Origin of the sequence: Allobosea sp. Leaf344 (genome assembly GCF_001426225.1) — a bacterium.
In the GTDB taxonomy this organism is placed as follows: domain Bacteria; phylum Pseudomonadota; class Alphaproteobacteria; order Rhizobiales; family Beijerinckiaceae; genus Allobosea.
On sequence record NZ_LMRT01000014.1, the window covers coordinates 270425 to 379702 of the forward strand.

General features: G+C 68.2%; 111 protein-coding genes and 1 tRNA gene (2 of these 112 only partly in view). 64 read left to right on the forward strand and 48 right to left on the reverse strand.

What is annotated here, in order from left to right; genetic code table 11:
• A protein-coding gene (locus ASG72_RS13230; protein ID WP_056712994.1) for a branched-chain amino acid ABC transporter permease crosses the window boundary here: on the reverse strand, positions 1-578 show its 5' portion. Its footprint begins 754 nt before the window's first position; only the first 578 of its 1332 coding nucleotides appear in the window; the start codon lies at positions 576-578; the stop codon falls past the left edge of the window.
• A 148-nt stretch (positions 579-726) separates the two neighbouring features.
• Positions 727-1695 carry a porphobilinogen synthase gene (hemB, locus tag ASG72_RS13235; protein ID WP_244488836.1) on the reverse strand — a complete coding sequence of 323 codons (969 nt, stop codon included), beginning with the start codon at positions 1693-1695 and terminating at the stop codon, positions 727-729.
• 257 nt (positions 1696-1952) lie between these two features.
• On the opposite strand from hemB, the gene ASG72_RS13240 reads away from it, so the two are divergent.
• The 4 genes from ASG72_RS13240 (at position 1953) to ASG72_RS13255 (ending at position 5754) form a co-directional block, all read left to right on the forward strand.
• Positions 1953-3008 carry an enoyl-CoA hydratase/isomerase family protein gene (locus ASG72_RS13240; protein WP_056712996.1) on the forward strand — a complete coding sequence of 352 codons (1056 nt, stop codon included), beginning with the start codon at positions 1953-1955 and terminating at the stop codon, positions 3006-3008.
• A gap of 3 nt (positions 3009-3011) precedes the next feature.
• Complete coding sequence (locus ASG72_RS13245) at positions 3012-3455, forward strand: DUF6163 family protein (RefSeq protein ID WP_156395953.1); 444 nt, start codon at positions 3012-3014, stop codon at positions 3453-3455.
• Positions 3456-3658: 203 nt separating this feature from the next.
• Positions 3659-4171, forward strand: coding sequence for a winged helix DNA-binding protein (locus ASG72_RS13250; RefSeq protein ID WP_056712997.1), 513 nt, complete (start codon positions 3659-3661; stop codon positions 4169-4171).
• Positions 4172-4521: 350 nt separating this feature from the next.
• Positions 4522-5754, forward strand: a complete 1233-nt coding sequence (locus ASG72_RS13255; protein WP_056714631.1) for a L,D-transpeptidase family protein — start codon at positions 4522-4524, stop codon at positions 5752-5754.
• Between the two features lie 105 nt (positions 5755-5859).
• Here the strand turns inward: ASG72_RS13255 and ASG72_RS20790 are convergent, their stop codons facing one another.
• Genes ASG72_RS20790 through ASG72_RS13265 form a run of 3 tightly spaced genes read right to left on the reverse strand, consistent with a single transcriptional unit; the run spans position 5860 to position 9279 of the window.
• Positions 5860-7107, reverse strand: a complete 1248-nt coding sequence (locus ASG72_RS20790) for a hypothetical protein (protein ID WP_156395954.1) — start codon at positions 7105-7107, stop codon at positions 5860-5862.
• Between the two features lie 22 nt (positions 7108-7129).
• On the reverse strand, positions 7130-8272 hold the full coding sequence (locus tag ASG72_RS13260) for a GNAT family N-acetyltransferase (RefSeq protein WP_056712998.1): 1143 nt from the start codon (positions 8270-8272) through the stop codon (positions 7130-7132).
• Positions 8269-9279 (reverse strand): sterol desaturase family protein, encoded by a 1011-nt coding sequence (locus ASG72_RS13265; protein ID WP_056712999.1) that lies wholly within the window; start codon positions 9277-9279, stop codon positions 8269-8271. The genes ASG72_RS13260 and ASG72_RS13265 overlap by 4 nt, the downstream gene beginning before the upstream one ends.
• Before the next feature lie 252 nt (positions 9280-9531).
• Here ASG72_RS13265 and glyA point away from each other — a divergent pair, with 252 nt between their 5' ends.
• The 9 genes from glyA (at position 9532) to ASG72_RS13310 (ending at position 19054) form a co-directional block, all read left to right on the forward strand.
• A complete protein-coding gene (glyA, locus tag ASG72_RS13270; RefSeq protein WP_056713001.1) occupies positions 9532-10833 on the forward strand; it encodes a serine hydroxymethyltransferase in 1302 nt (433 codons plus the stop codon).
• A 145-nt stretch (positions 10834-10978) separates the two neighbouring features.
• The gene (gene nrdR, locus ASG72_RS13275) at positions 10979-11476 is read left to right on the forward strand and encodes a transcriptional regulator NrdR (protein WP_056713003.1); all 498 of its coding nucleotides are present in this window, start codon (positions 10979-10981) and stop codon (positions 11474-11476) included.
• Positions 11469-12599 (forward strand): bifunctional diaminohydroxyphosphoribosylaminopyrimidine deaminase/5-amino-6-(5-phosphoribosylamino)uracil reductase RibD, encoded by a 1131-nt coding sequence (gene ribD / locus ASG72_RS13280; protein ID WP_056714634.1) that lies wholly within the window; start codon positions 11469-11471, stop codon positions 12597-12599. The genes nrdR and ribD overlap by 8 nt, the downstream gene beginning before the upstream one ends.
• Positions 12599-13246, forward strand: coding sequence for a riboflavin synthase (locus ASG72_RS13285; protein ID WP_056713005.1), 648 nt, complete (start codon positions 12599-12601; stop codon positions 13244-13246). Before ribD ends, ASG72_RS13285 begins: the two co-directional genes overlap by 1 nt.
• A gap of 150 nt (positions 13247-13396) precedes the next feature.
• Complete coding sequence (ribH, locus tag ASG72_RS13290) at positions 13397-13906, forward strand: 6,7-dimethyl-8-ribityllumazine synthase (RefSeq protein WP_056713012.1); 510 nt, start codon at positions 13397-13399, stop codon at positions 13904-13906.
• Positions 13903-14370, forward strand: coding sequence for a transcription antitermination factor NusB (gene nusB / locus ASG72_RS13295; protein ID WP_056713014.1), 468 nt, complete (start codon positions 13903-13905; stop codon positions 14368-14370). Before ribH ends, nusB begins: the two co-directional genes overlap by 4 nt.
• 48 nt (positions 14371-14418) lie before the next feature.
• On the forward strand, positions 14419-15414 hold the full coding sequence (gene thiL, locus ASG72_RS13300; RefSeq protein ID WP_056713016.1) for a thiamine-phosphate kinase: 996 nt from the start codon (positions 14419-14421) through the stop codon (positions 15412-15414).
• Positions 15415-15456: 42 nt separating this feature from the next.
• Positions 15457-16662, forward strand: coding sequence for an MFS transporter (locus tag ASG72_RS13305; RefSeq protein WP_056713018.1), 1206 nt, complete (start codon positions 15457-15459; stop codon positions 16660-16662).
• Between the two features lie 235 nt (positions 16663-16897).
• Positions 16898-19054: a sodium-translocating pyrophosphatase gene (locus ASG72_RS13310; protein WP_056713019.1), complete on the forward strand. Its 2157-nt coding sequence runs from the start codon at positions 16898-16900 to the stop codon at positions 19052-19054.
• 152 nt (positions 19055-19206) lie between these two features.
• Here the strand turns inward: ASG72_RS13310 and ASG72_RS13315 are convergent, their stop codons facing one another.
• The gene (locus ASG72_RS13315; RefSeq protein WP_082540331.1) at positions 19207-19701 is read right to left on the reverse strand and encodes an outer membrane protein assembly factor BamE; all 495 of its coding nucleotides are present in this window, start codon (positions 19699-19701) and stop codon (positions 19207-19209) included.
• A gap of 131 nt (positions 19702-19832) precedes the next feature.
• Between ASG72_RS13315 and ASG72_RS13320 the strand changes: the two genes are divergently transcribed.
• The 7 genes from ASG72_RS13320 (at position 19833) to sugE (ending at position 24485) form a co-directional block, all read left to right on the forward strand.
• Positions 19833-20375 (forward strand): ubiquinol-cytochrome C chaperone family protein, encoded by a 543-nt coding sequence (locus ASG72_RS13320; protein ID WP_156396016.1) that lies wholly within the window; start codon positions 19833-19835, stop codon positions 20373-20375.
• Complete coding sequence (locus tag ASG72_RS13325) at positions 20368-20919, forward strand: DUF177 domain-containing protein (protein WP_056713021.1); 552 nt, start codon at positions 20368-20370, stop codon at positions 20917-20919. Before ASG72_RS13320 ends, ASG72_RS13325 begins: the two co-directional genes overlap by 8 nt.
• 115 nt (positions 20920-21034) lie before the next feature.
• Positions 21035-22093, forward strand: a complete 1059-nt coding sequence (plsX, locus tag ASG72_RS13330; RefSeq protein WP_056713022.1) for a phosphate acyltransferase PlsX — start codon at positions 21035-21037, stop codon at positions 22091-22093.
• 13 nt (positions 22094-22106) lie between these two features.
• Positions 22107-23084 carry a beta-ketoacyl-ACP synthase III gene (locus ASG72_RS13335; protein WP_056713023.1) on the forward strand — a complete coding sequence of 326 codons (978 nt, stop codon included), beginning with the start codon at positions 22107-22109 and terminating at the stop codon, positions 23082-23084.
• A 187-nt stretch (positions 23085-23271) separates the two neighbouring features.
• Positions 23272-23586 carry an integration host factor subunit alpha gene (locus tag ASG72_RS13340; protein ID WP_056714641.1) on the forward strand — a complete coding sequence of 105 codons (315 nt, stop codon included), beginning with the start codon at positions 23272-23274 and terminating at the stop codon, positions 23584-23586.
• Positions 23587-23621: 35 nt separating this feature from the next.
• Entirely contained in the window at positions 23622-24083 is a 462-nt protein-coding gene (locus tag ASG72_RS13345; protein WP_056714644.1) for a MerR family transcriptional regulator, read from the forward strand.
• Between the two features lie 87 nt (positions 24084-24170).
• Positions 24171-24485 carry a quaternary ammonium compound efflux SMR transporter SugE gene (sugE, locus tag ASG72_RS13350; protein ID WP_056713025.1) on the forward strand — a complete coding sequence of 105 codons (315 nt, stop codon included), beginning with the start codon at positions 24171-24173 and terminating at the stop codon, positions 24483-24485.
• Positions 24486-24488: 3 nt separating this feature from the next.
• Here sugE and ASG72_RS21130 read toward each other — a convergent pair whose 3' ends face one another.
• The gene (locus ASG72_RS21130; RefSeq protein WP_200939942.1) at positions 24489-24656 is read right to left on the reverse strand and encodes a hypothetical protein; all 168 of its coding nucleotides are present in this window, start codon (positions 24654-24656) and stop codon (positions 24489-24491) included.
• 194 nt (positions 24657-24850) lie between these two features.
• On the opposite strand from ASG72_RS21130, the gene ASG72_RS13355 reads away from it, so the two are divergent.
• Positions 24851-25354, forward strand: coding sequence for a ferritin-like domain-containing protein (locus tag ASG72_RS13355; protein ID WP_056713027.1), 504 nt, complete (start codon positions 24851-24853; stop codon positions 25352-25354).
• 58 nt (positions 25355-25412) lie between these two features.
• Here ASG72_RS13355 and ASG72_RS20795 read toward each other — a convergent pair whose 3' ends face one another.
• The 4 genes from ASG72_RS20795 to ASG72_RS13365 all read right to left on the reverse strand — a co-directional run bounded on the left by ASG72_RS20795 (position 25413) and on the right by ASG72_RS13365 (position 27526).
• Complete coding sequence (locus ASG72_RS20795) at positions 25413-25559, reverse strand: hypothetical protein (RefSeq protein WP_156395956.1); 147 nt, start codon at positions 25557-25559, stop codon at positions 25413-25415.
• Complete coding sequence (locus ASG72_RS13360) at positions 25556-26527, reverse strand: LysR family transcriptional regulator (protein WP_056714648.1); 972 nt, start codon at positions 26525-26527, stop codon at positions 25556-25558. Before ASG72_RS13360 ends, ASG72_RS20795 begins: the two co-directional genes overlap by 4 nt.
• A gap of 84 nt (positions 26528-26611) precedes the next feature.
• A complete protein-coding gene (locus tag ASG72_RS20800) occupies positions 26612-26776 on the reverse strand; it encodes a hypothetical protein (RefSeq protein WP_156395957.1) in 165 nt (54 codons plus the stop codon).
• A 48-nt stretch (positions 26777-26824) separates the two neighbouring features.
• A complete protein-coding gene (locus tag ASG72_RS13365; protein ID WP_156395958.1) occupies positions 26825-27526 on the reverse strand; it encodes a hypothetical protein in 702 nt (233 codons plus the stop codon).
• Between the two features lie 636 nt (positions 27527-28162).
• On the opposite strand from ASG72_RS13365, the gene ASG72_RS13370 reads away from it, so the two are divergent.
• Together ASG72_RS13370 and ASG72_RS13375 are read left to right on the forward strand one after the other, a co-directional pair.
• Positions 28163-29098, forward strand: a complete 936-nt coding sequence (locus ASG72_RS13370) for a ring-cleaving dioxygenase (protein ID WP_056713033.1) — start codon at positions 28163-28165, stop codon at positions 29096-29098.
• Positions 29099-29171: 73 nt separating this feature from the next.
• Positions 29172-29789, forward strand: a complete 618-nt coding sequence (locus ASG72_RS13375) for an alpha/beta hydrolase (protein WP_156395959.1) — start codon at positions 29172-29174, stop codon at positions 29787-29789.
• Between the two features lie 45 nt (positions 29790-29834).
• On the opposite strand, the gene ASG72_RS20805 is transcribed toward ASG72_RS13375, so the two are convergent.
• The gene (locus tag ASG72_RS20805; RefSeq protein ID WP_156395960.1) at positions 29835-30059 is read right to left on the reverse strand and encodes a hypothetical protein; all 225 of its coding nucleotides are present in this window, start codon (positions 30057-30059) and stop codon (positions 29835-29837) included.
• Positions 30060-30476: 417 nt separating this feature from the next.
• On the opposite strand from ASG72_RS20805, the gene ASG72_RS13380 reads away from it, so the two are divergent.
• Positions 30477-31208, forward strand: coding sequence for an SOS response-associated peptidase family protein (locus tag ASG72_RS13380; protein WP_056713035.1), 732 nt, complete (start codon positions 30477-30479; stop codon positions 31206-31208).
• Between the two features lie 58 nt (positions 31209-31266).
• On the opposite strand, the gene ASG72_RS13385 is transcribed toward ASG72_RS13380, so the two are convergent.
• From ASG72_RS13385 to ASG72_RS13390, 3 genes are all read right to left on the reverse strand, one after another.
• Positions 31267-31686: a DUF1236 domain-containing protein gene (locus ASG72_RS13385; protein WP_056713036.1), complete on the reverse strand. Its 420-nt coding sequence runs from the start codon at positions 31684-31686 to the stop codon at positions 31267-31269.
• 168 nt (positions 31687-31854) lie between these two features.
• On the reverse strand, positions 31855-32013 hold the full coding sequence (locus tag ASG72_RS20810; protein WP_156395961.1) for a hypothetical protein: 159 nt from the start codon (positions 32011-32013) through the stop codon (positions 31855-31857).
• A gap of 273 nt (positions 32014-32286) precedes the next feature.
• Positions 32287-32364 (reverse strand) — tRNA-Pro (locus ASG72_RS13390).
• Between the two features lie 223 nt (positions 32365-32587).
• Here ASG72_RS13390 and ASG72_RS13395 point away from each other — a divergent pair.
• The gene (locus ASG72_RS13395; protein WP_056713037.1) at positions 32588-33400 is read left to right on the forward strand and encodes a methyltransferase domain-containing protein; all 813 of its coding nucleotides are present in this window, start codon (positions 32588-32590) and stop codon (positions 33398-33400) included.
• Between the two features lie 14 nt (positions 33401-33414).
• On the opposite strand, the gene ASG72_RS13400 is transcribed toward ASG72_RS13395, so the two are convergent.
• Both ASG72_RS13400 and ASG72_RS13405 read right to left on the reverse strand, forming a co-directional pair.
• A complete protein-coding gene (locus tag ASG72_RS13400; RefSeq protein ID WP_056713038.1) occupies positions 33415-34665 on the reverse strand; it encodes an O-antigen ligase family protein in 1251 nt (416 codons plus the stop codon).
• A complete protein-coding gene (locus ASG72_RS13405; RefSeq protein ID WP_056713039.1) occupies positions 34662-36215 on the reverse strand; it encodes an undecaprenyl-phosphate glucose phosphotransferase in 1554 nt (517 codons plus the stop codon). The genes ASG72_RS13400 and ASG72_RS13405 overlap by 4 nt, the downstream gene beginning before the upstream one ends.
• A gap of 467 nt (positions 36216-36682) precedes the next feature.
• On the opposite strand from ASG72_RS13405, the gene ASG72_RS13410 reads away from it, so the two are divergent.
• Both ASG72_RS13410 and ASG72_RS13415 read left to right on the forward strand, forming a co-directional pair.
• Entirely contained in the window at positions 36683-37042 is a 360-nt protein-coding gene (locus ASG72_RS13410) for an SMR family transporter (RefSeq protein ID WP_056713040.1), read from the forward strand.
• Positions 37039-37371, forward strand: coding sequence for a multidrug/spermidine efflux SMR transporter subunit MdtI (locus ASG72_RS13415; protein WP_056713041.1), 333 nt, complete (start codon positions 37039-37041; stop codon positions 37369-37371). The genes ASG72_RS13410 and ASG72_RS13415 overlap by 4 nt, the downstream gene beginning before the upstream one ends.
• Position 37372: 1 nt before the next feature.
• Here the strand turns inward: ASG72_RS13415 and ASG72_RS13420 are convergent, their stop codons facing one another.
• Together ASG72_RS13420 and ASG72_RS13425 are read right to left on the reverse strand one after the other, a co-directional pair.
• Complete coding sequence (locus ASG72_RS13420) at positions 37373-38533, reverse strand: glycosyltransferase family 4 protein (protein WP_056713042.1); 1161 nt, start codon at positions 38531-38533, stop codon at positions 37373-37375.
• 19 nt (positions 38534-38552) lie between these two features.
• Positions 38553-39116 (reverse strand): polysaccharide biosynthesis/export family protein, encoded by a 564-nt coding sequence (locus ASG72_RS13425; protein ID WP_244488796.1) that lies wholly within the window; start codon positions 39114-39116, stop codon positions 38553-38555.
• A 159-nt stretch (positions 39117-39275) separates the two neighbouring features.
• On the opposite strand from ASG72_RS13425, the gene ASG72_RS13430 reads away from it, so the two are divergent.
• Complete coding sequence (locus ASG72_RS13430) at positions 39276-41441, forward strand: GumC family protein (protein WP_162246252.1); 2166 nt, start codon at positions 39276-39278, stop codon at positions 41439-41441.
• A gap of 3 nt (positions 41442-41444) precedes the next feature.
• On the opposite strand, the gene ASG72_RS13435 is transcribed toward ASG72_RS13430, so the two are convergent.
• The gene (locus ASG72_RS13435; protein ID WP_056713046.1) at positions 41445-42668 is read right to left on the reverse strand and encodes a GNAT family N-acetyltransferase; all 1224 of its coding nucleotides are present in this window, start codon (positions 42666-42668) and stop codon (positions 41445-41447) included.
• 122 nt (positions 42669-42790) lie between these two features.
• Between ASG72_RS13435 and ASG72_RS13440 the strand changes: the two genes are divergently transcribed.
• Positions 42791-43855: a polysaccharide deacetylase family protein gene (locus tag ASG72_RS13440; protein ID WP_056713047.1), complete on the forward strand. Its 1065-nt coding sequence runs from the start codon at positions 42791-42793 to the stop codon at positions 43853-43855.
• Positions 43856-43869: 14 nt separating this feature from the next.
• Here ASG72_RS13440 and ASG72_RS13445 read toward each other — a convergent pair whose 3' ends face one another.
• The 3 genes from ASG72_RS13445 to ASG72_RS13455 form a co-directional block, all read right to left on the reverse strand.
• Entirely contained in the window at positions 43870-44544 is a 675-nt protein-coding gene (locus ASG72_RS13445) for an RES family NAD+ phosphorylase (protein WP_244488797.1), read from the reverse strand.
• A gap of 14 nt (positions 44545-44558) precedes the next feature.
• Entirely contained in the window at positions 44559-44969 is a 411-nt protein-coding gene (locus tag ASG72_RS13450) for an antitoxin Xre-like helix-turn-helix domain-containing protein (RefSeq protein WP_056713050.1), read from the reverse strand.
• 70 nt (positions 44970-45039) lie between these two features.
• The gene (locus tag ASG72_RS13455) at positions 45040-45246 is read right to left on the reverse strand and encodes a DUF2842 domain-containing protein (RefSeq protein WP_056713052.1); all 207 of its coding nucleotides are present in this window, start codon (positions 45244-45246) and stop codon (positions 45040-45042) included.
• Between the two features lie 127 nt (positions 45247-45373).
• Between ASG72_RS13455 and ASG72_RS13460 the strand changes: the two genes are divergently transcribed.
• From ASG72_RS13460 to argC, 4 genes are all read left to right on the forward strand, one after another.
• Positions 45374-46447 (forward strand): COX15/CtaA family protein, encoded by a 1074-nt coding sequence (locus ASG72_RS13460; protein ID WP_056714651.1) that lies wholly within the window; start codon positions 45374-45376, stop codon positions 46445-46447.
• Positions 46448-46542: 95 nt separating this feature from the next.
• Positions 46543-46821, forward strand: a complete 279-nt coding sequence (locus tag ASG72_RS13465) for a hypothetical protein (protein WP_056713054.1) — start codon at positions 46543-46545, stop codon at positions 46819-46821.
• Positions 46822-46854: 33 nt separating this feature from the next.
• Entirely contained in the window at positions 46855-47802 is a 948-nt protein-coding gene (gene speB, locus ASG72_RS13470) for an agmatinase (RefSeq protein WP_056713056.1), read from the forward strand.
• Between the two features lie 297 nt (positions 47803-48099).
• Entirely contained in the window at positions 48100-49032 is a 933-nt protein-coding gene (argC, locus tag ASG72_RS13475) for an N-acetyl-gamma-glutamyl-phosphate reductase (RefSeq protein WP_056713058.1), read from the forward strand.
• A gap of 67 nt (positions 49033-49099) precedes the next feature.
• On the opposite strand, the gene ASG72_RS13480 is transcribed toward argC, so the two are convergent.
• The gene (locus tag ASG72_RS13480; RefSeq protein WP_056713060.1) at positions 49100-49948 is read right to left on the reverse strand and encodes a fumarylacetoacetate hydrolase family protein; all 849 of its coding nucleotides are present in this window, start codon (positions 49946-49948) and stop codon (positions 49100-49102) included.
• 432 nt (positions 49949-50380) lie between these two features.
• Here ASG72_RS13480 and ASG72_RS13485 point away from each other — a divergent pair, with 432 nt between their 5' ends.
• On the forward strand, positions 50381-51715 hold the full coding sequence (locus tag ASG72_RS13485) for an outer membrane protein transport protein (protein WP_056713062.1): 1335 nt from the start codon (positions 50381-50383) through the stop codon (positions 51713-51715).
• Positions 51716-51884: 169 nt separating this feature from the next.
• Here the strand turns inward: ASG72_RS13485 and phaC are convergent, their stop codons facing one another.
• Entirely contained in the window at positions 51885-53621 is a 1737-nt protein-coding gene (gene phaC / locus ASG72_RS13490; RefSeq protein ID WP_056714654.1) for a class I poly(R)-hydroxyalkanoic acid synthase, read from the reverse strand.
• 330 nt (positions 53622-53951) lie between these two features.
• On the opposite strand from phaC, the gene ASG72_RS13495 reads away from it, so the two are divergent.
• The 5 genes from ASG72_RS13495 to glpX all read left to right on the forward strand — a co-directional run bounded on the left by ASG72_RS13495 (position 53952) and on the right by glpX (position 58604).
• A complete protein-coding gene (locus ASG72_RS13495) occupies positions 53952-54206 on the forward strand; it encodes a hypothetical protein (RefSeq protein WP_156395962.1) in 255 nt (84 codons plus the stop codon).
• A 132-nt stretch (positions 54207-54338) separates the two neighbouring features.
• Complete coding sequence (locus ASG72_RS13500) at positions 54339-55562, forward strand: LL-diaminopimelate aminotransferase (protein ID WP_056713066.1); 1224 nt, start codon at positions 54339-54341, stop codon at positions 55560-55562.
• A gap of 108 nt (positions 55563-55670) precedes the next feature.
• Positions 55671-56102, forward strand: coding sequence for a hypothetical protein (locus ASG72_RS13505; RefSeq protein ID WP_056713068.1), 432 nt, complete (start codon positions 55671-55673; stop codon positions 56100-56102).
• 60 nt (positions 56103-56162) lie between these two features.
• Positions 56163-57509: a homoserine dehydrogenase gene (locus tag ASG72_RS13510; protein WP_056713070.1), complete on the forward strand. Its 1347-nt coding sequence runs from the start codon at positions 56163-56165 to the stop codon at positions 57507-57509.
• A 96-nt stretch (positions 57510-57605) separates the two neighbouring features.
• On the forward strand, positions 57606-58604 hold the full coding sequence (glpX, locus tag ASG72_RS13515; protein WP_056713071.1) for a class II fructose-bisphosphatase: 999 nt from the start codon (positions 57606-57608) through the stop codon (positions 58602-58604).
• Positions 58605-58887: 283 nt separating this feature from the next.
• On the opposite strand, the gene ASG72_RS13520 is transcribed toward glpX, so the two are convergent.
• Together ASG72_RS13520 and uvrA are read right to left on the reverse strand one after the other, a co-directional pair.
• Entirely contained in the window at positions 58888-59853 is a 966-nt protein-coding gene (locus tag ASG72_RS13520; RefSeq protein WP_056713073.1) for a tripartite tricarboxylate transporter substrate binding protein, read from the reverse strand.
• 1055 nt (positions 59854-60908) lie between these two features.
• Positions 60909-63941 (reverse strand): excinuclease ABC subunit UvrA, encoded by a 3033-nt coding sequence (gene uvrA, locus ASG72_RS13525; protein ID WP_056713075.1) that lies wholly within the window; start codon positions 63939-63941, stop codon positions 60909-60911.
• A gap of 258 nt (positions 63942-64199) precedes the next feature.
• Between uvrA and ASG72_RS13530 the strand changes: the two genes are divergently transcribed.
• Positions 64200-64595, forward strand: coding sequence for a response regulator (locus ASG72_RS13530; protein ID WP_056713076.1), 396 nt, complete (start codon positions 64200-64202; stop codon positions 64593-64595).
• 18 nt (positions 64596-64613) lie between these two features.
• On the opposite strand, the gene ASG72_RS13535 is transcribed toward ASG72_RS13530, so the two are convergent.
• The 6 genes from ASG72_RS13535 to ASG72_RS13560 are packed head-to-tail and all read right to left on the reverse strand — an operon-like array spanning position 64614 to position 70046.
• Positions 64614-65027 carry a RidA family protein gene (locus ASG72_RS13535; RefSeq protein ID WP_056713078.1) on the reverse strand — a complete coding sequence of 138 codons (414 nt, stop codon included), beginning with the start codon at positions 65025-65027 and terminating at the stop codon, positions 64614-64616.
• Between the two features lie 40 nt (positions 65028-65067).
• Positions 65068-66708, reverse strand: coding sequence for a benzoate-CoA ligase family protein (locus ASG72_RS13540; RefSeq protein ID WP_056713080.1), 1641 nt, complete (start codon positions 66706-66708; stop codon positions 65068-65070).
• A 2-nt stretch (positions 66709-66710) separates the two neighbouring features.
• On the reverse strand, positions 66711-67901 hold the full coding sequence (locus ASG72_RS13545; RefSeq protein WP_056713082.1) for an acyl-CoA dehydrogenase family protein: 1191 nt from the start codon (positions 67899-67901) through the stop codon (positions 66711-66713).
• Position 67902: 1 nt separating this feature from the next.
• Positions 67903-68736: an enoyl-CoA hydratase family protein gene (locus tag ASG72_RS13550; RefSeq protein ID WP_056713084.1), complete on the reverse strand. Its 834-nt coding sequence runs from the start codon at positions 68734-68736 to the stop codon at positions 67903-67905.
• A complete protein-coding gene (locus tag ASG72_RS13555; RefSeq protein WP_156395963.1) occupies positions 68733-69266 on the reverse strand; it encodes a MarR family transcriptional regulator in 534 nt (177 codons plus the stop codon). Before ASG72_RS13555 ends, ASG72_RS13550 begins: the two co-directional genes overlap by 4 nt.
• 6 nt (positions 69267-69272) lie before the next feature.
• A complete protein-coding gene (locus tag ASG72_RS13560) occupies positions 69273-70046 on the reverse strand; it encodes an SDR family NAD(P)-dependent oxidoreductase (RefSeq protein WP_056713086.1) in 774 nt (257 codons plus the stop codon).
• Positions 70047-70271: 225 nt separating this feature from the next.
• On the opposite strand from ASG72_RS13560, the gene ASG72_RS13565 reads away from it, so the two are divergent.
• The 3 genes from ASG72_RS13565 to ASG72_RS13575 all read left to right on the forward strand — a co-directional run bounded on the left by ASG72_RS13565 (position 70272) and on the right by ASG72_RS13575 (position 74151).
• Positions 70272-72596: a bifunctional salicylyl-CoA 5-hydroxylase/oxidoreductase gene (locus ASG72_RS13565; protein ID WP_056713088.1), complete on the forward strand. Its 2325-nt coding sequence runs from the start codon at positions 70272-70274 to the stop codon at positions 72594-72596.
• Between the two features lie 93 nt (positions 72597-72689).
• Complete coding sequence (locus ASG72_RS13570) at positions 72690-73058, forward strand: hypothetical protein (RefSeq protein WP_056713092.1); 369 nt, start codon at positions 72690-72692, stop codon at positions 73056-73058.
• A gap of 145 nt (positions 73059-73203) precedes the next feature.
• Positions 73204-74151, forward strand: a complete 948-nt coding sequence (locus ASG72_RS13575) for a ring-cleaving dioxygenase (RefSeq protein WP_156395964.1) — start codon at positions 73204-73206, stop codon at positions 74149-74151.
• 66 nt (positions 74152-74217) lie between these two features.
• Here ASG72_RS13575 and ASG72_RS13580 read toward each other — a convergent pair whose 3' ends face one another.
• The 5 genes from ASG72_RS13580 to topA form a co-directional block, all read right to left on the reverse strand.
• Complete coding sequence (locus ASG72_RS13580; protein ID WP_244488798.1) at positions 74218-74829, reverse strand: thiamine pyrophosphate-dependent enzyme; 612 nt, start codon at positions 74827-74829, stop codon at positions 74218-74220.
• 5 nt (positions 74830-74834) lie between these two features.
• On the reverse strand, positions 74835-75380 hold the full coding sequence (locus ASG72_RS13585; protein WP_056713094.1) for a thiamine pyrophosphate-binding protein: 546 nt from the start codon (positions 75378-75380) through the stop codon (positions 74835-74837).
• 132 nt (positions 75381-75512) lie between these two features.
• Positions 75513-76412 (reverse strand): NAD(P)-binding domain-containing protein, encoded by a 900-nt coding sequence (locus tag ASG72_RS13590; RefSeq protein WP_082540335.1) that lies wholly within the window; start codon positions 76410-76412, stop codon positions 75513-75515.
• A gap of 99 nt (positions 76413-76511) precedes the next feature.
• Complete coding sequence (locus ASG72_RS13595; protein ID WP_056713096.1) at positions 76512-77105, reverse strand: NAD(P)H-dependent oxidoreductase; 594 nt, start codon at positions 77103-77105, stop codon at positions 76512-76514.
• 13 nt (positions 77106-77118) lie between these two features.
• A complete protein-coding gene (gene topA, locus ASG72_RS13600) occupies positions 77119-79860 on the reverse strand; it encodes a type I DNA topoisomerase (RefSeq protein ID WP_056713102.1) in 2742 nt (913 codons plus the stop codon).
• A gap of 303 nt (positions 79861-80163) precedes the next feature.
• Between topA and ASG72_RS13605 the strand changes: the two genes are divergently transcribed.
• The 4 genes from ASG72_RS13605 to dprA are packed head-to-tail and all read left to right on the forward strand — an operon-like array spanning position 80164 to position 84300.
• Positions 80164-81108, forward strand: coding sequence for an aspartate carbamoyltransferase catalytic subunit (locus ASG72_RS13605; RefSeq protein WP_056713105.1), 945 nt, complete (start codon positions 80164-80166; stop codon positions 81106-81108).
• Positions 81101-82420: a dihydroorotase gene (gene pyrC / locus ASG72_RS13610; RefSeq protein WP_244488799.1), complete on the forward strand. Its 1320-nt coding sequence runs from the start codon at positions 81101-81103 to the stop codon at positions 82418-82420. Before ASG72_RS13605 ends, pyrC begins: the two co-directional genes overlap by 8 nt.
• 33 nt (positions 82421-82453) lie before the next feature.
• Positions 82454-83077 (forward strand): glycerol-3-phosphate 1-O-acyltransferase PlsY, encoded by a 624-nt coding sequence (gene plsY, locus ASG72_RS13615; protein WP_056713108.1) that lies wholly within the window; start codon positions 82454-82456, stop codon positions 83075-83077.
• A 14-nt stretch (positions 83078-83091) separates the two neighbouring features.
• Positions 83092-84300, forward strand: coding sequence for a DNA-processing protein DprA (gene dprA / locus ASG72_RS13620; RefSeq protein ID WP_056714668.1), 1209 nt, complete (start codon positions 83092-83094; stop codon positions 84298-84300).
• Here dprA and ASG72_RS13625 read toward each other — a convergent pair.
• Both ASG72_RS13625 and ASG72_RS13630 read right to left on the reverse strand, forming a co-directional pair.
• Positions 84297-84563: a hypothetical protein gene (locus ASG72_RS13625; RefSeq protein ID WP_056713109.1), complete on the reverse strand. Its 267-nt coding sequence runs from the start codon at positions 84561-84563 to the stop codon at positions 84297-84299. The genes dprA and ASG72_RS13625 overlap by 4 nt on opposite strands.
• 128 nt (positions 84564-84691) lie before the next feature.
• Entirely contained in the window at positions 84692-85606 is a 915-nt protein-coding gene (locus ASG72_RS13630; protein WP_056713110.1) for an AEC family transporter, read from the reverse strand.
• Positions 85607-85839: 233 nt separating this feature from the next.
• Between ASG72_RS13630 and ASG72_RS13635 the strand changes: the two genes are divergently transcribed.
• The 3 genes from ASG72_RS13635 to ASG72_RS13645 all read left to right on the forward strand — a co-directional run bounded on the left by ASG72_RS13635 (position 85840) and on the right by ASG72_RS13645 (position 87144).
• Complete coding sequence (locus tag ASG72_RS13635; RefSeq protein ID WP_056713111.1) at positions 85840-86256, forward strand: hypothetical protein; 417 nt, start codon at positions 85840-85842, stop codon at positions 86254-86256.
• A gap of 68 nt (positions 86257-86324) precedes the next feature.
• Complete coding sequence (locus tag ASG72_RS13640; protein WP_156395965.1) at positions 86325-86675, forward strand: hypothetical protein; 351 nt, start codon at positions 86325-86327, stop codon at positions 86673-86675.
• 136 nt (positions 86676-86811) lie between these two features.
• Positions 86812-87144 (forward strand): hypothetical protein, encoded by a 333-nt coding sequence (locus ASG72_RS13645; RefSeq protein WP_056713113.1) that lies wholly within the window; start codon positions 86812-86814, stop codon positions 87142-87144.
• On the opposite strand, the gene ruvX is transcribed toward ASG72_RS13645, so the two are convergent.
• The 3 genes from ruvX to ASG72_RS13660 form a co-directional block, all read right to left on the reverse strand.
• Complete coding sequence (ruvX, locus tag ASG72_RS13650; RefSeq protein WP_056713116.1) at positions 87134-87658, reverse strand: Holliday junction resolvase RuvX; 525 nt, start codon at positions 87656-87658, stop codon at positions 87134-87136. The two genes, ASG72_RS13645 and ruvX, sit on opposite strands and share 11 nt — an antisense overlap.
• Positions 87659-87716: 58 nt before the next feature.
• Positions 87717-88694 carry a tripartite tricarboxylate transporter substrate-binding protein gene (locus ASG72_RS13655; RefSeq protein WP_056713118.1) on the reverse strand — a complete coding sequence of 326 codons (978 nt, stop codon included), beginning with the start codon at positions 88692-88694 and terminating at the stop codon, positions 87717-87719.
• 71 nt (positions 88695-88765) lie between these two features.
• A complete protein-coding gene (locus tag ASG72_RS13660) occupies positions 88766-89530 on the reverse strand; it encodes a GntR family transcriptional regulator (protein ID WP_056713120.1) in 765 nt (254 codons plus the stop codon).
• Between the two features lie 81 nt (positions 89531-89611).
• Between ASG72_RS13660 and ASG72_RS13665 the strand changes: the two genes are divergently transcribed.
• The 5 genes from ASG72_RS13665 (at position 89612) to ASG72_RS13685 (ending at position 94354) form a co-directional block, all read left to right on the forward strand.
• Positions 89612-89899 (forward strand): UxaA family hydrolase, encoded by a 288-nt coding sequence (locus ASG72_RS13665; RefSeq protein WP_056713122.1) that lies wholly within the window; start codon positions 89612-89614, stop codon positions 89897-89899.
• A 179-nt stretch (positions 89900-90078) separates the two neighbouring features.
• Positions 90079-91269: a UxaA family hydrolase gene (locus tag ASG72_RS13670; RefSeq protein WP_056714671.1), complete on the forward strand. Its 1191-nt coding sequence runs from the start codon at positions 90079-90081 to the stop codon at positions 91267-91269.
• A 93-nt stretch (positions 91270-91362) separates the two neighbouring features.
• On the forward strand, positions 91363-92421 hold the full coding sequence (locus tag ASG72_RS13675; protein WP_244488800.1) for a putative sulfate exporter family transporter: 1059 nt from the start codon (positions 91363-91365) through the stop codon (positions 92419-92421).
• A gap of 26 nt (positions 92422-92447) precedes the next feature.
• Positions 92448-93377, forward strand: coding sequence for a hydroxyacid dehydrogenase (locus tag ASG72_RS13680; RefSeq protein ID WP_056713124.1), 930 nt, complete (start codon positions 92448-92450; stop codon positions 93375-93377).
• Complete coding sequence (locus ASG72_RS13685) at positions 93374-94354, forward strand: Ldh family oxidoreductase (protein ID WP_056713126.1); 981 nt, start codon at positions 93374-93376, stop codon at positions 94352-94354. Before ASG72_RS13680 ends, ASG72_RS13685 begins: the two co-directional genes overlap by 4 nt.
• A gap of 69 nt (positions 94355-94423) precedes the next feature.
• Here the strand turns inward: ASG72_RS13685 and ade are convergent, their stop codons facing one another.
• Positions 94424-96130, reverse strand: coding sequence for an adenine deaminase (gene ade / locus ASG72_RS13690; protein WP_056714680.1), 1707 nt, complete (start codon positions 96128-96130; stop codon positions 94424-94426).
• 149 nt (positions 96131-96279) lie between these two features.
• Between ade and ASG72_RS13695 the strand changes: the two genes are divergently transcribed.
• From ASG72_RS13695 to gatA, 3 genes are all read left to right on the forward strand, one after another.
• The gene (locus ASG72_RS13695) at positions 96280-96978 is read left to right on the forward strand and encodes a metal-dependent hydrolase (protein ID WP_056713128.1); all 699 of its coding nucleotides are present in this window, start codon (positions 96280-96282) and stop codon (positions 96976-96978) included.
• A gap of 117 nt (positions 96979-97095) precedes the next feature.
• Positions 97096-97383, forward strand: coding sequence for an Asp-tRNA(Asn)/Glu-tRNA(Gln) amidotransferase subunit GatC (gene gatC / locus ASG72_RS13700; RefSeq protein WP_056713130.1), 288 nt, complete (start codon positions 97096-97098; stop codon positions 97381-97383).
• 61 nt (positions 97384-97444) lie between these two features.
• Positions 97445-98959, forward strand: a complete 1515-nt coding sequence (gene gatA, locus ASG72_RS13705; protein WP_056713132.1) for an Asp-tRNA(Asn)/Glu-tRNA(Gln) amidotransferase subunit GatA — start codon at positions 97445-97447, stop codon at positions 98957-98959.
• A gap of 204 nt (positions 98960-99163) precedes the next feature.
• Here gatA and ASG72_RS13710 read toward each other — a convergent pair whose 3' ends face one another.
• Positions 99164-102349 (reverse strand): multidrug efflux RND transporter permease subunit, encoded by a 3186-nt coding sequence (locus tag ASG72_RS13710; RefSeq protein ID WP_056713134.1) that lies wholly within the window; start codon positions 102347-102349, stop codon positions 99164-99166.
• 64 nt (positions 102350-102413) lie between these two features.
• Positions 102414-103568 carry an efflux RND transporter periplasmic adaptor subunit gene (locus ASG72_RS13715; RefSeq protein ID WP_056713136.1) on the reverse strand — a complete coding sequence of 385 codons (1155 nt, stop codon included), beginning with the start codon at positions 103566-103568 and terminating at the stop codon, positions 102414-102416.
• A 286-nt stretch (positions 103569-103854) separates the two neighbouring features.
• On the opposite strand from ASG72_RS13715, the gene gatB reads away from it, so the two are divergent.
• The 3 genes from gatB (at position 103855) to ASG72_RS13730 (ending at position 106389) form a co-directional block, all read left to right on the forward strand.
• Positions 103855-105336: an Asp-tRNA(Asn)/Glu-tRNA(Gln) amidotransferase subunit GatB gene (gene gatB / locus ASG72_RS13720; protein WP_056713138.1), complete on the forward strand. Its 1482-nt coding sequence runs from the start codon at positions 103855-103857 to the stop codon at positions 105334-105336.
• The gene (locus ASG72_RS21045) at positions 105333-105836 is read left to right on the forward strand and encodes a GNAT family N-acetyltransferase (RefSeq protein WP_056713140.1); all 504 of its coding nucleotides are present in this window, start codon (positions 105333-105335) and stop codon (positions 105834-105836) included. The genes gatB and ASG72_RS21045 overlap by 4 nt, the downstream gene beginning before the upstream one ends.
• 64 nt (positions 105837-105900) lie before the next feature.
• Positions 105901-106389, forward strand: a complete 489-nt coding sequence (locus tag ASG72_RS13730) for a GNAT family N-acetyltransferase (RefSeq protein ID WP_056713141.1) — start codon at positions 105901-105903, stop codon at positions 106387-106389.
• 16 nt (positions 106390-106405) lie between these two features.
• On the opposite strand, the gene ASG72_RS13735 is transcribed toward ASG72_RS13730, so the two are convergent.
• Positions 106406-106717 carry a hypothetical protein gene (locus ASG72_RS13735; RefSeq protein WP_056713143.1) on the reverse strand — a complete coding sequence of 104 codons (312 nt, stop codon included), beginning with the start codon at positions 106715-106717 and terminating at the stop codon, positions 106406-106408.
• A 233-nt stretch (positions 106718-106950) separates the two neighbouring features.
• Here ASG72_RS13735 and ASG72_RS13740 point away from each other — a divergent pair, with 233 nt between their 5' ends.
• Entirely contained in the window at positions 106951-107658 is a 708-nt protein-coding gene (locus ASG72_RS13740) for a glutathione S-transferase N-terminal domain-containing protein (RefSeq protein WP_056713145.1), read from the forward strand.
• Positions 107659-107728: 70 nt separating this feature from the next.
• On the opposite strand, the gene ASG72_RS13745 is transcribed toward ASG72_RS13740, so the two are convergent.
• Positions 107729-108127, reverse strand: a complete 399-nt coding sequence (locus tag ASG72_RS13745; protein WP_056713147.1) for a DUF2147 domain-containing protein — start codon at positions 108125-108127, stop codon at positions 107729-107731.
• Between the two features lie 435 nt (positions 108128-108562).
• On the opposite strand from ASG72_RS13745, the gene ASG72_RS13750 reads away from it, so the two are divergent.
• Entirely contained in the window at positions 108563-108832 is a 270-nt protein-coding gene (locus tag ASG72_RS13750) for an SEL1-like repeat protein (RefSeq protein ID WP_244488801.1), read from the forward strand.
• A 151-nt stretch (positions 108833-108983) separates the two neighbouring features.
• On the forward strand, positions 108984-109278 hold the 5' portion of the coding sequence (gene ndk / locus ASG72_RS13755) for a nucleoside-diphosphate kinase (protein WP_056713151.1). The gene runs 128 nt beyond the window's last position; 295 of the gene's 423 nt are visible here — the first part of the coding sequence; its start codon is at positions 108984-108986; its stop codon lies beyond the right edge, outside the window.

Sequence of the window (109278 nt, forward strand, 5' to 3'; positions counted from 1 at the left end):
AGCGCCACGCCGACCACGGCCGCCAGCGCGCCGAGCGCCGCGAACTCCCCGAAGCTCAGGATGATCCGGCCGGTGAGCCCGTAGATCAGCGCATAGGAGGCGGCGAGCAGCGCATAGACGGCGGCGGAGGGCAGGGCGCTGAGGCCCTGCTGCAGCCCATAGGCGAGCCCGGCCGGCAGGCGCGGCAGGTCATCGATCTGCGTCGCGCCCGGATCGGGCGGCGGCTCGGCCCGGTTCTCGAGATAGAAGCGGCGCATCAGATAGAAGCTGGCGTCGCTCATCGGCTGCCCGTCGGAGGCGACGCCGACCAGCACGCCGCGCTGCATCCCGCCGCCATGGCCCTGGAACAGGCAGTCGAGCGTGCGGCTGCGCGCGAGCCCGCCGCGCTCCACGCGATAGGTGATGCGCAGCGTGTTGGGCACGGGCCCGCGGCCGCTGCCTTCGATGGTGATCTGCGCCCCGGGCGGGTTGAAGGGCAAAATGGCCTGCCGGCACAGCCGCTGCTGATCGGTGTCGAATCGTTCTCCGCAGCCGGCGAGGGCGAGCATGAGCAGGAGCGGGAACAGGAGGGCGCGCATCGCGCCGACCCTAGCGTCATAGCCGGGCGCTTGAACAGCGGCGACGCGCGACGGTGGCTGCGGATTCGGAAGGAGCGCCGACCTCCGGCCCCGCCGGCGCGGTTTGCCGCTCAGCGGGCTGCGGACGGGGCTATGGCGAGGGGCCGGATCAGCCGCCGGCCTTGAGCTTCGCCGCGGCGCGCGGAGCGAAATAGGTCAGGACGCCATCCGCGCCGGCGCGCTTGAAGGCGGTCAGGCTCTCCATCATCGCCTTGTCGCCGTCGAGCCAGCCATTCTGCGCAGCGGCGGTGATCATCGCGTATTCGCCTGAGACCTGATAGGCGAAGGTCGGCACCCGGAAATGGTCCTTCACCCGCGCGACGATGTCGAGATAGGGCATTCCCGGCTTGATCATCACCATGTCGGCGCCCTCCTCGAGATCGAGCGCGACCTCCGCGATCGCCTCGTCGGAATTCGCCGGATCCATCTGGTAGGTGCGCTTGTCGCCGATCAGCGTGGCGTTGGTGCCGATCGCGTCGCGGAACGGGCCGTAGAAGGCCGAGGCGTATTTGGCGGCGTAGGCCATGATCTGGACATCGTCCAGCCCCGCCTCGTCGAGCGCGGCGCGGATCGCGCCGACCCGTCCATCCATCATGTCGGAGGGGGCGATGACGTCGGCCCCGGCTTCGGCCAGCGCCAGCGCCTGCTGGGTCAGCACCCGCACGCTGGCGTCGTTGAGGATGCGGTCACCCTCCATCACCCCGTCATGGCCGTGCGAGGTATAGGGGTCGAGCGCCGCGTCGCAGATGATGCCGATCTCCGGCACCGCCTGCTTGATCGCGCGCACGGCGCGGCACATCAGGTTGCGGGCGTTCAGCGCCTCCGAGCCGGTGGGGTCGCGCAGGCTCTTCTCGACGAAGGGGAAGGGCGCGATGGCGGGAATGCCGAGCTCGACCGCATGCGCCGCCTGGCGCACGGCCTCCTCGATATTGAGCCGGTCCACCCCCGGCATCCAGGCCACGGCGGAGCGGGCTTGCGTGGAATCGACCAGGAAGAGCGGCCAGATCAGGTCGTTGGTGGTCAGCACCGACTCGCGGATCAGCCGGCGCGACCAGTCGGATTTGCGGTTGCGCCGCATCCGGCGGGTCAGGCCGAGCGACTCCACGCGCTGCTGGGCCGGCTCGTCCTGGCGCGATTGCGGGGCCGCGAAGCGCCGCACGATACCCGATGTCATAGCCGTCTCCGCTGCCCGAACCGCTGGCCTGCGGCAAGTCTAGCACATCGGAACGATTCCAAAACAGCACCGGTGGTCGCATGAGCGCCGCGCGCCTTGCGTTGACAAGCGCCGCCTCCGGCCTTCAGAACCGCCGCACGACTGCCGGATGACGGGACACCATGGCTGCTGAAGCGGAAATCCTCTGTGAGACGCGCGGCGCCGCCGGCGTCGTCATCCTGAACCGGCCAAAGGCGCTGAACGCGCTGTCGCTCGGCATGGTGCGGGATCTGGCGAAGGCGCTCGATGCCTGGGAGCACGACCCGCAGGTCACCCGAATCATCGTCTCCAGCGCCAGCGAGAAGGCGTTTTGCGCCGGGGGCGACATCAGGGCGCTGCACGATCTCGGGCGGGAGGGGCGGCATCGCGAGATGCTGGGCTTCTGGCGCGAGGAATACATCCTCAACACCCGGATCAAGCGCTATCCCAAGCCCTATGTCTCGCTGATCGACGGCATCGTCATGGGCGGCGGCGTCGGCATCTCGCTGCATGGCAGCCATCGCATCGCAGGGGATCGCTATCTCTTCGCCATGCCCGAGGTCGGCATCGGCTTCTTTCCCGATGTCGGCGCCACCCATGCGCTGCCGCGCCTGCCCGATGCCGCGGGCATCTATCTCGCGCTGACCGGGGACCGCGTCGGTCCGGCGGATGCGATCGCCCTCGGCCTCGCCACCCATGCCGTGCCGAGCGGACGCATGGCGGAGCTGGTCGATGCGCTGACCGGGCGCAGCGCGCTCGACGACATCCTCGCCGGCTTCAGCCAGCATGCGGGGCCGGGCAAGCTGGCGCCGGAGCGCGCGCTGATCGCCGAATGCTTCGGGCAGGCGACGCTGCCGGCGATCACGCAGCACCTGCGAAGCCATGCCGAGGCCGGCAACGCTTTCGCGGGCAAGCTGCTGCAGACCATCGCGGCGAAATCCCCGACCAGCGTCGCCATCGCCTTCGAGCAGATGCGGCGCGGCGCGAGCCTCTCCTTCGAGGAGGCGATGGCGCTCGAATTCCGGATCGTCTCGCGCATCGTCCGTGGCCATGATTTCTACGAGGGCGTGCGCGCGGTGGTGGTCGACAAGGACCACGCCCCGCAATGGCAGCCGGCCACGCCGGAGGCGGTCGATCCGGCCGATATCGCCGCCTATTTCGCGCCTCTCGGCGCCGACGCCCTGTTTCCGGAGCTCTGAGCCATGCCGATGGGCGGCGATGGCGAGCCGATGGAGCGGATCGAGGGCACGCTGAGCGATGTCCGGGAAAAGCCGACGCGTTGGCGCCTGGTCCTGGTCTGGCTGCTGCGGCTGCTTTCCGTGATCTGGATGATCAAGGGGCTGATGGCCTGGAGCATCATCTTCGGCGTCGGCCCCGAGGCGGCGATCCCCTTCGAGAACCGGCTGCTCAGCTTCCAGGCCGTCACCGTCTATTTCGCGGTGATCGATCTCGTGGCCGCGGTCGGCCTCTGGCTGACCAGCACCTGGGGCGGGGTGCTCTGGCTGCTCGCCTGCATCAGCCAGCTCCTGCTCGGCTTCTTCTTCCCGCGGCTGCTGCCGCTCAGCCTGCCGCTGCTGGTCTCCTATGGCGGGCTGATCCTGGCCTATTTCGTCGCGACCTGGCTCGCGGAGGTCGAAAACGCCTGAGTGCGGATCGCTTCATTGCTGTGTTCAGCAGTAACTAATGCTTTAGCTTAAGCGATTTCCGCTTCATCTTGGATTCACCCAAAGCAGGAAATCTCTCGTTCATCCTGATATTTAAACTCGTTTTCATGCGTTCCGCCTAGTGTCATTTTCAGAAGCGGACCGGGAGCCAATCCTGGCCGACCAGACAACAGGCAGGGTATACCATGAAAGCGAGCACCAAGACTGCGGATGTTGCTGTATCCGAGGACGTTCAACTGCAGGTCAAGCCGCTCTACCTGGAGTCGCTGACTCTGGTCGAGCGGCTTCACCGCCGGCTGCTGGACGTCATCAAGGACGAGTTCGAGCGTCGCAACCGCGACGATGTGAACAGCGTCCAGGCGCTGCTGCTCTACAATATCGGCGATGCCGAGCTGAGCGCCAGCGAGCTCAGGACGCGGGGCTATTATCTCGGCTCCAACGTCTCCTACAACGTCAAGAAGCTGGTCGAGCTCGGCTTCCTGCATCATGCCCGCTCCCGCATCGACCGTCGCTCGGTGCGCATCAGCCTGACCGAGAAGGGCCGGGAGGTGCACAATCTGGTGAAGGGCGTCTACGACAAGCATGTCCGCACCGTCGAACAGATCGGCGGCATCGCGGCCGATGATTTCGAACGCATGAACAACGCGCTGCTCCGTCTGGAGCGCTTCTGGACCGACCAGATCCGCTTCAAACTCTGAGAGAAGCCGTCGCGACAGGCGGAGCTGCCCAGGAGCGGCTCCGCCTGCCGCCGTTTGCGGCCGGCACGCGCGCCGGCTCTTTCCGCATCCCGGACCGACGCCTCACAGGGGTCTTCGGCCCGCGGGCCGTTGCGGTTCTGCAACAGCGCCGCCCCAATCGCAGAGCCCGCCCGCCTCGGCGCCGCCGGCTGCGTCCATGCCTCAAAATCGCCGCTGTCATCACGCGACGTTAACCGTGGTAGGGGAGTGATCGATCCGGATCGGCGCCCGCCCGGGGCGGCGCGCCCGTCATCACGTCGGCCGAATGACCCACGCCAGGGCGATGCGAGGAAGAGGATAAGATGTCGAAGATGAGCCTGACCCGACGCGACACTCTGCTTGGACTTCTGTCGGGCGCCGCGACCGCAGGCAGCCTTCCCGCCTTCGCCCAGCAGGCCGAATGGCGCCAGAGCTACGATGCCGGTGCGCGGACCTCGGTCCAGCGCTCCTCGACGCCGATGCTGTCGCCGGAATCGCTGCAGGGTACGGAACAGGCGATCGCCGCCTATCGCGATCTCGCCGCCCGCGGCGGCTGGCCCCAGGTCCAGCTCGGCGAGCGGATGGGCGTCGGTGCGCGCGGGCCGGGCGTGGTCGCCCTGCGCCAGCGCCTGATCGTCACCGGCGATCTCGACGCCGCCGCCGGCACCAGCAACGTTTATGATTCCTATGTCGAGACCGGGGTGCGCCGCTTCCAGTCCCGCGTCGGGCTCTCGACCACCGGCGCGATCAACCGCGCCACGGTGGCGGCACTGAACGTGCCGATCGAGCGCCGCATCCGCCAGCTCGAGACCAATGTCGTCCGGCTGCGCTCCTGGTCCGGCAATCTCGGCAACCGCTATGTCGTCGCCAATATCCCGGCCGCCATGGTCGAGACGGTTGAGAACGGCCATGTCGCCACGCGCCATGCCGCCGGCGTCGGCAAGATCGACCGTCAGTCGCCGCTGCTCTCGACGAAGATCCCCGAGGTCAATTTCAACCCGACCTGGACCGTGCCGGCTTCGATCATCCGCAAGGATCTGATCCCGAAGATGCGCAAGGAGCCGAACTACCTCACCGAGAACAAGATCCGCATCATCGGACCCAATGGCGAGATCGCGCCGCAGAACGTCAACTGGAATTCCGACGAGGCCACGCGCTACACCTTCCGCCAGGATCCGGGCGGCGAGTTCAACTCGCTCGGCTTCGTCCGGATCAATATTCCGAGCCCGCACGGCGTCTACATGCACGACACGCCGGCCAAGGGCATTTTCGGCGATGATTACCGCTTCGTCTCCTCGGGCTGCATCCGCGTCCAGAACGTGCGCGACTACATCGCCTGGCTGCTGAAGGACACGCCCGGCTGGGACCGCGCCAAGATCGACCAGGTCATCCAGTCCGGCGAGCGCATCAATGCGCGCCTCGCCCAGCCGGTGCCCTGCTACTGGGTCTATGTCACCGCCTGGGCGACGCCCGATGGCGGCGTGCAGTTCCGCGACGACATCTACAACAAGGATGGGCTGGGGCCGGCGCCGGTGGCGGCGCTGCAGGGCGACCAGGACATCTGACCGGCCGAGCTGGCCTGGTCATGGCTGGCCTGTTCATGACCGCCGGGGCGACCCGGCGGTTTTTCATTGGGCGCTGGCGTCGTCTCGCGGCGGGACTCGCCGGCGTCACCGCGCCCGGCGGCCGCGCCGCACCAGGGCCCAGCTGCCGGCCAGCACCACGATTTCCGAGACGGCCGCGCCGAACAGCGCCCAGCGCGCCGGCGCCAGCAGCAGGATGACGCTGACCAGGCCGAGCCCGATCACGGCTGCGAGCAGCGACAGCCTCGCTATGGATCGGTAGTCCTGTCTGATCTCGAGCCAGATTCGCGGCGTGGCGTAGAGCATCGGCATCAGGCTGGCGATCCAGGCCAGCAGCATCACCCCATCCGCCGCCGGCAGCGAAACACTAGCCGGCAGCAGCCGCAGCGCGATCAGCAGCGCCGCGAGATAGCCGAACCCCAGCACCGCCAGCAGCAGCGGCCAGAGCCGCAGCACCCTGTCGATCTCCGGCTCGTCGTGCCGGGCCATCAGCCGCGCCAGTTCGGGATGGGCCATGTTGGCGAAGCCGGCCGAGAGGATGCGCAACGGCGCGAAGAGCAGCAGGGCGGCCGCGATCGGCGCGAAACCGGCGGGGCCGGCCCAGGCCGCGACCAGGAAGGCCATGCCCTGTCCCTGCGCATTGGTGATGCTGACGCTGAGCAGCGACCAGCGCAGATCCCGCCAGAGCTTGCGGTAGCGCCGCAGCAGATGGCGCGGCGGCGCCAGGCGCACCTTGTCTCGCGCCAGGCCGAGCATCACCAGGATGGCGAGGCCATTGGCCAGCGCCAGGGCCCAGAACAGCATCGCCAGCACATCGCCGCGCGCCGCCATGGCGAGCACCAGCGCCGCCCCGGCCATGCCGCTCGCGGTGAAGGCGACATCGCCCAGGCTGGCGAGACCCTGGCGCCCGCGCGCGAAGAACACCGTCCGCAAATGGCTGCGGATGCTCCAGAGCCAGACGAACAGGCCGCCCGCCAGCGCACCCTGCTCCAGCCAGCGCGACAAGAGCGCGGCGGTGAGCGCCGCCGCCGCCAGCGCCAGGATCATCGCCGCGGCACCGAAACTCGCCTCGATCGCCTGCGCCGCCGGGGTGTTCCGGCTCTGCGAGATCAGGATGCTGGCGGGGAGGGCGGTCAACGACCTCACATAGGTGAGGCCGAGCCCGCCGATGATCATCACCAGCGCGAAGACGCCGTAATCATAGGTCGAGGCGACCTGCAGCAGGGCCAGGTTCAGGCCGAGGTTGAAGACACCCTGCAGGGCCTCGCCGCTGACCATCACCGCGAGCCGGGCGGCCAGTCGCGGCAGGGCCGGCGTCAGCATCGCCGCGCGCATGACGAGCTCGGGCGGCGCCGCCTCATTCCGCCGCCACGGCGGCGACGGGGGCGGGGGCGCCGCGCTCGCTCCGCCAGGCCTGGAAGCGCCGGCGTGCCGCATCGGCCGCCAGCGCGAGATGGCCGAGCGGCGTGCGCGCGCCGGCATGCGAGGAGAGGATCAGCGAGCGCGTCGCGAAGCGCCGCTTGAACTCCTCGCCGCCGCACAAAAAGTCGACCTCGGCCAGCCCCCGGTCGATCGACCAGGCGATGTAGTCGCACATCAGCAGCATGCCGGGCGATGCCCGCTCGTGATCGGGATCATAGGTGGTGACGAAGGCCATCATCCGGTTGCGCTGCACCAGATTGATCGAGACCGCGACGATGGCCGGGCCGCATTCCAGCACGAAGAGCCGCAGCAACCCGAGCTCGCGCAGGCAGCCGACCAGCGCCGGCAGCGCGGCCGCGCCCTCGTCGAACAGGTCGGATTGACGGCCATGCCGCTCCAGCCATTTGCGCTTCAGCGCGGCGACATGCTCCAGCACCGGAGCGAGCGGCTCGTCGTCGCCGAGCAGCCTGAAGCGCAGCGGCCCCGATTCCTCGATGAATTTGCGGCCGCGACGGTAGTTCTGCCGGGTCTTCTTGGACTGGCTGTCGAGCCAGGCGTCGCCGCTCGGCCAGGAGCCGGCCACCCGGTAATTCTCCTCCTGGCGCCAATAGGGCCGCAGCCTTACCGAGGCCGGCCGCGCCGCCAGCCCCTGCGCCAGCGCGTCGGGCAGCAGCCGGTTGAGATAGACGAGGTCGAAGCCGCCCGAAGCTAGCACCGCCTGCCAGAGCGGCTCGAGCTCGGCCGGCCGCAGCCCCGGTGCCACCAGCGCGTCGCAGAAGTCGCTATGGTCGCGCGCCGCCCATTCCAGCGTCCTGATCGCGCCCTTGCGCCGGATGGCGAGCGGCAGGATCGCGACCAGCGCCTCGCCCCGCCAGAGCAGCGCGAGGCGCAGCTTCAGCCGGGAGCGGCCAGGCGCGGTGCGCCACCAGGCCAGGATCCAGCGATGGCTCTGGAAGACCAGCCCGTCGGCGTCCGCCCAGAGCCTGTCCCAGGACGGGGCGAGCTCCGCCAGCCGCTCGGGCGCGTCGACGATCTCGATGGTCGCGCCAGGCGCGGCTGCCGCGGCGGAATGGGTCACGAGCGCTGCGCTTCCGATTTGGCGGCCGGCTCGGCGGAGGTTTTGCCGAAGCCGAGGCGCTTGACGATCTGCCGCCACATCCGCTTCAGCGGCATCAGGTAGAGCCCGCGCAGGCTCTGATAGTCGCTGGCGTTGCGCTCCATCAGCCCGAAGCGGAAATCCTCATCGGGCTCCGGGACGCATTGCGTGCCGAACAGCCGGTCCCAGAAGGAGAAGAGCAGCCCGAAGTTCTTGTCGTAATGCCGCGGATCGGTGCTGTGATGCAGCTGGTGCCAATGCGGGCAGAGAATGACGCTGTTCAGCCGCCCGAACGAGATCTTGAAATGCGTATGCCTGACGAAATCCATCATCAGGATGTTGCGCATGACATAGACGTTGACGCCGAAGATCGTCAGCTCGACCAGGTTGAAGGCGACGAGCGACCAGATTCCGAAGCAGATGCCGGGGATCACCCCGTCCCAGGCCCGGTTCATCAGCTCGTCGAGCGGGTGCACCCGGTCCTTGGTGATCCCGACCATGACCTCGGCGGAGTGGTGGACCTTATGCAGCTCCCAGAGGATCGGGTAGCGGTGCTGCGCCACGTGATAAAGGTAATAGGAGAGGTCGTAGGCGACGAGCATGGTCACGGTGAAGACCACCACCGTCAGCGGGCCGGGCTCGCCGCTCATCAGCGGCGGCGTGAAGGGGAGCACGGCGCCGAGCACGGTGCTCGTCGCATAGCCGACTGCGACGACGAAGGTGATGCCCGCCGGCAGCATCAGCAGCGGCATCAGCGCCTTGCGCGTCACCCAGAACAGCAGATCCGCCCGCGCCGAGGGGTGGTAGATGATCTCGTTCGGGAAGACGAAATCGAAAAACTCGCGCAGGCTTTTCTGCTCGACGGTCCGCCAATAGGCGATCAGCGCGCTGACGAAGGCGGTGAGCAGCAGCAGCGCCGTGGTCAGCAGATTGGCGGCTGAGACCTTGTCGAGGATTTGGGCGACCAGATTGTGCAGCGTGTCGTACATGCCGCCAACTTGCCGATACCCTCTTAAATTTTGCCTATGGCGATCATCGAAAACTGAAGAGATGAGTAAATTTTTCGGGATCGCAGGGCCGCCCGCGCAGCCAGCGGCGGGGATTCTCGCCGCTCGCGCCGCTCCGCGACATCACCGCCGGAGTCTCGCCCTTTTCCTGCGGGGCCGTCGCATGCTAGGGCACCGGCCACCGACACGGCCGTGACTCATGGCCTGCCGCCGATTAGCGCCGAGGAGCCGCCGATGAGCCGTGACGCCGCCGCCGACAAGCATCTGTCGAACTCCTTCTTCGCCGCTTCGCTCGCCGATGCCGATCCCGAGATCTACCGCGCCATCGAGCTCGAGCTCGGCCGCCAGCGCGACGAGATCGAGCTGATCGCCTCGGAGAACATCGTCTCGCGCGCCGTGCTCGAGGCGCAGGGCTCGGTGATGACCAACAAATACGCCGAGGGCTATCCGGGACGGCGCTATTACGGCGGCTGCCAATTCGTCGACATCGCCGAGAAGCTGGCGATCGAGCGCGCCTGCCGGCTGTTCGGCTGCGGCTTCGCCAATGTCCAGCCCAATTCCGGCAGCCAGGCCAACCAGGCCGTGTTCATGGCGCTGATGCAGCCCGGCGACACCTTCATGGGGCTGGATCTCGCCGCGGGCGGCCATCTCACCCATGGCGCCCCGGTCAACCAGTCCGGCAAATGGTTCAACGTCGTGTCCTACGGCGTCTGCGTGGTCGACCAGCTCATCGACTACGAGGCGCTGGAGCGGCTCGCCCGCGAGCATAAGCCCAAGATCATCGTGGCGGGCGGCTCGGCCTATGCGCGGCACTGGGATTTCGCCCGCTTCCGGGCGATCGCGGACGAGGTCGGCGCCTATCTCTTCGTCGACATGGCGCATTTCGCCGGGCTCGTCGCGGGCGGCGCGCATCCCTCGCCGTTCCCCCACGCCCATGTCGCCACCACCACGACCCACAAGACCTTGCGCGGTCCGCGCGGCGGCATGATCCTGACCAATGACGAGGCGCTGGCCAAGAAGTTCAACTCGGCCATCTTCCCCGGCATCCAGGGCGGGCCGCTGATGCATGTCATCGCCGCCAAGGCGGTGGCGTTCCAGGAGGCGCTGCAGCCGGAGTTCAAGATCTATGCGCGCGCCGTGGTCGAGAACGCCAAGGCGCTGGCGGAGGCGCTGAAGAGCCGCGGCTTCGACCTCGTCACCGGCGGGACCGACAACCATCTGATGCTGGTCGACCTGCGCTCCAAGAAGGTCACCGGCAAGGCGGCCGAAGGGGCGCTGGGGCGCGCCCACATCACCTGCAACAAGAACGGCATCCCCTTCGATCCGGAGAAGCCGATGGTCACCTCCGGCATCCGCCTCGGCACGCCCGCAGCCACCTCGCGCGGCTTCGGCGTGGCCGAGTTCCAGCGCGTCGGCGAGCTGATCGCCGAGGTGCTGGACGGGCTGAGCCGGAATGGCGAAGAGGGCAATGCGGCGGTCGAGCAGGCGGTCAAGGCCAAGGCACACGAGCTGACGGGCCGGTTCCCGATCTATTGAGCGAGCGGCGACCGGCTTGCGCCGCCCGCCCTTCAGGCCTAGCGCTGTCGCCGAGCCGGGCTGGCCCTCCCGGCCCGGCGCGAAGCGTGTCGTAGCCCCGCGCGACGAGGCCGCAGCCTCCGTCGCGAAGCTCTGAAAGCCCGTCATGCGCTGTCCCTATTGCGGTTCCCTCGATACGCAGGTGAAGGATTCCCGGCCCACCGACGATTCCGCCTCGATCCGTCGCCGCCGCGTCTGCCCCGATTGCGGCGGGCGCTTCACCACCTTCGAGCGGGTGCAGCTGCGCGAACTCACCGTGGTCAAGCGCTCGGGCCGCCGCACGCCGTTCGACCGCGACAAGCTGCAGACCTCGATCGAGGTCGCGCTGCGCAAGCGCGCGGTGGCGCCGGAGCGGATCGAGCGCATGGTCAACGGCATCGTCAGGCAGCTCGAAAGCTCCGGCGATTCCGAGATCACCAGCTCGGCCATCGGCGAATTGGTGATGGAGGGGCTGAAATCGCTCGACGACGTCGCCTATGTCCGCTTCGCCTCGGTCTACAAGAATTTTCGCGAAGCGCGCGATTTCGAAGAGATTCTGGGCCAGCTCGGCGCGGATGAGGATGGCGCCGGCGGCGCGTCGGCGCCTGCCCGCAGCGATGACTGAGCAGGACGCGGTCGACGCCGCCTTCATGCGCCAGGCGCTGGCGATCGGCGCCCGCGGCCTCGGCACCACCTGGCCCAATCCCAGCGTCGGCGCGATCGTCACACGCGACACGCCGGACGGGCCGGTGATCGTCGCCCGCGGCTTCACCCATCCCGGCGGCCGCCCGCATGGCGAGGCCGCGGCCTTCGCCAGGGCAGGGGTCGCGGCTGCCGGCGGCACGCTCTACGTCACGCTGGAACCCTGTTCCCACCGCACCATCCGCGCGGCGACGCCCTGCGTCGAATACACCATCCTCTCCGGCGTCCGCCGCGTCGTCTCGGCGATGGCCGATCCCAACCCCCGCATCGCCGGCCTCGGCCATGCGCTGCTGCGCAGCGCCGGGCTCACCGTCACCACCGGGGTGCTGGAGGCGCAGGCCCAGCGCAGCCATCGCGGCCATGTGCTGCGGGTCACGAGGGGCCGCCCGCTGGTCACCTTCAAGATCGCCCGCACGGCCGATGGCTATGCCGGCGGGCCGGGAGGCGCGCGCCTCGCCGTCTCCTGCCCGGAAGCCTCGGCCTGGGTGCATCTCCAGCGCGCGCATCACGATGCGATCATGCTCGGCATCGGCTCCGTGCTGGCGGATGATCCGCAATTGACCGTGCGCCTGCCGGGCATGGCCGGGCGCTCGCCGGTGCGCGTCATCCTGGATTCGCAGCTGCGCCTGCCCCTGCACGGCAAGCTCGTCGCCGGCGCCGGCACCGTGCCGGTCTGGGTGATCGCGGCCGAGACGGCGCCGGTGGCGCCGGAGGCGGCGCTGGTCGCGGCCGGTGTCGAGGTGATGCGGGTCGGCCTCGGCCCGCACGGCCATCTCGACCTCGGCGAGGCGCTGCAGCTGCTCGGGGCGCGCGGCATCACCCGCGTCTTTTCGGAAGGCGGACCGCGGGTCGGCGAGCAGTTGGCGCAGGCCGGCCTGGCCGACGAGGTCATCGTCTCGACCTCGCCCGACCGGCTCGGCGCGGAGGGTGTCACCGCCGTGCGCCCCGCCCTTGCCGCGCTGCTGGCCGATCCCGATCTCTACGACCGCGTCGAGACCGGGCTGATCGGCCGCGACGCCTTCGAGCATTTCGTGAGGAAATCCTGATGTTCACCGGCATCGTCACCGCCATCGGCACCGTCGTCTCGGCCGAGGCGAAGGGCCCCAATCTGAAGCGCTTCGCCATCGCCTGCCCCTGGGACGCGGCCGGCATCGAGATCGGCGCCTCCATCGCCTGTGCCGGCATCTGCCTGACGGTGACCGAGCTGCGCCGCCGCGACGATGGCGCGCCGGGCTGCGTCTTCCAGGTCGAGGCCGCGGCGGAAACCCTGGCCCGGACGCGGGTGAGCGACTGGCGGGAAGGGACCCGCATCAACATGGAGCGCTCGCTGAAGGTCGGCGACGAGCTCGGTGGCCATCTCGTCACCGGCCATGTCGACGGCGTCGCGACGATCGAGGCGATCGACGCCATCCCCGCCGATCCCGACCAGCCCTGGGGCGCGACCGCGCGCTTCCACATCCGCGCGCCGCACGCGCTCTCGCGCTTCATCGCGCCCAAGGGCTCGATCTGCCTCGACGGCACGTCGCTCACCGTCAACACGGTGGAGGGCGACGTCTTCACGGTGCTGCTGATCCCGCATTCCTTCTCCGTCACCACCTGGGGAGACCGGCAGGTGGGCGATCCGGTGCATCTCGAGGTCGATCTGATGGCCCGCTACGCCGCGCGGCTTGCGGAGGCGCGCGGGCAGGGGTAAGAGCCCGTTCCAACTCAGCCCTCATCCAGAGGAGCCGCGGATGGCGGCGTCCCGCCGGACGTGTCCTCCGGCTCGATGCTACCTGGACACGGGGGCTCTCCCTGTCGCGGGGCCCAACCCCGCTTCCATGCCTGATTCGAGGATAGATCCATGGCCGGACCCCGGCAGATATCGGCCGACAGGGCCGCGACTTCCGCCATGCCGCTCGAGGGTGCGCGCGTCCTCGTGGTCGAGGCCCGCTTCTACGATGAACTCGCCGACGAGCTGCTCGAGGGCGCGCTGGAAGCGCTCGACGCCGCCGATTGCCGGGTCGACGTCGTCACCGTGCCGGGCGCGCTCGAAATCCCGGCGGCGATCATCATCGGGTTGCGCGCCGCGGATGAGGCGGTCGATCCCTATGAGGCCGTGGTGGCGTTGGGCACCGTCATCCGTGGCGAGACCGGCCATTACGACATCGTCGCCGGCGAGAGCTCGCGGGCGCTGATGGATATCTCGGTCGCCTATGCGCTGCCCCTGGGCAACGGCATCCTCACCGTCGAGAACGAGGCGCAGGCCTGGGCACGCGCCAGGCGCGGCGAGATGAACAAGGGCGGCGGCGCGGCGGAGGCGGCGCTGGCGGTGCTGCGCTACAAACGCTCGCTGGCGGAGCCGTCGCCATGAGCCGGGCCGAGCTGCGCCGCGGGGCGCGATTGTCGGTCGTGCAGGCGCTCTACGAGATGGAGATCGGCGGGCGCGGCGTGGTCGAGGCCATGGCCGAGTTCGAAGCCTTCTGGATCGGCAAGGAGGTCGAGGATATCGAGCTGCCCAAGGCCGAGATCGCCTTTTTCCGCGATCTGCTCGGCGGGGTGGTGCGCGAGCAGCGCCTGGTCGACCGTGCCGTCGACGAGCTCCTGGCCGATGGCTGGCCGCTGAAGCGCGTCGAGGCCGTGGTGCGCGCCATCTTCCGCGCCGGAGCCTATGAGCTCGCCTTTCGCAAGGACGTGCCGGCCCGCGCCGTCATCTCGGAATATGTCGCCGTCGCCCGTGCCTTCTATGATGGCGAGGAGATCGGCATGATCAACGCGGTTCTCGACCGGATGGCGCGCGATTTCCGGGCCGACGAGTTCGATGCGCCGACCGCGTGACGGCCGGCGAGCTCCTGCGGCCGGTCGCGGTCTCGAGTGGAACCTGCCATGGCTGCTGAGACGAGACCCGGCGAATTCGACCTGATCGCCCGCTATTTCCAGCCCATGGCCGGAGCGGGCGGGCTGGGTCTGCGTGACGATGCCGGTCTGCTGCGCCCGGCGCGCGGCTATGAGCTCGTCGTCACCGTCGATGCGCTGGTCGCGGGCGTGCATTTCTTCGCCGATGATCCGCCCGGCTCGATCGCCCGCAAGGCTCTGGCCGTGAACCTCTCCGACCTCGCCGCCAAGGGGGCGCGGCCGGACGGCTTCGTGCTGAGCCTGGCGCTGCCGCGCGACTGGACGCAAGCCTGGCTCGCCGAATTCGCAAACGGGCTGGCCGCGCTGGCCGAGCAGACGCATTGCCCGCTGATCGGCGGCGACACGGTGATGACACCGGGCCCGCTGACTTTGTCGATCACCGCCTTCGGCAGCGTGCCCGCCGGGCGCATGGTGCTGCGTTCCGGCGCCAAACCGGGCGATCTCATCCTGGTCTCCGGCAGCATCGGCGATGGCGCGCTGGGCCTGCTCGCCCATGGCCGCAACCCGCCCGCCTGGGTCGGAACGCTGGCCGAGGCCGATCGTGCGGCGCTCGCCGATCGCTTTCTCCATCCGCGGCCGAGGCTGGCGCTGGCGCCGGCGCTGCAGGCCCATGCCTCCGCCGCCATGGACGTCTCGGACGGGCTGGTCGGCGATCTCGACAAGCTGCTGGCGGCTTCCGCCGTCGGGGCCGAGATCGACCTCGACGCGGTGCCGCTCTCGGCCGCGGCCCGCGCCGCGGTCATGGCCGATCCTGCGCTCATGGAACTGGCGTGGACCGGGGGAGACGATTACGAAATCCTCTGCACGGCGTCGGAAACGGAATATTCTGCGCTTGTCGCGGCCGGCGGCGAACACGATACTCCGATGACGGTCATCGGGCGGGTCACCTCGCAGCCTGGAGCGGTGCAGTTTCGCGAGAAGGGCAAGGCGCGCAGCTTCGCGCGCCGCTCCTTCACCCATTTCTGACGGCGCCCGCAGGGTCGCCGAAAGTCGATCGGCAGACCGCCCATGAACCAGCATGTCCAGACCGGCGATGGCGACAGGCTCGCCAAGCGGAACTCGGTGGTCCTCGCCTGCGCCCAGGCGCTGGGCGGCTCCAGCCCGCCGATCGTGATCTCCCTCGGCGGCATCATCGGGGCGCAGCTCGTCGCGGACAAGACCTTCGCCACGGTTCCGGTCAGCCTGATGCAGCTCGGCATCGCCTGCGGCGTCATCCCCGCCGCGATGCTGATGCGCCGGCTGGGCCGCCGCAACGGCTATCTCATCGGCGCACTGGTCGGCGTCGCCGCCTCCAGCATCGCCGCGATGGGGGCGGGCGGGCGGATGTTCTGGCTGTTCTGCATCGGCACCTTCATGTGCGGGCTCTACGGCGCCTTCGTGCAGAGCTATCGCTTCGCCGCGGCCGATACGGCGAGCGAGGCGTTCCGGCCGCGCGCCATCTCCTGGGTGATGATCGGCGGCCTGGCCGCGGGGGTGATCGGCCCGCAATCGGTCTATTGGACGCGCGACCTCACCCCGGCCACGCCCTTCGCCGCGAGCTTCATCGCGCAGGGCCTGTTCGCGCTGCTGACCATGGCCGTGGTGATGCTGCTGCGGGCCCCGCCGGTGGCCGAGGTCAAGGCAGGCGGCGGCAGGCCGCTTCCGGAGATCATGCGCCAGCCGAAATTCATCGCCTCCGTCACCGCCGCGCTCGTCGCCTACGGGCTGATGAGCTTCGTGATGACCGCGGCACCGCTCGCCATGGTCGGCTGCGGCCATTCGATCGGCGACGCCGCGCTCGGCATCCAGTGGCATGTGCTGGCGATGTTCGGGCCGAGTTTCTTCACCGGCCGGCTGATCAACCGCTTCGGCAAGGAGAAGGTGACGGCCTTCGGCCTCATCCTCACCGCTCTGGCGGCGATCGTCGGGCTGATGGGGCTGAGCGTCGCGCATTTCTGGATCGCGCTGATCCTGCTCGGCATCGGCTGGAATTTCGGCTTCATCGGCGCGACCTCGATGGTCACCGACTGCTATCGCCCGGAAGAACGGGTCAAGGTGCAGGCCGCCAACGACTTCCTGGTCTTCGGCTCCGTCGCCATCGCCTCCTTCTCGGCCGGCGGCCTGCTCAATGCCGGCGGTTGGGACAGCGTCAACTGGCTGGTCTTCCCGCCCGTGGCCGTGGCGCTGGCGATGGTCGCCTGGCAATTCCTGCAGAAGCGGGCGAGCCTCGCCTGAGGTCGCACCCCCCGAAATGCCATGCGCGCCCGCCTTTGCCGCCCTGCCGATAAAGCTGGGCGATCACCGGCTGCCGCGTTTGCGATTCCGGCGGAAACTTGGCACAAATCTGGCTGACACTGGCGATCCGTAGGTCGGGGACGATTCCGTGCGCCCCGTTTCCGCATCTTTGGCGTTCAAAAAACCATAAGCGTGGCCAAGCCGCGCGGGACGAAATCTCGAGGTCAGGAAATCAATGTCTGCTCTGCTCATCATCATCGTCTTGAGTGCGCTATCGATCGTCTACGGCCTCTGGGCCTATGCCGACGTCATGAAGCGCGACGCCGGCAACCAGCGCATGCAGGAGATCGCGGCCGCGGTCGCCGAGGGCGCGCAGGCCTATCTGAAGCGGCAATACATCACCATCGGGATGGTCGGTGTCGCGCTTTTCGTCGCTCTGGCCTATCTGCTCGGCCAATGGGTCGCGATCGGCTTCCTGATCGGCGCGGTGCTCTCGGGCGTGGCCGGCTTCATCGGGATGAACGTCTCCGTGCGCGCCAATGTCCGCACCGCCCAGGCGGCGATGCAGTCGCTCGGTGAGGGGCTCGACGTCGCCTTCAAGGCCGGCGCCGTCACCGGCATGCTGGTCGCGGGCCTCGCTCTGCTCGGCGTCGCCGTCTATTACGGCATCCTGACCTCCGTCCTCGGATACACCCCCTCCAGCCGCGTCGTCATCGACTCGCTGGTCGCGCTCGGGCTCGGCGCCTCGCTGATCTCGATCTTCGCGCGGCTCGGCGGCGGCATCTTCACCAAGGGCGCCGATGTCGGCGCCGACCTCGTCGGCAAGGTGGAAGCCGGCATTCCCGAGGATGATCCGCGCAACCCGGCCACCATCGCCGACAATGTCGGCGACAATGTCGGCGATTGCGCCGGCATGGCGGCCGATCTGTTCGAGACCTATGCCGTGACCCTGGTCGCGACCATGGTGCTCGCCGCGATCTTCTTCGCCGGCCAGGCCACGCTGGGCACGATGATGCTCTACCCGATGGCGATCGGCGCCGCCTGCATCGTCACCTCGATCATCGGCACCTTCTTCGTCAAGCTCGGCGCCAACCAGTCGATCATGGGCGCGCTCTACAAGGGCTTCATCGCCGCCGGCGTGCTCTCCATCGGCGCCATCGCCGCCGTGAACTATCTGATGTTCGGCGGCTTCGCGGCCTCCTTCACCACCGTGCAGGGCGTGAGCTTCACCTCGGGCGGCCTGTTCGGCTGCGCGCTGGTCGGCCTCGCCGTGACGCTGCTGATCGTCATCATCACGGAATACTACACCGGCACCGGCAAGCGCCCGGTCGTCTCCATCGCCCAGGCCTCGGTCACCGGCCACGGCACCAACGTCATCCAGGGCCTCGCCGTCTCGCTGGAATCGACCGCGCTGCCGACCATCGTGATCATCGCCGGCATCATCGTCTCCTACGGCCTGGCCGGACTCTTCGGCATCGCCATCGCCACCACGGCGATGCTGGCACTCGCCGGCGTGGTCGTGGCGCTCGACGCTTTCGGCCCGGTCACCGACAATGCCGGCGGCATCGCCGAAATGGCCGGCCTGCCCAAGGAGGTCCGCCACTCCACCGACGCGCTCGACGCCGTCGGCAACACCACCAAGGCGATCACCAAGGGCTATGCGATCGGCTCGGCCGGCCTCGGCGCGCTGGTGCTGTTCGCCGCCTACACCTCGGACCTCAACTTCTTCATCGCCGAGGCCAACAAGGCGGGCTCGACCTCGTTCCAGTACTTCAAGGGCGTGGTCGTCGATTTCTCCCTGTCCAACCCCTATGTGGTGGTCGGCCTGCTGCTCGGCGGCCTCATCCCCTTCCTCTTCGCCGGCATGGGCATGACCGCGGTCGGCCGCGCCGCCGGTTCGGTGGTCGAGGAGGTGCGCCGCCAGTTCAAGGAGAAGCCCGGCATCATGGACGGCACGGAGCGCCCGGATTACGGCCGCGCCGTCGACATGCTGACCCGCGCCGCGATCAAGGAGATGATCGTCCCCTCGCTGCTGCCCGTGCTCGCGCCGATCGTGACCTATTTCGCGATCAACGCCATCGCCGGCCGCAACCAGGCCTTCGCGGCCGTCGGCGCCATGCTGATGGGCGTCATCGTCACCGGCATCTTCGTCGCGATCTCGATGACCTCGGGCGGCGGCGCCTGGGACAACGCCAAGAAGTCCTTCGAGGACGGTTTTGTCGACAAGGATGGCGTGCGCCACATGAAGGGCTCCGAGGCGCACAAGGCCTCCGTCACCGGCGACACCGTCGGCGACCCCTACAAGGACACGGCCGGCCCGGCCGTGAACCCCGCGATCAAGATCACCAACATCATCGCGCTGCTGCTGCTGGCGATCCTGGCCCATAGCTGAGCCCGGCCACCGGGACCGACGAGCCTCGCGGAGCGATCCGCGAGGCTTTTTTGCGCCTCCGCACCGGGCCGGGAGAGAGACCGCGGCAATAAAAAACCCGCGGCGCGGGCCGCGGGTTCGTCGAGCGATCCGGTCTCGCGGCTGCGCGCCGCCTAGGCCCCGAAGGGCGTGAAGCGCGTCACGCCGCGGAACAGGTTGCGCAGGAAGCTCTGCTCCTCGCCGCCGGTCTCGGTGGTGCGGCTGATGAAGTCGAAGATCACCCCGTCCTTCAGCCCGTAATTGGCGATGCGCTCGACCTTGAAGCCCTTGTTGAAATAGACGACCAGCACCTTCTGGTCGACCACGCTGAGATCCTGGAACTGGAAGCGCCGCCGCACCGTTTGGCTGATGTAGTAGAAGGTGCGGTTGCCCACGGTCGAGGTGGTGGAGGGGGTACCGAGCGTGGTCAGCACGGTCTGCACATCCATGCCGGGCTTGATCTGGGCGATCAGCCCCTCATCCATGACGAAGCCGCGCGTATATTCCTCGTTGAGTCCGGCCGAGGTGGGCAGCTTGAAGCCGCCCGCATCCGGTCCGCAGCCGGCCAGGGCGAGGGATGTGGTAGCGAGGATGCCGAGCAGGGCCGTGCGACGTGTGATGACGGTCATTCGGGGTTCGATCCGGGGCCGTTATGGCGCAGGGCGTGACGCCCAGGCCGCTTGTCAAACAGGTGATGCTTGGCGTAACGCCCGAGGATGGCTTTGGCAAGGCAATGGCTTCACCGGGAGAGCGACGCTTGATGTTTGGCCTGTTCGGCAAGCGCGATGACCGCCTGGCGCCCGTGAATGCGGTGTTCGCGCGCGTCGCGGAGGCGTCGCGCCAGCCCTGGCTCTATCTCGATGGCGGCATTCCCGACAGCTTCGAGGGCCGTTTCGAATCGCTCGCCTTGCATGTCTTTCTGGTGCTGCGCCGGCTGCGCCAGCTGCCGGAGCCGGCCGGCGCCTTCGCCCAGGACTTCACCGACGCGACCTTCGCCTATCTCGAGCTCGGCTTCCGCAATGGCGGCATCAGCGACATCGCCGTCCCCAAGCGCATGAAGAAGATCGCGCAGAGCTTCTATGGCCGGCTCCAGGCCTATGAGGAGGCGATGGAAGCGGGCGACGAGGCGGCGCTCGCCGCTGCATTGCGGCGCAACGCCAGCCCGGGCGAGGGCGCCGAGCGGCTCGCCGCCTATGCGATGCGCGCGCGCGCCGGTCTCGACGCGCTGGATTTCGAGGCGCTGCTTGCGGAACCGCGGCTCTTCCCGGATATGGGTTCCGGCCAGGGAGGCAGCGATGACTGACAGCCTGAAACCACTGCCGCTCAGCCACCCCGTCAGGGTCGAGACCATCAAGCCGCGCGGGACGATCGTCACCGTCAGCGCCGCGCCGGAGCAGCGGGCTTCGATTGCCGCCATGCTGGGGCTGGACGGCGTCGACAGCCTGGAGGCGCGCTACGAGCTGGCGCGCAATGGCGAACGGGTGAAGCTGGTCGGCACCATCAAGGCCTCGATCCGGCAGATCTGCGTCGTCACGCTCGATCCGTTCCCTGTCACGGTCGAGACGCCGCTGCAGCTCGATTTCGCGCCGGAGGTTCCGGAGCCGCCGCCGCGGCGGCGCGGCGATCCCGGCGACGAGAGCGAGATCGACATCGAGGTCCGGCTGAACGAGGACGACCCGCCGGAGCCGATCATCGACGGGGTGATCGATCTCGGCGCGGTGACGCTCGAATTTCTGGCGCTGGCGCTGGACCCCTATCCGCGCAAGCCCGGCGTCAGCTTCGACGCGCCGGCCGCCGATGACGCCAGCGAATCGCCCTTCGCCGCGCTGGCGAAGCTCAAATCGTGATCGCGACCGGCCGCCTCGGAGCCGCTTGCGGCGGCGAGCCAAGTCGCTATTGTCCGCACCGCTCAACGCCGCCCCGTGCTGACGGGCCGCCGCACCCGGGATCAACCATCACCCCATGAAACGACCGGTTACAATCGCGCTCGATGCGATGGGCGGGGATCACGGCCCATCCGTGGTCATTCCCGGCGCTGCGCTCACACTGGAACGCCGGCCGGATGCCCGCTTCGTCATCTTCGGCGACGAGGCGCAGGTGCTGCCCCTGCTCGACGCGCATCCGAAGCTGAAGGCCGTCACCACCTTCCACCACACCGAGGTCTCGGTGAAGATGGACGACAAGCCGAGCCAGGCCCTGCGCTATGGCCGCTACAAATCCTCGATGTGGCGCGCGATCGACGCCACCAAGACGGGCGAGGCGGACGTCACGGTCTCGGCCGGCAATACCGGCGCGCTGATGGCGATGTCGAAGTTCTGCCTCAAGTCGATGCCACAGGTCGACCGCCCGGCGATCGCCGCGCTCTGGCCGACTGTGCGCGGCGAGAGCGTGGTGCTGGATGTCGGCGCCACGATCGGCGCCGATGCCCGTCATCTGGTCGATCTCGCCGTGATGGGCGCCGCCATGGCGCGCGTCGTCTTCGACATCGACAGGCCGACCGTCGGGCTGCTGAATGTCGGCGTCGAGGAGATCAAGGGTGTCGAGGCGGTGAAGGAAGCGGGCCGCATCCTGCGGGAGAGCAACCTGCCGCATCTCGACTATCACGGCTTCGTCGAGGGCGATGATCTCGGCAAGGGCACGGTCGATGTCGTGGTCACCGAAGGCTTCACCGGCAATATCGCCCTGAAGACGGCGGAGGGCACGGCGCGGCAGATCGGCTCCTATCTGAAGGCGGCGATGAGCCGCTCGCTGATGGCCAAGATCGGTTATCTCTTCGCCCGCAGCGCCTTTGCGGCGCTGAAGGACAAGATGGATCCGCGCAAGGTCAATGGCGGCGTCTTCCTCGGCATGGAGGGCATCGTCATCAAGAGCCATGGCGGGACGGATGCGATCGGCTTCGCCAGCGCGGCCGAACTGGGATATGAGATGGCGCGCGAGGACCTGATGGCGAAGGTGCGCGAAATGGTGGCTGCGACCAAGCGGCCGGAGGCGGCGGCGCAGCAGGCGGCCGTGGCCGAATAAGGAAGATCCCCGAGTGTCCACCCTGCGCTCCATCCTCTGCGGCAGCGGCTCCTATCTGCCGTCCCGCATCGTCACCAATGCCGAGATGGCGACCCGCGTCGACACCACCGACGAGTGGATCGTCCAGCGCACCGGCATTCGCGAGCGGCGCGTCGCCGCCGAGGGCGAAACCACTTCGATGATCGGGCTGAAGGCGGCGCAGGATGCGCTCGCCGATGCCGGCATGGACGCATCCGAGATCGACCTGATCATCGTCGCGACCGCCACGCCCGACCACACGTTTCCCGCCACGGCCACGCAGATCCAGGCGGCGCTCGGCATCACCCATGGCGCCGCCTTCGATCTCCAGGCGGTCTGCTCGGGCTTCGTCTTCGCGCTCGCGACGGCCGACAAGTTCATCGCCTCCGGCGCCGCCAAGGCCGCGCTGGTGATCGGCGCCGAAACCTTCTCCCGCATCCTCGACTGGGAGGACCGCACGACCTGCGTGCTGTTCGGCGACGGCGCCGGCGCGGTGGTGCTGAAGGCCGGCGCGGGGCAGGGCACGCTCGCGGATCGCGGCGTGCTGACCACCCATATCCGCTCCGACGGCCGCTTCATGAACAAGCTCTACGTCGATGGCGGCCCGGGCTCGACCAGGACCGTCGGGCTGCTGCGCATGGAGGGCAAGGAGGTCTTCCGCCACGCCGTGGTCAACCTCGCCGAGACCGTGCGCCACACCTTCTCCGAGACCGGGCTGACCGGCGCCGACATCGACTGGTTCGTGCCGCACCAGGCCAATCGCCGGATCATCGACGCCACCGCCGACAAGCTCGGCATCGGCCATGAGCGCGTCGTCGTCACCGTCGACCGCCATGGCAACACCTCGGCCGCCTCGATCCCGCTGGCCCTGGCGGAGGCGCATAAGGACGGCCGGATCAAGCGCGGACAGCTCGTCCTGATCGAGGCGATGGGCGGCGGTTTCACCTGGGGCTCGGCGCTGATCCGCTGGTGAGCCCGAAGCGGGCATTTCCGGTCAATTTGTCATAAATCCGGGCGAAATCTGCCCGGTTTGGCGCATTTTTCCCTCAGAGCCGCAGATGAGGATTGACCGATCCGGATGGGACGCCTAGCGTCCGCCATCCGTATTGGCGAAGCGCAGGCGGCATGGCTGCACTGCAGATAACGCCTTGGAGGATATGATGGCGGGGCAAACGGTGACGCGCGCCGATCTGTGCGAGGCGGTCTACCAGAAGATCGGATTGTCACGGACGGAATCGTCGAAGCTGGTCGAGTCGGTGCTCGACGAGATCTGCGATGCTGTGGCGCGTGGCGAAAATGTGAAGTTATCCTCATTCGGTTCCTTCGTCGTGCGCGACAAAGGCGAGCGAATCGGACGTAATCCCAAAACCGGCGTCGAAGTGCCGATCGAACCGCGTCGCGTGATGGTGTTCAAGCCGTCCAACGTCATGAAGGCCCGCATCAACGGGCAGGCGGGCGAGGGCGCAGACGAGTGAGCCTGGAGTTCCACACCGGCAGCACAGAGGCCGAATTGGACACCAAGAGCGCAGATGCCTTCCGGACGATCAGCGAGGTCGCAGAGGACCTCGACATTCCCCAGCATGTGCTGCGTTTCTGGGAAACGCGCTTCTCCCAGATCAAGCCGCTGAAGCGCGGCGGCGGCCGCCGCTATTATCGCCCCGACGATGTCGCCCTGCTCAAGGGCATCCGGCGCCTGCTCTATGGCGAGGGCTATACGATCAAGGGGCTCCAGCGCATCCTGAAGGAGCAGGGCCCGCGCCATGTGCAGGCCATCGGCCGCGGCGCTCCGGTCGGTCCCCCGCCCGTGGATATGACGCCGGCGCCCGCCGAGCAGGCGGCGGCGACGCGCCCGCCGGAGGGGCTGGACGACATCACCCTGCTGACGGCCGTCCTGGCCGAACTCGGCGAATGCCAGCGCGCTCTTCGCGCGGCGCTGGCCGAACAGAGCCTGCCGGACGGGTTCGAGAGCTGAGCGCCGCGCGCGGCTCTCGACGCCGGGCTTGACCGGGGACGAGAGACGCGGCCACCTCGCTCTGTCCGATTCCCTGCGCGAGGTGTCATGGCCTGGTTCTATCTCGTCATTGCCGGCCTGTTCGAGATCGGCTGGGCGATGGGGCTCAAATACACCCAGGGCTTCACCCGCCTCGTCCCTACCGTGCTGACCCTGGCCAGCATGATCATCAGCCTCGGCCTGCTCGGGCTGGCGCTGAAGACGCTGCCGGTCGGCACGGCCTATGCGATCTGGACGGGGATCGGCACGGTCGGCACCGCGATGCTCGGCATCATGCTGCTGGGCGAGCCGGCACAGGCGCTCAGGCTGTTCTGCATCGGGCTGATCGTGGCCGGGATCATCGGCCTGAAGCTGGTCTCCTGAGCCTCAGCGCGTCAGCGCCGCCGGCCAATAGCCGCCGCGCTCCAGCCCGACGATCAGCAGGATCACGGCCAGCGTGACCGCCAGCGTCACCAGCTTGGCGTTCCAGGGCACGCCGCGACCGATCAGCCAGATCAGCGTGACACCTATCAAGGCGGGGACGAGCAGCTCCATCGCTGCAGCCTAGCCCATCGCAGGCGGCAGCGAAATCGGGATTCGCCCGGCCGGCTCCGCCCCGGGCCCGCGGACAGGCTTTGCCCGCCACCGGAACCCTTCGTGGCCGCGCCCGTTGACTCCTCGAGGGCGGCAGGGCGACGCGATCGCGCGCCTCTGCCTGTCGAACCCAGCTTGACCAGAAGGAGAGACCGATGGGCCTGTTCACCAAGGACATCAAGACCATGGACGATCTGTTCGTCCATACGCTGCAGGATATCTACTACGCCGAGAACCAGATCCATAAGTCGCTGCCGAAGATGATCGAGAAGGCGACGAGCCCCGAATTGAAGCAGGGCCTGGAGATGCATCGCAACGAGACCGCCGGCCATATCCAGCGTCTCGAGCAGGTTTTCCGCCAGCATGGTGCGGAGGCCAAGGGCGTGACCTGCCCGGCGATCGACGGCATTCTCGAGGAAGCCGACGAGCTCGCGGGCGAGGTCGCCGACAAGCAGGTGCTCGATGCGGCGATCGTCGCGGCCGCCCAGGCTGTGGAGCATTACGAGATCACGCGCTATGGCACGCTGGTCGCCTGGGCCAAGCAGCTCGGCCGCCAGGATTGCGCGGCGCTGCTGCAGCAGAACCTCGACGAGGAATTTGCTGCCGACGGCAAGCTGACCAAGATGGCCGAATCCGGCATCAATCGCCGCGCCGCCTGATCACTCGATATGTCAGGGGAAGGGCCTGCAGCCTCGCCGCTGCGGGCCCTTTTCGCGTCTAGACGGGGTTGCCGGGGTCGCCGGGCGGCACTTTGGGTGGGCTGCGCCTGCGGCGCCAGCCGCGCGCCCAGAACCCGCCCAGGGTCAGCCCGACCGGCACCGACAGCAGCAGAAGCCAGCCCACGAGCCCCCAATCGCCGCTCATGAATTCCGGCCTCCCGCCATCGCGGCACCATCCGGGCCGGTGGCTTCGAGCAGGGGTTTGAGGCGGGCGAGCTCGGCTGCGACATGATCCATGAACAGCCTGACGCGCGGCGAATGCCGCAGTTCCGGATGGGTCAGCAGCCAGAGATCGGCGGCGAGATCCGGGTCCGGCGCCGCCAGGCGCAGCAGTCCGGGACGCCGGTCGGCGATGAAACAGGGGAGGTAGCCGATGCCGATGCCGGCCTCGACGGCCTCGGCCAGGCCGAGCACGGTGTTGAGCCGGTAGACGATCCGCTCCGGCGGCACATGCTGCAGCACCTGCCGCACCGCCTTGACCATGGCGAACTCCTCGCCCAGCGACACCCATCTCCGTTGCCAGAGCGCCTCCATCGCGGGAGTGCCGGGCTCCGTGACGTCGGCGGCGCGCCCATACAGGGCCCAGGCGATGCGGGCGGTGCGCCGCCCGACCAGCGTCTCCGGCGGCTTGTCGGTCGCGCGGATCGCGACATCCGCATCGCGCTTCGACAGGTTCAGGGCCTGGTTGCCGGACAGGATGTCGAGCCGGATATCCGGGCAGCTCTGCAGGAAACCGGCGAAGATCGGCGTCAGCAGATCGACCAGCAGCGTGTCGTTGGTGGTGACGCGGAGATCGCCGGCGGGCTTGATCTCCTGGCCGGCGAGCTTCAGCGCGAAGGCAGAGATCTCATTGTCGACCCGCTCCGCCAGCGCCGCCATTTCCTCGCCCGCGGGCGTAGCGACATAGCCGCTGCGATGGCGCTCGAACAGTTTCAGCCCGAGCCCGGCCTCGATCTGGCCCAGCCGCCGAAACACGGTGGAATGGTTGAGCCCGAGCCGGGTGGCCGCGCCCGGCAGGGAACGCGCGTCGATGATCGCCTTGATCAGCCGGAAATCATCCCAGGCCAGGGTCTCGGGGCTGATCTGGCCCGTCGCAGCCTTCGCACGGTTCATCGCGTCATTCTTCAAGAGAGTTGCGCGCCGACGATGCGACCCTCAGCCCGTCGGCCCACGCGGAGCCGCCGACTATCACATGTTTCACACAAATCGGAAGTCGTCAGCCGTCAGAGACGCCAGGGAAACACCCGTCAGGGTCAGGACATCGCCCGTGGCGAAGCTGACGACCGTGTCGGAGCCGATCTGAGTGGCCGCCTCTCGCACGGCCGAAAACTGTCCGGCTAGGCGGGAGTCGAGCTCGATCACGTCACCTCGCTGCCTGCGCCCCTCTCCGAGTATGACTGCTTTGTTGAGCTAGGGGACCTTCCAGGCGGCAAATTTCCCTGTGATCGCATCTCTGATCATTCGCCAGTCCTTGAGGTGAGGCTTGCGGAACGTCGCTCTTACGAGATTGCCGTCGATGAGGAAGGCCATGCTGCAGCCCGGAGCGCGATAGAGGCCATCGCCGTCACAGACGATTCCCAGCGGCGTGCGCCCACCCTCCCGCAGTCGGTAGCTCTCCTTCCAACCCCAGTTCCCTGTCTTTGGCGGAATCTGTCGCCGCATCCGAAGCCCGTCCCATTCGCTTATGCGAATGGTGTGCTCGGAGAGGTCACCCTCCATCGCCGATATCGTCGGCTCCAAATCAACGTTGATGCCCCCGGACGACGAAATGAGAATGTGGATCGAGTCTTGCGTATTCGGGCTCTTGAACCGGCTGCGGTTCTCTTCGCTTCGCCCTTCGATGTCGGGAAGGAGCGCGAACATCAGCGCGTCTTCGACCTCCGCGGCGCCCGATCGGTATCTGGCCGCGCCATCCAACAGATTGGCGGGTATGAGGTAGGTCACGTTCGTCGCCGGAAAATGCAGGCGGATCGGCTGCGTGCTGTCGGTATAAGTCGTCCAGTAGGGGTAGGTCGCAGAAACGACACTCGCCACTTTGAAACAAATCAAGAGCAGCGGCGGAGTGAGCATGATCCCGCAGACGATCAGCATCATTCTCAGCGTATGGCGCATGGTTTCCGCACCTTCGCCACACTAAGAAAAGCTCGATGCCAGTTCATATGATGGCATCTGCGTCATCCTGGAAATCGAAGAAAGAATGCGCTGCGTCGCCCACCTATAACGACGCAGAGCCAGTTCTGATAATGCCGACATTGCCGTAGAGTTCGAACGGATCGCGTCACTTGTCGCGGGAAAGCTAACGCGTCCTCACGAGATTTGCAACCTGGATTTGTATTCATCGAATGAATTTATCTTTGATAGTACGGTGCGGATTGATGGATTGGCGACCGCTAATATCGGTAGTGCTTTTCACAATGGGTGATTAGCCAATCATACGGCTCGACATGGCGTAGCGGAGATCGGGACGCGCCTGATGGCTGGGCGGCTTTGCGCGCGCGCCTGAACGTAGGGAGCCCGTGCCGCCACTCTTGCCGCCGATCATCTTCGTGCGCGCCATCCGCCCTAAGCCGATGGCTCGGACGGGCTACCTGTGACCGCCACGGACCAGCTCGCATTGCAATATGGATTGTCGCAGAGCAGGGACACGATTGCACTGACGCAATATGGCTGGGCTGGTATCGTCGGCGGCGGATGCCATCTTGAGCTCCAGAGCGCGACCCCCCCTGGGGTCGCCGAGGAGTAAGGATCATGCAGGTCAACGGCCTTCACCACGTCACCGCCATCTCCGGCCCGGCCCGGCGCAATCTCGATTTCTACACCCGCACGCTCGGCCTGCGCCTGGTGAAGAAGACGGTGAATTTCGACGATCCTTCGACCTATCACCTCTATTACGGGGATGGTGACGCGGCGCCGGGCTCGATCCTGACCTTCTTCCCCTGGGAGCACGCGGCGCCGGGCCGTCTCGGCATCGGCGAAACCCAGGAGACGGTGCTGCGCATTCCCGCGCAGAGCATCGGCTTCTGGGCGCATCGCCTGGTCGAGCATGGCGTGGCGCATGAGCAGCCGCGCCGGCGCTTCGGGGAGACGGTGCTCGCCTTCCGCGATCCCGACGGGATGCGGCTGGCGCTCGTCGGGATCCCGGGGCTGGAGACGGCCCCGGCCTGGGGCGGCGACGAGATCCCGCCGGAGCACGCCATTCGCGGCTTTCAGAGCGTCAGCCTGATGGTGGCCGATGCCGAGCCCACGGCTGCGATCCTCGGCGACGTCTTCGGCTTCCGCGAGATCGCGCGCGAGGACAGCCTGGTCCGCTATCAGGCCGGAGACGGCCGGGTCGCAGGCCAGATCATCGATCTCAGGATAGCCGGCGGCTTCCTGCCGGCCAGGCAGGGCGCGGGCTCGGTGCATCACATCGCCTTCCGCGCCGCCGACGACGCGGAGCAGGAGCGGATGGTGCGCCGCCTGGCCGAGAACCACGGCCAGCACACGACGGAACAGCGCGACCGCAATTATTTCCGGTCGGTCTATTTTCGCGAACCCGGCGGCGTGCTGTTCGAGATCGCGACGGACCAGCCGGGATTTGCCGTCGACGAGGCGCAGGCCAGCCTCGGCCAGGCGCTGAAACTGCCGCCGGGTCTGGAGCCGCAGCGCGCGCGGATCGAGGCGCTGTTGCCGGCGCTGGACTGAGCCATCGCGACCCTGCCCGGTTCAGCCGGGCAGGGCTCGCGGAAACCGCATGCTTATCTCGAGGAGGTTGATGATGGACGCCCTCGCACAGGACGGCTTCACCCATGTCTACGAGCCGGGCACCGGCGCCGGCGCACCCGTGCTGCTGCTGCACGGGACCGGCGGCGACGAGCGCGATCTGCTGCCGATCGGCCGCAGCGTCGCGCCGGGCGCCAGCCTGATCTCGCCGCGCGGGCGGGTTCTGGAAGGCACGATGCCGCGCTTCTTCCGCCGCTTGGCCGAGGGCGTCTTCGACGAGGCCGATCTCGTGGCGCGCACCCATGAGCTGGCGGAGTTCGTGCTGGCCATGCGCGCGCGGCACGGGCTGGCGGCGCCGATCGCCATCGGCTTCTCCAACGGCGCCAATATCGCGGCGAGCCTGCTGCTGCTGCGGCCGGAAGTTCTCGCCGGCGCCGCGCTGCTGCGCGCCATGTCGCCCTTCGCCGGGCCGCCTTCGGTCGATCTCACCGGCAAGAAGGTGCTGATGCTGTCCGGCGCCATGGATCCGATCATCCCGGCCGAGACCGCCGAGCGGCTGGCCCGGACCCTGGCCGAGGTCGGCGCAGAGACCGAGCATCGCGTGCTGCCGGCGGGCCATGGCCTGACGCAGGCCGATCTGACGCTGCTCGAGGCCTGGCACGCCGGGCGTTGAGCGCCTGTCGCGCCGCCGCCGGCGCGGCAGGCCGCGTCGGCGGGCTCAGGATGCGGCGGCCGCCTTGCTCTTGGTCGCCTTGGCCTTGGGCGCGGGCGGCGGTTCGGCGGCCTGCTTGGCCAGTCTCTGCGCCCTCAGCGCCTCGATCTTCTTGCGCGCGGCCGCTTCCTCGGCCGCGATGCGGCCACTGGATTTCTGCTTCTCGCGCGGGGCTTCCTGCACGCTGTGAACGTCGTGCCAGGCCCGCGGCCCGCGATCTTCACCAGCCATAGCCGTTCTCCCCCGTCTGGCGCTCGATGCGCAAAGCTCAGCTTAACCCGGTTTGGCAGCCGTAGCGAGCCGCCATCCGCGCCGGCGGACGCTGGCCGTCAGTCCAGCAGCGTCGCCGCAAGCGCCATGCCCGCCGCCAGCACTGCGAGCGCCCTGAGCAGCATGCCGCGCTGTCGCGACACCAGCTCCGGAACCAGACGCACGGATCCACGCATGTTCGTTACCCCACCCCGTGACGATGGTGGATCGCTTCGGTTGCGGCAGCAAGGGACGACCCGCCGGGGCTGTGGACAAGATCGCGGCCGCTCGCTGGCCCGTCATGCCCGGCCCGCCTGCCGCTTGATCGCCAGGGCGGCCGGCGACATGCTCCGCGCCGCGCCCGCCGCTGGACCGGCGGCTCGGAGGATCCTGCCGGCCATGTGCAATCTCTACAGCTATACCCGCGGCGTCGATGCGATGCGCCAGCTGTTTCGCCGGCCCTTCGATGCACCGGCGACCAATCTGCCGCCGCTGCCCGGCATTTTTCCGGATTACGAGGCGCCGATCATCCGCAATCAGGGGGACGGGCCGCCGGCTCTGGCGATGGCCCGCTGGGGCATGCCGAGTTCGCGCAAGGCGGTCTATGACGCCGCGGTGAAGCGCGCCGACAAGCTCCGCGCCAAGGGCAAGCCCGTGGATTTCGACGCGCTGCTGGCGATGGAGCCCGATGCCGGCACCACCAATATCCGCAACACCGCGAGCCCGCATTGGCGGCCCTGGCTCGGCGTGCAGAACCGCTGCCTGGTGCCGTTCACCAGCTTCAGCGAGTTCAACCGCGATGCGGGCGGCGACATCTGGTTCGCCCGGGACGAGAGCCGGCCCGTCGCCTTCTTCGCAGGGCTGTGGACGCCGCAATGGACGGGTGTGCGCAGGATCAGCAAGGGGATCGAGACGCTGGACCTCTTCGCCTTCCTCACGACCGAGCCGAATGCGGAGGTGGCGGCGGTGCATCCCAAGGCGATGCCGGTGATCCTGACCGAGCCGGAGGAATGCGAGCTCTGGATGGAGGCGCCCTGGCAGGAGGCCCGGGCGCTGCAGCGGCCGCTGGCCGATGGCCGGCTGGCGATCGTGGCGCGCGGCGGCAAGGCGGACGCGGCTGCGGCCGCATGAGCACAAACGGAAACGCCCGCCTCCGGAGAGGCGGGCGCTCGATCGATCACTGGATCGATCACTCGATGATCTGGACGATCTTGCGCGTGCGCGGCTCGACCAGGACCGGGCGGTCATTGACCACGGTGTAGCGGTACTGGGTCTTGCCGTAGCGGGCCGGAACCTCGCGGACGGTGACCGTCTCGGGCAGCGTCGCGCCGACCACGACTTCCTTCTCGTAGCGCACGGAGGGAACATCCTGCTCCATCACATAGGTGCGGAAGGCCGGGCGCTGATCGGCTGTGATCCCGCCGACGATCGCACCCGCCGCCGCGCCACCGACCGCGCCGGCCGCCGCGCCGACCGGACCGCCGACGATCGCGCCGCCGACGGCACCCGTCGCCGCACCCGAGGCCGCGCCGCCGGCCGCGCCGGATTGGGCCTGGGCCGCGAAGGGAACGACGGCGAGGGTTGCTACGATGGCAAGTTGCTTCAACATGATTGGCTCCTGTCAGTGTGTGAACGTGACAGAACAACACCCGGCATCGCGCCTGGTTTCATGAATGATCATTCATCAAAGCTTTTGCCTATACTGCGCGCGGGCAGAACGCTGCTGCCCCGGCATCGGCATCGCCCGATCGGCGCCCCATCCCGCGCCGGCGCCCGGTCACGCCTCGGGCACGGGCAGGGGACCCGGGCCCCAGAGGAAATCCTGCAGCAGCTGCGGCATCTCCACGCCCGGCACGAAGACCAGGAGATGCTCGGGATCGGAGGATTCGGCGTTTTCGAAGACCTCGACCACCGACCATTCCGAATCCGGCGTCAAAAGTTCGCCTTCTCGTGTGCCCGGCGCAGGTCTGAGCCATTTCGCCCAATGATAACCCGGAGCCGTCGGCAAAATTACAATAGGATTGACCATGACTAAGACGATTGTTGGTACGGCAAAACGCCGAGGTCGCAGCTTGGTTTCGTATGAAAAGGCGGAGCGCGTCGGGCTGATGCGGACAGCGGGGCGCAGGCAGGTGATGGCGAGGCGAGAAGCCGGAACGCCGACCGGGACGAAGCGGGCGTGCTCCCGCCGGCCGGCCTTCGACGAAAATGGTCGGAGCGAGAGGATTCGAACCTCCGACCCCTTGTCCCCCAGACAAGTGCGCTAACCGGGCTGCGCTACGCTCCGACGGGTCGGCTTATAGAGTCGCTCTCGGCAGGATGCAATGCGCTTCGCGCAATCTGGCGGGACAATCCGGGCGCGGGCTCACCTGTCGCATATCTGGCGTCGCGGAGCCGGTGGCAAAAGGATTCTCGCAGTCCGGCCGAAACAATTAACTGTCGATTTCAAATCAGTTTGATCACGCTCTCACTATTGACCATGGTTTTTCATCATTAGTGGGAGTCTAGTCATGGCCTTGGCGTCTGCCCTATCCGAGCCGACGGGCCGGACCGTCCCCAGCAGCACAGCGCGCTCGATCGAAGGCTTCATGCACGGGCTGGCGCCGCATTGGCATGCGCGATGGGCCTGGGAGAATTACGAGCTCACCATCCTCGCTCTGGCGCGCCAGTTCGGGCTGCGGCGGATCTGCGAGATCGGCGGCGGCCGCGATCCGCTGTTCACGGCTGAGGAAGCGCGCGGGCATGGCCTCGATCTGATCGTCAACGATATCGACGCCGGCGAGCTGGCCCTGACGCCGGCCGGGCTGCGCACGGCGCATTTCGACATCGCCGGCGATCTGCGCGAGCCGGATGCGGTGCGCGGCGGCTATGATCTGATGGTCTCGCGCATGGTCTTCGAACATGTCCATGACGTCGAGCGGGCCTGGACCAACATCCATGCGCTGCTGGCACCGGGCGGCGTGGCGCTGGCCTTCTTCCCGACGCTCTGGGCCCCCGTCTTCGCGCTGAACCACATCCTGCCGGAAAGCGCCTCGCGCGCCATCGTCCACGCGCTCTATCCGGCGCGCCGCGACGGGGGTGGGGACCCGAAATTCCCCGCGCTCTATGATTGGTGCCGCGGCAGCCGGGCCCGGCTCGCCCCGATGCTGCAGCGTGCCGGCTTCTCCGACATCCATGTTCAGCCCTTCTGGGGCCATGATTATTTCAAGCGCATGCCGGGGCTGCGCGAGATCGACCATGCCTTCAATGCGGGCGCGGCTAGGATCGGCTGGGATTTCGTCACCACCCACGCCTATGTCGTGGTGCGCAAGGCCGGCGGCTGAGAGCGAGCCGGCGGCTAGAGAGGCTCGCGCTGCGCCGGCCGCCTGGGCGGCGACAGGGCGGCCAGGCCCCAGATCAGCCCGAGCAGCAGGTAGAAATGCCGCCAGTGATCGGTATCGATCTGGAGACCCTGCAGGATCGTCACGAACAGCACCGACCACAGCGCCACCGCATGGGTCTGCCAGGGCGTACGCTGGAACACCAGCCGCCATCCGACATAGCAGGTCGCCGCCGTCACCCCCAGCCAGGCGAAGCCGCCGATCCAGCCATAGGAGGCGAAGGCGTTGATGTAGACGTTGTGCGGGTCCTCGACGAAGTGGAAGCTGAAGCGCAGCGGACCGAAGCCGTTGGGCAGTTCGAGCAGCATCGGGATCGAGCGCAGCTGATTGCCGAACCGCCCGGTCTCGCCGATGTCGTAGGATTGCGACAGGCTGGCGCGGATCTCGAAGACGCTGCGGATCTGCTCGAAGGACAGAGCGACGAGCAGGGCCATGACCATCAGCAGAGCGGCGACCAGCGTCAGCCCGATGATCCGCGCGCGGCGCGAGGCGGTCGGCGCGGTCAGGAAGGTCAGCAGCACCATCAGCGCCGCCGAGGCGGCGAAATTCGCCCAGGCGCCGCGGGAGAAGGTGAGCAGCAGCGCTACCAGCGGCACGCTCATCAACATCACGCCCTTGAGCAGCCCGTGGCGGCCGATCAGCACATGCTGCAGCACGAAGACCAGCGGCACGACGAGATAGGGACCCAGCACGTTCGGGTCCTTGAAGGTCCCCGAGGCCCGGTTGTTCAGGGTGAAGACGCTGCCCAGCCCGGCGATGTCGAAATAGCCGAGAATGCCGGCGATGCTGGCGCACCAGGCAGCGATGAAGCAGCCCCTGATCAGGGTCTCGATGCGCGCCACGGCGTCCTCCGCCATGATCGCGGCGAGGAAGATCGCAGTGATCATCAGATAGACCGAGACGGCGGTGAAGCGCACCGAGGGCGGCTCGTCCATCCAGGGGATCAGCGCGATCACCCCGCCGATATTGTAGAGCAGCAGCAGCAGCGCCATCGGCAGCAGCCGCTGCGACAGGCGCAGGCCGGTCAGCGCGAAGACGAACATCGTCAGCAGGAAGACGATCTCATAGGGCGAGGGCTCGATCAGCGCGAAGCCGGAGGACGCGCCGAGCAGCCAGAGCGTGCCGCGCTTCAGCCCGGCATGCGAGACGAGCAGCCGGCGGTTGGCCGGCAACGCGACGGGCTCGTCGCGGTGGGAGAGCGCGCTCAATAGGCGTTCTCGTTCTTCGTCAGCAGCGAGAACGGCGTCTTGGCCAGGATGTAGACATCGAGCAGGACCGACCAGTTCTCGATGTAATAGAGATCGTGCTCGACGCGGCGCTGGATCTTGTCGTCGGTGTCGGTCTCGCCGCGCCAGCCATTGACCTGGGCCCAGCCGGTGATGCCGGGTTTGACCTTGTGGCGGGCGAAATACCCGTCCACCACCTGCTCATAGGCCCGGTCCTGCGCCTTGGCATGGATGGCGTGGGGCCGCGGCCCGACCAGCGAGAGATCGCCCTTCAGCACCACGTTGAAGAGCTGCGGCAGCTCGTCGAGCGAGGTCCTGCGGATGAAGCGGCCGACGCGGGTCACGCGCGGATCGTCGCGCGTCACCTGCTTGGCGGCGGCGGGGTCCGCCATCTCGTGATAGAGCGAGCGGAACTTGAAGACCTCGATCAGCTCGTTGTTGAAGCCGTAGCGCTTCTGCCGGAACAGCACCGGCCCGCGCGAATCGAGCTTGATGGCGATCGCCGTGACGATCATCAGCGGGGCGAGCATGATCAGCGCCAGCGTCCCCACCAGTTTGTCGAAGACATATTTGACGACGACGTCCCAATCCGCGATCGGGCGGTCGAAGACGTCGAGCACCGGCACCGCGCCGATATAGGAATAGGAGCGCGGCCTGAAGCGCAGCTTCGACATATGCGCGGAGAGGCGGATGTCGATCGGCAGCACCCAGAGCTTGCGCAGCATGGCCAGCAGCCTCGCCTCCGCCGAGATCGGCAGGGTGAAGATCACCAGATCGAGTTTCGTGCGGCGCGCGAATTCGACGAGGTCGTCGATCGTCCCGAGCTTGGGATAGCCGGCCACCAGATCGGGCGAGCGATCGTCGTTGCGGTCGTCGAACACGCCGCAGACCCGCAGGCCCGTATCGCGCTGCGCCTCGAGCGCGCGGATCAGCGCTTCGCCCGCCTCGCCGCCGCCGACGATCGCGGTGCGCCGCTCGAGCCGGCCCATCCGCGTCAGGCGCAATACGCCGAGATGGACGATCAGCCGCTCGCCGAGCAGCGCCGCCAGCCCGCCGGCATAGAAGCCCGCCAGCCAGATCCGCGAGACCTGGTCGCCGATCTTAAGGAAGAAGAAGGCGGCGAGCGTGAACAGGAACAGGGTCGTCCAGCCGACCGAGAGCTTGACCGCCATGGCCACGACGTTGCGCAGCGCGCCGACATGGTAGAGCCGCAGCATCTGGAAGCTGACCAGCGCGCCGAAGGCCAGCAGCGGGATCGTCAGCTGATAGGCGAGGCGGTTATCGACCTGGCCATTGAGATAGAAGGCATAGACGAAGCTGCCGACCCCGATGATGGCGAGGACATCCAGCAGCCTGACCAGCCCCTCGATCATCACCGGCGACAGCGTCGGCTTGACCGGCATGGCCGCGATGCGCTCGGCCAGAGGGTGGAACAACCGGCCGGGACCGGCCTCGCGCTGGCCCAGCATGTCGCCCGTGGCGGCATTGGCGGCGTCGACCTTCATCAGGTCGCGGACATCGAACGCACCCATACGCATGACCCTCATAGCGGCCATGGGGGTCGCGGCCCCGCATGGACTGCGCCTGCATTACGGCAGAATGCTCTCGGAACCTTTAACCCGGGCCGTCGCAGTCTCGCCGTTCGAGGGCCCTTGTTGGGCGGCCGGCGCCACCGATCCCGCGCCCGGCTTTCCGCTGCCGCCCCAGAGGGTTGGGCATGAGCGAGAGCCGCCGGCAGCTTGCGCCGGCATGACCAACAGTCGTTCTGCGTTGACAAAAGCAGGCGCGGCGCCCATATTCGGCGCCATGAGTGTATGAGAAGCCCATATGCGGATGGTGTCGGCGGCGGAGCCAATTTCCGTCGCCATGCGAGCCATCAGCCCTCGGCGGGACGCGCCCGCCTGCTTTTTCTACTCATCATTCTCTTCCGATTTTCTGATTTTTGCTTGGTTTCGACGCGTCGTTTCGGACGCGCTCCGGCACCTCGCCTGTGTGCAACATGTCTTTCCATTGGTTGGTACTTCTCGCGGCGATCGCCGTCGAGATTTTCGCGACGGCCGCTCTCAAATCGGCGGTCTCGGCGCCTGCTCTGCTCGCGCTGCTCCCGCTTCTGCTGATCGGCGTCTCCTTCGCCCTGCTCAGCATCGCCCTGCGGGTCATTCCGATGGCCGTGGCCTATGCGGTCTGGGAAGGGCTCGGCATCGCCGGCATCGCCCTGATCGGCCATCTCCTCTTCGGTGAACATCTCACCGTGACGCGGCTGCTGGCGCTGGGCGCGATCATCCTCGGCATCGTGCTGCTGGAACGCGGCGTCGGCGGCCCGGCCGGGCCGGCGCGCGCGGCGGGGAGGGTGGGATGAGCCCCGCCTTCGCCGTAAACCCTCTCGCCTGGCTCGCTCTGGCGGTGGTGCTCGAAGTCGGCGGCACCTGCCTGCTCAAGCTCTCCAACGGCATGACGCGGCGTGTCGAGGGCGCGTCCGGCATCATCCTCGTCATTGGCGCCTTCGCTTCGCTCGCCCAGGCCATCCAGGGCATGGACCTCTCGGTGGCCTATGCGGTCTGGGGCGGCGCCGGGCTGGTCATCACCTCGGTGCTGGGGGTGCTGGCCTTCGGCCAGCGCATCAGGCCGAGCGGCTGGGCCGGGATCGGGCTCGTGGTGGCCGGCGTCGCGGCGCTGAAACTGCTCTAGCCTATCCCCGGCGCCGCGCCAGTGCGGCGCGATAGGCGGCGAGCACGCCGTCCGTCATGCTGTCCAGCCGGAAGTTCTGCTCGACATGCCGGGCGAGATCGGCCGCCTGCCGCTGCCGCTCCTCATCGGGGGTCGCCAGCATGGCGGCGATGGTCCGGGCGAGCAGCGCGTTGTCGTCCGGGGCGATCAGCCGGTGGCGATGATCGGGCCCGTAGATCTCGCCGATCCCGCCGACATCGGTGGCGATCAGGGGCTGCGCCGCCGCGGCCGCCTCGAGGATGACATAGGGCAGCGATTCCGCCCGCGAGGGGATGACCATGATCCGGCCCTCGGCCAGGGCCTCCCGGATCGGAGCGGGGCCGCGGAAGTGACATTGCCCGGCGACGCCGCGGACCTGGGCCAGCTGGCGCAGCATCTCCTCGTCCGGTCCCGAGCCGACGATCATCAGCCGCGGCGTCAGGCCATGCTGCTTCAGCAGCGCCAGCGCCTCGATCAGCGTGTCGACGCCCTTCGCCTGCCGCAGCTCGCCGAGATAGAGCAGCTCCGCCGCGCTCTCGCCATGCCGGATCGGCGCGAATTCCGCTTCCGCGATGCCGTTCAGGATGATGCGGTGATCGGTGCGCGGCTCATGGCCGACATGGGCGCGAAACCGGCCCGCGATGAAGCGGCTCTCGAACAGGAACATGTCCGTCGCCCGCTCGAGCATCCGCTCGATCGTCATGTAGAGCCGGTGCTGCGCGCTGCCGGGCTTGTAGTTGAAGCTGCCGCCATGGGGCGTATAGGCCGTGGCATAGCGGCGGCCGGGGGTCAGCAGGGCCGGAAGCCTGGCATAGACGCCGCCCTTCGAGCCATGGCCATGGACGATGTCGGGCTGCAGGCGCCAGCGCCGGCCGATCATCCCGATCTGCGCGCGCGCATCGGTCAGGCTCGGATAGCGCGACATCGGCAGGCGGGTGACGCCGAGGGTGAGGACCGGGGCGAGCTCGGCGAAGACGTCGCCGGCCCGGCTGCCGCCGGTGGTCGAATCGCAGAGGATCCCGACATCGTGCCCACGCTCGACCTGGCCGCGCGCCAGATCCAGCACATGCCGGAACAGCCCGCCCAGCGGCGCGCGGAAGACATGCAGGATGCGCAAGGGCGCGTCCTCCTCAGGCCTGCTCATGGCCGTCCCTCCGGCCCGATCAGAACCAGCGTTCCTTGATCACGATGGTGTCGCCCGGCTGGACCGGATAGGTGATCGGCACGGAGGCCGTGACCAGGCGCCCGTCGATCATCCGCGTGACCTCGGCGAAATTGCGCTGCCCGCGCGGGGTGAAGCCGCCGGCGATGGCGACGGCCGTCTGCACGGTCATGCCGTTGACATAGGGGAACTGCCCCGAGCTGGTGACCTCGCCGAGCACGAAGAACGGCCGGTAGGTGTCGACCTCGACCGAAACCTTCGGCTCGCGCAGATAGCCGGCCCGCAGCCGCTGCTCGATCGCCCGCTCCAGCTCCTGGGTGGTGCGGCCCTTGGCGTCGATGCGGTCGATCAGCGGCATCGAGATCCGCCCGGCCCCGTCCACCGCATAGATATTGGAGAGGTTGTCCTGTCCGAAGACGATGATGCGCAGCCGGTCGCCGCTGGCGAGGCGATAGGGCCCGGCAGCCTGGGCGACGGCATAATCGGCTTCGACATAGCGGGGCGCGCAGGCGCTTGTCGCCAGGGCCATGGCCAGCACGACGGAGGTGAGGCGAGGACTCGTCACGAGCGGGCTTCCACACTGAACATGGCCCGAGGATTAGGAGGATATGGTTAAGAAAACCTGATCGCTGCGGCGGGGTATTTTAACGCGACACTAACCTTACTCAGGCTTGATTGACCCATGCCCGGATGGGCTTTGTGTATTGCGTGAATGGAATTCAGGATGACCGCTCAAACCGACAGCTTGAAGCGCGACGACGAATTCCGTGCGGATTCGATCGATCTCGGCGCGCTGTGGACGGCCGTCAAGCAGCGCAAGGCCTGGGTGCTGGTGCCGACGCTGGCGGTGCTGGGCCTGAGCTTCGTCGCCGTCAACGTCGTCACGCCGCGCTACACCGCGGAATCCCGCATCCTCCTGGAGAATCGCGAGAGCTTCTATACGCGCCCCGGCCAGAATGGCGGGACGGGGCAGAGCGCCCAGTTCGACAGCGAAGGCATTCAGAGCCAGGTCCAGCTGGTGATGTCGCGGGATCTGGCGCGCGAGGCGATCAAGCGCATCGGCCTCGTCGGCAATGCCGAGTTCGATTCCGGGGCCGGGGCCCTGAACGCGTTGAAGAAGATCGGCGTCCTCGTCGGCATCGGCGCCCATCCGGCCGACCGCTCGCCGGAGGAGCGGGTGCTGGAGACCTATTACGAGCGCCTCCTGGTCTATCCCGTGGCGCGTTCGCGCATCCTGGCGGTGGAGTTCACCTCGCAGGACCCAGCGCTGGCCGCCAAGGCGGCCAACATCATCGCCGCGACCTATCTCGAGGCTCAGGAAGCCGCCAAGCAGGACACCGCCCGCAGCGCCTCCTCCTGGCTTTCCAGCACGATCGAGCCGCTGCGCCGCCGCGTCGCCGAGGCGGAAGCCAAGGTCGAGGATTTCCGCTCGCGCAACGGGCTGCTGGTCGGCTCCAACAACACCACCATCACCTCGCAGCAGCTCGCCGATCTCTCGACGCAGCTCTCGGCGGCCCGCAGCCAGCAGGCGGAGGCGCAGGCCAAGGCGGGGCTGATCCGCGACGCCATCAAGCAGGGCCGCACCTTCGAGATCCCCGACGTCGCCAATAACGAGCTGGTGCGCCGGCTGATCGAGCAGCGCATCAATCTGCGCGCCCAGATCGCGCTGGAATCGCGCAATCTCCTCTCCGAGCATCCGCGCATCAAGGAGCTCAACGCCCAGCTCGGCGATCTCGAAGGCCAGCTCCGCGCTGCCGCCGAGCGCACCGTCCGCACGCTGGAGAACGAGGCCAAAATCGCCGGCCAGCGTGTCGAGAGCTTCACCGCCGCTCTGGACGGGCAGAAGAAGAACGTCTCGACCGCCAATGACAGCGAAGTGCAGCTGCGCGCGCTGGAGCGCGAGGCGAGGACGCTGCGCGACCAGCTCGAGCAATACATGCTGCGCTACCGCGAGGCGGTCGCACGCGACGCGCAGAACGCGACGCCGGCCGATGCCCGCATCATCTCCCGCGCCATCGAGCCGGGCGAGCCTTCCTTCCCCAAGAAGATCCCGGTGATGCTGGTCGCCACCCTCGCCACCTTCCTGGTGTCGCTGGCCGTCCTCGTCTCGCGCGAACTGCTCCGCGGCCAGCCCGGCGCGCCGCTCCAGCCGATGCCGGATGTCGTGCCGCGCCGCGCCGCCACCCGCGATGATCCGCCGCTGTCGACGCCGGAACCGGACCTCCGGCAGGACCGCGTCGCCGCGCTGCTCACCCATACCGGACGACTCGGGCAGCTCATCGTGGTCGGGCAGGATCCCGACCAGGCGCTGGCCGATCTGGCGGAGCGCTCGCTCCCGGCGCCGCGCGGCATGGCGCCGCTGGCCCTGCTCGTCGATGCCGGCGGCTTCGGTGCCACCACGGCGCGGCAATGGGCCGATCTGCTCTCGCAGCGCTGCCGCTGCATTCTCCTCGATCTCGCCCGCGACGATGATGGCGAGCAGCCGGGCTTCTCCGAGCTCCTGGCCGGCGAGGCGCTGTTCTCCGACATCATCACCCGCGAGGAGGGCTCCCGCCTCCACGTCATCGGGCCGGGCCGTGCCGGGCGCGAAGCCGTGCTGGCCGCTCCCGATCTCGTCGAGGTCGCCCTGGACGCGCTGTGCGAGACCTATGATTGGGTCTTCGTCGCGGCGGCCTCGACCGATGAATCCGCCGTGCTCGCCCCGCTCGCCCGGCAGGCGCAATCGGTGCTGGTGATGGCCGGCCATGCCGGCAATGGCCATGCCGTCGAGGCCGGCTATCGCCTGGCGGAGCTCGGCGACGCCCCGGTCACGCTCGTCGTCGACGAAGGCATGGCCGAGGTCGCCGCCGATCTGGACAATGAGCCGGAGCTGAAGCCCGAGCCGGCCTGAGCCTCAGCCGCCCGTCCGGCGCAGCAGCTGGGAAAGGCGCTGCGCCCAGGCGAGGGCGCGCGGCGAGGCCTTGATCCGCCGCTTCACCGCCCGCTTCGCCCGCGCGACCAGGGCGAAGGCGCGGCCCTTGGCGGTCAGCGGCAGAAAACTATCGACCAGCTCGTCGCTGTCGTCGCAGATCGTCGTCTTGTAGCGGGCCTCGCCGACACCGAGATCGAAGACGGTGATGCCCTCGCTGCATTTCAGCCTGATCAGGTCGATCAGCAGGATCTCCCCCGGGCTGCTCTTGGCGATCTCGCTGCTCATGGCGAAGGCCGTCGCCATGCCCGAGAAGCGCTGGCCCTGCACCGCGCCGACATAGGTCGCGACCGGCTCGCCCTCCACCTCCAGCGCATAGAGCTCGATCGGCGCCGGCGCCTCGCCGATCGGGGTGGCGCCGCGCCGCAAGAAGTCGCGGATCGCGGGATCGGCGAAGGGGTCGTGCAGCCCGAGCGCCGCGAAGCGCCGCGCCTTCTGCACCAGGAACGCCGTCAGGATCCGCTCGATCTCGGCGGCGCCCGCCGCCTTGACGACCCGCGACGGGCCGAAGGTCTGGAACCGGTTGCGCTTGTTCTTCAGCTTCTTATGCGCATGGCTGCTCATCGCCCGCCGCAGCGAGCCATCGGCGTCGCCCGGCGTCAGCGAGAGCTTGTAGGCCCGGCTCGGGCTCGGTCCCGCCGCGAGGGCGGCGAGCGGATTGGCGATCCCGTTCCATTCCACCGGCTGGTTGACGAAGACGAAGGCGTCGAGACCGCCGATCGCCGCCGCGACGTCCTGCAGCAGCGCGCGGGCCCGGTCCGCATCGAGCGCGGCGGCGAAGCCCGGGTCGAACAGCCCCATATGGTAATTCGCGTGTTTGCCGCCGATGAACTCGGCGAAGCGGATGCCCCTGCGCCGCGTGATCGTGAAGGGCAGGATCGCCACCGGCCGCCCGCCGGCATCGCGGACCGTCGCCACGCTCGGCGAAAGCCGATGGGCGACGCCGACACTGGAGGCGAAGGCGGAGATCCAGCCATGGCTCTGATAGGGCGTCACGATCGCCCGCGCCTCGAGCTCACGCCAATCCCGTTCGAGCGCCGCCAGATCGCCGCTGACCGCGACGCTGCCCCAGAGCCGCGCGCCATCCGCCGGCGAACCGGCGTTCGATGGCGCGCCAGCCGGGCTCGCGCTGTCTGCGATGGCGTGCATGCTGCTATCCTGGAATCGGTCCTCGCCGGTTTAACCCGGCATTGTGAACGGATCGGTCAATCTGCCGCGCGGCCGGCAGCGCGATCGGCGAACAGCGTTAGCAGGTGGTTGGCGAGCCCGGCATGGATTGGCGACATCGAGTCTTCGCGGCTGGTTTCCGGGCGATCACGCTGACCGGCGCCGATCATTGGGGCAGGGGGCTGGCGCAGGGCGCCGGCGTCATCCTGACCCTGCATCATGTTCGCCCGGCGCGGGGCGGCGGCTTCCAGCCCAACGCCCTGCTGGAGATCACGCCCCGTTTCCTCGACGAGGTCGTCGGCCTGATCCGCAGGGAAGGCCATGACATCATCCCGCTCGACGCGGTGCCGGCACGGCTCGCCCGGGCGGCGGAGACCGGCGAGGCGGGGCGCTTCTTCGTCGCCTTCACCTTCGACGACGGCTATCGCGACACGCTCGACCATGCCTGGCCCGTGCTGGCGCGGCACCAGGCGCCCTGGACCCTGTTCGTCACCCCCGGCTTCGCCGACCGCACCGCGCGGCTGTGGTGGCTGGAACTGGAGGAGGCGATCCGCGCCCTGCCGGCGATCGCCCTCGATCTCCCGGACGGGCCCTTCGCAGCGCCCGCGCGCACCGATCGCGAGAAGCTGCAGGCTTTCCGGCAGCTCTATTGGCGTCTGCGCAAAGGGCCGGAAGAGATTCTGCTGGCGGCGATTTCGGCGCTCGGGGCGGAGGCCGGCATCGACCCGGCCGCGCTGGTCGCGCGCGAATGCCTGCCCTGGGAGGTGCTGCGCTCGCTGGCCGGCGCGCCCGGGGTCACCATCGCCGCCCATACGCTCAGCCATCCCATGCTGGCCAAGCATCCGGAGCCCGTGGCGCGGCAGGAGATCATCGGCAGCCGGGCGCGGCTCGAACAGGAGCTGGGGCTGCGGATCGCGCATTTCGCCTATCCGGTCGGCGATCCCGCCTCCGCCGGGCCGCGCGACTTCGCGCTCGCCCGCGACGCCGGCTTCGCCACCGCCGTCACGACGCGGCCGGGGCATCTCTTCCCCGACCATGCCGCGCATCTCCACGCTTTGCCGCGGATCTCGCTGAACGGCCACCACCAGAACGAGGCGGCGCTGCGCTCGCTGCTCTCGGGCCTGCCCTTCCTGCTCTGGAATCGCGGCAGGCGCGTGAATGCCGGCTGAGGCGGAAGCCGTCCTCAGAGCCCGAAGATCGCCCCGCTTCGGCAGTTGCGCACCCGGTCCACCCGCACCCCGTCCCAATGATAATCATAATGATCCCCCTGCAGCGGGATCGGCACGAGGTCCGGCCAGAACAAAGCGGCGCAGCTCCCGCCCTGGCAGCGCACGCTGTCATAGACGAGCCCGTTGGAGCCGGCCGCGCGCAACGCCCGGCCCAGCGCCTGCGGCGCGGCATAGCTCGCCGGGTCGTGCAGCGCGGCGACGCCGCTTGCGTCATGGAGCGCGAGCTCGAGCCGGTTGATCAGCACGCGGAATTGCGAGGTCCAGCCCGGCGCCTGCGCGGCATTGCGCATGAACACGCCATGATGATGCGCGACCTCGCGGATCGCGACCTCCTCGCTGTCCCCGGCGCTGTAGACCCCGTAGCTGCCATCGGTGAAGCGCCCCGGCCGGTCCCGGCTGGCATGGACGAAAGGCGCCATGACCAGGCTCGCCCCCACGCCCGACACGCGCCGCTCCGGCGGCACCAGGTCGAGCCGGCCGAGATGCTCCCAGATGCGCGGATTGGTCTTCGCCTCGGCCGAGGCCAGCGCCTCCCAGTCGCGCGGATCGGCGATGTCCTCGAACAGATCGATGGGCGGGTGGAGCGAGCGGATGATGCGATAGGCCTGCGGCCACCGGATCCGCCGCACCGGCAAAGCCGGCGTCACCAACCGCCGCGCTCGGCGTCGAGATGGGCGCGGATGCGCGCCAGCGCGAAGATATCCCCCTGCGCCATGATCTCGAGCGGGCTGCGCTGGCCGAAGGCGCCGTTCGGGGTGCCGATCCAGGCATAGCCGCGGGCCGGATCGGTGAAGATGATGCGCAGCGCCTTGTGGATGCCCATCAGCAGCGACAGCCTGGTCGCGAGATCGCGGTCGATCCGCCCCGGCTCACCCGCCTTCCAGCGGGCATAGCTGCGCGCCGGCAGCCCGCCGAGCAGGGCGCGCGCCACGGCGTCGGAGATCTGCCATTTGCCGAACAGCCTGACGACGGCGCGCGCCATCGCCGCGGCTTCCGCGTCGCTGATCGCTGGCTGGTCCGGCGCGGGGGCCGTCCGGGCGAGTTCCTGCAGCATCGCGCCGCCCTCCCTTTGGCACAATATGGGCGGTGATGTGCCTCATGGCAATGCCGCGACGCGGCTGCGTTCAGGGGTCCTTGCGCTCCATCCAGCGGATCAGCGGCAGCAGCGGCAGCACCCAGGCGAGGCCGAGCGCGATATAGGCCAGCGTCTGCACGGTTTTCGACGCTTCGGTGATGCGCCCCTGGGCCAGCGCCATCGCGACGAGCGCGTAGACGCAGACGAAGACCAGGATCAGGATCGTCCCGATCAGCTTGCGGTGGCTCTGTTTCATCGCCTCGTCTCCGTCCGGGCCCGATGGTGCGGCAATGCGGGCGTTGTCCGGCCCCGGCGCCGGCTCTATCTGTCACCGGCGTCGGCGCTTGTGAAGCGCCGGCGCTGCGACGGAAAGCCCCGTGACCATGACACTCGCCATCGACCGGCCCTTCGACAGCACCGCAGACAGCCATGCCGGCATTCGCCGCTGGCTCTGGGCGGTGGCGGCTCTGGTCTTCGTCATGGTGGTGGTCGGCGGCGCCACCCGCCTCACCGGGTCGGGCCTCTCGATCACCGAATGGCGGCCGGTGACGGGCGCCCTGCCGCCGCTCAGCGACGCCGCCTGGGCGCTGGAATTCGAGAAATACCGCGCGAGCCCGCAATATCAGCTGCTCAATGCCGGGATGGCGCTGGCCGATTTCAAGTTCATCTACTGGTGGGAATGGGGCCATCGCCAGCTCGGGCGCTTCATCGGCCTGGTCTATCTCCTCGGCTTCCTCGTCGTCGCGGCCCGGCGCCTGCTGCCCTGGCCGCAGATCCTGGTCCTGTTCGGCATGGGGCTGCTGCTCGGCCTGCAGGGCGCGATCGGCTGGATCATGGTCGCCTCCGGGCTGCAGCCGGGCATGGTCGCTGTGGCGCCGGTCAAGCTGACGCTGCATCTCGGCTTCGCAGGGCTGTTCTTCTGCTCGGTGATCGCCTTCGCGATCTGGCTGACACCGCCGCGCCGCCAGGAAAAGGCGCGGGCAGGGGGCATCGCCTGGCTGCTGCTGGCGCTGATCTTCGTGCAGATCGCGCTCGGCGGCCTGGTCGCGGGCTCGCGCGCCGGCTTCACCTTCAACACCTGGCCGCTGATGGACGGCGTGCTGATCCCATCCGCCGCAACCCTGTTCGCCCAGACGCCGTTCTGGGAGAATTTCGTCGATAATGTCGCGCTGGTTCAGTTCAACCACCGCATCGGCGCCTATCTCCTGCTCGCTCTGGCGCTCTGGCACGCGATCGGCCTGCGCCGCGCCGTCCCGGGTTCCGGCGAGGCGAAGCGGGCGACGGCGCTGGCCGGCATCACCCTTGCGCAGGCGGCGCTCGGCATCGTCACGCTGCTGCTCGTGGTGCCGCTCTGGGCGGGGCTGGCCCATCAGGCTCTGGCCTTCGCGCTGCTGGGCATGGCCGTGGTCCACGCCATGCGCGCCAGCTGCCGCTTCGCCGCCCGGGTTGGCGCGTAAAACGACAGAATCGGCTGCGGAGGGCGGGTCGCGCGGCTGGAGCCGCGCCGCATCCATGCTAGATCAGGCGCGGCTTCCCTCCGGTTCCTGCTGCCATGCGCGTCCTGCTCATCCTCATCGCTTTCGGCATGATCGCCATCCCGGCGCTGCTCGCTCTGGCGCGCGGTCAGGATGGCCGGCCGCGCCGCATCCGAAATGCGCTGCTGATCTTCCTGGCCCCGGCGCTGATGCTGGGCCTGATCCATGGCGTGCCGGAGCTGGATGGGCGCGCGCTGCAGAACCCGGTGCTCTGGACCAGCCTGCGCATGGTCCTCTCCGCCTTGGCGCTGATCCTGCCCTGGATCCTCTATGTCTGGCTCGTCGGCCGCCGCTGAGCCGTCTTTTCCGTTGCAATCGAGGCTCGCCCGATGATCGACCATGCCTTCACCGGCGATATTCGCGGCGCCGCGCAGGATCCCACCTATGCCGGCGCGCTCTCCTTCATGCGCCGTCGCTACAGCAAGGAGGTGGCGGGCTGCGACCTCGCGATCTGGGGCGTGCCCTTCGATCTGGCCGTGTCCAATCGCCCCGGCACCCGCTTCGGGCCGCAGGCGCTGCGCCGCGTCAGCGCGATCTTCGACGGGGATGCGCAATTCCCCTCCCGCCTCGACCCGTTCGAGACGCTTGCGGCGGTCGATTACGGCGATTGCCCGCTGCCGCGCAGCGACCTGCATGGCTGCGCGAAATCGATCGAGGACCACGCCGCGGCGATCATCGCGACCGGCGCGCATCTGGTGACGCTGGGCGGGGACCATTTCATCACGCTGCCGCTGCTGCGGGCGCATGTCGCCCGGCATGGCAAGCTCGCCCTCGTGCAGTTCGACGCGCATCAGGACACCTGGGATGACGGCGTCGGCGCGATCAGCCATGGCACATTCGTGCTGGAGGCGGTGCGCGAGGATCTGATCGACGTCGAACGCTCGATCCAGATCGGGATCCGCACCGTGGCGCCGCGGGATTGCGGCATTGCCGTCATCGACGGCTATGCGGCGCAGGAGCTGGGCGTCGCCGGGGTGGTGCAGGCGATCCAGGCGCGGGTCGGTGACGGGCCGGCCTATCTCACCTTCGATATCGATGCGCTCGATCCCGGCCATGCGCCCGGTACGGGCACGCCGGTCGCCGGCGGTCTCGCGACCGAGACGGCGCTGCGCATGGTCTGGGGCATTCGCGATTTGGATTGGCGGGGCATGGACATCGTCGAGGTGTCGCCCCCCTATGATCATGCCGATGCGACCGCCATCGCGGGGGCCGCCGTGGCCCAGCATTACATCCAGGGGCTGGCGCTGAAGAAGCTGGCGCAGCAGCCGGCGGGTTGAATCGCGCCGGCAGGAAACGGCCGCAAGCGATTCGCGGGATTGCGGAACGCGGCGCCGCGCGCGCCGAGGCGCCGCCAGGCCGGCTCGCGAGGCGCCGGCCACCGGATTGACAGCGCCGCCGCCCTCCACCATATCGGGGCCATGACCATGCTCTGCATCCGACGTCGTCCTGTCCCGGCCGCCCTAGCGCGACCGCGATGACGCCTGGCTGATGCCGGACTGTCCGCGACCGCGCCAGGAGCGCGGTTTTTTTATGCCTGAAGCCGACGAAGCACCGCACCCTCGGGGGGCCTGATCATGAGCCAGACGCAGAAAACTATCTTCATCGACGGCGAGGCCGGCACCACCGGGCTCGGCATCCGCGAGCGCCTGGCGGCTCTGCCCGAGATCGCGCTGCGCAGCATCGATCCCGACAAGCGCAAGGACCCGGCGGCCCGCAAGGCGCTGATGGCGGAGGTGGATCTCGTCGTGCTCTGCCTGCCGGACGATGCCGCGCGGGAATCGGTGGCGCTCGCCGACGAGCTCGGTGAGAACGGCCCCAGGATCGTCGACGCCGCGACGGCGCATCGCGTCGCCCCGGGCTGGGTCTATGGTTTCGCCGAGCTGGCGCCGGGCCATGCAAAGGCCATCGCCGAGGCCCGTCGCGTCTCCAATCCCGGCTGCTACCCCACCGGCGCGATCGCGCTGCTGCGCCCGCTCGTCGATGCCGGGCTGCTGGCGCAGGACCATCCGCTGACGATCAACGCGGTCTCCGGCTATTCCGGCGGCGGCAAGAGCATGATCGAGGAACACGAGGCCGGCCGCGCCCCCGCCTTCGAGCTTTACGGCCTCGGGCTCAAGCACAAGCACCTGCCGGAGCTGCAGGCCTATGCGCGGCTACAGAGGCGGCCGATCTTCGTGCCCTCGGTCGGCCATTTCCGCCAGGGCATGCTGGTTTCGGTGCCGCTGCATCTCGACACGCTGCCCGGCCGGCCGAAGCTCGCCGATCTCGAGGCGGCGCTGACCGAGCGCTATGCGGGCTCGGCCTTCGTCTCGGTCAAGCCGGCCGAGCCGAGTGGCAAGATCGAGCCGGAGGCGCTGAACGACAGCAATGCGCTGGAACTGCGGGTCTTCGGCAATGACGAGCTGGGCCAGGCCGTGCTGGTCGCGCGGCTCGACAATCTCGGCAAGGGCGCTTCAGGCGCCGCGGTGCAGAACATCAGGCTGATGCTCGGCCTCGACGCCGCCTGAGCAGCGGGCGGCCGCCCGGGCGATCGCTCGCCCGGGTCGCCGCCTCCGCTGCGCTGGAAGCGAGGGCTCAGCCCTTGAACGGGACGAAGTTCTGCTTCTGCGTCCCCAGCCCCTCGATGCCGAGGGCCACGACCTCGCCGCCCTTCAGGAAACGCGGCGGCTTGAAGCCGAGCCCGACGCCCGGAGGCGTGCCGGTGGTGATGACATCGCCCGGATCGAGCCGCATGAACTGGCTGATATAGTGGACCAGATAGGCGGCGCCGAAGATCATCGTCTTGGTCGACCCGTTCTGCACCCGCTCGCCATCGACCTCGAGCCACATGGCGAGGTTCTGCACATCGGCGATCTCGTCGGGCGTCACCAGCCAGGGGCCGAGCGGGCCGAAGGTCGGGCAGCCCTTGCCCTTCGCCCATTGCCCGCCACGCTCGGTCTGGAATTCGCGCTCGGACACGTCGTTGCAGACGCAGAAGCCGGCGATCGCCGCCATCGCCTTGTCCTCGGGGATGTAGGAGCCGCCATCGCCGATGACGATCGCCAGCTCGACCTCCCAATCGGTCTTCACCGAGTTCTTCGGGATCATCACGTCGTCATTGGGCCCGACGATGCAATTGGGCGCCTTGTTGAAGAGGATGGGCTCCTTCGGGATCTCCGCGCCGGTCTCGGCGGCGTGATCGGCGAAGTTCAGCCCGACCGCGATGAAGTTGCGGACATCGCCGACACAGGCGCCGATGCGCGGCGAACCCTGCACCGCCGGCAGGCTCGACGGGTCGACCGCCTTGATCTTCGCCAGCGAGGCGGAGGTCAGCGCCTGCCCCGCCAGATCGGGCAGCATGCCGGAAAGGTCGCGCAGATTGCCCTCCGCGTCGAGAATTCCGGGTTTTTCCTGGCCGAACGGGCCGTAACGAAGCAGTTTCACGATGTTTCCCCCATTTTAAATCGGTTAGGTTCGGGTGCCAGCACCTGAGCGGATGGCGCCCGTGCTGACAAGAGTGTTCCGGCGCATGGCCTCGCTGCGCCGGCGGCTGACGCGGATTGTTGCGGGGATGCAACGCTGCTTGCGAAAGAATGGCGCGATCGCCGGCGGGCGCCGGCTGGCCCCTGACCGCAAATCGCGCAAAATCCGGGATAGTTCTCATATAAACCATCGCTTCTGATTTCGCCGCTGCCGAACATCGCGAAAATCGAGCCGTTTTGGCCGGTTTTCGGGGGCTGCCCCGGACATGGCCGCGGCTTCTCCCCGGTTTTGCCGCCGCTGTGGCGGGATTGCGGCGAATCCGCCTGCGCGTCATGGTGGTGACACACCGGGGCGTCCGCGACCCTGGGCCGTCGTTCAAGGGATGGAATACCGATGAAGCGCTATCTCAGCCTCGCCGTCGCGGCGACCGTTTCCACCGCAGCACTGCTGAGCGCCGGGGCCGCCTCCGCCAGCTCCTTCGCCATTCGCAGCGGCCAGAGCGCCGAGGGTCTCGGCATGGCCTATGCCGGCGCGGCCTCGGGCGGCATCGGTCTGGGCTCGATGGCCTGGAACCCGGCGACCATCACCATGTTCCCCGGCCGCAACAGCCAGTGGAACTTCACCTATCTCAAGGCCTTCGGCGATTACCAGCCGACCTCGGTCACCCGTCTCGGCTCGCCCGTCGGTCCGCCGACCACGGCGCTGGGCGGCAGCCCGCTCGGCACCGGCGATCTCGGCGGCGACGGCGCCTTCATTCCCGCGTCCTATTCGGCCTGGCAGCTCAGCGACCGGTTCTGGGTTGGCTTGACCACGGGCGCGCCCTACGGCCTGCGCTCCAAGGCGGAGAACACCTACCATGCCGGCCAGGTCTATGGCCGCTCGGCCAAGGTCCGCTCGATCAACGTCGCGCCGACCATCGGCTATCAGGTCAATGACTGGCTCGCCATCGGTGCCGCCTTCCAGATCCAGTACCTCAAGGCCAATCTGAAGAACGCCACCGGCATCGGCCCGGCCGCACCGAATCAGATCCTCGACGGCGACACGATCGATTACGGCTTCCGCGTCGGCGCCACGCTGACCCCGATGAAGGGGACCAGCATCGGTGTCGCCTATCGCTCCTCGATCCGCCAGACGCTGGAAGGCACGCTGCGGACGCCGCTGGGCGTGCTGCCGATCAAGGCCAATCTCAACCTGCCGGATTCGGTGGTTGTCGGCCTGTCGCAGGAGATCAATGATCGCTGGCAGGCGCATCTCGGGGTGGAATGGACCAATTGGAGCCGTTTCCGCCGGATCCCGATCGTCAGCGAGCTCACCGGTGCGCCGGTCACCAGCCTGAACTTCGTCTATGACGACAGCTGGTATTTCTCGGGCGGCCTCGAATACAAGTATTCCGATGCGCTGACCCTGCGCGCCGGCGCGGCCTATGAGCTCTCCGCGGTCAATGACACCAACCGCACGGTCTTCATCTCGGATAATGACCGGCTCTGGCTCTCGGCTGGCGCCAGCTACCAGGTCACCGACAAGCTGAAGCTCGATCTCGGCTACACCTATATCCACGTCACCAAGGCCTCGGTGAACTACACCGGCGCGCATCCGCAGCAGGGCCCGATCTTCTACCAGGCCGAGGCCAAGCCCTATATCCACATCGTCTCGGCCGGTCTGACCTATCGCTGGGACGATCCGGCCCGGCCGATCCCGGCGCAGCAGCCCCTGGTCGTGAAATACTGATCGTCAGGCACGGCCTGGACATCGCGAAAGCCGGCCTTCGGGCCGGCTTTTTGCGTTCAGGGGTTGGTGTCGGTCGGAGCGAGCCGGGCGCAAGGCTGCCCGCCATACTGCGAGGGCGAGGGCAGGGGCTGTAAGGGCGGAGTTTTTCCGGCGAAGCCGAAACGGCCGCTCAGGCGCGCACTCTGACATAGCTTCCGGGCGCATCCTCCAGCGCCGGCAGCTTGCCCTCGCCGGGCACACGCGCCTTCACCCGCTTGGGCGCCTGCTTCTCCACCCAGGCGAACCAATGCGGCCACCACGAGCCGGGATGCTCCTCCGCGCCCGCGAGCCAATCCTCATAGCGCCCCTGCGGCGCGCCGCCGGTCCAGTACTGGTACTTGATCTTGCTGGGCGGGTTGACAACCCCCGCGATATGGCCCGAGCCCGCGACGACGTAATCGACCGGGCCGCCGAAGCATTGCGAGCCGATGAAGACCGAAAGCGCCGGCGCGATGTGATCTTCCCGCGCCGCGAGGTTATAGACCGGGATCGTCACCTTCTTCAGGTCGAGCGTCTTGCCGGCCAGGACCATCTCGCCCTTCGACAGCTTGTTGTCGAGATAGCAATTGCGCAGGTAGAAGGAGTGGTTGGCGGCCGGCATGCGGGTCGAATCCGCATTCCAGTACAGCAGGTCGAAGGGCGTCGGCGTCTTGCCCTTGAGATAGTTGTTCACCGCGTAGGACCAGATCAGATCATTGGGCCGCAGCATGTTGAAGGCGCCGGCCATGCGCGAGCCTTCGAGATAGCCGCGCTGCGCCATCTGCTCCTCGATGGTGCGGATCTGCTCCTCGTCGACGAAGACCGACAGCTCGCCGGCATTGGCGAAATCGACCTGGGTGGTGAAGAAGGTCGCGCTGTCGATCCGCTTGTCCTTCACCGCGGCCATATAGGCCAGCGTCACGCCGAGCAGCGTGCCGCCGACGCAATAGCCGATCGAGGTCACCCGCTTCTCGCCCGTCGCCTGCTCGACCGCATCGAGCGCCGCGAAGATGCCTTCGCGCATGTAGCTCTCGAAATCCTTGCCGGCGTGGCGTTCGTCGGGATTGACCCAGGAGATGCAGAACACCGTCAGCCCCTGGCCGACGCACCAGCGGATGAAGCTCTTCTCGGCGTTGAGGTCGAGAATGTAGAATTTGTTGATCCAGGGCGGCACGATCAGCAGCGGGCGCTTCAGCACCGTCTCCGTGCTCGGCGCATATTGGATCAGCTCCATCACATCGTTGCGGAAGATCACCTTGCCCGGCGTGGTCGCGATGTTGACGCCGACCTCGAAGGCCCGCGAATCCGATTGGCGGATCTTCAGCTCGCCCCGCCCGGCCTCGATGTCCTCGGCCAGCATCCGCATGCCGCGGACCAGATTATCGCCGTTCTGGGCGAGCGTCTCGCGCAGCAGCTCCGGATTGGTCGCCACGAAATTCGACGGCGACAGGGCGCCGGTGATCTGCTTGACGTAGAAACGCGCCTTCTCGCGGGTGTGCGGGTCGAGATCCTCGGCCTGCTCCACCATCGTCTCGGCCCAGCGCGAGCCCAGGAGATAGGCCTGCTTGACGAAATCGAACACCGGATGCGCCGACCATTCCGGGTCCTTGAAGCGCGCGTCGTGCTGGTCCGGGGCCGCGACCGGCGCCGTCTCCTCGCCGCCGACGCGCTTCAGCGTGGCGCTCCACAGGCTGAGGAAGTCGCTGGTCAGCGAACTCTGCGCCTCGATGATCTTGCGGGGATCACTGACCCATTTCTCCGCGACGCGGCCCAGCGTCTTCACCATCTCGCTGGCTTCCTCGGCCTTGCCGGTATTGGCCTCGCCGCGTTCGATCGGCTTGAGATAGGCGGCGGTCACCTTGCCGTATTCCTCGACGAGCCGCCCCATATTCTGCGCGAACTGATCGAGATCCGGCGTCGCGGGGCCGGCGGCCGGGCCTTGCGCGCCGGATCCGTCCTTCGGCGTGTCTTCGGCGGCCCGGCTCATATAGTCTCTCCCCTGGTGATTCCGGGGGCACTTGAGCGGCACCCCATTTTGGTCCCATTAAGGACGTACCGAATGTGGGTTACAATCGAAATTGCACAAGGCGCAGCACGTTCCATGCCGAGCTTGAACCTCCGGGCAAAGCGGCGCTTGCCGGCCGTCCTGGCGGCCATGGCCTGCGCGCCGCTGCTCGCCGCCTGTGCCTCCGACGGGCCGCTCAAAGGCGTGGCTGAGGTGGCTGGCTTCGCCACGACCCCGCAGGAGGCCAAGCCCTTCGTCCAGGCGACGAGGCCGGCCAATTCCGCCTATGTGCCGGTGCAGTCGACCGTGACGCGACCGGCGGTGCGCATGACGCCCGAGGATTTCAAGGCGATCGAGGCCGATCTGGAGGCCAAGCGCCTGTCGAACGAGGCGGCCGGCGTGCAGGCGCGCCAGCTCGGCACCAAATTGCCGCCGCCGGCGCCGGCTGCGGCCTCCCCGACCAACTGAGACAGCTACGAGCCGCTCCCGCTCGCGTTCGCTCGATTCTTGCGTTTTCTGTACTGTCCTGACCGAAGATGCGGTGCTAAGGACGTCCAACGCAAAAATCTGAACGCCGTGCCGCTTAAGGCCGGCGGGGACATGGTCATGGAATTTCACCGCATCAAGCGCCTGCCGCCCTATGTTTTCGAGCAGGTCAACAAGATCAAGGCGGCCGAGCGCGCCAAGGGCGTCGACATCGTCGATCTCGGCATGGGCAATCCCGATCTGCCGGCGCCGCGCCATGTCATCGAGAAGCTGGTCGAGACCGCCGGCAAGCCCCGCACCGATCGCTATTCCGCCTCGAAGGGCATTGGCGGGCTGCGTCGCGCCCAGGCCGGCTATTACGAGCGCCGCTTCGGCGTCAAGCTGAACCCCGACACGCAGGTCGTGGCGACTCTGGGCTCCAAGGAGGGCTTCGCCAACATGGCGCAGGCCATCACCGGTCCGGGCGACGTCGTGCTGGTGCCCAATCCGAGCTACCCGATCCACGCCTTCGGCTTCCTGATGGCCGGCGGCGTCATCCGCTCCGTGCCGGCCGAGCCGACGCCGGCCTTCTTCCCGGCGCTCGAGCGCGCGATGATCCATTCGGTGCCGAAGCCGATCGCGCTCGTCACCTGCTATCCCGCCAACCCGACCGCCTATACCGCCTCGCTCGATTTCTATCGGGATCTCGTCGCTTTCGCGAAGAAGCACGAGCTGATCCTGCTCTCCGACCTCGCTTATGCCGAGGTCTATTTCGACGAGAACGACCCGCCGCCCTCGATGCTGCAGGTGCCGGGCGCGATCGACGTCACCGTCGAGTTCACCTCGATGTCCAAGACCTTCTCGATGGCCGGCTGGCGCATGGGCTTCGCGGTCGGCAATGAGCGGCTGCTGGCGGCGCTGGCGCGGGTGAAATCCTATCTCGATTACGGCGCCTATACGCCGATCCAGGTCGCGGCCGCCGCCGCGCTGAACGGCCCGGATGATTGCATCCGCGAGATGCGCGAGACCTATCGCAAGCGCCGCGACGCGCTGGTCGAGAGTTTCGGCAAGGCCGGCTGGGATTTCCCGGCGCCCAACGCCTCGATGTTCGCCTGGGTGCCGATCCCGGAGAAATTCCGCCATCTCGGCTCGCTCGAATTCTCGAAGCTGCTGATCGAGAAGGCGGAGGTCGCGGTCGCGCCGGGCATCGGCTTCGGCGAGCATGGCGATGACTATGTCCGCATCGCCATCGTCGAGAACGAACAGCGCATCCGGCAGGCCGCCCGCAATATCGGCCGCTTCCTCAAGACCGCGGACCAGACGCTGCACAACGTCATCCAGATGCCCCGGGCCGGGTAGGGCGTTTCCGCGCCCGCTCGCGCCGACGTGCCGCGCTGGACGGCGGCGCGAAAACATGGAACTGCATTGGAGAACCATCCCCTCCGGCGCGGAGCTCCAGGGCCCACCATGTTCAGCAAAGGCCGTCTGCTCGGCATTGGTTTCGCGCTGTTCGCGCTGGTCTGCCTCGTCTTCACCTGGGATTATTCGCGCGGCCGCACCACGCAGACCGGCTCGCCGCTGGTCCTGGACGTGCTCGCCGCGACCAAGGCCCGCGAATGCGGCCGCGACGCGACCGACATCGTCGCCCGCTATCTGCCTCTGGGCACGGAGCAGGCGGAGGCGGAGCGGATCCTCGCCGGCATCGCCATCGAGCCGCCGCGTCCCTGGTTCTGGTCGCCCAAGGTCGAGACCTCGACCGTCTGGACCGGCGAGACGCTGGAAGCGCTGCGCACCATCAAGGTCACGGCCTTCGGCAACAACCTGCTGCGCATGCACCTCACCTTCGCCGAGGGCAGGCTGCGGAAGCTCGCGGCGGAAGTGGTCTGCCGCTTCGACTGAGGGCCGCGCTAGGGCCGCCGCGCCGTTGACTCGCGCGCGCCCTCATGCGACCCCGCGCGCATGACGATCTCTCCCGCTGCCGCCGCCCAGACGCCCCTCCGCATCGGCATTGCCGGCCTCGGCACCGTCGGCGCCGCGGTGCTTCGCATCCTCAACCGGCAGGAGAACGCGCTCGCGGCCCGCTGCGGCCGCGCCATCCGTGTCACCGCCGTCTCCGCCCGCGACCGCAGCCGCGACCGTGGCATCGATCTCTCGGGGCTGAGCTGGTTCGACGATCCGGTCGCACTGGCACGCTCGCCGGAGGTGGATTGCCTGGTCGAGCTGATCGGCGGCGCCGATGGCCCGGCCAAACAGGCGGTCGAAGCGGCGCTGACGGCCGGGAAACCGGTGATCACCGCCAATAAGGCGCTGCTCGCGAGGCATGGCGTGGCGCTGGCCGAACTCGCCGAAGCGCATGGTGCGGCGCTGGCGTTCGAGGCCTCCTCGGCCGGCGGCATCCCGATCGTCAAGACGCTGCGCGAGGCGCTCGCCGGCAACAGCATCACCCGCATCCACGGCATTCTCAACGGCACCTGCAACTACATCCTGTCTCGGATGGAGCTGGAGGGCCTGACCTTCGAGGCCTGCCTGAAGGACGCGCAGCGGCTCGGCTATGCCGAGGCGGACCCGACCTTCGATGTCGAGGGCTTCGATACCGCCCATAAGCTCGCCATCCTCACCAGCCTCGCCTTCGGCACGAAGATCGACGCCGAAGCGATTCACGTCGAAGGCATTTCCGCGATCACCCCGCTCGACCTGAAGATGGCGGACGAGCTCGGCTTCCGGATCAAGCTGCTCGGCGTCGCCGAACGCACCAAGACCGGCATCGAGCAGCGCGTCCACCCGACGATGGTGCCCAAGACCTCCGCCATCGCGCAGGTCATGGGCGTCACCAATGCGGTCACCGTCGCGGCCGATGCGGTGCGCGAGATCACGCTGATGGGCCCCGGCGCCGGTGGCGATCCGACCGCCTCGGCCGTCGTCGCCGACATCGCCGACGTCGCCCGCGGCACGGCGGGCCTGCCCTTCGGCCTGCCGGTGGCGCGGCTGGAGGAGCCGCGGCGCGCCCCGATGCAGCGCCATGAGGGCGGCTATTACGTCCGCCTCGCCGTCGCCGACCGGCCGGGCGCCGCTGCCGCCATCGCGACCCGCATGGCGGAAGCCGACATCTCGCTCGAGAGCATCGTCCAGCGCCGCTCGGCGGCGGCCGTGGCGCGCGATCCGTCGGGCCGCTCCGGCGCGCCGGTGCCCGTCGTGCTGATCACCTATGCCACCAGCGAGGCCGCCATCCGCACCGCGCTGGAAAAGGTCACCGCCGACGGCCATATCGCCGAACCTCCGCAAGTCATTCGCATTGAACGGGAGTAGGGGCTGGCGAGAGGCGCGCGGCGGATCACGCCGCCGCGCCGCGCCTCCGATCGGTCATCCGCCACGCGCCACCAGCACACGCCATAGGGAGTCCCCATGTCCGACGATCTCCGCATTTCCTCCTCCCAGATCATCGAGCGCTATCTCTCGATGGAGCTCGTCCGCGTCACCGAGCGCGCCGCCGTCTCGGCCGCCCGGCTGCGCGGCCATGGCAATGAGAAGGCCGCCGACCAGGCCGCTGTCGACGCGATGCGCCGCGAGCTGAACCGCCTGCCGATCGATGGCGAGATCGTCATCGGCGAGGGCGAGCGCGACGAGGCGCCGATGCTGTTCATCGGTGAAAAAGTCGGCACGCGCCAGGGCCCGAAGGTCCATATCGCCGTGGATCCGCTCGAGGGCACCACGCTCTGCGCCAAGGACATGCCCGATTCCATCGCGGTGATGGCGATGGCGGAGGCCGGCAAGCTGCTCAACGCTCCCGACGTCTACATGGACAAGATCGCGATCGGCCCCGGCTATGCGACGGGCGTGGTCGATCTCGACGCCTCGCCGACCGACAACATCCATGCGCTGGCCAAGGCCAAGGGCGTCAAGCCGAGCGAGATCTCGACCCTGATCATGGACCGCCCGCGCCATGCCAAGCTGATCGAGGAGGTCCGCAAGACCGGCTGCTCGATCCGGCTGATCACCGATGGCGACGTCGCCGGCGTGATCTACTGCACCGAGCCGCACAAGACCGGCATCGATCTCTATCTCGGCATCGGCGGCGCGCCGGAAGGCGTTTTGGCCGCGGCCGCGCTGCGCTGCGTCGGCGGCCAGATGCAGGGCCGTCTGATCCTCGACACGGAGGAGAAGCGCGCCCGCGCCCTGACCATGGGGATCACCGATCCCGACCGCAAATACAGCATGGAGGAGATGGCCTCGGGCGACACCATCGTCTGCGCCACCGGCGTCACCAATGGCGGCATGCTCAAGGGCGTGAAATTCGGCCGCGAGGTGATCGAGACCGAAACCATCGTCTACCGTTCGATCACCGGAACGGTCCGCCGCATCCATGGCGAACACCGCGATTTCGGCAAGTTCAAGCTGGACTGAGACGCGACGGTCATTGCGAGGGGCGACGCGAGGACGCAAGCGAAGGGCGTGGAGCTCGACGATGCTGGGTTGCTTCGCTCACGCTCGCAATGACGGTGTGGACGTCCTTGCGAGGAGCGCCAGCGACGAAGCAACCCAGGGGGACGTAGAGCGCTACGAGCTGGGTTGCTTCGCTAACGCTCGCAATGACGGGTGAGCGTCATTGCGAGGAGCGCCAGCGACGAAGCAACCCAGGGGGCGTAGAGCGCTACGAACTCACCCGCAATCACGCCCGCCACACCATTCAGTTCTTGGCGAGACCCAGATCCTTCAGCACGGCATTGCCATTCTCCGTGAAAGTCTTGGCATAGGCCGCGAACTCGCCGGGCTTGTCCCAGACCGGGGTGATGCCGCGCTGGCTCATGCCGTTGCGGACATCCTCGCGCTGCATCGTGCGCTCCGCCGCATCGAACAGGATCTTTCGGCGGTCGGCCGGCACGCCCTTGGGCGCGGCCAAGGCGAACCAGTTCTGATAGGTCCAGTTCAGCCCGGCCTCCTTGGCGCTCGGTACGTCCGGGAAATTCGGATGGCGCTCCTCGGTCATCAGCAGGATGGTGCGCACCCGCCCGGCATCGAGCATCGCCTTGGCCTCGATCGGCGAGCCCGTGAAGACGCTGATGCCGCCGGCCGCGAGATCCTGCAGCGCCGGCGCGCCGCCATTGCTCGGCACCCAGCGCACCGCATCGGCCTCGATCCCGGCGGCCTTCAGCAGCCCGCCCGAGGCGATGTGCCAGGACCCGCCGACGCCGGTCCCCGAGGCCATGAAGGTGCCCTTGGGGCTGTCCTTCACCGCCTTCAGGAAATCCGAGATCGTCTTGTGCGGGCTGTCGGCCTTGACCGTGACCCCGGCGGGGATGAGCGACACGCGCGAGAACAGGTCGAAATTCTCCGGCGTGATGTCGCCGAGGCCGAGCGTCTTGAAGAACGACACCTCCGGGCTGACTCCGCCGATCGTGTAGCCGTCGGCCGTTGCGTTGGCGATGGCGCTATGGCCGGTGAGCCCGCCGCCGCCGGTACGGTTGACGACGTTGACCGGGACCTTGAGCTCGTTCTCCAGCCCGCTGGCGAAAATGCGCATCACCGCATCCATGCCGCCGCCGGCAGCCCAGGGCACCAGCAATTGCACGGGGCGATCCGGAAACGCCCAGGCCGGCGCGGCCAGCGCCAGCGTCGCCGCCAGCGCCAGGGCAGTCTTGGCAAAGCTCTTCATCGTTCCTCCAGAGGGGTTGGGCCGCTCTCCGGCGGCTTGAATGCAAGATCGGGACGCTGCCGACGAGCGCCGGCTCCACGCGAGGCAGATGGTATGCATTATCCTGTATGCAGGCAATGAGATGGGCGCGGATGGCTGGGGGAACCGTTTCTGGGAGCCGAGATGGGTGGGGGTAGCGCGGGGAACCCTCTCCTGTAAGGAGAGGGCAGGGTGAGGTGTCGGGCGTTGGACGCTGTAGCGATGACCTAACCGAGCCGTTGAGGTTGCACCCCACAGGTCCGGGGACCAGCACCTCACCCCTGCCCTCTCCTTACAGGAGAGGGGTTCCCCGCGGTTTTGGCGGTGAGAGAGAGATTGCGACGGCTCGTTCTCCTGCAGGAGACGCGGAGCACAAATGGGCGAGGACAGCGCGGGGAACCCTCTCCTGTAAGGAGGGGGCAGGGTGAGGTGTCGGCCGTTCGACGGTTTACCGTGACCTAACCGCGGTGTCGTGCCCCGCTGGTCCCGGGACCAGCACCTCACCCCTGCCCCTCTCCTTACAGGAGAGGGGTTCCCCGCGCCTTTGGCGGTGAGGGGGGAGACTGCGACGCCGTCTTCTCCTGCAGGAGGGGCGGAGCACAAATAGGCGAGGACAGCGCGGGAAACCCTCTCCTGTAAGGAGAGGGCAGGGTGAGGTGTTGGCCGCTTCACACTAAAGCGATGACCTCACCGCCCCGTTTAATCCCGCCCCGCTGGTCCGGGGGCCAGCACCTCACCCCTGCCCCTCTCCTTACAGGAGAGGGGTTCCCCGCGGTTTTGGTGGCGAGGGGGGAGACTGCGACGCTGTTTTCTTCTGCAGGAGGGGCGGAGCACAAATAGGCGAGGACAGCGCGGGGAACCCTCTCCTGGAAGGAGAGGGCAGGGTGAGGTGTTGGCCGCTTCACACTAAAGCGATGACCTCACCGCCCCGAGGTCCCCGCCCCACTGGTCCACGCCCCATCACCTCACCCCTACCCCTCTCCTTGCAGGAGAGGGGTTCCCCGCGCCCTAGCGGTGAAGGCGGAGTAGCCGCCCCGCTACTCCGCCGCTTGGCGATGGACCTTGCCTTTCGGCGCCTTCTTGATCGGCCGTCTCTCCAGCACCTCGCGCAGAAACCGCGCGGTGTGGCCCTTGCCGACGCGTACCACATCCTCCGGCGTGCCCTGCGCCACCACCTCGCCGCCACCGTCGCCGCCCTCGGGACCCATGTCGATCACCCAATCGGCCGTCTTGATGACCTCGAGATTATGCTCGATCACCACCACCGAATTGCCCTGGTCGACCAGCTCGTGCAGCACCTCCATCAGCTTGGCGACGTCGTGGAAGTGCAGTCCCGTGGTCGGCTCGTCCAGGATGTAGAGGGTGCGGCCAGTGGCGCGCTTCGACAGCTCCTTCGACAGCTTGACGCGCTGCGCCTCGCCGCCCGACAGCGTCGTCGCCTGCTGCCCGACCTTGACATAGTCGAGCCCGACGCGCTGCAGCGTCTCCATCTTGTCGCGGATCGAGGGCACCGCCTTGAACAGCGTCTTGGCCTCCTCCACCGTCATGTCGAGCACATCGGCGATGGAGCGCTCGCGATATTTCACCTCGAGCGTCTCGCGGTCATAGCGCTTGCCCTTGCAGACGTCGCAGGTGACGTAGACATCCGGCAGGAAGTGCATCTCGATCTTGATGACGCCGTCGCCCTGGCAGGCCTCGCAGCGGCCGCCCTTGACGTTGAAGCTGAAGCGGCCGGGCTGGTAGCCGCGCGCTTTCGCCTCCGGCAGCCCCGCGAACCATTCGCGGATCGGCGTGAAGGCGCCGGTATAGGTCGCCGGGTTGGAGCGCGGCGTGCGGCCGATCGGCGACTGGTCGATGTCGATGACCTTGTCGAGATGCTCCAGCCCCTCGATCCGCTCATGCGGGGCGGGATGCTCGATCGAGCCGTTCAGCTTGCGCGCCACCGCCTTGTAGAGCGTGTCGATCACCAGCGTCGACTTGCCGCCGCCGGAGACGCCGGTGATGCAGGTGAACAGGCCGAGCGGGATCTCGACATCGACGGTCTTGAGGTTGTTGCCGCGCGCACCGACGATCTTCAGCGCGCGCCCCTTCGTCGCCTTGCGGCGCTTGGCCGGGACGGGCACGCTCAACTCGCCGGTGAGGTAGCGGCCGGTCAGCGAATTCGGATCGGCCAGAATATCCTGCGGGGTACCCTTGGCGACGATCTGCCCGCCATGGATGCCCGCGCCGGGGCCGACATCGACGACGTAATCGGCGGTGAGGATCGCATCCTCGTCATGTTCCACCACGATTACCGTGTTGCCGAGGTCCCGGAGCCGGCGCAGCGTGCCGAGCAGCCGCTCATTGTCGCGCTGGTGCAGGCCGATCGACGGCTCGTCGAGGACGTAGAGCACGCCGGTGAGGCCGGAGCCGATCTGGCTGGCGAGGCGGATGCGCTGGCTCTCGCCGCCCGACAAAGTGCCGGAGGCGCGCGCCAGCGTCAGATATTCCAGCCCGACATCGAGCAGGAAGGTCAGCCGGTCGCGGATTTCCTTGAGAATGCGCGGGGCGATCTCGTTCTGCTTCTGTGACAGCCGCACGGGCAGGGCGCTGAACCAGGCCAGCGCATCCTTGACCGACAGCCGCGAGACCTCGCCGATATGCTGCCCGTCGATCTTCACCGCCAGCGCCTCGGGCTTCAGCCGGAAGCCGTTGCAGGCCTTGCACGGCGTCTCCGACATGAAGCGGCCAATCTCCTCGCGCGCCCAATCGGATTCCGTCTCCTTCCAGCGCCGCTCCATATTGGTGATGACGCCCTCGAACGGCTTGCGCACCTCATAGCTGCGCAGCCCGTCATTATAGGCGAAGCGCACCGCCTCGGTGCCGGTGCCGAAGAGGATGGCGTCGCGCGCCGTCTGCGGCAGCTCCGACCAGGGCTTGGTCATGGAGAAGCCGAAATGCTTCGCCAGCGCCTCCAGCGTCTGGCCGTAATAGGGCGATGTCGATTTGGCCCAGGGCGCGACCGCGCCCTTCTTCAGCGAGAGCGCGCCGTCCGGCACGATCATATCGGGATCGATGCGCATCTCATGGCCGAGCCCGTCGCAGGCCGGGCAGGCGCCGAACGGGTTGTTGAACGAGAATAGCCGCGGCTCGATCTCGGGAATGGTGAAGCCGGAGACCGGGCAGGCGAATTTCGCGGAGAAGGTGATCCGTTCGGGCGAGTGGCGAGTGGCGAGTGGCGATTTCTGCTCGCCATTCGCCACCTCGCCATTCGCCTTGTCGCCATTCGCCGGCGGATCGGCGAATTCGAAGATCGCGATGCCGTCGGCCAGCTCCAGCGCCTGTTCCAGCGAATCCGCCAGGCGCGCGCCGAGATCCGGCCGGATCACGATCCGGTCCACCACCACGTCGATATCGTGCTTGAACTTCTTATCGAGGCTCGGCGCATCGGCGATCTCGAAGAACTCGCCATTGACCTTGACGCGCTGGAAGCCGCGTTTCTGCCACTCCGCCATTTCCTTGCGGAACTCGCCCTTGCGCCCGCGCACCACCGGCGCCAGCAGATAGCCGCGCGTCTTCTCGGGCAGCGCCGCCAGCCGGTCGACCATCTGCTGCACCGTCTGGCTCTCGATCGGCAGCCCGGTGGCCGGGGAATAGGGAATGCCGGCGCGCGCCCAGAGCAGGCGCATATAATCATGGATCTCGGTGACCGTGCCGACGGTGGAGCGCGGGTTCTTTGAGGTGGTCTTCTGCTCGATCGAGATCGCCGGCGAGAGCCCGTCGATCTGGTCGACATCGGGCTTCTGCATCATCTCCAGGAATTGCCGCGCATAGGCCGAGAGCGACTCGACATAGCGGCGCTGGCCCTCGGCATAGATCGTGTCGAAGGCGAGCGAGGATTTGCCGGAACCCGACAGCCCGGTGAAGACGACGAGCTTGTCGCGCGGGATGGCGAGGTCGATGTTCTTGAGATTATGCTCGCGCGCGCCCCGCACCGAAATCACGCGGGCATTGGGATCGGCCGCGCGGTTGCGGTCGAACATGTCCTCGAGCGCTGCGGCCTGATCAGCCAGGGAGGTCTTGCGGGCCATGGGGGCTTCCGGTTCGGGATGAGGCGTAGAGATAGGGCAAAACTCGCGCCATGCCAGCCCGGCAGCCGGCAGGCAGGCATGCTTATCACGCGGTCGCACGGTCGCGGCAGCGACTGTGGCACCGGTGCTGACAGCCCATGGCAGCAGCGGCACCGGCACAAAACGTCGCAGTCGCGGAACCCGGAGCGCGTCCCGGCATTATTCGATCACGATAACTGTCACCCCCAACCCAGCCCCTGCCACCGAGTCATTGCTTTCATGTCGCCGCGTATCCTGATCGTCGAAGACGAGGCCCTGGTCGCCCTGGAAATCGAAGCCATCATCGAGGATCTCGGGCTGTCGGCCGTCGGCATCGCGCCGGACAGGCGCACCGCGCTGCATCTGGCGCGGGAAAACCCGGATATCGCGCTGGTCGATCTGCATCTGCGCGACGGGCTGACCGGTCCCGATATCGGGCGCGAACTGGCCGAGCGGGGCGTCTCCGTGGTCTTCGTCACGGCCAATCCCCGCCTCGTCGCCAAGGGTGTGCCGGGCGCCTATGGCGTCATCGAGAAGCCGACCGAGGAGACGCTGATCGCCGACGCCATCGCCTATGCGATGCAGCGCCGCGGCGGCCAGGCGGCGACGCCTCCCGCTAATCTGATCGCCTTCTGAGGCGGCGGGAGCCGTCTCTCACCCCGCCAGAACGGCCGTGGCCTCGATCTCGACCAGGGCGTCGGGCTCGACGAGTGCGACCACCTGCACCACCGCCATCGCCGGGAAGTGCCGGCCCATCACCTCGCGATAGATCGGACCGAGCTCCTTCAGGCTGCCGCGATAGGCCTCGATATCGGTGACGTACCAGGTCAGCCGCACGATATCCTCGATGGACGCGCCGCCGGCCTCCACCACGGCCTTGATGTTCATCAGCGTCTGGCGCAGCTGCGGCAGGAAGCCCTTGGCGAAGACGCCGGCCTCGTCCCAGCCGACCAGCCCGCCGGTGACGAGCACGCGTCCCTGCGCCACCATGCCGTTGGCATAGCCGCGCGGCGTCGGCCAGCCCTCGGGAAGGATGGCGCGGGAGAGGGGGGAATCAGACATCGGCATCGCCTCGCTTTCGGCCGTTCCGGCGCGTCACTGGTTCGGCTCAGGCCTGGCCGCGTGCCATCTGGCGCAGGGCGAAGCGCTGCAGCTTGCCGGTCGGCGTCTTCGGCAGGGCCGCGACGATCTCGATGGCGCGGGGATATTTATAGGGCGCGATACCCGCCTTGACATGGTCCTGCAAGGCCTTGACCAGCTCCGGACCGGGCTGGACGCCCTCGCGCAGCACGACATAGGCCTTGACGATCTGGCCGCGCTCGGGATCGGGCGCGCCGACCACGCCGCATTCCGCCACCGAGGGATGGGTCAGCAGGCAGACCTCCACCTCCGGCCCGGCGATGTTGTAGCCGGCCGAAACGATCATGTCGTCATTGCGGGCCTGATACCAGAAATACCCGTCGGCATCGCGCAGATAGGTGTCGCCGGTGACGTTCCAGCCATCCAGCACGTAATTCGCCTGCCGCGGATCGGCGAGATAGCGGCAGCCCGTCGGCCCGCGCACGGCGAGCCGCCCCGGCGTGCCGTCCGGCAGCTCGCGCCCCTCCGCATCGATGATCCTTGCCTCGTAGCCGGGAACCGGCAGGCCGGTGGCGCCCGGGCGGATCCTGTCGCGCGGCGCGCCGATGAAGATGTGCAGCATCTCTGTCGCGCCGATGCCGTCCATCAGCATCAGCCCGGTCTTGGCCAGCCAGGCCTCGAAGGTCGGCTTGGGCAGCGCTTCGCCGGCCGAGACGCAGATGCGCAGGCTCGAGACGTCGCGGCCGTCCAGCCGGTCGAGCATGGCCCGATAGGCGGTCGGCGCGGTGAAGCAGACGCTGGCGCGATAGCGCTCGATCGCGTCGATCAGATCGGGCGGGCCGGCCTTCTCCGGCAGGATCATGGTGGCGCCGATCCGCATCGGGAACAGCACCAGCCCGCCGAGGCCGAAGGTGAAGGCGAGCGGCGGCGAGCCGATGAAGCGATCATCCGGGGAGGCCTGCAGCACGCGCGCGCCATAGGCGTCGCAGATCGCCAGCAGATCGCGATGGAAATGCATCGTGCCCTTCGGCTCGCCGGTCGTGCCGGAGGTAAAGCCGATCAGGCAGACATCGTCGCTGGCCGTCGCGGCCGCGGCGAAGCCCTCATAGCCCGGCTGCGCCATCAGCGTCTCCAGACTCTCGGCGCCGCCATCGCCCCAGCAGATGATGCGCGCGAGCTCCGGCGCCTGCGCCTGCGCGGCCTGCAGGTCGGGCAGCAGCCGGTGGTCGCAGAGCGCCAGCGCGATGCTGGCCTTGCGGATCGGATAGACGAGCTCGCCCGCCCGCAGCATCGGCATGGTCGCGACCGCGACGCCCCCGGCCTTGAGCACGGCGAGATAGGAAGCGACCATCATCGGCGTGTTCGCCGCCCGCAGGAGCACGCGATTGCCGGGGACGAGGCCAAGATCGCGCGTCAGCACATTGGCGATGCGGTTCACCTGCGCGGCGAGCTCTGCATAGCTCCAGGCGAGCCCCGGCGCGACGATCGCTGTTCTCGCGCCGCGCCCCTCGGTGACGTGCCGGTCGAGGAGTTCGGAGACGCAGTTCAGCCGCTCGGGATAGGAGAGGCCGGCCTCGGCGAGGCGCAGATCGGGCCAGCTCTCCGGCGGCGGCAGGTGGTCGCGCGCGAAGCTGTCGAGATGGCCCGAGGGTGACAGGGCAACCGGCATCGTCACGCTCCCGCTCGGCCCGCCTGCGCCTTCAGCAGGTCGCGGGCGATGACGATCTTCTGAACCTCGGTCGCGCCCTCATAGATCCGGAGCGCGCGGATTTCGCGATAGAGCTCCTCGACCTTGACGCCCCGCGTGACGCCGAGCCCGCCATGGATCTGCACGGCGCGGTCGATGACGCGCTGGGCATTCTCGGTCGCGACCATTTTTGCGAGCGCCGCCTCGCGGGTGACGCGCGCCGCGCCGCGATCCTTGGTCCAGGCGGCGCGATAGACCAGCAGCGCCGCGGCATCGACCTCGGCCGCGCTGTCGGCGATCGCCGCCTGGGAGAGCTGCAGGTCGCCCAGCGTGCCGCCGAACAGCTTGCGGCGGGAGGCGTGCGCGATGCTCTCGTGCAGCGCGCGCCGGGCGAAGCCGAGCGCGGCCGCGCCGACCGTCGCGCGAAAAATGTCGAGCGTCGCCATCGCGACCTTGAAGCCTTCGCCCGGCGCACCGATCCTGTTCTCGACCGGGATCCGGCAGCCATCGAAGCGCAGAGTGGCGAGCGGGTGCGGCGCGATCACGTCGATCCGTTCGCTGATCTCCAGCCCCGGCGTTCCCGCCTCGACCAGATAGGCCGAAAGCCCGCGCGCGCCCGGTGCCTCGCCGCTGCGGGCGAAGACGACATAGTGGTCGGCGATGCCGCCATTCGAGATCCAGCTCTTCTCGCCGTCGATGCGGATATGGGCGTTGCCATCGGCCACCGCCGTCGTCGCCATCGCCGCGACATCCGAGCCGGCTTCCTTCTCAGAGAGCGCGAAAGCGGCGATGCGGGTGCCTTCGCAGATGCCGGGCAGGATCTTGGCCTTCATCGCCTCCGATCCGGCGAGGCTGATCGCGCCTGTGCCCAGCCCCTGCATGGCGAAGGCGAAATCGGCGAGCCCGTCGCGGGCGGCCAGGATCTCGCGGGCCAGGCAGAGTGTGCGCACGTCGAGCGCCGGAGCGAGCCCGCCATAGGCCTCGGGCACCACCGCCCGCAGGAATCCGCCTTCGCCGAGTGCGGTCACGCGCGCGCGGCAGGCCGCGTCGACATCCTCATGCGGCAGGCCGGGCAGGGTGGCATCGGCCCAATCCGCCAGGGTCTGGGCGAAATGCCGGTGCCGCGGCTCGAAGAAAGGCCAGTCGAGCGTATCGCCGAGAATGCCGTCCAGCATGTCAGTTACCCTCGAAGACCGGCTTCTGCTTCGCCGCGAAGGCATGGTAGGCGCGCGCGAAATCCTCGGTCTGCATGCACAGAGCCTGCGCCACCGCCTCGGCCTCGATCGCGCTCTCGACCGACATCGCCCATTCCATCTCGAGCATGCGCTTGGTCATGGCGTTGGCGAAGGTCGGGCCGTCGCCGAGTTCCGCGGCGAGCGCCTGCGCCTGATCGAGCAGGGCGGCGGGCTCCACGAGCCGGTTCAGGAAACCCCAGCGCTCCGCCTCCTCCCCGCGCAGCACCCGGCCGGTATAGAGCAGCTCCGCCGCCCGGCCCTGGCCGATGATCCGGGGCAGCATCGCGCAGGCGCCCATGTCGCAGCCGGCGAGGCCGACGCGGTTGAACAGGAAGGCGATCTTGCTCTGTCCGGTGCCCAGCCTGATGTCGGAGGCCATCGCCATGATCGCGCCCGCGCCGGCGCAGATCCCGTCTATGGCGGCGATCACCGGCTGCGGGCAGGCGCGCATCGCCTTGACCAGCTCCCCGGTCATGCGGGTGAATTTCAGCAGGTCCCTGGTCTCCATCGCGACGAGCGGACCGATGATCTCGAAGACGTCGCCGCCGGAGCTGAAATTGCCGCCGGCGCCGGTGATCACGATCGCCTTGACCTGCTCTTCCTGCTGCGCGGCGAGGAAGAGATCGGTCAACTCGCGATAGCTCTCGAAGGTCAGCGGGTTCTTCTTCTCCGGCCGGTTCAGCGTCACGGTCGCGACCTTGCCGGCCACGGCGAGCTGGAAATGCCGCGGCGTGAAGCCGGCCAGCGGCAGGGTGGTGGCATTGGCCAGGCTCATCGGCTCTCTCCCTTGCCCGCGGCACCGCGCTGGGCGATCGCATTGTGCAGCGAGCTCTTGGTGCGCCCCAGCAGCCGGAACAGCTGGGTGATTTCCATGGCGTCGAGCCCGGCGAACAGCTCAGCGATCCAGGCCTCGTGGCGCTCGGCCATGCCCCTGAACAGCTTGCGCCCCTGCGCCGTCAGCGTCAGCACCTGGACGCGCCGGTCCTGCAGCGCGGCCCGCTTGTCGACCAGCCCGTCGGCCAGCAGCCCCGCCACCACGGCCGTAACGTTGCCGTTGGAGACCATCAGCCGCTGCGAGACCTCGCCGACCGTCAGACCGGTGGTCGATTTCTCCAGCTGCGCCATCAGGTCGAAGCGGGGCAGGGTGGTCTTGAACTCCTCGCGCAGCCGGTTGCGGATCTCTGTCTCGATCAGCGTCGAGCAGGTCAGCATGCGCAGCCAGAGCCGCAGCTCGTCCTTATGGTCGCCGGGCCGTTCGCTGGCCTTTGTCTCGCGGTCGAGCACCAGATGGGCGGGGGTTTCCATGGCCGTCTAGAACTCCCCGCCATTGATCAGCAGCGACTGGCCGGTGACGGAATCCGAGGAGGCGGCGCAGAGATAGAGCACCGCCGCCGCGATCTCCTCGGGCGAGATCAGCTTTCCCTGCGGGTTGCTCTTCACCAGCTGCGCCAGCGCCTCGTCCCGCGACAGGCCGGTCTTGGCGGTGATCGCATCGAGGCTGCCGGAGACCATGTCGGTATCGGTATAGCCGGGGCAGATGGCGTTGACCGTGATGCCGGAGCGGGCCGTCTCCAGCGCCAGCGAGCGCACCAGCCCGATCACCGCATGCTTGGCCGCGACATAGGCCGAGACATAGGCATAGCCGCGATGCCCGGCGGTGGAGGCGATGGCGATCAGCCGGCCGCGCCTGCGTGCCTGCATCCCGGGCAGGGCCGCGTGGAAGGCGTTGACGGTGCCGATCAGATTGATCTCGTACATCCGGCGGAAACGCTCGGCATCGCTGCCGGCGAAGGAGCCGGTCTCGACGGCGCCGGCATTGGCGACGACGATGTCGATGGGCGCCGTCTCGCCGAGTTCGGAACAAGCCCGCGCCATCGCGGCCTCGTCGCGGACGTCACAGGCTCTGAATGCATCGGCGGCGCCCTGCGCCACGGCCTCCCGCAGCACGCCGGCGTCGCGCCCGACGATGCTGACGACCGCGCCCTGCGCCTTCAGCGCAGAGGCGACCGCGCGCCCGATGCCGCGCCCGCCGCCGGTCACCAGCGCATGCTGTCCGGCCAATGAGATCTGTCTCGCCGAAGACATCCGGACCCTCCCGATCTGGCCAATATATTTTAGGTCTAAAGTATTTGGCAAGGCCGCTTGGGCCTTCGCGGCATTATGCGATTCCGCCGCAGTTCCGCGCGATATGGCAGGAAAATTCGGCGATCATCCCCAGCCAGCGGTCCGGTGAGGCACGCGGCAATCCGCCCCTTGAGATTCGATTATTTCAGACCTAAAATATTTTGGCAGTGGCTGGCGGAGGGTATCATGCGCATCGCGATCGTAGGCGGGGGCCCGGCCGGGCTGTATTTCGCGCTGCTAATGAAGCGCGACTGGCCGAGCCTCGACGTCACCGTCTTCGAACGCAACCAGCCGGACGACACCTTCGGCTTCGGCGTCGTGTTCTCCGACCAGACCCTCGACACGTTCAAGGCGGCGGATGAGAAGAGCTACGCCGCCATTCGCGACAATTTCGCATATTGGGACGATATCGAGATCCATTTCAAGGACAGCGTGCACCGGGTCTCCGGCAACGGCTTCTGCGGCTGTTCGCGCCGCTCGCTGCTGCTGCTGGTGCAGGCCCGGGCCCGCGAGCTCGGCGTCTCGCTTCGCTTCAGCGAAGAGGCGCCCGATATCGAGCAGCTGAAGCGCGATTACGATCTGGTGGTCGGCGCCGACGGCATAAACAGCCGCATCCGCGAAGGCTGGCGCGATCGCTTCCAGCCCGAGACTGATCTGCGCCCGAACAAATTCACCTGGATGGGCTCGACCCGGCCCTTCGACGCCTTCACCTTCTTCTTCCGCGAGACCGAGCACGGCGTCTTCATCGCGCATTGCTACCAATATGAGAAAGGCCGCTCGACCTGGGTTCTGGAGACCGATCCGGAGACCTTCGCCAAGGCCGGTCTCGGCGCCATGGACGAGGCGCAATCCGCCGCCTTCCTGGAAAAGGTCTTCGCCGAGGAGCTGCAGGGCCACCGCCTGATCACCAACCGCTCGCTCTGGCGCAATTTCCCGATGATCCGCTGCCGCCACTGGGTGGTGGAGAATGTCGTGCTGCTGGGCGATGCGAAATCGACCGCGCATTTCTCGATCGGCTCCGGCACCAAGCTCGCGATGGAGGATGCGATCGCGCTGCATCGCTCCTTCCACGAGGCCGGTCTCGATGTCGGCCGGGCGCTGGCGCATTTCGAGACGACGCGGCGCGAGGAGGTGGAGAAGACCCAGCATGCGGCCGATGTCTCGCTGGTCTGGTTCGAACAGCTCGAGCGCTTCTGGGATTTCGCGCCGCTGCGCTTCGCCTTCGGGCTGATGACCCGGTCGAAGGCGATCACCTATGACAATCTCGCTTTGCGCGCGCCCGATTTCGTCGCCGCGGTCGATGCTCTCGTCGCGCAGGAACTCGGGCCGCTGGCGCGCCGCCGCAAGGACGGTTCCCCCGTCCCGCCGGCCTTCCAGCCCTTCCGGATGCGCGAGATGACGGTCGAGAACCGGCTCGTGCTCTCGCCCATGTGCCAATATTCGGCGCAGGACGGGCTGCCGGGCGATTGGCACCTGATGCATTACGGCTCGCGCGCCATCGGCGGGCCGGGGCTGATCTTCACGGAAATGACCTGCGTCGCCGCCGATGCCCGGATCACCCCCGGCTGCGCCGGCCTCTATACCGAGGCGCAGGAGGCCGCCTGGGCCCGGATCGTCGATTTCGTCCACGCCAATTCGGCGGCCAAGATCTGCCTGCAGCTCGGCCATGCCGGCCGCAAGGGCGCCTCGAAGCTGATGTGGGACGGCATGGACCGGCCGCTGGAGGAGGGCGCCTGGCCGATCATCTCCGCCTCGCCCTTGCCCTATTATCCCGAGAGCCAGGTGCCGCGCGAAATGGACCGCGCCGATATGGACCGGGTCCGCGACGCCTTCGTCGCGGCGGCCGAGCGGGGGGAGCGCGCCGGCTTCGACATGCTGGAGCTGCATTGCGCCCATGGCTATCTCCTGGCGAGCTTCCTGTCGCCGCTGACCAACCAGCGCAGCGACGCCTATGGCGGCTCCGTCGAGAACCGGCTGCGCTATCCGCTCGAGGTCTTCGAGGCGCTGCGCAGCGTCTGGCCGCGGGAGAAGCCGATGTCGGTGCGCATTTCCGCGACCGATTGGAAGCAGGGCGGCGTCACGCCCGAGGACATGGTCGCCATCTCCAGCGCCTTCGCGCAGGCGGGCTGCGATCTCGTCGACGTCTCCACCGGGCAGACGGTGCGTGACGGCCGTCCGCTCTATGGCCGCATGTTCCAGACCCCGTTCTCCGACCAGATCCGCAACGAGGCCGAGGTCGCGACCATGTGCGTCGGCAACATCACCAGCGCCGACCAGGCCAACACCATCATCGCGGCGGGCCGTGCCGATCTCGTCGCGCTGGGCCGGCCGCATCTCGCCGATCCCTCCTTCGTCCTGCGCTCCGCCGCCTGGTATGGCGTCGACCTGGCCCAGCCGGTCCAGTACCAGCCCGGCAAGGACCAGCTGATGCGCAACACCCCGCGCGAGCGGCAGGATCTCGAAGCGCTGAAACTCAAGGCCAAGCCGAGCCGCCACGCCGTCGCCTCCTGAGCCCGACCGGAACCTTCGGGCCCGGCCGGCGGTTTCCCGGACATCACATCCCGGATGTGCCGCGCGTCGCGGCCATCCCCAGAGGAGACGTCGATGTTCGGATCTGTTTCGCGGACGGTTCTCACCGTGCTGGCCCTGTCGCTGAGTTCCGCTGCGGTGCCGGCGCAGGAGGCGCTGAAGGACCCTGTTCCCCAGAACCAGTCGCCGCCGCCCGGCGGGCCGCAGCCTACGGCGGGGGGCGCCAACGCCTCTGGGCTCGGCCCCAAGACCACCGATCCCAGCCAGATCGACAAGGGTCAGAACATGATCCTGCCTTCGGCCGGCAGCTCGGGAGAATCGCGCGCGCCGACCATGGTCTTCGACTGCAACAAGAACCCGCAGGATTGCACCAAGCCGCTCAACAGCGGCGACAAGGCTTCGGCGCCCGAGGTCTCCGCGCCACCAGCGACCTCGAAGCCCTGAGCGGCCGCAGCCGAGGCGAGCCTCGGCTAGAGTTTGCGCCGCTGCAATGTCTTCCTTGGGTAAGAGGCCCTGTTCCTTGCGGACGGGGCCTCTATCTGTTGCGGCAGAGAGCAGGGTCCGATCCTGCCAGCAGCGAGACGACATCATGACACTGACCGGCATCCACCACGTCACCGCGATCTCGGCCGATGCGCCGGGCAATCGCCGCTTCTATGTCGAGACGCTCGGCATGCGCATGGTCAAGAAGACCGTGAACCAGGACGACACCTCGGCCTATCACCTCTTCTATGCCGATGGCGCGGGCTCGCCCGGCACCGATCTCACCTTCTTCGACTGGCCGGCGGCTCCCGCCCGGCGCGGCACCAATGCGATCATCCGCACGGCGCTGCGGGTCGCGGACGAGGCGTCGCTCGACTGGTGGCGCGAGCGGCTCGGCGAGGCCGGCGTCGCCGTCTCGCCGATCCGCCGGATCAATGGCCGCGCCGCGATCGATTTCGAGGATCCGGAGGGCCAGCGCCTGACGCTGCTCGCCGATGGCGGCACCATCCCCTTCGTCGTCTGGGAGAAGAGCCCGGTCCCGGCGGAGCATCAGATCCGCGGCCTGGGCCCCGTCACCATTTCGGTGCCGAAGCTCGAGCGCACCGAGACCGTGCTCACGAAGCTGCTCGGCCTGGTGCGGGAGGGCAGCTATCGCGACGCGGCCCATGCCGATGGCGAAATCCATGTCTTCCGGATCGGCGCCGGTGGCCCGGCGGCGGAGCTGCATGTCGCGGTCGAGCCGGATGCGCCGCAGGCGCGGGAAGGGGCGGGCGGCGTGCATCATCTCGCCTTGCGCACCCCGACCTTCGCGGATTACGACGCCTGGGCGGACAGGCTGCGCGAGGCCGGCTATCCCAATAGTGGCAAGATCGACCGGTTCTATTTCCGCTCGCTCTATCTGCGCGAGCCGAACGGCATCCTGATAGAGATCGCGACCGACGAGCCCGGCTTCTCCGCCGACGAGCCGGCCGAGACGATGGGCGAGAAGCTGGCGCTGCCGCCCTTCCTGGAGCCGCGCCGGGCGCAGATCGAGGCCGGGCTGAAGCCTCTCTAAGGCTGAGCTGAGCGGACGCTCCGAGACGGCCACGGCGGGCCGTCTCGGAATGCGAAGCGCTGCGCGCTACCGCACCGGGAAGCCGAGATGCGCCCGCAGCCGGTTCTTGACATGGACCGCGTCGCGCGGCGGCAGGGAGCGCGGCGGGTTGTTCGGCTCGACCTTGATCACATAGAGCCGCGGCCCCTGCGCCGGCGCGTTCAGGGTCTCGGCCAGCTTTCCGACCTCTTCCATCGTCCACAGCGTCCGCGCCTCGGCGAAACCCGCCGCCGCGGCGATCGCCGCCAGGTCGATGCCGAGCCCGGTATGGCTCGCCTGCATCCCGGTCTCACCGAAATGCTGGTTGTCGATCACCACCACCACCAGATTGAGCGGCTTCGCGATGGCGATGCTGGCGAGGCCGCCGAGCCCCATCAGCGCCTCGCCATCGCCGGTGAGCGCCATCACGGTCTTCGCCGGCTGGGCCTGCGCAAGCCCGAGCGCGACGAGCGCCGCCCCGCCCATGGCGCCCCAGAGATAGTAGTTGTCGTCGCGGTCTCCGGCGGCATGCAGATCATAGCTCGGCGAACCCAGCCCGGTGACGACGAGCAGGTTGCTGCGCCGGGACAGAAGCGTCGCGACGGCTTCGCGCCGGGCCAGCGTCGCGCTCTGCGGGGAGGTGGTCATGGCGGTGGTCATGGCGCTCACCATTTCTTCTTGCCGAGCAGGCGCTGGCCGATCAGCACCGCGACCTGCTGGTCGCCCTCATAGGCGAAGGCGGCGGCGGCGGTGACGGTGTCGACCAGATCCTCCGGCGTCTCGGCCCGGAACACCCGCAGGCCGATCGCCTCGAGGCTCGGCTGCGTCGCCTTGCTCATCGGCACCTGCCAGGGATTGAACTCCGCCCATTCGCCGCGCATCGTCACCAGCATCAGCAGCGGAAACCGGCCCTGCACCGGCAAAGACAGCATGTTGATGCAATTGCCGACGCCGCTCGACTGCATCAGCAGCACCGAGCGCTGCCCGCCGAGCCAGGCCCCGGCCGCGATCGCGATGCCTTCTTCCTCGGTGGTGAGGACATTGGTGACGACGTCTTCATCGCCGTGGAACAGCTTGATCAGCTGGCTGTGGCCGGCATCGGGCACATAGGCCATGTGCCGGACATCCGCCGCCTTCAGCGCCTCGTAGATCTGCCGCGGCCAGCTCTCGCTCGCCTGGCTGTCGGTCTTCTCCGCCTGTGCTGACTGCACGGGACCCCCTTGATCGAGAAAGGCTGAGGCCGCTGCCCTCGGCGCCGCGCCGCCGCCGCATCAGCGGGCGGGACGCGAGGGAGGGGCGGCCGGCGCCGGATTGGTCGGCAGGGCGCGGGCTGCGCCCGCTGCTCAGCGCTTCAGCCGCGGCTTGGCGATCCCGGCCGCCTGGCAATGCGCATCCACCATGGCGGAGAAATCCTTGCCGCCGAAGCCGGCGGCACGGGCCGCGCTGAAGGCCTCGCGCGCGGCCGCCACCATCGGCATCGGCACCTTGGCCGCATTGGCGGCCTCGACGATCAGGCTCAGATCCTTATGGGCGAGATCGATGGTGAAGCCGGGTTCGATATCCCCCGCCAGCACCTTGGCCGGCCAGGCGATCTTGAGCTGTCCGTTGACCGCCGTCGTGCCGTAGAGCACCTCCAGCGTCTTCTCGATGTCGAGCCCGAAGCGCTGCGACAGCGAGAGCGCCTCCGCATTCATCTGGCAGGAGGCGACCGCGAGCAGATTATTGACCAGCTTGGTGCGCATCCCGGCGCCGACCGGCCCGCAATGATAGACTGTGGTGCCCATCGCCTCGAGCAGCGGCTTCACCCGGGCGAAATCCGCGTCGCTGCCGCCGACCATGAAGAGCGACTCGCCCCGGTCGGCATGGGAGGCCAGGCGCCCCACCGGCGCATCGACATAGCCGATGCCCTTGGCGGCGGCCTGCTTGGCGAGAGCGTCGGTCAGCAGCGGATCGACCGTGCTCATATCCATGATCAGGCTGCCCGGCTTGGCATGCTCCAGAATGCCCGCGGCGCCCGCCACCACCTCCTGCACCACCGCCGAGTTCGGCAGCATCGTCACGATGATGTCCGACTGGCCGGCGACGTCGGCGACCGATTCCCCGGCCCGGGCCTGCAGCGATTCCAGCTCCTTGACCGCCTCGCTGTTGATGTCGTGAACCACGAGCCGGAAGTCCTTGCGGCACATATTCGAGGCCATCGGCCTGCCCATGCGGCCGAGACCGACGAAACCAACCATCTCCATGCGTCTGCTCCCCAAGCGTCTTGTGCCGTCAACCAGCAGCACGCAGTGGAGCACGGATGCGCAGCACCCTGAAGCCCTCCAGGCGCATGCGTCCGCCGCTCATTTGATGGATGCCATCCGCTGCTCGACCCGCGCGAGAAAGGCCTCGCGCTGCGGCTGTGTGGCGGTGTCGATCCGGTGCAGCGCCACCCAGAGCTTGCGGCAGCGCGGATGGCAGAGCACCGCGATGCCGGTCAGCAGCACGCGCCGCCCGGGTGCGAACATCACGAGCTCCCACCACCACCACGGGGCGCCGAGGGTCGAGACCGCCGCGACCAGCCGGATCTGCGTCAGCACCCGCCCGATCGGCTTGTTGCCCGACGGCATGGCGAAGGTCGCATGCGGCACCCAGACCCGGTCGAGCCAGCCCTTCAGGATCGCCGGCTGGCCGTACCACCAGGTGGGATAGACGAAGACGAGCCCCTCGCACCAGCGCAGCGCCTCCAGATGCGCCTCGACGCCCTGCTCGTTGACGCCGGCATCATGATAGTGGCGCCGCTGCTCGGCGCTCAGCACGGGGTCGAACCCCTCGGCATAGAGGTCGATCAGGCGGATCTCGTGCCCGGCGCGGGAGAGCCCGGCGAGCGTCCGCTCCCGCACCGCGTGATGGAAACTATCCTCGAGCGGGTGGCATGCGACGACGAGGATCCTCATGGCGCCGGCCCGCTCAGCCCTTCGCGGCCGCCTTGGGCTTCGGCGCGGCCGCGGATGCGCCTGTCGTTTTCGCCGAAGCCTTGGCCTTGGCCGGCGCCTTGGGCTTGGCCGCGGCTTTGGCCGCGGAACCGTCCGCCGCCTTGGCCTTGGCGGGAGCCTTGGCCCTGGCGGGCGCCTTGGCTTTCGCGGGTGCCTTGGCCTTGCCCTTGCCGCCGCCCTTCACGCCGCTGCTCTCGGCCTTGGCGTTGACCAACTCGACCGCCTGTTCGAGCGTGATCGAATCCTGCGCCAGGGCTTTCGGCAGCGTCGCGTTGACCTTGCCCCAATTGACATAGGGCCCGTATTTCCCGGCGCGCACGACGAGCGCGCCGCCGGCGGGATGTTCGCCGAGCTCGCGCCCCGGCACCGCGGCACCGCCTCCGAACCTGCGACCGCCGCCGCCGCTCTCCTTGGCGACGATCAGGTCGATCGCGCGATTGCCGCCGAGTTCGAGAATGTCGTCGTCCCGGTCGATATTCGCATAGGTCTTGCCGTGCTGGACATAGGGCCCGTAGCGCCCGATGCCGACCAGGATCGGCTCGCCGCTTTCGGGGTGGCGGGCCACCTCGCGCGGCAGGGAGAGCAGCGCCAGCGCCTTCTCCAGGCCGACATCGCCGGCGCTCATGCCCTTGGGCAGGCTGGAGCGCTTGGGCTTCTCGCCCTCGCCGAGCTGGACATAGGGGCCGAAGCGGCCGTCGCGCAGCGTGACCTCCTGCTCGGTGACCGGATCCTTGCCGAGGATGCGCACGCCCGGCGCGCCCTGGCCGCCCTCGGCCGTGGCTTCGCCATCGGCGGCCGACACCGTGAGCGGGCGGGTATAGCGGCACTCCGGATAGTTCGAGCAGCCGACGAAGGCGCCGAACTTGCCGAGCTTGAGCGAGAGCGTGCCCGTGCCGCAGACCTGGCAGGAGCGCGGATCGCCGCCATCCTCCCGCGTCGGGAAGACATGGGCGCCCAGCACGCCGTTCAGCGCCTCCAGCACCTCCGTGACCCTGAGATCCTTGGTCTCGCCGATGGCCCGGGTGAACTCGTCCCAGAACTCGCGCAGCACCACCTTGAAGTCGATCTCGGCATTGGAGACCCGATCGAGCTTCTCCTCGAGATTGGCGGTGAAATCGAACTCGACATAGCGCTTGAAGAAGCTCTCGAGGAAGGCCGTGACGAGCATGCCCTTGTCCTCGGGCACCAGGCGCTTCTTCTCGATGCGGACATATTCGCGGTCGCGCAGGGTCGAGAGCGTCGCGGCATAGGTCGAGGGACGACCGATGCCGAGCTCCTCCATGCGCTTGACCAGGCTCGCCTCGGAATAGCGCGGCGGCGGCTCGGTGAAATGCTGGTCGGCGGCGATGGCGCGCTTCTCCAGCGGGTCGCCGGCCTTCATCGGCGGCAGCTTCCGGCTGTCCTCGTCTTCCTCGTCGTCGCGCCCTTCCTGATAGAGTTTCAGGAAGCCGTCGAACAGCACGACCTGGCCGCTGGCGCGCAGTTCGAGCTGACGGCCGGAGACCGTGGCGGAGATGTCGACGCTGGTGCGCTCCATCTCGGCCGATTCCATCTGGCTCGCGATCGTCCGGGTCCAGATCAGCTCGTAGAGCTTCGCCTGTTCCGGCTCCAGATGGCGCGCCACCATCGCCGGCAGCCGCGCCAGATCGGTCGGGCGGATGGCCTCATGCGCCTCCTGCGCGTTCTTCGCCTTGACCGTGTATTTGCGCGGCGCGTTCGGGACGTAGCGCGCGCCGAACTCCTTTGAGATCACCGAGCGGGCGGCGGCGATGGCGCTCGAATCCATGTCGACGCCGTCGGTGCGCATATAGGTGATGAGGCCGACGGTCTCCCCGCCGATATCGACGCCCTCATAGAGCCGCTGCGCCACCTGCATCGCCCGGGCCGGCGCCATGCCGAGCTTGCGCGAGGCCTCCTGCTGCAGCGTCGAGGTCTGGAAGGGCGGGTGGGGATGCCGCTTGACCGGCTTGGCCTCGACATTCGAGACGGCGAAGGCCGCCGTCTCCAGCGCCGCCTTGAAGGCCTTCGCCTCCTCGCCCGTGCCGATGTCGAGCCGCGAGATCTTCTTGCCGTCGGCGCCGACCAGCCGCGCCTCGAACTCGCCGCCCCTCGCGGTCGCCAGCGTCGCGACGAGCGACCAGTATTCGCGGGCGCGGAACGCCTCGATCTCGCGCTCGCGGTCGCAGACGATGCGCAACGCCACCGATTGCACCCGCCCGGCCGAACGGGCGCCGGGCAGCTTGCGCCACAGCACCGGCGACAGGGTGAAGCCGACGAGATAATCCAGGGCGCGGCGGGCCAGATAGGCGTCGACCAGCGCCTGGTCGACCTGCCGCGGATTGGCCAGCGCCTTCTGCACCGCGTCCTTGGTCACGGCGTTGAAGGTGACGCGCTCGACCGGAATGCCCTTCAGCGCCCGCTTCTGGTTCAGCGCCTCCAGCACATGCCAGGAGATCGCCTCGCCCTCGCGGTCGGGGTCGGTGGCGAGGATCAGCTTGTCGGCACCTTTCAGTGCCTTGACGATCTCGGACACCTGCTTGGCGCCGCGCCCCTCGATCTCCCAGAGCATCCTGAAGTCATCCTCCGGATCGACCGAGCCATCCTTGGCCGGCAGATCGCGGATATGGCCGAAGGAGGCCACGACCTCGTAATCGGAGCCGAGATATTTGTTGATCGTCTTGGCCTTGGCCGGCGACTCGACGACGAGGAGCTTCATGGGGCGTTCGTTCTCAAATGGACAATGCAGTCGCAGGCACGATCATGCCGGCAGGACGCAAATGGCTCGGTGCGGGTGATAGCTTGTCGGGCAGGGGCGTGAAAGTGGGTAAGGCCACCGCGCTTGTCAAACTCCGCGCCTGTTGCGCCAATGTCGCCGCTACGGCAGAGCATCGACGCGCCGGCCGGTGAGGGCGCCGCTCCGGCGCCCCCGGCTGCGGCCGCTGACGCGTCCGGTCAGAGCGCGGCGCGCCACGACGGCGCTTGCGCTGCATCCGAGTCGCGCCTAAACACCCTGCTTCAAATGACATCGCCAGCGCCGCTCTATCCGCACCGCCATCTCCTCGGGATCGAGGGGCTGTCGCATTTGGATATCGAGGCGCTGCTCGACCGGGCGGATGATTACGTCGCCCTGTCGCGGCAGGTCGAGAAGAAGACCGCCACCCTGCGCGGCCGCACCCAGATCAACCTGTTCTTCGAGCCGTCGACGCGGACGCAGGCCTCCTTCGAGCTCGCCGGCAAGCGCCTCGGCGCGGATGTGATGAACATGTCCGTCGCCTCCTCCTCGGTGAAGAAGGGCGAGACGCTGATCGACACCGCCGCGACGCTGAACGCGATGCGGCCCGACATTCTGGTGGTGCGCCACCAGGCGGCCGGCGCGGTCAATCTGCTCGCCCGCAAGGTCGACTGCTCGGTCGTCAATGCCGGCGACGGCGCCCATGAACATCCCACCCAGGCGCTGCTCGACGCGCTGACCATCCGCCGCAACAAGGGCCGGATCATGGGGCTGACGGTGGCGATCTGCGGCGACATCCTGCATTCCCGCGTCGCCCGCTCCAACATCATCCTGCTCAACGCGCTCGGCGCCAAGGTCCGCCTGATCGCGCCCTCCAGCCTGCTGCCGGCCGGCATCGACAGGATGGGCGTCGCGGTCTTCACCGACATGAAGAAAGGGCTCGAAGGCGCTGACATCGTGATGATGCTGCGCCTTCAGCTGGAGCGGATGCACGGCGCCTTCGTGCCCTCGATGAAGGAGTATTTCCGCTATTTCGGCCTGGATCGCGAAAAGCTCGACCTCGCCGCGCCGGATGCGCTGGTGATGCATCCGGGCCCCATGAATCGCGGCGTCGAGATCTCCTCGGAGGTGGCCGACGGCGCGCAATCGCTCATCCGCGAGCAGGTCGAGATGGGCGTCGCCGTCCGGATGGCCGTGCTCGACGCGCTGGCCCAGCACCTGCCCAATGGCTGACGGACCCATGGCCGAGCATCAGGATTTCGCGATCGTCGACGCCCGCCTGCTCGATCCCGCCAGCGGGCGGGAGGAGCGCGGCGCGGTGCTGGTGCGCGGCGGGCTGATCGCCGACGTCGTCTGGGGGCAGGGCGCGCCCGAGACGCCGCAGGGCCTGGAGCGGCGCGATGCGCGCGGCCTCCTTCTCGCGCCGGGGTTGGTCGATCTGCGGGCCTTTTTGGGCGAGCCCGGCGCCGAGTTCCGCGAGACGCTGGGCACCGGCTCGCAGGCCGCGGCGGCCGGCGGCGTCACCACCATCGTCTGCCGGCCCGATACCGATCCGCCGATCGACGACCCCGCCATCATCGATTTCCTGAAGCGCCGCGCCCGCGACAAGGCCATCGTCAACGTCCTGCCCTGCGCCGCGCTGAGCAAGGGCATCCAGGGCAAGGAGATCACCGAATTCGGCCTGCTGCTCGAGGCCGGTGCCGTCGCCTTCGGCGATGGCGCGAAGGCGGTGCGCAACCCGCAGCTGATGCGCCGGGCCATGATCTATGGCCGCGATTTCGACGCGCTGATCATGAACCATGTCGAGGATCCCGATCTGCGCGGCTCCGGCGTGATGAACGAAGGCGAATTCGCCACCCGCAAGGGGCTGCCCGGCATACCGCGCGAGGCCGAGACGGTGATGCTGGAGCGCGACATCCGGCTCGCCCGCGCTACCGGCGCCCGCTACCACGCCGCGATGATCTCCTGCGCCGATTCGGTCGAGCTGGTGCGCCGCGCCAAGGCCGACGGGCTCAGGGTGAGCTGCGGCGTCTCCATCAACAACCTCACGCTGAACGAGAACGACGTCGGCGACTACCGCACCTTCTGCAAGGTCTCGCCGCCTCTGCGTCTCGAGGACGAGCGGCTGGCGATGGTCGCGGCGCTGGCCGAGGGCGTGATCGACGTCGTCGTCTCCGATCACGACCCGCAGGATGTCGAGACCAAGCGCCAGCCATTCGCCGACGCCGCCGATGGCGCGCTCGGCATCGAGACCCTTCTGGCGGCGGCGCTGCGGCTGTTCCATGCCGGGCAGGTGCCGCTGCCGGTCCTGCTCGCGGCGTTGACGCAGCGCCCGGCCGCTCTGCTCGGGCTCGGCTGCGGGCGGCTGGTCAAGGGAGCGCCGGCGGATCTGATCCTGCTCGATCCCGACGCGCCCTTCATCGTCGACAAGCGCACGCTGAAATCGCGCGCCAAGAACTCGCCCTTCGACGAGGCCAGGCTACAGGGCCTGGTGCGCACGACAATCGTCGCGGGCCGGGTGGTTTACGAAAACGCGGCGGTCTAAGCTGTCGCCTGCTGACGCAGGGGAATGTTTCGCATGGCTGAGTTGATCACCACGGGGCTCCCGCCGGCCCTCGTCGCCGCGGCATTGGCGATCGGCTATCTCCTCGGCTCGATACCCTTCGGCATCATCCTGACCCGCCTGGCCGGCGGGCCCGATCTGCGCAGCATCGGCTCCGGCAATATCGGCGCGACCAATGTGCTGCGCACCGGCAACAAGAAGCTCGCGGCGCTGACTTTGGCCGGCGACATGCTCAAGGGCACGCTGGCGGTGATCCTCTGCTTCCATCTGCTCGGCGGCAAATCGGCGGCGGTGCTCGCCGGCATCGGCGCCTTCGTCGGGCATGTCTTCCCGGTCTGGCTCCGCTTCAAGGGCGGGAAAGGCGTCGCCACCTATCTCGGCGTGCTGATCGGGCTGAAATTCTCCATCGCGATCGTCTTCGCCGCGATCTGGCTCAGCACCGCCTATCTCTCGCGCTATTCCTCGCTCTCGGCGCTGCTGGCGAGCCTGCTGACGCCACTGCTGCTCTGGTTCTGGGCCGGCGAGCGCCAGATGGCGCTGGCGATGGCGCTGCTCACGCTGCTGCTGTTCATCATGCACCGGAGCAATATCGCGAGGCTTCTGGCCGGGACCGAAGGCAAGATCGGGCAGAAGGGCTGAGTGCCATGGCCGGGATCGCGCTCACCGATCGCCAGCGCCTCGATTGGCTCAGGCTGATCCGCAGCGAGAGCGTCGGCCCGCGGACCTTCCGCTCGCTGATGAACCGGTTCGGCGGCGCGGCCGCGGCGCTCGACGCCCTGCCGGACATCGCCCGCCAGGCCGGCCGCAGGCTGCGCCTGTGCAGCCCGAGCGAGGCCGAGCGGGAGATGGTCGCGCTGGAGCGGCTGGGCGGCGTCTTCCTCGCCATGGGAGAGGCCGGCTACCCCACCGCGCTCCAGGCCATCGACACCGCGCCGCCGCTGATCGCCGTGATCGGGCAGGCTCAGGTTCTGGCCAGGCCCGCCGTGGCGCTTGTGGGCTCGCGCAACGCCTCGGCGGCGGGGCTGAAATTCGCCGGCCGGCTGGCGCGCGAACTCGGCGAGGCCGGTTTCGCCATCACCTCCGGCCTGGCCAGGGGCATCGATACCGCCGCCCATGAAGCCAGCCTCGGCAGCGGCACGATCGCCGTGCTGGCCGGCGGGCTCGACCAGCCCTATCCGCCGGAAAACCTGCCCTTGCTCGCGAGGCTCCAGGAGCAGGGGGCGGCCATCAGCGAGATGCCGCTCGGCTGGGTGCCGCGCGGCCGGGATTTCCCGCGGCGCAACCGCATCGTCTCCGGGCTCTCGCTCGGCACGGTGGTGGTCGAGGCGGCGCGGAAATCGGGCTCGCTCATCACCGCGCGCTTCGCCAATGAGCAGGGGCGGCTGGTCTTCGCGGTGCCGGGTTCGCCGCTCGATCCGCGCGCCGAAGGCGGGAATCATCTGATCCGCGAAGGTGCGATCCTCTGTGCGGAGGCCGCTCACATCATCGAGGCCCTGGCGCCGCTGCTCGCCGCCGATCCCGCCGCCGCGCATCGCGGATCGCAGCTATGGGATGCGCTGCCGGCCGAGGAGGAGCCGCTCTGGGACGAGCTCGACCTGCCCGATATCGCGCCGGCCCCACGGGCGCCGGCCGCCCTCGGCGATCCGCCGCTGCGGCAGGCCGAGCCCGCCGCGGCCGGAGACAGCGCGAGCGCCCCGCCTCCGGACCTGCTGGAGCTGATCGGCCTGGCGCCCTTGTCGCTCGACGATCTCGTCAGGGCGAGCGCCCGCCCGGCCCGCGACGTCAGCCGGGCGCTGCTCGAGCTGGAACTGAGCGGCGCGGTGCTGCGCCATCCCGGCGGCTCCGTCAGCCGGGCGCTCTAGCCGTCGCTCTGCCCCAGCACGCCGTCGGCACGCTCGGCGACCTGGACCGACGCTTCGATCCGGACCATTTCGAGGAAGTAGGCGAGGGTGTCGAGCCGCACCGCCATCGCCATCACGCGCAATTCCGCGGCGATGGATTCGATGTAGCACGCTACCGAGAGTTGTGTGACCGGCAGGGGACCGGCGGCCTGGAGCGGTCCCGTCACGAGCGCATGGCCTGCGCCATTCTCCGCATTGGCGGGCCGATCATAGGGAGCGGGCATCGGTTTACTGCCGGGCATTGCGTTCTCTGGCTGGCACAGCAGCACGACGTGAGATACGGCGCTGCGCGGCATGCAACCTATAAGAGCATACGCAGTTCCTGGCAACCGTCCTGACGTTTTCCGCTAGGTCAATTCAGCATCAGGACCATCAGCGGCAGGGTGGCGAGCGCCAGCAGCGTCTGCAGCGTCGTAATCTCGGCCATCAGCGGCGCGTCGCCGCCGAGATCCCGCGCCAGGAAATAGGCCGCCGTCGCCGTCGGCACGCTGCTGGCGATCACCGTCATGGTCAGCGCCGTTCCGGTCACGCCGAATTGCCGCGCCAGCGTCCAGGCCAGCAGCGGCATCACGATCAGCTTCAGGACGAGCGCCAGCCCATGCGCGGGGCGGGGCGCCGCCAGGCGCTTCAGATCCAGCCCCGCACCGACGACCAGCAGCCCGACCCCGAGCGCAGCCCGACCCATGATGTCGACATAGGTGGCGACGGCGGTGGGGATCATCCACTGCATCTGGTTCAGGACGAGCCCCAGCGCCGAAGACCAGATGAAGGGGTTGAACAGGATCGAGCGCAGCGTCGCCCCCGCGCTCATCCGCTGGCCGGCGGCGAATTGCGCGAGAACCAGCACGCACATGATGTTCAGCACCGGGATCATCGCGGCGACGGCGATGGCCATCAGCGTCGCGCCCTCGCGCCCGTTCAGACCGGCGGCGAGGGCGAGCGCGACGAAGGTGTTCCAGCGCACCGAACCCTGGAAGATCGAGGTGAAGGCCGGCCCGTCTATGCCGATCCGCAGCAGCAGCGGGCGGATGGCGAGCAGCAGCCCGGCGACGATCAGGATCGCCAGGACCAGGCTCATCCCCATCGCCAGCACGGGGAGCCGGCCGAGATCGGCCATCGCCAGCGTGTAGACGACCACCGCCGGGAACAGCACCTGATAGGTCAGGCGCTCCACCCCCAGCCAATGCGCGGGCGACAGCACTCCGCGGGCCTTGAGCGCCCATCCGGTAGCGATGACGAGAAAAACGGCGATCAGACTGTCGGTCATGGAGATCAATGGCGCAGGGGTTGTCGGCAGGGGCGCTGGTGGAACCGGCGCGATGAGATCGGCGTTGTTCGGGAGGTTCATGTACCTGTCATGGCCCCGCTCGCGTCACAAGCGCAGCGCCGGCACGGGGGTCTGCAATGGCCGCATTGCCGCCGCGATTGGTTCAGGGGCGGTTCAAGACAGGCGCTGCAGGATGCGCGCAGTCGCAGCCCTCGCTCAACCCGGAGGATCCTATGACACGCTTCACCGCCAAGCCCGCCGCCTCGCTCGCCATCGTCGCGCTGGTCGCGGGGGTCTGGGCGGCTCCCGCCGCTGCGCAGGCCCTGCCGGCGCCGCAGGCCGAGCGGCTCGACGCCGCCGCCGCCGATTATTCCTATTATCGCCACCGCGGCTGGCGCGGCAATCGCGGCGCCTTCGTCGCCGGTGCGGTCGGTCTCGGCGTGCTCGGCGCGGCGGTGGCGGCGAGCCAGCCCGCCTATGGCTATGGCTACGGCTATGCCGAACCGGTCTATGTCGAGCCGGAGCCCTATGCCTATGGCTATGGTTATGCGCCGGTCTACGAGGTGCCGGTCGCGCCCTATCCGCGGCGCCGCGGACCCTATGCCGACACCTATCGCGGGGCGCCGGATCCGGCGCGCGGCGGGCGCTGAGCCCTGCGGCGGACGCAGGATCACGCATTCCATTCAACAGGCCGTGCTGCGGCCGGAAGGTAGCGACCATGAAACGTATGACAGGGCTCCTGCTGGGCTGCGCGAGCCTGGCTCTCGCCGCGCTGGCCTCGGCTCAGCCCGCCGCAGCGCAATATGGCTGGCGCGGCTATGATCGCTATGACGGCTATGGCCGATATGAGCGCTATGACCGCCGCTACGACCGCGGGCCGCGCTATGGCCGCGCTCCGAGCCGGGAGTATTACGCGCCGCGCGGCCAGGCCCGCGGGCCGGTGATCGTCAATCCCGGCCGCAATATCCCCGGCGGCAATGCCTATCGGATGCAGCCCGGCCCCTATGGCAGCTACGCAGTGCCGGTTCAGCCGGGCAATGAGGGGCGCTACGGCAACCCGAACAACTGATCGGTGAACTCGCACCGCCGGCCTGCGGCGTCGATGTCGCAGCCGGCGATGCTTCGTTAACCATAGGAGAGTGATATACCCGGGATAGGGGCCGATTCCGCCGCGGGCGGCGCGGCCGGTGTCATGGGGGGCAGGGATGGTTCAGCGGATCTGGCTCGTCGGTCTGGCGAGCGTGGCGGTTTCGATGTTCGGAGCGGCCGGCGCAGCGGCGCAATATTTCGATGACGGCTACCGCCGCGGTTACGATCGCGGCTATTCGCGTGGCTATGAGCGCGGCTACGAGCGTCCGAGCCGTTATGAGCGCGGCTATGACCGCGGCTATGACGACCGGCGCGGCTATGGTTCGCGGCAGCAAATGCGCTCGAATGATCCGATGGCGGGCATGTCGCTCGAGGAGCGCAAGCAGGCGATCAAGAACCATCGCGAAGCGCAGAAGAAGGCGATCAAGCGCGGCTACGTCATTCCTTGAGCGGGATGGTCTCCTGCTCGGCATCGGCGATCTCGGGCTGAGGCGGCTCCATCCGCATCAGCCTGTCGAGCGCGCCCTGGAGGATGTAGGCGGCGGCCATCTTGTCGACCACGGCCGCACGCTTGGCCCGCGACGCATCGGCGAAGAGCAGGGTGCGGGTCACCGCCAGGGTCGACATGCGTTCGTCCCAGAAGGCGATCGGCAGCGGCGTCAGTGGCACCAGATTGCGCACGAAGGCGCGCGTGGACTGCACGCGCGGACCCTCCGTCCCGTCCATGTTGAGCGGCAGCCCGATCACCAGCCCGGCCACCTGATGCTGCGCCGCGATCTTCAGAAGCTGCGCGGCATCGAGCCCGAACTTGACCCGCTTGATGGTCTCGAGCGGTGTCGCGATCTGCCGTTCGACATCCGACAGGGCGAGGCCGATGGTCTTGGTGCCGAGGTCCAGCCCGAGCAGCCTGGCGTGATCGGGCAGGGCGAGAAAGGCTTCGAGCGGCACGAGATTGCTGGACATGGCAGAGGGCCTAGCATGCGCCGCCGCCCGGGGCGAGCGGCGCATGGTCTCGATTCGATCAGCCCTGCGGCTTGATGCCCGCAGCCGCGAGCGACTGCGCCCATTTCTCGATTTCCTCGGCGAAGAGCTTGGCATGCGCCTCGCGGGTCCATTGCGCCTCCGGGAAGGTGCTGGTGCCGAAGGCCTTGAAGCGCTCCTGCACCGCAGGCTGCTTCAACGCCTCGCGCAGGGCAGCGTTGAGCTTGTCGAGCACCGCGGCCGGCGTCGCCTTGGGCGCGTAGAGCCCGTGCCAGATCGTCATGTCGAGCTTGGCACCGGCCTCGGTCATCGTCGGCGTCTCGGGCAGGACGTCGAGGCGCTCGGCGGAGGTCACCGCATAGGCGCGGATCTTCTGGCCCTGGATCTGCGGGATCGCCGAGGTCGACTGGTCGCAGAGGATGTCGATCTGGCCGCCGACGAGATCATTCATCGCCGGGCCGGTGCCGCGATAGGCCACCTGGGTGAATTTCGCACCGAGCTGCTGCGACATCAGCACCGCGCAGAGATGCGAATTGGAGCCGACGCCGGCATGGGCGATCGTCAGCTTCTCGGCATTCTGCTTGATATAGGGGAAGAAGGCCTTGGCATCCTGCGGCGGCAAGGCGAGCTTGCTGGCGATGACCATCGGGCCGGTATTGACGAGGCCGATGGCCGCGAAATCGGTCTTGGTGTTGTAGCCGAGATTGCCATAGAGGGCCGGCGCCGCCGCCAGCGCGAGATGGTGGATCAGCAGCGTGTGCCCGTCCGGCTCCGCCGCGGCCAGGCGCTTGGCCCCGGCCGTGCCGCCGGCGCCGGCGACGTTCTCGATCAGGATCGGCTGGCCGAGCGTCTTGCTCATCTGCTCGCCGAGCAGCCGGGCGATCACGTCGCTGGGGCCGCCGGCCGCGAAGGACACGATGATCGTGATCGGCTTGGTCGGATAGGCCTGCGCCATCGCGGGCGTGGAGAGCCCCAATGCCATCAGCCCGGCAAGGGCGGCTCGTCTCGTGATGCTCATGCGTCTTCCTCCGTCGTTGAAAAATGCCGCTCTGTGTCGGCTTCGGGTGGGTGAAATCGGCCCGCCGCGCCTCAGCGCAGATCGGACAAATAATGCGCCTCCTGGGTCAGGCACAGGCTGGTGCGCAGCTCGACCGGCGAACCGTCGAGCGAGAGCGCGATCCGGTCGATCGCCAGGGCAGGGGTGCCGGGCGCGACGCCGAGATGCCCGGCCTGCTCGGCGTCGAGCGCCACCGCCTTCAGCCGCTCGCGCGCATGGGCGACGGTGATGCCGTAGCGGGTCGCGAACAGGCTGTAGAGATTGTTCGGCACCGGCCCGTCCTCTAGCCCGGGCACGATGCGCGCCGGCAGGACGATCGTCTCCAGCACCAGCGGCGAGGTGCCGAGCGAGCGGATGCGCCTGATGCGCAGGACCGGCTCTGTCTCCCCGAGCTCCAGCGCCTGCCGCTCGCGCGGATCGGCGCCGCCGCCGGCGATGCCGATCACCCGGCTGTCGGGAAAGCGGGGGATGCCGTCATCGGGCACCAGCTTGAAGAATTGGAACAGGATGCGCCGCTCGTCATGCTCGGCGACGAAGGTGCCGCGGCCCTGGCGGCGGACCAGCAGGTTCTCGGCCGCCAGCTCGTCCAGCGCCTTGCGGACCGTGCCCTGGCTGACGCCGATCTCGCTCGCGAGCTGGCCCTCGCTGGGCAGCGCCATGCCGGGCGCCCACACGCCCTCGACGAGTCGGCGGACGAAAATCGCCTTCACCTGCCGGTAAAGCGGGCGGAACCCCAGAATTTCGGCTCCGGCGGCCTGATCTGGCCGCGCTGCAAATTCGAGCTTGTGCTCAGTCATGTGTCTTATATAAGACTGTTCGCAAGGCCGGTCGAGTCCTGTTTTGGCTGCCGGACACGAGATCGCTGAGAGGAGACACCCATGAGCAAGCCCCACCTCCTGGTGCACGAGAAGAAGGACACCGTCGGCGTCGTCGTCGTCGAGGGTCTCAAGGCCGGCACCGACATGCTGTGCGTCGTCACGCACGACAATTCCGACTTCCGCCTCACCGCCAAGATGGACATCCCGATCGGCCACAAGGTCGCGCTCAAGGACATCAAGAAGGGCGAGACGATCTGGAAATACGGCCAGGACATCGGCCAGGCCCGGGCGGATGTGAAGCAGGGCGAGCACCTGCACGTCCACAACGCCAAGACCAAGCGCTGGTGAGCCCGCGCCGCCCCGCCTAGAGGGTCGGCTTCCCCATTCTCCGGGCTCCCCGAGCGGTCGAGCCCAATTCCTCTGAAAGGACCTGAACCATGTCGATCGTCGCGAATTTCGATCTCGTGAAGGGCAAGCTCGGCCGGATCAAGGGCCGCAAGATCGAGGCGCCCGAATTCAAGGCCCCGATGATCAAGCGCCCCTCCGGCCGCAGCCTCGATTCCTTCGTCGGCTGGCGCCGTGAGAACGGCCGTGTCGGCGTGCGCAACCATGTGCTGCTGCTGCCGCTGGACGATCTCTCCAACGCCGCCTGCGAGGCCGTCGCCAACAACGTCAAGGGCACGCTGGCGATCCCGCACGCCTATGGCCGCCTGCAGTTCGGCGAGGATCTCGAGCTGCATTTCCGGACGCTGATCGGCACCGGATCGAACCCGAACGTCGCGGCCGTCGTCGTCATCGGCATCGAGGATGGCTGGACCAAGCGCGTCGTCGACGGCATCGCCAAGACCGGCAAGCCCGTGGTCGGCTTCGGCATCGAGGGCCATGGCGACATCGCCACCATCGCCAAGGCCTCCTATGTCGCCAAGGAATTCGTGCAGTGGGCGACCGAGCTGCAGCGCGAGAAATGCGGCATCGAGGAGCTCTGGGTCTCGACCAAATGCGGCGAGTCCGACACCACCACGGGCCTGTCCTCCTGCCCGACCGTCGGCAACATGTATGACAAATGGATCCCGCGCGGCGTCTACGGCGTCTTCGGCGAGACCTCCGAGATCACCGGCGCCGAGCATCTCTGCAAGGCCCGCGCCGCCACGCCGGAAGTCGGCGAGCGCTGGTACAAGATGTGGAAGGCCTATCAGGACGACGTGATCGAGGCCCACAAGACCGATGATCTCTCGGATTCGCAGCCGACCAAGGGCAACATCGCCGGCGGCCTGACCACGATCGAGGAGAAGGCGCTCGGCAATCTCGAGAAGATCGGCCGCGAGTGCAAATACATCGACATCCTGCAGCCGGCGGAAGCGCCGACCAAGGGTCCGGGCCTGTATTACATGGACACCTCCTCCGCCGCGGCGGAATGCGTGACCCTGATGGCGGCGGGCGGCTATGTCGTGCACACCTTCCCGACCGGCCAGGGCAACGTCATCGGCAATCCGATCGTCCCGGTCATCAAGATCACCGGCAATCCCAAGACGATGCGCACCATGCCGGAGCATATCGACGTCGACGTCTCCGGCATCCTGCGCCGCGACATGACGATCCCGCAGGCGGGCGACGCGCTGATCCAGACGATCGTGCGCACGGCCAATGGCCGCCTGACCGCGGCCGAGGCGCTGGGCCATCGCGAATTCTCGATGACCAAGCTCTATCGCTCGGCCTGACCTGACCTAACGTCGACGACGCGCGGCGAGCCGCCGCGCGTCACGGGGCCCGGGGCTGAGCCGCGCCGGTGCCCGAGCCTTCGGAGCGCCGTCGTGTCCACCGCCATTTCCGCCCGCCCGGGCGTGATCCGTCCGCTTGTCGACGGTGTCGCCCTGTCCGTCGTCGTCGCGGTCGCGGCCGCTCTGGCCGAACCCGCCGTGAAGGCGGCCGCGGGCGGGCGGTTCGGCCTCCCGGCCGTGGTGATCGCGCTGATCTTCGGCATGCTGCTGCACCCGCTGGCCAACAGGCAGCGCTTCCAGCCGGGCATGGTGTTCTGCGTCAAGAAGATGCTGCGCTGGGCGATCGCGCTGCTCGGTCTGCGCGTCGCGCTCGGCGACATCGTCGCGCTCGGCCTGACGACCGCGCTGATCGTCATCGCGTCGATGGCCGCCACCGTCGCATCCGGCTTCGTGCTGGCGCGCTTTCTCGGCCGCGAGACCGGCATGGGCGCGCTCGCCGGCGTCGCGACCGCGGTCTGCGGCGCCTCGGCCGCCCTGGCGACCGCGACCGTCGTCCCGGATTATCGCAGCAAGGCCGCCGACGTCGCCTTCACCGTGATCGCCATGAACGCGCTGTCGACGCTGGCGATGCTGTTCTACCCCTTGCTCTGCGTCTGGCTCGGCCTGACGCAGGCGCAGACCGGCGTGATGCTGGGCGCCACCATCCATGACGTGGCCCAGGTCGTCGGGGCGGGGCAGGCGGTCTCGATCGAGGCCGCCAATGCGGCGATCATCGTCAAGCTGTTCCGCGTCTTCCTGCTGCTGCCGGCGGTGCTCATCGTCGGCTGGTGGCTGGTCCGGGACGGCGCCGATGCCGACGTCTCCGGCAAGGCGAAGGTGCCGGTGCCGGTCTTCGCCATCATGTTCCTGGTGCTGTGCCTGGCCAACAGCCTGCTCTCGACACTGCCCTCCCTGGCTGGCACCTATGGCCCCCTTCGCGACCTGCTGCTGGAGATCTCGCGCTGGGGCCTGCTCGTCGCCATCGCGGCGTTGGGGCTCGGCACCTCCATCGGCGCGATGGCGAGGCTCGGCTGGCGGCATCTGCTGCTGGTCACCGGCACGAGCCTCGTCATCCTGGTCGTCGTCACCGGCAGCCTGCTCGCGCTGGGCTGACCGCAACCCTCTGGAGCACGCTGATCATGGCCGATATCGTCATCACCGAATTCATGGACGAGGCTGCGGTGGCGGCGCTGCGGGCGCGCTACAGCGTGCATCACGATCCCGAGCTCTTCGCCAAGCCCGACGAGCTGGCGCGGCATCTCGCCGAGGCGCCGGCCCTGATCGTGCGCAACCAGACTCAGGTGCGCGGCGCCGTGCTGGAGGCGGCAAAGGCGCTGAAGGTCGTCGGCCGCCTCGGCGTCGGCCTCGACAATATCGATATGGAGGCCTGCGCCGCCCGCGGCATCAAGGTCTTCCCGGCGACCGGCGCCAACAGCCTCTCGGTGGTGGAATATGTGATCTGCAGCGCCATGGTGCTGCTGCGCGGCGCCTATTTCTCCAATGCCGCGATGCTGGCCGGGGAATTCCCCAAGACCAGGCTGATCGGCCGCGAGATCGCGGGCAAGACGCTGGGGCTGATCGGCTTCGGCGCCATCGCCCGAGACACCGCCCATCACGCCCGCGCGCTCGGCATGAGCGTGATCGCCTATGATCCTTACGTCGCGGCCGACGACAAGGCCTGGCACGCGACGGAGCGGCTCGAACTCGACGGCGTCCTGTCCAATGCCGACGTCATCAGCATTCATCTGCCGCTGACGCCGGAAACCAAGGGGCTGATCGGCAAGGAGGCCTTCGCGAAGATGAAGCCGGATGCGGTGCTGGTGAACGCCGCCCGCGGCGGGGTCATGGACGAGGAGGCGCTGGTCGCGGCGCTGAAGGCCGGTAGGTTGGGTGGCGCCGCCCTCGACGTCTTCGCCGAGGAGCCGCTGCGCGAGGGCGCCAAGCTGTTCAAGGACACGCCGAACCTGATCCTGACGCCGCATATCGCCGGCAACACGGTGGAATCCAACGGGCGCGTCTCCGGCCTGGTCGCCGATCGGGTGATCGCGGCGCTGGAGGGCAGGCTATGACGCAGGTGTCGTTCGAGCGCGCGGAAGCGCGATTGACCGAGCTCTTCGCGGCCGCCGGGGCCTCGGCGGCCAATTCCGCATCCGTCGCCTGGGCGCTGGTCATGGCCGAGGCCGATGGGCTCAAGGGTCACGGCCTGTCGCGGGTGCCGACCTATCTCGCCATGCTGAAGGCCGGCAAGATCGACGGGCAGGCGGTGCCGAAGGCGACGCGCCCGAAGCCCGGCGTGCTGGCGATCGATGCCGCGCACGGCTTCGCCTATCCGGCGATCGACCTCGCCATCGTCGAATTGCCGGAGCTGGTCCGCGAGCAGGGCGTGATGGCCGCGCCGATCCGGCGCTCCAGCCATTGCGGGGCGGCCGGCCTGCATGTCGAGAGACTGGCCGAGCAGGGGCTGGTCGCGCTGCTCTTCGCCAATACGCCCGGTGCGATCGCGCCCTGGGGCGGCTCGAAACCGGTCTTCGGCACCAATCCGATCGCCTTCGCCGCGCCGCTGGCGGGGCGGGAGCCGGTCGTTATCGACATGGCGCTGTCGAAGGTCGCGCGCGGGCCGATCGTCGCCGCCCGGCAGAAGGGGCAACCCATCCCCGAGGGCTGGGCGCTGGATGTCGACGGCAAGCCGACCACCGATGCGGCCGCGGCGCTGGCCGGGACGATGGTGCCGCTCGGCGATGCCAAGGGCGCGACTTTGGCGATGATGGTCGAGATCCTGTCGGCGGCGCTGGTCGGGGCGCATTTCGGCTTCCAGGCCTCGTCCTTCATCGACGACAAGGGCGGGCCGCCCGATACCGGCCAGCTGATCCTGGCGATCGACCCCGCCGCGATGGGCGGCAACTGGTTCGACGAGCGCATGCGGGTCCTCGCCCATGCGATCGAGGAGCAGGAGGGCACGCGGCTGCCGGGGGTCAGGCGCCTGACTCTGCGTGCCAAGGCGCGCGCCGAAGGCATTGACATGCCTGCCGAACTTCTTTCGGACTGAGATCGCCGTTCAGGCGCTGCCGACACCCCGAGACGCCGCTTTCAGCGGCCCTCTGGGATCGCGGCCCGCTCAGACGAAGGCGAAGGCATCGACATCGACCAGGCCGCGGTCGGTGATCTTGAGATGCGGGATGACCGGCAGCGTCAGGAAGGCGACCTGCAGGAAGGGCTCGGCCAGAACGACGCCGAGCCCCTTCGCGGCGGCCCGCAGCGCCTCCAGATCATGGCGGACGGTTTCGAAAGGCCGGTCGCTCATCAGCCCGGCGATCGGCAAGGCGAGCTCCGCCACCACCGCGCCGGCATCGGCCACGGCGAAGCCGCCGCCGATCTCGATCAGCCGGTTCGCGGCGGCCGCCATCGAGGCCTCGTCCACGCCGACCACGCAGAGATTGTGGCTGTCATGGCCGACCGAGGAGGCGATCGCCCCATGCTTCATGCCGAAGCCATGGACGAAGCCGCTGGCGCTGCCGCCATGCCGGCCATGGCGCTCGATCACGCTGACGCGGATCACGTCCCGGGCGAGATCGGGCAGGGCGATGCCGTCCCGGGCCGGCAGCTGCATGGCCAGGCGCTCGGTGATGATCCGCCCCGGCACCACGCCGATGACGGGGGTCTCGCCGTCGCGCGCCTCGCATCGGAAATCGGCCTCGGCCAGACGGCGGCTCCTGACGCTGCCGAGCCCGACCGGCGCAACCGGCACCCGGTCCGCGAAGAGCGCGTCCTCGACCAGCCTGCCGGCGCAGAACACCTGCTTCACCGAACAGGAGGCGAGATCCTCGACCAGCACGATGTCGGCGCGCTTGCCCGGCCCGATGAAGCCGCGATCGGTGAGGCCGAACAGGCGGGCGGCGGAGTGGCTGGCGATCCGGTAGGTCGCCAGCGGATCGGCCCCGTTCGCGATCGCGGTGCGGATCATGAAATCGAGATGCCCCTCTTCGCCGATGTCGAGCGGGTTGCGGTCATCGGTGCAGAAGGCGAGGAAGGCCGAGGCATCGCGCGAGATCAGCGGGATGAGCTGATGCAGATCCTTCGAGACCGAACCCTCGCGGATCAGGATCGCCATGCCCTTCATCAGCTTCTCGCGGGCTTCATCGGGGCTGGTGGTCTCGTGATCGGTCCGGATGCCGGCCGCGAGATAGCCGTTGAGGTCGAGCCCGCGCAGGAGCGGCGCGTGCCCATCGATCGGACGCTCGGAAAACGCCTCGAGCTTGGCGAGGCAGCCGGGATCGCGATGGAGAACCCCTGGGAAATTCATGAATTCGGCGAGGCCGATCACCTTGGGGTGATGCATCAGGGCGACGAGATCGGCCGCTTCCAGCGCGGCGCCGGCCGTCTCCAGATGCGTTGCCGGCACGCAGCTCGACAATTGCACCCGCAGATCCATGCGCATCGCCTCGGCGCAGCGCAGGAAATAGGCGATGCCCTCGATCCCCAGCACATTGGCGATCTCATGCGGATCGCAGATCGCCGTGGTGACGCCGTGCGGCAGCACGCAGCGCTCGAATTCGAAGGGCGTCACCAGCGAGGATTCGACATGGAGATGCGTGTCGATGAAACCCGGCACAGCGATCAGCCCGCGCGCATCATGCTCGCGGCGGCCCTGATAGCGGCCATGCGTGCCGACGACGACATCCCCGCACAGGGCGATATCGCTCTCGACCAGCGCGCCCGTCAGGAGATCGAGCAGCCTCGCGCCGCGGATCACGAGATCGGCGGGCTCGTCGCCGCGGCCCTGGGCGATGCGGCGGGAGAGGGTGGCGGCGTCGATCATCGGCATCATCCTGTCGGGGGCTGAAATCTGCATGGCGGGCCGGCGATTGTCGACCGTTTCAGCCGCGGCGCGAGCTCGGAGCAGTCGATGGCCCTGCCTTTCGCCCCGGCTTGGTCTATAGGGAGCGGCAGTCGCCCCTCGCTCCGGAGATCTCCATGAAGCTCACCTGGTTCGGCCACTCCGCCTTCCGCATCGATCTCGCCGGGACCTCCCTGCTGATCGACCCGTTCTTCACCGGCAACCCGGCATTCGAGGGCGATATCGCAGAGGCCTCCCGGGGGATCAGCCATATCGTCATCACCCATGGCCATGGCGATCACATCGGCGACTCGCTGACCCTCGCCGAGGCGACGGGGGCGACGGTCGTCACCAATTACGACCTCTGCATGTATCTCGCCGCCAAGGGGCTGACATCCTACGAGCCGATGAACACCGGCGGCACGGTCGATTGCGGCGCCTTCAGCGTCAGCCTGGTGCGGGCGGACCATTCCGCGGGTCTGGTCGAGGCCGGGGTCGGCTTCCCCCTCGGCAACGCCAATGGCGCGATCATCAAGGCCGCGGGCGAGAAGACGCTCTGGCATATGGGCGATACCGACATCTTCCCGGGCATGGAGCTGATCAGCGAGATCCACGGCGTCGACATCTGCATCTGCCCGATCGGCGACCGCTTCACCATGGGCGGCAAGGTGGCGGCGCTGGCGATGACGCGCTTCGTCAAGCCGGAGATCGCGATCCCCTGCCATTACGGCTCGTTCCCGCTGGTCGATGCCGGGCCGGAGGCCTTCCTAGCCGGGCTGTCCGGCAGCAGCGTGAAGGCGATGGTGCCGCGCAAGGGCGAGGCGCTGAGCCTCTGAGGCGCCGGCGCGCCTGCCACGCGCCTGCCGCCCGCGATCCTTGCGAGCGGCCTGTCCTCACCTTATAGCCCTGAGCAGCCAGCGGCGCGCCCCGCGCCCCCCATCCAGGAGTCCGCCATGTCGGTCGATCTCGCCACCGTCAAGCGCGTCGCGCATCTCGCGCGCATTGCCGTTCCGGAGGCCGATCTGCCGAAGCTGCAAGGCGAGCTCAACGCGATTCTCGGCTTCGTCGAGCAGTTGAACGAGGTCGACGTCACCGGGGTCGAGCCGATGACCTCCGTCACGCCGATGGCGATGAAGCAGCGCGAGGATGTGGTCAGCGATGGCGGCATCGCCGCCCGCATCGTCGCCAACGCGCCGGCGGCCGAGGATAATTACTTCATGGTGCCGAAGGTGATCGAATAGAGGCCCGCCACCCGCCTCCGTCCCGACCTCCCGCCGACAGCCTTCATCCGGAATTGAGCCCGTGACCGATCTGACCCGCCTGACCCTCACCGAAGCCCGCGACGGGCTGACGGCCAAGAGCTTTTCCGCGACGGAACTGGCGCAGGCCCATATCGCCGCGGTGGAGCAGGCGCGGGCGCTCAACGCCTATGTGCTGGAAACGCCCGAACAGGCGCTGAAACAGGCCGCCGCCTCCGATGCCAGGCTGGCGAAGGGCGAGGCCGGACCGCTGGAGGGGCTGCCGCTCGGCATCAAGGATCTCTTCGCGACAGAGGGCGTGCGCACCACCGCCTGCTCGAAGATCCTCGGCGATTTCGTGCCGCCCTATGAATCCACCGTCTCCAGCCAGCTCTGGCGGGACGGGGCGGTGATGCTCGGCAAGCTCAACAACGACGAATTCGCGATGGGCTCCTCGAACGAGACCTCGGCCTTCGGCAATGTCGTCAATCCGTGGCGGCGCAAGGGCTCGAATGTCGGGGCTGGCGCGGCCAATGCGATCGAGGGCAATCACCTGGTGCCCGGCGGCTCCTCGGGCGGCTCCGCCTCGGCCGTCGCGGCGCATCTCTGCCTCGCGGCGACCGCGACCGACACCGGCGGCTCGATCCGCCAGCCTGCCGCCTTCACCGGCACGGTCGGCATCAAGCCGACTTATGGCCGCTGCTCGCGCTGGGGCATCGTCGCCTTCGCCTCCTCGCTCGACCAGGCCGGGCCGATCGGCAAGAGCGTCCGCGATTGCGCGGTGATGCTGCGCTCGATGGCCGGCCATGACCCGAAGGACACCACCTCCGTCGACAGGGCGGTGCCCGATTACGAGAAGGCGATCGGCCGCTCGGTCAAGGGCATGAAGATCGGCATCCCGAAGGAGTACCGGCTGGACGGGCTCAATCCCGAGATCGACGCGCTCTGGCAGCGGGGCATCGACTGGCTGAGGGCGGCCGGCGCCGAGATCGTCGAGATCTCGCTGCCTCACACGAAATACGCCCTGCCGGCCTATTACATCGTCGCGCCCGCCGAGGCCTCCTCCAACCTCGCCCGCTATGACGGCGTCCGCTACGGCTTGCGCGAACAGGGTCGCGACATCGTCGAGATGTATGAGAAGACGCGGGCGGCGGGTTTCGGCGCCGAGGTCAAGCGCCGCATCATGATCGGCACCTATGTCCTCTCCGCCGGCTATTACGACGCCTATTACCTGCGCGCGCAGAAGGTCCGGACCCTGATCAAGCGGGATTTCGACGATGCCTATGCGGCCGGCATCGATGCGGTGCTGACGCCGGCGACCCCCTCCGCCGCCTTCGGCATCGGCGAGAAGGGCTCGGCCGATCCGGTCGAGATGTACCTCAACGACATCTTCACCGTCACCGTGAACATGGCCGGCCTGCCCGGCATCGCGGTGCCGGCGGGGCTCGACAGCCAGGGGTTGCCGCTCGGCCTGCAGCTGATCGGCCGCCCCTTCGACGAGGAAACCCTGTTCGCGCTGGGCGAAGTGATCGAGCAGGCGGCCGGCCGCTTCCCGGTGACCGAGCGCTGGTGGGCCTGAGGGGCCCGCCAATAGGCTCTCGATAGGCCAAACTGCGAGCCTAGGATCCCGCGCCCCGGCTCCTGCCGGCGCCCTGCCGCTCGCCGCCGCGCCAAGGCGGCCTCGTCCGATCGCGCGAGTGAAGCGGGGCAGGGGCCGTCCGCTTACCCGGTCAGTCAGCTCACTGCGCCAGCTTTCCGCGGCGCAGTATTTTTCAGCGGCGGCTCAATGCGCCGCCGCGGCCGGTTCGGTCTTCTTCACCGGCTGCTCGCGCCGGCCGAGCCGCCCGAGCCAGCGCACCACCACATAGAACACCGGCGTGAACAGCAGGCCGAACAGCGTCACGCCGATCATCCCGGAGAACACGGCCACGCCCATGGACTGGCGCATTTCGGCGCCGGCCCCCGTCGCGATGGCGAGCGGCAGCACGCCGAGGATGAAGGCGAGCGAAGTCATCAGGATCGGCCGCAGGCGCGTCTTCGCGGCGGCCACCGCAGCCTCGCGCGCCGTCATGCCCTCATCCTCCGCCTGGCGTGCGAATTCGACGATCAGGATCGCGTTCTTGGCGGCGAGGCCGACGAGCACCACGAGGCCGATATCGACCAGCACGTTGCGGTCGAGCTCCTGCGAATTCACCCCGATCATCGCGGCGAGAATGCACATCGGCACGATCATGATCACCGCCAGCGGCAGCAGCCAGCTCTCGTAGAGCGCCGCCAGCAGCAGGAAGACGAAGACCACGGCGAGGCCGAAGGCGAGGATCGCCGTATTGCCCGCGAGCTTCTCCTGCAGGGCGATCTCCGTCCATTCGAAGCCGAAGCCGGAAGGCAGCCGCTCCGCCGCGATCTTCTCCACCGCCGCGATGCCCTGGCCGGTCGAATAGCCGCGCGCCATCGAGAGCTGCACCTCGGCTGCGGGATAGAGGTTGTAGCGCGGCACGCGATAGGCGCCGGTGGTGTTGGAGAAGGAGGCGACGGAGCCGATCGGCACCATCTCGCCCGAGGCGTTGCGGGTCTTCAGATCCGCGACGTCGCGCAGATCGAGCCGGTAGGGGTTGTCGGCCTGCGCCGTCACCCGGTAGGTCCGCCCGAGCAGGTTGAAGTCGTTGATATAGGCCGAGCCCATATAGACCGAGAGCGTCTCGAAGATCCGGGTGATCGGCACGCCCAGCATCTCGGCCTTGGTGCGGTCGATATCGGCGAAGACCTGCGGCGTCTTCGTCGAGAACAGCGTGAAGGGCTGCTGGATGCCGGGGACCTGTCCCGCCGAGCCGGCGACGATCCAGGTCGCGCCTTCGAGCGCCGCCAGGCCGCGGCCGCTGCGATCCTGCACATAGCCCTTGAGGCCGCCGCCGCTGCCGATGCCCGGCACGGCCGGCGGCTCGATCACGAGGGCGAAGGCCTCGCTGATCGCGAACATCTGCTGGCGCAGATCGTTCAGGATGCCCTGCGTCGTCAGCCCTTCCTTTTCGCGGTCGACGAAGGGCTTCAGCGTCACGAAGACCACGCCGGAATTGGGCGCGATGGTGAAGGTCGCGCCGTCGAGCCCGGCGAAAGCGACGGCATGGGCGACGCCCGGCCGCGACAGCACGACATCGGTCGCGCGACGGATCACCGCGTCGGTACGGGGCAGGGACGCGCCCGGCGGCAGCTGCAGCGCGGCGATGAAATAGCCGCGGTCGAGCTGCGGCACCAGGCCGGTCGGCGTCGCGGTCAGGCGCTGGCCGGTGACCGCGATCAGCGCGGCATAGACCAGCAGCAGCAGCACCGAGAAGCGGATGAACCGCGCGGTCACGGCGCCATAGGCGCGCGAGAGCCAGTCGAAGGCGGCGTTGAAGCCGCGGAAGAACCAGCGCACCGGCGCGCCGATCGCCCCGAAGAAGCCCTTCGGCTCCTCATGGCTGTGCGGCTTGAGCAGGATCGCCGACATCGCCGGCGACAGGGTCAGCGAGACGAAGGCGGAAATCGCCGTCGAGGCCGCGATGGTCACGGCGAATTGCTGGTAGAAGGTGCCCTGCAGCCCGCTGATGAAGGCCGTGGGGATGAACACCGCGCAGAGCACGAGGGCGATCGCGACCAGCGCGCCGCCGACCTCGTCCATGGTCTTGTGCGCGGCCTCCTTGGGCGACAGGCCCTGCGCCAGATAGCGCTCGACATTCTCCACCACCACGATCGCGTCGTCCACGACGATGCCGATCGCCAGAACCAGCGCCAGCAGCGAGATGGTGTTGAAGGAGATGCCGACCGCGCTCATCACCAGGAAGGTACCGACGAGCGACACCGGAATGGCCACGATCGGGATGATCGCCGCCCGCCAGGTCTGCAGGAACAGGATGACGACGATGACGACGAGCGCCACCGCCTCGATCAGCGTCGTCACCACGGCGCTGACCGATTCCGAGATGAATTCGGTCGGGTTGTAGATGATGCGGTATTCGACGCCGGAGGGGAAATCCCGCGCCTGCGCCTTCATCGTCGCGATCAGCGCGTCGGAGGTGGCGAGCGCGTTCGATCCCGGCCGCTGGAAGATGCCGATGGCGACCGCGTCCTTGTTATCGAGATAGGCGTTGGTGGTGTAGTCCTGCGAGCCGAGCTCGACGCGGGCGATGTCGCGCACACGGATGGTGCCGCCATCGGGCTCGGCGCGCACGACGATGTTCTCGAACTCCGCGATGTCGGTCAGGCGGCCGAGCGTGTTCACCGACAGCTGGAAAGCGCCCTGAGACTGCGCCGGCGGCTGGTTGATCGCACCGGCCGCGACCTGGACGTTGGCGGCGCGCAAAGCGGCGACGACGTCGCCCGCGGTCAGGTTGCGCGAGGCGACCTTGGCGGGATCGAGCCAGATGCGCATCGCGAAATCGCGGGCGCCGAAGACCTGGACGTTGCCGACGCCTTCGACGCGGGTCAGCACGTCCTTCACATAGAGCGTCGCGTAGTTGGAGAGATATTGCGCATCGCGCGACCCGTCCGGCGAGATCATGTTGATGACCATCATCAGATCGGGGGAGGCCTTGCGCGTCTGGATGCCGAGCTGCCTCACCTCCTGCGGCAGCCTGGGCTCCGCCGCCGAGACGCGGTTCTGGACGAGCACCTGCGCCTGGTCGACATCGACGCCGGCCTTGAACACGACGTTGATCGTCACCCGCCCGTCGCCGGTCGATTGCGAGTTGATGTAGAGCATGTCGTCGACGCCGTTCACCTCCTGCTCGATCGGCGTCGCCACCGTCGCGGCCACGACCTCGGCCGAGGCGCCCGGATAGGTCGCGGTGATCGAGACGGTCGGCGGCGCGATCTCGGGATATTCGGCGATCGGCAGGCCGCGCTGCGCAATGGCGCCCGCGATGGTGAGGAGCACCGACAGCACGGTCGCGAAGATCGGCCGGTCGATGAAGAAATGCGCGAAGCGGAACATGTCGTGTCCTGGCCTGACGGCGGGAAGAAGATGACGGCGCGGCTGGCGCGCCGTCGCGCTGGGCTCAGTTGCCGGCGGGCGGCTTGATCTCGGCCGGCTGCGGCGTCACCGGCGCGCCTGGGCGCACCATCGGGTTGGCGAGGCCGCCGATGATCACCTTGTCGCCGGGCGCCAGCCCGTTGGTGACGACGCGCAACCCGTCGCTCATCTGGCCGAGCGTCACCGGCTTCGGCACCACCTTGTTCTCCGGCCCGACCGTCAGCACGATCTTGCTGGCCTGGTCCGAGACGATGGAATCATCCGGAACCAGCAGCGCCGGGCTCTCGCCGGCGAAGACGCGCAGCCGGCCGAAGGTGCCGGGCGTCAGGAACTGGTCCTTGTTCGGGAAGACGACGCGCTGCCGGATGGTGCCCGAGCGCGCGTTCAGGGCATTGTCGACGAAGTCGATCTTGCCGCGGCGCTTCCACTCCCGCTCATCGGCGAGGCGCACCTCGGCCGGCGTCCCGTTCTCCGGGCTGACCGTGCCGTTGCGTGGCGAGCGCCGGGAATAGCGCAGGAAATCCGCCTCCGACGCGTCGAAGGTGAAGTAGATCGGGTCGACGGCGACGATGGTGGTGAGCAGCGTCGCGCCCGACTGGCCGCCGGCGATCAGATTGCCCGGATCGACGCGCCGGCTCGAGATGCGTCCCGCCAGAGGCGCGCGGACCTGCGTCCATTCGAGATTGAGCTCGGCCGTCTTCAGATTGGCCTCGGCCGCCTGCTGCGTTCCCAGCGCGCTGTTGAGATTGGCGCGCCGCTGGTCGACGTCGCGCGCCGTGATCGTGCGGTTCTGCGTCAGGCCCTCGGCCCGCTCGACCTCGTTCTGCGACAGCTCGACCTGCGCCTTGGCGCGCGCCAGATCGGCCCTGGCGACATCGACGGCCAGCTTGTAGGGGCGCTGGTCGATGGTGAAGAGCAGATCGCCCTTCTGCACCAGCGCGCCGTCCTGGAAATGCAGTGACTCGATGAAGCCCGAGACGCGGGCCCGGATCTCGACCTGCTCGCTCGCCTCGAAGCGCCCGGTATACTCGTCCCAATTCGCCACCGTCTTCGCCAGCGGCGCGGCGACCTGGACGGGAGGCGCCGGCGGCGCACCCTGGGCGAGCGCCAGCGGGGCGCCCAGCAGGAATGCGCCAGAGGCGGCGGCGAGAGCGAAGCCCGCGGCGCGGCGATGTGTCATAGGATAACTCCGGAGCCTAAAGCCGCGTCAATTCGACGAAATCGCGGCGTGACAGCGTACAAAGGGCGGCAAGTGACGATTGTCAAGATCCATCACTCGACAGTGACCGCATTCACGTTCCCAATAGCCCAATAGCTGCCGAAAGGTGACAGGATAGCAACAGGCGCTTGCCCGGGGCGTCGCGAGGTCGTAACCGAAGACGGAACCGATTGGATCGAATTCCGGCGGTCCCGATCTCCGGTCCGGAGCGGGAGCCGCCGGGTTTCGCTCAGGACTGGAAGCTCACATGAACGCGCATGTTCGCCCTGCCGACCCCAAGAAGCTGCTCAAGGGCGCGACCGGGGATTGGGAAGTGGTCATCGGCATGGAAATCCATGCGCAGGTCACCTCCAACGCCAAGCTGTTCTCCGGGGCCTCCACCACCTTCGGCTCCGAGCCCAACGACAATGTCAGCCTCGTCGATGCGGCGATGCCCGGCATGCTGCCGGTGATCAACGCCGAATGCGTGCGGCAGGCGGTGCGCACCGGGCTCGGGCTCAACGCGCGGATCAACAAGCGCTCGGTCTTCGACCGGAAGAACTATTTTTATCCCGACCTGCCGCAGGGCTACCAGATCAGCCAGTACAAGAGCCCGATCGTCGGCGAGGGCGAGATCGTCGTCGATCTCTCGCCGACCGAGCAGATCACCGTCGGCGTCGAGCGGCTGCATCTCGAGCAGGATGCCGGCAAGTCGATCCACGACCAGCATCCGACGATGAGCTTCGTCGATCTCAACCGCTCCGGCGTCGCGCTGATGGAGATCGTCTCCAAGCCCGATCTGCGCTCGGCGGAGGAGGCGCGCGCCTATGTCACGAAGCTGCGCACCATCCTGCGCTATCTCGGCACCTGCGACGGCGACATGGAGAAGGGCAATCTCCGCGCGGACGTCAACGTCTCGGTCCGGCGTCCGGGCGAGGGGCTAGGCACGCGCTGCGAGATCAAGAACGTCAATTCCATCCGCTTCATCGGCCAGGCGGTCGAGGTCGAGGCCCGTCGCCAGATCGGCATCCTCGAGGATGGCGGCACCATCGACCAGGAGACCCGCCTCTACGACCCCGGCAAGGGCGAGACGCGCTCGATGCGCTCCAAGGAGGAGGCGCATGATTATCGCTACTTCCCGGATCCGGACCTGCTGCCGCTGGAATTCGACGATGCCTTCGTCGCGGCGCTGAAGGCGGCGCTGCCGGAGCTGCCGGACGCCAAGAAGGCCCGTTTCATCGCCGAATACGGGCTCTCGCCCTATGATGCCGCGGTGCTGGTCGCGGAGCGCGAACAGGCCGATTATTTCGAGGCGGTGGCCAAGGGACGCGACGGCAAGGCCGCGGCCAATTGGGTGATCAACGAGCTGTTCGGGCGGTTGAACAAGGAGGGCCGCGAGATCGCGGCCTCGCCGGTCTCCGCCGCCCAGCTCGGCGGGCTGGTCGATCTGATCGGCGAGGGGGTGATCTCCGGGCGCATCGCCAAGGATCTGTTCGAGATCCTCTGGACCGAGGGTGGCGATCCCCGCTCCATCGTCGAGAGCCGCGGCATGAAGCAGGTCACCGACACCGCCGCGATCGAAAAGGCGGTGGACGAGCTGATCGCCGCCAATCCCGACAAGGTCGAGCAGGTCAAGGCCAAGCCGACCATGCTCGGCTGGTTCGTCGGCCAGGCGATGAAGGCCTCCGGCGGCAAGGCCAATCCGCAGGCCCTGAACGAGATCCTGAAGGCCAGGCTGGGGATCGAGTGAGCGCAGCGGGTCTGATCATCCGGGACGCCGAAGCCGCCGATCTGCCGGCGGTCCGCGCCCTTTTGGTCGAGACCTGGCACGCCACCTATGACGGCATCTATGGCTGGCGGCGCGTGGCGGAGATCACCAATGCCTGGCATTCGCTGGACAATCTCCAGGCGCAGCTCGCGCGCGGCGAGATCTTCCTGGTCGGCCTGATCGGCGACGAGATCATCGCCACCGCCTCGGCGCGGCTGGAGCGGGACCGCGCGGCGCTGCTGACCAGGCTCTACGTCCTGCCCGCGCGCCAGGGGGTGGGAATCGGCCGCACCCTGCTGCAGGTGACGCTCGCCTGCTTCCCGCATGCGCCGGTGGCGCGCCTCGAGGTCGAGAGCCAGAACGAGCCGGCCATCGCCTTCTATGAGCGCATGGGCTTCGCGCTGCAGCGGCAGGCGCGCTTCGACGGCCGCGAAGACACGCCCAACACGCTGCTGATGGCCAAGCGCCTCTTCGCCGAATGAGCCCGGCCATTCCCGCCGCCGGGCGCTTCTGCTAGAGCCGCGCCGGGAACGGGCAGGAGCATGCATGATGGCTAAGCCGGTCGACGAGGCCGAGATCACCCTGAGGGTCGCGCGGCGGGAGGATGTGCGGCGCATCGCCAGCCTGATCCTGATGGGCTCGGCGACGCAGTCGCTGACCGCCGAGGAGGTCGCGGCCGAAGCGGCTCTGCCGGACTATGAGCGCGCCTTCGACGAGGTCGCGGCGAGCCCCGAGAGCACGCTCTTCGTCGCGGAGCGCGGCGGCGAGGTGGTCGGCACCTATCAGGTCACGTTGATCCCGGGCATCGCGGCCCGCGGCCGCAAGCGCGCGAAATTCGAGAGCGTGCATGTCGCGCCGGAATGCCGGGGCATGGGCATCGGCGCGATCATGATTCGCCACGCTTTGGCCTTCGCCAAGGCGGAAGGGGCGGAGCTGGTCGAGCTGAGCTCGAACAAATGCCGCAGCGACGCCCATCGCTTCTACCGCAATCTCGGCTTCGACCAGAGCCATGAAGGCTTCAAGATCGTGATCTGAAGCCGGGCGGCGCGGTTCAGCGCCCCTGGGCGGCCAGCCGCTTGCGGCACTCGCCGGAATATTTGATCCAGTTATAGCCCTGCGCCGTCAGCTTGGCCTTGTTGGCGCGCCATTCGGCGCCGCAGGCGCGCAGGCGGTTGTCGTTCTTCAGCTGCGCCTCCGAGCGCGGCCGCTTCGGCTTGGCCGCCTCCGTCGTCGCATTCTCCTTGGCCGATGCCGCCGGAGCGGTGGCGCCGGGGCGGGGCTGCAGCGGATTGCCGGCGGTCTGCGCCGCCGCGGGCAGGGAGAGAGCCATGAGGCAGGCGGTGATCAGCAAAATGGGGCGCATGGGCATGTCCTCGTCGCGGCCGCCGCAGTCACGGCGAAACTCGCCTCGCTCGGCCGGCGCGCAGTCTCGGCCGGGTCCGAGCCGTTTGACAAGAGGCGGCGGCGGCGGCGCTGCGCCCGCGGGCTTCGCTCACGACATCGAGAGTCTGCGCGCCACGCATCGGGCCGCCCTTCCGGCGCGCGCCGAGCCGGCCTACATCTGCGCTGCCTTGCAACCGCGACAGGATCTGCATCATGACGACCAGCCAGACCAAGCCGATCGAGCTGTATTACTGGCCCACGCCGAATGGCTGGAAGATCACCATCATGCTGGAGGAGTGCGGGCTGCCCTACACCGTGCACCCCGTGAACATCGGCAAGGGCGATCAGTTCAAGCCGGAATTCCTGGCCTTCTCGCCCAATAACCGCATGCCCGCGATCATCGATCCCGAAGGGCCGGACGGGCAGCCGATCTCGGTCTTCGAATCCGGGGCGATCCTGCAATATCTCGGGCGCAAGACCGGGAAGTTCTACCCGCAGGACGAGCGCGGCCGCGTCGAGGTCGATGAATGGCTGATGTGGCAGATGGGCGGTTTCGGCCCGATGCTGGGGCAGACGCATCATTTCCGCCTCTACGCGCCGGAACAGGTCCCCTATGCGATCGACCGCTACACCAACGAGGCCAACCGCCTCTACGGCGTGCTGAACCGGCGTCTCGCCGGCCGCGACTATATCTGCGGCGCCTATTCCATCGCCGACATGGCCTGCATCGGCTGGGCGCGCGGCTGGGAGAAGCAGGGCCAGGACATCAAGCAGTTCCCGCATGTCGAGGCCTGGATCGAGCGCATGCTGGCCCGTCCGGCAGTGGCGGCCGGGCTCGCCGTCGCGGCCGAGCTGCGCAATCCCGCCGGCATCCGTACCCCCGAGGAACATGCGGTGCTGTTCGGCCAGAAGGCCCGCTGATCCGGCGTGACCGGTAGACCGTGACCGGCGGCGGGCGCTCTCGGCGCCGCTGCCGGTCACATCACCGCGCTCAGTTCGACCGCGCCCATTGCACCGAGCGGCAGATCAGCCCGCCCAGCACGCAGCCCGAGGTGGTCAGCCCGTCGCCCGACAGCGTCATCGTGCCGGAATAGGTTTTGCCATCCTCCGGATTGAAGGCGCTGCCGCTCCATTTGCCCGGGCCCGCCGGCTTCATGTCGTAGAAGATGCGCTGGCCGACCTTGGCCGGACCGGACGGGTCCTTCAGCCAGGACAAGGTCCCGCAGAGCGCGTCCCCGCAGCGGGTGAAGCGGACCTTCGACGCGCCGGTGTCGCGCAGCCAGACCCCGGTGACGTCCTGCGCTGCCGCCGGCGCCGCCCATGCCAGGGCCGACAGCCCGATGATCGCGGCCGACAGGGCCGTCTCGACTGGTTTTCTGAAGCCCATCATATCCTCCCTGGACCAGCTATCCTGCTTGGTTCACATGTGAACTATAGCCCAGCCGGCCGCCGCCTCCAAGCCGCTTTCGCGGTGCGGCGGCCAATGCGATCCCCCGAAAGCTCCGCCGCCCGGCAGGCCTCCTCGGCGGACGCGCCGGTCGCCTCTCCAGCCCCGTCCCGGAGCGGGAAAACCTGCGCCGTCGCGCTTCAGAGTGAATCCTCCGTCAACGCGGCAGCTCGAATGCGACTTGCATGGCCTTGAGGATAAAGCCTTTTTCGCGCCGGCAGGATGAATCGATCCTTGCGTTAACCCGGCGATTACGGGTTGTTGAGCTCCGATTCATCGCAATTTTTAGCGTCGCCTTTAATGGCTGGCCGCCAGTTTCGCATCACAAGCCGGGGCCTTGGACGGGTGGCCGGCGCAGAAGACGAAAGGGTGGTTGTCATGGCACGCATGGAGATGAGCGCGATCCCCGCTTCGCTGGTGATCCCGACCGAAGCCTCGGCAGAGGCCTATTACGAACTCGGCCTGATGTATGCGGCGGGCCGGCATCAGCCGGTCGATCTAGTCGCCGCGCAGAAATGGTTCAACATCGCCCAGGCCCGTGGCTGCAGCCGCGCCGCCGCCCATCGCCAGGAGCTGGCGCTGGAAATGTCGCGCGACGAGATCGCCAGGGCGCTGAAGGAGGCGCGCGCCTTCCTGACCCGCCACTGAACCGGGTTCCAGCGACGCGACGTTGCGATCGGATCGACGGGATTACAGGCCGGGCGGGAGCCGAACCGGCATCGGCGGGGCAGCCTTGTCCCTCGGGGAGGTGGCCGCTATAAGCGCGCCGCATCCCCCGACATGTCCCAAGGAATGATCGATGTCCGTCCAGCGTACCTTCTCCATCCTCAAGCCCGACGCCACGCGGCGCAATCTGACCGGCGCGGTCAATGCCGTGATCGAGAAGGCCGGGCTTCGCATCGTCGCGCAGAAGCGCATTCAGATGACGAAGGCGCAGGCCGAGACCTTCTATGCCGTCCATAAGGAGCGGCCCTTCTTCGGCGAGCTCGTCTCCTTCATGACCTCGGGCCCGGTCGTCGTGCAGGTGCTGGAAGGCGAGAACGCCATCTCCCGCTATCGCGACGTGATGGGCGCCACCAACCCGGCCAACGCCG

What these genes read in the sequence shown, in the direction of transcription:
- hemB (WP_244488836.1), bottom strand. Translation starts at nt 1,695, where the DNA reads ATGCGGCGCAACCGCAAATCCGACTGGTCGCGCCGGCTGATCCGCGAG.
- ASG72_RS13240 (WP_056712996.1), top strand. Translation starts at nt 1,953, where the DNA reads ATGGCTGCTGAAGCGGAAATCCTCTGTGAGACGCGCGGCGCCGCCGGC.
- ASG72_RS13245 (WP_156395953.1), top strand. Translation starts at nt 3,012, where the DNA reads ATGCCGATGGGCGGCGATGGCGAGCCGATGGAGCGGATCGAGGGCACG.
- ASG72_RS13250 (WP_056712997.1), top strand. Translation starts at nt 3,659, where the DNA reads ATGAAAGCGAGCACCAAGACTGCGGATGTTGCTGTATCCGAGGACGTT.
- ASG72_RS13255 (WP_056714631.1), top strand. Translation starts at nt 4,522, where the DNA reads ATGAGCCTGACCCGACGCGACACTCTGCTTGGACTTCTGTCGGGCGCC.
- ASG72_RS20790 (WP_156395954.1), bottom strand. Translation starts at nt 7,107, where the DNA reads ATGCGCGCGGCGATGCTGACGCCGGCCCTGCCGCGACTGGCCGCCCGG.
- ASG72_RS13265 (WP_056712999.1), bottom strand. Translation starts at nt 9,279, where the DNA reads ATGTACGACACGCTGCACAATCTGGTCGCCCAAATCCTCGACAAGGTC.
- glyA (WP_056713001.1), top strand. Translation starts at nt 9,532, where the DNA reads ATGAGCCGTGACGCCGCCGCCGACAAGCATCTGTCGAACTCCTTCTTC.
- nrdR (WP_056713003.1), top strand. Translation starts at nt 10,979, where the DNA reads ATGCGCTGTCCCTATTGCGGTTCCCTCGATACGCAGGTGAAGGATTCC.
- ribD (WP_056714634.1), top strand. Translation starts at nt 11,469, where the DNA reads ATGACTGAGCAGGACGCGGTCGACGCCGCCTTCATGCGCCAGGCGCTG.
- ASG72_RS13285 (WP_056713005.1), top strand. Translation starts at nt 12,599, where the DNA reads ATGTTCACCGGCATCGTCACCGCCATCGGCACCGTCGTCTCGGCCGAG.
- ribH (WP_056713012.1), top strand. Translation starts at nt 13,397, where the DNA reads ATGGCCGGACCCCGGCAGATATCGGCCGACAGGGCCGCGACTTCCGCC.
- nusB (WP_056713014.1), top strand. Translation starts at nt 13,903, where the DNA reads ATGAGCCGGGCCGAGCTGCGCCGCGGGGCGCGATTGTCGGTCGTGCAG.
- thiL (WP_056713016.1), top strand. Translation starts at nt 14,419, where the DNA reads ATGGCTGCTGAGACGAGACCCGGCGAATTCGACCTGATCGCCCGCTAT.
- ASG72_RS13305 (WP_056713018.1), top strand. Translation starts at nt 15,457, where the DNA reads ATGAACCAGCATGTCCAGACCGGCGATGGCGACAGGCTCGCCAAGCGG.
- ASG72_RS13310 (WP_056713019.1), top strand. Translation starts at nt 16,898, where the DNA reads ATGTCTGCTCTGCTCATCATCATCGTCTTGAGTGCGCTATCGATCGTC.
- ASG72_RS13315 (WP_082540331.1), bottom strand. Translation starts at nt 19,701, where the DNA reads ATGACCGTCATCACACGTCGCACGGCCCTGCTCGGCATCCTCGCTACC.
- ASG72_RS13320 (WP_156396016.1), top strand. Translation starts at nt 19,833, where the DNA reads ATGTTTGGCCTGTTCGGCAAGCGCGATGACCGCCTGGCGCCCGTGAAT.
- ASG72_RS13325 (WP_056713021.1), top strand. Translation starts at nt 20,368, where the DNA reads ATGACTGACAGCCTGAAACCACTGCCGCTCAGCCACCCCGTCAGGGTC.
- plsX (WP_056713022.1), top strand. Translation starts at nt 21,035, where the DNA reads ATGAAACGACCGGTTACAATCGCGCTCGATGCGATGGGCGGGGATCAC.
- ASG72_RS13340 (WP_056714641.1), top strand. Translation starts at nt 23,272, where the DNA reads ATGGCGGGGCAAACGGTGACGCGCGCCGATCTGTGCGAGGCGGTCTAC.
- sugE (WP_056713025.1), top strand. Translation starts at nt 24,171, where the DNA reads ATGGCCTGGTTCTATCTCGTCATTGCCGGCCTGTTCGAGATCGGCTGG.
- ASG72_RS21130 (WP_200939942.1), bottom strand. Translation starts at nt 24,656, where the DNA reads ATGGAGCTGCTCGTCCCCGCCTTGATAGGTGTCACGCTGATCTGGCTG.
- ASG72_RS13355 (WP_056713027.1), top strand. Translation starts at nt 24,851, where the DNA reads ATGGGCCTGTTCACCAAGGACATCAAGACCATGGACGATCTGTTCGTC.
- ASG72_RS20795 (WP_156395956.1), bottom strand. Translation starts at nt 25,559, where the DNA reads ATGAGCGGCGATTGGGGGCTCGTGGGCTGGCTTCTGCTGCTGTCGGTG.
- ASG72_RS13360 (WP_056714648.1), bottom strand. Translation starts at nt 26,527, where the DNA reads ATGAACCGTGCGAAGGCTGCGACGGGCCAGATCAGCCCCGAGACCCTG.
- ASG72_RS13365 (WP_156395958.1), bottom strand. Translation starts at nt 27,526, where the DNA reads ATGCGCCATACGCTGAGAATGATGCTGATCGTCTGCGGGATCATGCTC.
- ASG72_RS13370 (WP_056713033.1), top strand. Translation starts at nt 28,163, where the DNA reads ATGCAGGTCAACGGCCTTCACCACGTCACCGCCATCTCCGGCCCGGCC.
- ASG72_RS13375 (WP_156395959.1), top strand. Translation starts at nt 29,172, where the DNA reads ATGGACGCCCTCGCACAGGACGGCTTCACCCATGTCTACGAGCCGGGC.
- ASG72_RS20805 (WP_156395960.1), bottom strand. Translation starts at nt 30,059, where the DNA reads ATGGCTGGTGAAGATCGCGGGCCGCGGGCCTGGCACGACGTTCACAGC.
- ASG72_RS13380 (WP_056713035.1), top strand. Translation starts at nt 30,477, where the DNA reads ATGTGCAATCTCTACAGCTATACCCGCGGCGTCGATGCGATGCGCCAG.
- ASG72_RS13385 (WP_056713036.1), bottom strand. Translation starts at nt 31,686, where the DNA reads ATGTTGAAGCAACTTGCCATCGTAGCAACCCTCGCCGTCGTTCCCTTC.
- ASG72_RS13395 (WP_056713037.1), top strand. Translation starts at nt 32,588, where the DNA reads ATGGCCTTGGCGTCTGCCCTATCCGAGCCGACGGGCCGGACCGTCCCC.
- ASG72_RS13405 (WP_056713039.1), bottom strand. Translation starts at nt 36,215, where the DNA reads ATGGGTGCGTTCGATGTCCGCGACCTGATGAAGGTCGACGCCGCCAAT.
- ASG72_RS13410 (WP_056713040.1), top strand. Translation starts at nt 36,683, where the DNA reads ATGTCTTTCCATTGGTTGGTACTTCTCGCGGCGATCGCCGTCGAGATT.
- ASG72_RS13415 (WP_056713041.1), top strand. Translation starts at nt 37,039, where the DNA reads ATGAGCCCCGCCTTCGCCGTAAACCCTCTCGCCTGGCTCGCTCTGGCG.
- ASG72_RS13420 (WP_056713042.1), bottom strand. Translation starts at nt 38,533, where the DNA reads ATGAGCAGGCCTGAGGAGGACGCGCCCTTGCGCATCCTGCATGTCTTC.
- ASG72_RS13430 (WP_162246252.1), top strand. Translation starts at nt 39,276, where the DNA reads ATGACCGCTCAAACCGACAGCTTGAAGCGCGACGACGAATTCCGTGCG.
- ASG72_RS13435 (WP_056713046.1), bottom strand. Translation starts at nt 42,668, where the DNA reads ATGCACGCCATCGCAGACAGCGCGAGCCCGGCTGGCGCGCCATCGAAC.
- ASG72_RS13440 (WP_056713047.1), top strand. Translation starts at nt 42,791, where the DNA reads ATGGATTGGCGACATCGAGTCTTCGCGGCTGGTTTCCGGGCGATCACG.
- ASG72_RS13450 (WP_056713050.1), bottom strand. Translation starts at nt 44,969, where the DNA reads ATGCTGCAGGAACTCGCCCGGACGGCCCCCGCGCCGGACCAGCCAGCG.
- ASG72_RS13455 (WP_056713052.1), bottom strand. Translation starts at nt 45,246, where the DNA reads ATGAAACAGAGCCACCGCAAGCTGATCGGGACGATCCTGATCCTGGTC.
- ASG72_RS13460 (WP_056714651.1), top strand. Translation starts at nt 45,374, where the DNA reads ATGACACTCGCCATCGACCGGCCCTTCGACAGCACCGCAGACAGCCAT.
- ASG72_RS13465 (WP_056713054.1), top strand. Translation starts at nt 46,543, where the DNA reads ATGCGCGTCCTGCTCATCCTCATCGCTTTCGGCATGATCGCCATCCCG.
- speB (WP_056713056.1), top strand. Translation starts at nt 46,855, where the DNA reads ATGATCGACCATGCCTTCACCGGCGATATTCGCGGCGCCGCGCAGGAT.
- argC (WP_056713058.1), top strand. Translation starts at nt 48,100, where the DNA reads ATGAGCCAGACGCAGAAAACTATCTTCATCGACGGCGAGGCCGGCACC.
- ASG72_RS13485 (WP_056713062.1), top strand. Translation starts at nt 50,381, where the DNA reads ATGAAGCGCTATCTCAGCCTCGCCGTCGCGGCGACCGTTTCCACCGCA.
- phaC (WP_056714654.1), bottom strand. Translation starts at nt 53,621, where the DNA reads ATGGGGCGGCTCGTCGAGGAATACGGCAAGGTGACCGCCGCCTATCTC.
- ASG72_RS13500 (WP_056713066.1), top strand. Translation starts at nt 54,339, where the DNA reads ATGGTCATGGAATTTCACCGCATCAAGCGCCTGCCGCCCTATGTTTTC.
- ASG72_RS13505 (WP_056713068.1), top strand. Translation starts at nt 55,671, where the DNA reads ATGTTCAGCAAAGGCCGTCTGCTCGGCATTGGTTTCGCGCTGTTCGCG.
- ASG72_RS13510 (WP_056713070.1), top strand. Translation starts at nt 56,163, where the DNA reads ATGACGATCTCTCCCGCTGCCGCCGCCCAGACGCCCCTCCGCATCGGC.
- glpX (WP_056713071.1), top strand. Translation starts at nt 57,606, where the DNA reads ATGTCCGACGATCTCCGCATTTCCTCCTCCCAGATCATCGAGCGCTAT.
- ASG72_RS13520 (WP_056713073.1), bottom strand. Translation starts at nt 59,853, where the DNA reads ATGAAGAGCTTTGCCAAGACTGCCCTGGCGCTGGCGGCGACGCTGGCG.
- uvrA (WP_056713075.1), bottom strand. Translation starts at nt 63,941, where the DNA reads ATGGCCCGCAAGACCTCCCTGGCTGATCAGGCCGCAGCGCTCGAGGAC.
- ASG72_RS13530 (WP_056713076.1), top strand. Translation starts at nt 64,200, where the DNA reads ATGTCGCCGCGTATCCTGATCGTCGAAGACGAGGCCCTGGTCGCCCTG.
- ASG72_RS13535 (WP_056713078.1), bottom strand. Translation starts at nt 65,027, where the DNA reads ATGCCGATGTCTGATTCCCCCCTCTCCCGCGCCATCCTTCCCGAGGGC.
- ASG72_RS13540 (WP_056713080.1), bottom strand. Translation starts at nt 66,708, where the DNA reads ATGCCGGTTGCCCTGTCACCCTCGGGCCATCTCGACAGCTTCGCGCGC.
- ASG72_RS13545 (WP_056713082.1), bottom strand. Translation starts at nt 67,901, where the DNA reads ATGCTGGACGGCATTCTCGGCGATACGCTCGACTGGCCTTTCTTCGAG.
- ASG72_RS13550 (WP_056713084.1), bottom strand. Translation starts at nt 68,736, where the DNA reads ATGAGCCTGGCCAATGCCACCACCCTGCCGCTGGCCGGCTTCACGCCG.
- ASG72_RS13555 (WP_156395963.1), bottom strand. Translation starts at nt 69,266, where the DNA reads ATGGAAACCCCCGCCCATCTGGTGCTCGACCGCGAGACAAAGGCCAGC.
- ASG72_RS13560 (WP_056713086.1), bottom strand. Translation starts at nt 70,046, where the DNA reads ATGTCTTCGGCGAGACAGATCTCATTGGCCGGACAGCATGCGCTGGTG.
- ASG72_RS13565 (WP_056713088.1), top strand. Translation starts at nt 70,272, where the DNA reads ATGCGCATCGCGATCGTAGGCGGGGGCCCGGCCGGGCTGTATTTCGCG.
- ASG72_RS13570 (WP_056713092.1), top strand. Translation starts at nt 72,690, where the DNA reads ATGTTCGGATCTGTTTCGCGGACGGTTCTCACCGTGCTGGCCCTGTCG.
- ASG72_RS13575 (WP_156395964.1), top strand. Translation starts at nt 73,204, where the DNA reads ATGACACTGACCGGCATCCACCACGTCACCGCGATCTCGGCCGATGCG.
- ASG72_RS13580 (WP_244488798.1), bottom strand. Translation starts at nt 74,829, where the DNA reads ATGACCACCGCCATGACCACCTCCCCGCAGAGCGCGACGCTGGCCCGG.
- ASG72_RS13590 (WP_082540335.1), bottom strand. Translation starts at nt 76,412, where the DNA reads ATGGAGATGGTTGGTTTCGTCGGTCTCGGCCGCATGGGCAGGCCGATG.
- ASG72_RS13595 (WP_056713096.1), bottom strand. Translation starts at nt 77,105, where the DNA reads ATGAGGATCCTCGTCGTCGCATGCCACCCGCTCGAGGATAGTTTCCAT.
- topA (WP_056713102.1), bottom strand. Translation starts at nt 79,860, where the DNA reads ATGAAGCTCCTCGTCGTCGAGTCGCCGGCCAAGGCCAAGACGATCAAC.
- ASG72_RS13605 (WP_056713105.1), top strand. Translation starts at nt 80,164, where the DNA reads ATGACATCGCCAGCGCCGCTCTATCCGCACCGCCATCTCCTCGGGATC.
- pyrC (WP_244488799.1), top strand. Translation starts at nt 81,101, where the DNA reads ATGGCTGACGGACCCATGGCCGAGCATCAGGATTTCGCGATCGTCGAC.
- plsY (WP_056713108.1), top strand. Translation starts at nt 82,454, where the DNA reads ATGGCTGAGTTGATCACCACGGGGCTCCCGCCGGCCCTCGTCGCCGCG.
- ASG72_RS13625 (WP_056713109.1), bottom strand. Translation starts at nt 84,563, where the DNA reads ATGCCCGCTCCCTATGATCGGCCCGCCAATGCGGAGAATGGCGCAGGC.
- ASG72_RS13630 (WP_056713110.1), bottom strand. Translation starts at nt 85,606, where the DNA reads ATGACCGACAGTCTGATCGCCGTTTTTCTCGTCATCGCTACCGGATGG.
- ASG72_RS13635 (WP_056713111.1), top strand. Translation starts at nt 85,840, where the DNA reads ATGACACGCTTCACCGCCAAGCCCGCCGCCTCGCTCGCCATCGTCGCG.
- ASG72_RS13640 (WP_156395965.1), top strand. Translation starts at nt 86,325, where the DNA reads ATGAAACGTATGACAGGGCTCCTGCTGGGCTGCGCGAGCCTGGCTCTC.
- ASG72_RS13645 (WP_056713113.1), top strand. Translation starts at nt 86,812, where the DNA reads ATGGTTCAGCGGATCTGGCTCGTCGGTCTGGCGAGCGTGGCGGTTTCG.
- ruvX (WP_056713116.1), bottom strand. Translation starts at nt 87,658, where the DNA reads ATGTCCAGCAATCTCGTGCCGCTCGAAGCCTTTCTCGCCCTGCCCGAT.
- ASG72_RS13655 (WP_056713118.1), bottom strand. Translation starts at nt 88,694, where the DNA reads ATGAGCATCACGAGACGAGCCGCCCTTGCCGGGCTGATGGCATTGGGG.
- ASG72_RS13660 (WP_056713120.1), bottom strand. Translation starts at nt 89,530, where the DNA reads ATGACTGAGCACAAGCTCGAATTTGCAGCGCGGCCAGATCAGGCCGCC.
- ASG72_RS13665 (WP_056713122.1), top strand. Translation starts at nt 89,612, where the DNA reads ATGAGCAAGCCCCACCTCCTGGTGCACGAGAAGAAGGACACCGTCGGC.
- ASG72_RS13670 (WP_056714671.1), top strand. Translation starts at nt 90,079, where the DNA reads ATGATCAAGCGCCCCTCCGGCCGCAGCCTCGATTCCTTCGTCGGCTGG.
- ASG72_RS13680 (WP_056713124.1), top strand. Translation starts at nt 92,448, where the DNA reads ATGGCCGATATCGTCATCACCGAATTCATGGACGAGGCTGCGGTGGCG.
- ASG72_RS13685 (WP_056713126.1), top strand. Translation starts at nt 93,374, where the DNA reads ATGACGCAGGTGTCGTTCGAGCGCGCGGAAGCGCGATTGACCGAGCTC.
- ade (WP_056714680.1), bottom strand. Translation starts at nt 96,130, where the DNA reads ATGCCGATGATCGACGCCGCCACCCTCTCCCGCCGCATCGCCCAGGGC.
- ASG72_RS13695 (WP_056713128.1), top strand. Translation starts at nt 96,280, where the DNA reads ATGAAGCTCACCTGGTTCGGCCACTCCGCCTTCCGCATCGATCTCGCC.
- gatC (WP_056713130.1), top strand. Translation starts at nt 97,096, where the DNA reads ATGTCGGTCGATCTCGCCACCGTCAAGCGCGTCGCGCATCTCGCGCGC.
- ASG72_RS13710 (WP_056713134.1), bottom strand. Translation starts at nt 102,349, where the DNA reads ATGTTCCGCTTCGCGCATTTCTTCATCGACCGGCCGATCTTCGCGACC.
- ASG72_RS13715 (WP_056713136.1), bottom strand. Translation starts at nt 103,568, where the DNA reads ATGACACATCGCCGCGCCGCGGGCTTCGCTCTCGCCGCCGCCTCTGGC.
- gatB (WP_056713138.1), top strand. Translation starts at nt 103,855, where the DNA reads ATGAACGCGCATGTTCGCCCTGCCGACCCCAAGAAGCTGCTCAAGGGC.
- ASG72_RS13730 (WP_056713141.1), top strand. Translation starts at nt 105,901, where the DNA reads ATGATGGCTAAGCCGGTCGACGAGGCCGAGATCACCCTGAGGGTCGCG.
- ASG72_RS13735 (WP_056713143.1), bottom strand. Translation starts at nt 106,717, where the DNA reads ATGCGCCCCATTTTGCTGATCACCGCCTGCCTCATGGCTCTCTCCCTG.
- ASG72_RS13740 (WP_056713145.1), top strand. Translation starts at nt 106,951, where the DNA reads ATGACGACCAGCCAGACCAAGCCGATCGAGCTGTATTACTGGCCCACG.
- ASG72_RS13745 (WP_056713147.1), bottom strand. Translation starts at nt 108,127, where the DNA reads ATGATGGGCTTCAGAAAACCAGTCGAGACGGCCCTGTCGGCCGCGATC.
- ASG72_RS13750 (WP_244488801.1), top strand. Translation starts at nt 108,563, where the DNA reads ATGGCACGCATGGAGATGAGCGCGATCCCCGCTTCGCTGGTGATCCCG.